This window comes from Pseudomonas orientalis, from assembly GCF_002934065.1.
Taxonomy (GTDB): domain Bacteria; phylum Pseudomonadota; class Gammaproteobacteria; order Pseudomonadales; family Pseudomonadaceae; genus Aquipseudomonas; species Aquipseudomonas orientalis_A.
In genome coordinates this window covers 1,269,362-1,382,221 of record NZ_CP018049.1, presented here as the reverse complement: position 1 = coordinate 1,382,221, position 112,860 = coordinate 1,269,362, and the positions used below count along the sequence as shown (strand labels likewise).

115 protein-coding genes (2 of these 115 only partly in view) are annotated in these 112,860 nt (G+C 60.2%); 42 read left to right on the top strand and 73 right to left on the bottom strand.

Annotated elements, in window-relative coordinates:
- From tsaB to ppc, 3 genes are all read right to left on the bottom strand, one after another.
- Nucleotides 1-568 carry the 5' portion of a tRNA (adenosine(37)-N6)-threonylcarbamoyltransferase complex dimerization subunit type 1 TsaB gene (gene tsaB / locus BOP93_RS06135; RefSeq protein WP_104501915.1) on the bottom strand. 119 nt of this gene lie to the left of the window's left edge, so only the first 568 of its 687 coding nucleotides appear in the window; its start codon is at nt 566-568; its stop codon lies off the left edge, out of view.
- Nucleotides 569-656: 88 nt separating this feature from the next.
- Nucleotides 657-1,304 (bottom strand): adenylate kinase, encoded by a 648-nt coding sequence (gene adk, locus BOP93_RS06130; protein ID WP_003172225.1) that lies wholly within the window; start codon nt 1,302-1,304, stop codon nt 657-659.
- A gap of 280 nt (nt 1,305-1,584) precedes the next feature.
- Nucleotides 1,585-4,212: a phosphoenolpyruvate carboxylase gene (gene ppc / locus BOP93_RS06125; protein WP_104501914.1), complete on the bottom strand. Its 2,628-nt coding sequence runs from the start codon at nt 4,210-4,212 to the stop codon at nt 1,585-1,587.
- A gap of 163 nt (nt 4,213-4,375) precedes the next feature.
- Here ppc and BOP93_RS06120 point away from each other — a divergent pair, with 163 nt between their 5' ends.
- The 3 genes from BOP93_RS06120 (at nt 4,376) to BOP93_RS06110 (ending at nt 6,269) form a co-directional block, all read left to right on the top strand.
- Complete coding sequence (locus BOP93_RS06120; protein ID WP_104501913.1) at nt 4,376-4,720, top strand: pilin assembly protein; 345 nt, start codon at nt 4,376-4,378, stop codon at nt 4,718-4,720.
- A 281-nt stretch (nt 4,721-5,001) separates the two neighbouring features.
- Nucleotides 5,002-5,427 carry a DUF4398 domain-containing protein gene (locus tag BOP93_RS06115; protein WP_057723235.1) on the top strand — a complete coding sequence of 142 codons (426 nt, stop codon included), beginning with the start codon at nt 5,002-5,004 and terminating at the stop codon, nt 5,425-5,427.
- Nucleotides 5,428-5,483: 56 nt separating this feature from the next.
- A complete protein-coding gene (locus BOP93_RS06110) occupies nt 5,484-6,269 on the top strand; it encodes an OmpA family protein (protein WP_104501912.1) in 786 nt (261 codons plus the stop codon).
- A gap of 29 nt (nt 6,270-6,298) precedes the next feature.
- On the opposite strand, the gene BOP93_RS06105 is transcribed toward BOP93_RS06110, so the two are convergent.
- From BOP93_RS06105 to BOP93_RS06030, 16 genes are all read right to left on the bottom strand, one after another.
- Nucleotides 6,299-6,493 (bottom strand): hypothetical protein, encoded by a 195-nt coding sequence (locus BOP93_RS06105; RefSeq protein WP_065886055.1) that lies wholly within the window; start codon nt 6,491-6,493, stop codon nt 6,299-6,301.
- Nucleotides 6,494-6,638: 145 nt separating this feature from the next.
- Complete coding sequence (locus tag BOP93_RS06100) at nt 6,639-7,019, bottom strand: hypothetical protein (RefSeq protein WP_205885794.1); 381 nt, start codon at nt 7,017-7,019, stop codon at nt 6,639-6,641.
- A gap of 166 nt (nt 7,020-7,185) precedes the next feature.
- Entirely contained in the window at nt 7,186-7,512 is a 327-nt protein-coding gene (locus tag BOP93_RS06095; RefSeq protein ID WP_104501911.1) for a hypothetical protein, read from the bottom strand.
- Complete coding sequence (locus BOP93_RS06090) at nt 7,509-8,414, bottom strand: alpha/beta hydrolase (RefSeq protein ID WP_104501910.1); 906 nt, start codon at nt 8,412-8,414, stop codon at nt 7,509-7,511. Before BOP93_RS06090 ends, BOP93_RS06095 begins: the two co-directional genes overlap by 4 nt.
- Nucleotides 8,415-8,480: 66 nt before the next feature.
- A complete protein-coding gene (locus BOP93_RS06085) occupies nt 8,481-9,758 on the bottom strand; it encodes a flavohemoglobin expression-modulating QEGLA motif protein (protein ID WP_005785511.1) in 1,278 nt (425 codons plus the stop codon).
- Nucleotides 9,759-9,793: 35 nt separating this feature from the next.
- On the bottom strand, nt 9,794-10,510 hold the full coding sequence (locus tag BOP93_RS06080; RefSeq protein WP_104505244.1) for a TetR/AcrR family transcriptional regulator: 717 nt from the start codon (nt 10,508-10,510) through the stop codon (nt 9,794-9,796).
- A gap of 166 nt (nt 10,511-10,676) precedes the next feature.
- Nucleotides 10,677-12,179, bottom strand: a complete 1,503-nt coding sequence (gene lysS / locus BOP93_RS06075) for a lysine--tRNA ligase (protein ID WP_104501909.1) — start codon at nt 12,177-12,179, stop codon at nt 10,677-10,679.
- A gap of 61 nt (nt 12,180-12,240) precedes the next feature.
- Nucleotides 12,241-13,336, bottom strand: a protein-coding gene (gene prfB, locus BOP93_RS06070) for a peptide chain release factor 2 (RefSeq protein ID WP_104501908.1) whose coding sequence is annotated in 2 segments (ribosomal slippage) — nt 12,241-13,263 and nt 13,265-13,336 — 1,095 coding nt in all. Because the reading frame shifts where the segments join, the coding sequence is not laid out codon by codon here.
- Between the two features lie 240 nt (nt 13,337-13,576).
- The gene (locus BOP93_RS06065; RefSeq protein WP_104501907.1) at nt 13,577-14,578 is read right to left on the bottom strand and encodes a response regulator; all 1,002 of its coding nucleotides are present in this window, start codon (nt 14,576-14,578) and stop codon (nt 13,577-13,579) included.
- Nucleotides 14,579-14,629: 51 nt separating this feature from the next.
- On the bottom strand, nt 14,630-15,640 hold the full coding sequence (locus BOP93_RS06060; protein WP_104501906.1) for a chemotaxis response regulator protein-glutamate methylesterase: 1,011 nt from the start codon (nt 15,638-15,640) through the stop codon (nt 14,630-14,632).
- Nucleotides 15,637-17,916: a hybrid sensor histidine kinase/response regulator gene (locus BOP93_RS06055; protein WP_104501905.1), complete on the bottom strand. Its 2,280-nt coding sequence runs from the start codon at nt 17,914-17,916 to the stop codon at nt 15,637-15,639. Before BOP93_RS06055 ends, BOP93_RS06060 begins: the two co-directional genes overlap by 4 nt.
- The gene (locus tag BOP93_RS06050; RefSeq protein ID WP_104501904.1) at nt 17,913-18,614 is read right to left on the bottom strand and encodes a chemotaxis protein CheW; all 702 of its coding nucleotides are present in this window, start codon (nt 18,612-18,614) and stop codon (nt 17,913-17,915) included. Before BOP93_RS06050 ends, BOP93_RS06055 begins: the two co-directional genes overlap by 4 nt.
- Nucleotides 18,611-19,870 (bottom strand): CheR family methyltransferase, encoded by a 1,260-nt coding sequence (locus BOP93_RS06045; protein WP_104501903.1) that lies wholly within the window; start codon nt 19,868-19,870, stop codon nt 18,611-18,613. Before BOP93_RS06045 ends, BOP93_RS06050 begins: the two co-directional genes overlap by 4 nt.
- Nucleotides 19,867-20,379, bottom strand: a complete 513-nt coding sequence (locus BOP93_RS06040; RefSeq protein WP_104501902.1) for a chemotaxis protein CheW — start codon at nt 20,377-20,379, stop codon at nt 19,867-19,869. Before BOP93_RS06040 ends, BOP93_RS06045 begins: the two co-directional genes overlap by 4 nt.
- The gene (locus tag BOP93_RS06035; protein ID WP_065891941.1) at nt 20,379-22,001 is read right to left on the bottom strand and encodes a methyl-accepting chemotaxis protein; all 1,623 of its coding nucleotides are present in this window, start codon (nt 21,999-22,001) and stop codon (nt 20,379-20,381) included. The genes BOP93_RS06040 and BOP93_RS06035 overlap by 1 nt, the downstream gene beginning before the upstream one ends.
- 188 nt (nt 22,002-22,189) lie before the next feature.
- Nucleotides 22,190-22,900 carry a tellurite resistance TerB family protein gene (locus tag BOP93_RS06030; RefSeq protein WP_104501901.1) on the bottom strand — a complete coding sequence of 237 codons (711 nt, stop codon included), beginning with the start codon at nt 22,898-22,900 and terminating at the stop codon, nt 22,190-22,192.
- 303 nt (nt 22,901-23,203) lie between these two features.
- Here BOP93_RS06030 and BOP93_RS06025 point away from each other — a divergent pair, with 303 nt between their 5' ends.
- Nucleotides 23,204-24,829 carry a glucan biosynthesis protein D gene (locus tag BOP93_RS06025; RefSeq protein ID WP_065934545.1) on the top strand — a complete coding sequence of 542 codons (1,626 nt, stop codon included), beginning with the start codon at nt 23,204-23,206 and terminating at the stop codon, nt 24,827-24,829.
- A gap of 55 nt (nt 24,830-24,884) precedes the next feature.
- Here BOP93_RS06025 and BOP93_RS06020 read toward each other — a convergent pair whose 3' ends face one another.
- From BOP93_RS06020 to BOP93_RS06010, 3 genes are all read right to left on the bottom strand, one after another.
- Nucleotides 24,885-25,070, bottom strand: coding sequence for a hypothetical protein (locus BOP93_RS06020; RefSeq protein ID WP_104501900.1), 186 nt, complete (start codon nt 25,068-25,070; stop codon nt 24,885-24,887).
- A gap of 307 nt (nt 25,071-25,377) precedes the next feature.
- Nucleotides 25,378-26,484 (bottom strand): NADH:flavin oxidoreductase/NADH oxidase, encoded by a 1,107-nt coding sequence (locus tag BOP93_RS06015; RefSeq protein WP_104501899.1) that lies wholly within the window; start codon nt 26,482-26,484, stop codon nt 25,378-25,380.
- Between the two features lie 151 nt (nt 26,485-26,635).
- Nucleotides 26,636-28,537, bottom strand: coding sequence for a potassium transporter Kup (locus tag BOP93_RS06010; RefSeq protein WP_104501898.1), 1,902 nt, complete (start codon nt 28,535-28,537; stop codon nt 26,636-26,638).
- A 287-nt stretch (nt 28,538-28,824) separates the two neighbouring features.
- On the opposite strand from BOP93_RS06010, the gene rimO reads away from it, so the two are divergent.
- The 5 genes from rimO (at nt 28,825) to tsaA (ending at nt 32,741) form a co-directional block, all read left to right on the top strand.
- Nucleotides 28,825-30,165, top strand: coding sequence for a 30S ribosomal protein S12 methylthiotransferase RimO (rimO, locus tag BOP93_RS06005; protein ID WP_046384502.1), 1,341 nt, complete (start codon nt 28,825-28,827; stop codon nt 30,163-30,165).
- A 100-nt stretch (nt 30,166-30,265) separates the two neighbouring features.
- The gene (locus BOP93_RS06000; protein WP_104501897.1) at nt 30,266-30,733 is read left to right on the top strand and encodes a GNAT family N-acetyltransferase; all 468 of its coding nucleotides are present in this window, start codon (nt 30,266-30,268) and stop codon (nt 30,731-30,733) included.
- A 67-nt stretch (nt 30,734-30,800) separates the two neighbouring features.
- Entirely contained in the window at nt 30,801-31,511 is a 711-nt protein-coding gene (locus tag BOP93_RS05995) for an rRNA pseudouridine synthase (RefSeq protein ID WP_104501896.1), read from the top strand.
- A 69-nt stretch (nt 31,512-31,580) separates the two neighbouring features.
- Nucleotides 31,581-32,042, top strand: coding sequence for a DUF1456 family protein (locus BOP93_RS05990; RefSeq protein WP_005785469.1), 462 nt, complete (start codon nt 31,581-31,583; stop codon nt 32,040-32,042).
- Between the two features lie 3 nt (nt 32,043-32,045).
- Nucleotides 32,046-32,741: a tRNA (N6-threonylcarbamoyladenosine(37)-N6)-methyltransferase TrmO gene (tsaA, locus tag BOP93_RS05985; protein WP_065886035.1), complete on the top strand. Its 696-nt coding sequence runs from the start codon at nt 32,046-32,048 to the stop codon at nt 32,739-32,741.
- Nucleotides 32,742-32,858: 117 nt separating this feature from the next.
- On the opposite strand, the gene fpr is transcribed toward tsaA, so the two are convergent.
- Nucleotides 32,859-33,638: a ferredoxin-NADP reductase gene (gene fpr, locus BOP93_RS05980; RefSeq protein WP_003189055.1), complete on the bottom strand. Its 780-nt coding sequence runs from the start codon at nt 33,636-33,638 to the stop codon at nt 32,859-32,861.
- A gap of 124 nt (nt 33,639-33,762) precedes the next feature.
- Between fpr and BOP93_RS05975 the strand changes: the two genes are divergently transcribed.
- Complete coding sequence (locus BOP93_RS05975; RefSeq protein ID WP_010212678.1) at nt 33,763-34,689, top strand: LysR family transcriptional regulator; 927 nt, start codon at nt 33,763-33,765, stop codon at nt 34,687-34,689.
- 3 nt (nt 34,690-34,692) lie between these two features.
- Here the strand turns inward: BOP93_RS05975 and BOP93_RS05970 are convergent, their stop codons facing one another.
- The 3 genes from BOP93_RS05970 to BOP93_RS05955 all read right to left on the bottom strand — a co-directional run bounded on the left by BOP93_RS05970 (nt 34,693) and on the right by BOP93_RS05955 (nt 36,754).
- Entirely contained in the window at nt 34,693-35,055 is a 363-nt protein-coding gene (locus BOP93_RS05970) for a diacylglycerol kinase (protein ID WP_003189051.1), read from the bottom strand.
- Nucleotides 35,056-35,131: 76 nt separating this feature from the next.
- Nucleotides 35,132-35,782, bottom strand: a complete 651-nt coding sequence (gene erdR / locus BOP93_RS05965; protein ID WP_104501895.1) for a response regulator transcription factor ErdR — start codon at nt 35,780-35,782, stop codon at nt 35,132-35,134.
- A gap of 252 nt (nt 35,783-36,034) precedes the next feature.
- Complete coding sequence (locus tag BOP93_RS05955; protein ID WP_104501893.1) at nt 36,035-36,754, bottom strand: tRNA-uridine aminocarboxypropyltransferase; 720 nt, start codon at nt 36,752-36,754, stop codon at nt 36,035-36,037.
- 178 nt (nt 36,755-36,932) lie between these two features.
- On the opposite strand from BOP93_RS05955, the gene BOP93_RS05950 reads away from it, so the two are divergent.
- Nucleotides 36,933-37,367 (top strand): PA3611 family quorum-sensing-regulated virulence factor, encoded by a 435-nt coding sequence (locus BOP93_RS05950; RefSeq protein ID WP_104501892.1) that lies wholly within the window; start codon nt 36,933-36,935, stop codon nt 37,365-37,367.
- A 297-nt stretch (nt 37,368-37,664) separates the two neighbouring features.
- Nucleotides 37,665-38,777, top strand: coding sequence for a TIGR00730 family Rossman fold protein (locus tag BOP93_RS05945; RefSeq protein WP_104501891.1), 1,113 nt, complete (start codon nt 37,665-37,667; stop codon nt 38,775-38,777).
- Nucleotides 38,778-38,980: 203 nt separating this feature from the next.
- Here BOP93_RS05945 and recX read toward each other — a convergent pair whose 3' ends face one another.
- The 24 genes from recX to BOP93_RS05835 form a co-directional block, all read right to left on the bottom strand.
- Entirely contained in the window at nt 38,981-39,448 is a 468-nt protein-coding gene (gene recX / locus BOP93_RS05940; protein ID WP_065886030.1) for a recombination regulator RecX, read from the bottom strand.
- A gap of 8 nt (nt 39,449-39,456) precedes the next feature.
- Nucleotides 39,457-40,515, bottom strand: a complete 1,059-nt coding sequence (recA, locus tag BOP93_RS05935) for a recombinase RecA (RefSeq protein WP_005785454.1) — start codon at nt 40,513-40,515, stop codon at nt 39,457-39,459.
- An 83-nt stretch (nt 40,516-40,598) separates the two neighbouring features.
- Nucleotides 40,599-41,099 (bottom strand): CinA family protein, encoded by a 501-nt coding sequence (locus tag BOP93_RS05930; RefSeq protein ID WP_104501890.1) that lies wholly within the window; start codon nt 41,097-41,099, stop codon nt 40,599-40,601.
- A gap of 81 nt (nt 41,100-41,180) precedes the next feature.
- Nucleotides 41,181-41,681 carry a lysis system i-spanin subunit Rz gene (locus tag BOP93_RS05925; RefSeq protein WP_104501889.1) on the bottom strand — a complete coding sequence of 167 codons (501 nt, stop codon included), beginning with the start codon at nt 41,679-41,681 and terminating at the stop codon, nt 41,181-41,183.
- Nucleotides 41,669-42,226 carry a glycoside hydrolase family 19 protein gene (locus BOP93_RS05920; RefSeq protein WP_104501888.1) on the bottom strand — a complete coding sequence of 186 codons (558 nt, stop codon included), beginning with the start codon at nt 42,224-42,226 and terminating at the stop codon, nt 41,669-41,671. Before BOP93_RS05920 ends, BOP93_RS05925 begins: the two co-directional genes overlap by 13 nt.
- 22 nt (nt 42,227-42,248) lie before the next feature.
- Entirely contained in the window at nt 42,249-43,250 is a 1,002-nt protein-coding gene (locus BOP93_RS05915; RefSeq protein ID WP_104501887.1) for a contractile injection system protein, VgrG/Pvc8 family, read from the bottom strand.
- Between the two features lie 9 nt (nt 43,251-43,259).
- Complete coding sequence (locus BOP93_RS05910) at nt 43,260-43,472, bottom strand: tail protein X (protein ID WP_065886025.1); 213 nt, start codon at nt 43,470-43,472, stop codon at nt 43,260-43,262.
- Entirely contained in the window at nt 43,465-43,848 is a 384-nt protein-coding gene (locus BOP93_RS05905) for a phage tail protein (RefSeq protein WP_065891925.1), read from the bottom strand. The genes BOP93_RS05910 and BOP93_RS05905 overlap by 8 nt, the downstream gene beginning before the upstream one ends.
- Entirely contained in the window at nt 43,848-46,070 is a 2,223-nt protein-coding gene (locus BOP93_RS05900; RefSeq protein ID WP_104501886.1) for a phage tail tape measure protein, read from the bottom strand. The genes BOP93_RS05905 and BOP93_RS05900 overlap by 1 nt, the downstream gene beginning before the upstream one ends.
- A 6-nt stretch (nt 46,071-46,076) precedes the next feature.
- Entirely contained in the window at nt 46,077-46,202 is a 126-nt protein-coding gene (locus BOP93_RS27970) for a hypothetical protein (RefSeq protein WP_256095160.1), read from the bottom strand.
- Entirely contained in the window at nt 46,199-46,780 is a 582-nt protein-coding gene (locus BOP93_RS05895) for a phage tail assembly protein (RefSeq protein WP_065891923.1), read from the bottom strand. Before BOP93_RS05895 ends, BOP93_RS27970 begins: the two co-directional genes overlap by 4 nt.
- A 53-nt stretch (nt 46,781-46,833) precedes the next feature.
- Nucleotides 46,834-47,340 carry a phage major tail tube protein gene (locus BOP93_RS05890; protein ID WP_104501885.1) on the bottom strand — a complete coding sequence of 169 codons (507 nt, stop codon included), beginning with the start codon at nt 47,338-47,340 and terminating at the stop codon, nt 46,834-46,836.
- The gene (locus BOP93_RS05885) at nt 47,340-48,506 is read right to left on the bottom strand and encodes a phage tail protein (RefSeq protein ID WP_065886020.1); all 1,167 of its coding nucleotides are present in this window, start codon (nt 48,504-48,506) and stop codon (nt 47,340-47,342) included. Before BOP93_RS05885 ends, BOP93_RS05890 begins: the two co-directional genes overlap by 1 nt.
- Nucleotides 48,507-48,508: 2 nt before the next feature.
- Nucleotides 48,509-48,682, bottom strand: a complete 174-nt coding sequence (locus BOP93_RS27575) for a hypothetical protein (RefSeq protein ID WP_003189022.1) — start codon at nt 48,680-48,682, stop codon at nt 48,509-48,511.
- 84 nt (nt 48,683-48,766) lie between these two features.
- Nucleotides 48,767-49,024 carry a phage tail assembly chaperone gene (locus BOP93_RS05880; protein WP_104501884.1) on the bottom strand — a complete coding sequence of 86 codons (258 nt, stop codon included), beginning with the start codon at nt 49,022-49,024 and terminating at the stop codon, nt 48,767-48,769.
- Complete coding sequence (locus tag BOP93_RS05875) at nt 49,025-49,642, bottom strand: hypothetical protein (protein WP_104501883.1); 618 nt, start codon at nt 49,640-49,642, stop codon at nt 49,025-49,027.
- 46 nt (nt 49,643-49,688) lie between these two features.
- Nucleotides 49,689-50,231, bottom strand: coding sequence for a hypothetical protein (locus BOP93_RS05870; protein WP_104501882.1), 543 nt, complete (start codon nt 50,229-50,231; stop codon nt 49,689-49,691).
- Nucleotides 50,228-50,866, bottom strand: a complete 639-nt coding sequence (locus BOP93_RS05865; protein WP_104501881.1) for a phage tail protein I — start codon at nt 50,864-50,866, stop codon at nt 50,228-50,230. The genes BOP93_RS05870 and BOP93_RS05865 overlap by 4 nt, the downstream gene beginning before the upstream one ends.
- A complete protein-coding gene (locus BOP93_RS05860) occupies nt 50,863-51,858 on the bottom strand; it encodes a baseplate J/gp47 family protein (RefSeq protein WP_104501880.1) in 996 nt (331 codons plus the stop codon). The genes BOP93_RS05865 and BOP93_RS05860 overlap by 4 nt, the downstream gene beginning before the upstream one ends.
- On the bottom strand, nt 51,855-52,187 hold the full coding sequence (locus BOP93_RS05855; protein WP_104501879.1) for a phage baseplate protein: 333 nt from the start codon (nt 52,185-52,187) through the stop codon (nt 51,855-51,857). The genes BOP93_RS05860 and BOP93_RS05855 overlap by 4 nt, the downstream gene beginning before the upstream one ends.
- 12 nt (nt 52,188-52,199) lie before the next feature.
- Nucleotides 52,200-52,808, bottom strand: a complete 609-nt coding sequence (locus tag BOP93_RS05850; protein ID WP_104501878.1) for a phage baseplate assembly protein V — start codon at nt 52,806-52,808, stop codon at nt 52,200-52,202.
- 3 nt (nt 52,809-52,811) lie between these two features.
- Nucleotides 52,812-53,327 (bottom strand): hypothetical protein, encoded by a 516-nt coding sequence (locus tag BOP93_RS05845; RefSeq protein WP_104501877.1) that lies wholly within the window; start codon nt 53,325-53,327, stop codon nt 52,812-52,814.
- A gap of 19 nt (nt 53,328-53,346) precedes the next feature.
- Entirely contained in the window at nt 53,347-53,685 is a 339-nt protein-coding gene (locus tag BOP93_RS05840; protein ID WP_065886012.1) for a phage holin family protein, read from the bottom strand.
- A gap of 592 nt (nt 53,686-54,277) precedes the next feature.
- The gene (locus BOP93_RS05835) at nt 54,278-55,021 is read right to left on the bottom strand and encodes a LexA family transcriptional regulator (RefSeq protein ID WP_170827578.1); all 744 of its coding nucleotides are present in this window, start codon (nt 55,019-55,021) and stop codon (nt 54,278-54,280) included.
- A 255-nt stretch (nt 55,022-55,276) separates the two neighbouring features.
- Here BOP93_RS05835 and BOP93_RS05830 point away from each other — a divergent pair, with 255 nt between their 5' ends.
- Genes BOP93_RS05830 through BOP93_RS05820 form a run of 3 tightly spaced genes read left to right on the top strand, consistent with a single transcriptional unit; the run spans nt 55,277 to nt 56,833 of the window.
- A complete protein-coding gene (locus BOP93_RS05830; protein WP_104501876.1) occupies nt 55,277-55,765 on the top strand; it encodes a Panacea domain-containing protein in 489 nt (162 codons plus the stop codon).
- A complete protein-coding gene (locus BOP93_RS05825) occupies nt 55,758-56,129 on the top strand; it encodes a hypothetical protein (protein ID WP_065886010.1) in 372 nt (123 codons plus the stop codon). The genes BOP93_RS05830 and BOP93_RS05825 overlap by 8 nt, the downstream gene beginning before the upstream one ends.
- Before the next feature lie 41 nt (nt 56,130-56,170).
- Complete coding sequence (locus BOP93_RS05820) at nt 56,171-56,833, top strand: hypothetical protein (protein WP_065891916.1); 663 nt, start codon at nt 56,171-56,173, stop codon at nt 56,831-56,833.
- Between the two features lie 108 nt (nt 56,834-56,941).
- Here the strand turns inward: BOP93_RS05820 and BOP93_RS05815 are convergent, their stop codons facing one another.
- Complete coding sequence (locus BOP93_RS05815; RefSeq protein WP_065891915.1) at nt 56,942-57,490, bottom strand: hypothetical protein; 549 nt, start codon at nt 57,488-57,490, stop codon at nt 56,942-56,944.
- Between the two features lie 410 nt (nt 57,491-57,900).
- On the opposite strand from BOP93_RS05815, the gene BOP93_RS05805 reads away from it, so the two are divergent.
- The 3 genes from BOP93_RS05805 to fdxA all read left to right on the top strand — a co-directional run bounded on the left by BOP93_RS05805 (nt 57,901) and on the right by fdxA (nt 61,425).
- On the top strand, nt 57,901-58,182 hold the full coding sequence (locus BOP93_RS05805; RefSeq protein WP_104501874.1) for a DUF3077 domain-containing protein: 282 nt from the start codon (nt 57,901-57,903) through the stop codon (nt 58,180-58,182).
- A gap of 185 nt (nt 58,183-58,367) precedes the next feature.
- On the top strand, nt 58,368-60,959 hold the full coding sequence (gene mutS, locus BOP93_RS05800; protein WP_065934527.1) for a DNA mismatch repair protein MutS: 2,592 nt from the start codon (nt 58,368-58,370) through the stop codon (nt 60,957-60,959).
- 142 nt (nt 60,960-61,101) lie between these two features.
- Nucleotides 61,102-61,425 (top strand): ferredoxin FdxA, encoded by a 324-nt coding sequence (gene fdxA / locus BOP93_RS05795; protein ID WP_065886008.1) that lies wholly within the window; start codon nt 61,102-61,104, stop codon nt 61,423-61,425.
- 462 nt (nt 61,426-61,887) lie between these two features.
- Here fdxA and apbC read toward each other — a convergent pair whose 3' ends face one another.
- Nucleotides 61,888-62,982: an iron-sulfur cluster carrier protein ApbC gene (gene apbC / locus BOP93_RS05790; protein ID WP_065898205.1), complete on the bottom strand. Its 1,095-nt coding sequence runs from the start codon at nt 62,980-62,982 to the stop codon at nt 61,888-61,890.
- Between the two features lie 171 nt (nt 62,983-63,153).
- Here apbC and metG point away from each other — a divergent pair, with 171 nt between their 5' ends.
- From metG to BOP93_RS05770, 4 genes are all read left to right on the top strand, one after another.
- Complete coding sequence (gene metG / locus BOP93_RS05785; protein WP_104501873.1) at nt 63,154-65,205, top strand: methionine--tRNA ligase; 2,052 nt, start codon at nt 63,154-63,156, stop codon at nt 65,203-65,205.
- An 87-nt stretch (nt 65,206-65,292) separates the two neighbouring features.
- Nucleotides 65,293-66,279 carry an electron transport complex subunit RsxB gene (rsxB, locus tag BOP93_RS05780; RefSeq protein ID WP_104501872.1) on the top strand — a complete coding sequence of 329 codons (987 nt, stop codon included), beginning with the start codon at nt 65,293-65,295 and terminating at the stop codon, nt 66,277-66,279.
- 69 nt (nt 66,280-66,348) lie between these two features.
- Complete coding sequence (gene nth / locus BOP93_RS05775) at nt 66,349-66,987, top strand: endonuclease III (protein ID WP_104501871.1); 639 nt, start codon at nt 66,349-66,351, stop codon at nt 66,985-66,987.
- 108 nt (nt 66,988-67,095) lie between these two features.
- A complete protein-coding gene (locus tag BOP93_RS05770; RefSeq protein ID WP_104501870.1) occupies nt 67,096-67,278 on the top strand; it encodes a PA3496 family putative envelope integrity protein in 183 nt (60 codons plus the stop codon).
- 88 nt (nt 67,279-67,366) lie between these two features.
- Here the strand turns inward: BOP93_RS05770 and BOP93_RS05765 are convergent, their stop codons facing one another.
- The 3 genes from BOP93_RS05765 to BOP93_RS05755 all read right to left on the bottom strand — a co-directional run bounded on the left by BOP93_RS05765 (nt 67,367) and on the right by BOP93_RS05755 (nt 70,884).
- Nucleotides 67,367-67,999, bottom strand: a complete 633-nt coding sequence (locus tag BOP93_RS05765) for a response regulator transcription factor (RefSeq protein ID WP_003188986.1) — start codon at nt 67,997-67,999, stop codon at nt 67,367-67,369.
- A 629-nt stretch (nt 68,000-68,628) separates the two neighbouring features.
- Nucleotides 68,629-69,846 (bottom strand): argininosuccinate synthase, encoded by a 1,218-nt coding sequence (locus BOP93_RS05760; protein WP_104501869.1) that lies wholly within the window; start codon nt 69,844-69,846, stop codon nt 68,629-68,631.
- A gap of 129 nt (nt 69,847-69,975) precedes the next feature.
- The gene (locus tag BOP93_RS05755) at nt 69,976-70,884 is read right to left on the bottom strand and encodes a flagellar protein MotY (protein WP_104501868.1); all 909 of its coding nucleotides are present in this window, start codon (nt 70,882-70,884) and stop codon (nt 69,976-69,978) included.
- Between the two features lie 156 nt (nt 70,885-71,040).
- Between BOP93_RS05755 and pyrC the strand changes: the two genes are divergently transcribed.
- Together pyrC and rnt are read left to right on the top strand one after the other, a co-directional pair.
- Nucleotides 71,041-72,087 carry a dihydroorotase gene (pyrC, locus tag BOP93_RS05750; protein WP_104501867.1) on the top strand — a complete coding sequence of 349 codons (1,047 nt, stop codon included), beginning with the start codon at nt 71,041-71,043 and terminating at the stop codon, nt 72,085-72,087.
- Nucleotides 72,084-72,758, top strand: a complete 675-nt coding sequence (gene rnt / locus BOP93_RS05745) for a ribonuclease T (RefSeq protein WP_104501866.1) — start codon at nt 72,084-72,086, stop codon at nt 72,756-72,758. Before pyrC ends, rnt begins: the two co-directional genes overlap by 4 nt.
- A 259-nt stretch (nt 72,759-73,017) precedes the next feature.
- Here the strand turns inward: rnt and BOP93_RS05740 are convergent, their stop codons facing one another.
- On the bottom strand, nt 73,018-73,620 hold the full coding sequence (locus BOP93_RS05740) for a peroxiredoxin (protein WP_057724790.1): 603 nt from the start codon (nt 73,618-73,620) through the stop codon (nt 73,018-73,020).
- Between the two features lie 244 nt (nt 73,621-73,864).
- On the opposite strand from BOP93_RS05740, the gene BOP93_RS05735 reads away from it, so the two are divergent.
- Both BOP93_RS05735 and bfr read left to right on the top strand, forming a co-directional pair.
- A complete protein-coding gene (locus tag BOP93_RS05735; protein WP_083203330.1) occupies nt 73,865-74,083 on the top strand; it encodes a bacterioferritin-associated ferredoxin in 219 nt (72 codons plus the stop codon).
- A 200-nt stretch (nt 74,084-74,283) separates the two neighbouring features.
- The gene (gene bfr, locus BOP93_RS05730; protein WP_065891908.1) at nt 74,284-74,754 is read left to right on the top strand and encodes a bacterioferritin; all 471 of its coding nucleotides are present in this window, start codon (nt 74,284-74,286) and stop codon (nt 74,752-74,754) included.
- Nucleotides 74,755-74,822: 68 nt separating this feature from the next.
- Here bfr and grxD read toward each other — a convergent pair whose 3' ends face one another.
- The 5 genes from grxD to BOP93_RS27545 form a co-directional block, all read right to left on the bottom strand.
- Nucleotides 74,823-75,161, bottom strand: a complete 339-nt coding sequence (grxD, locus tag BOP93_RS05725; RefSeq protein ID WP_010212745.1) for a Grx4 family monothiol glutaredoxin — start codon at nt 75,159-75,161, stop codon at nt 74,823-74,825.
- Between the two features lie 99 nt (nt 75,162-75,260).
- Nucleotides 75,261-77,369: a molybdopterin oxidoreductase family protein gene (locus BOP93_RS05720; protein ID WP_104501865.1), complete on the bottom strand. Its 2,109-nt coding sequence runs from the start codon at nt 77,367-77,369 to the stop codon at nt 75,261-75,263.
- Between the two features lie 499 nt (nt 77,370-77,868).
- The gene (locus BOP93_RS05710) at nt 77,869-79,302 is read right to left on the bottom strand and encodes a hypothetical protein (RefSeq protein ID WP_104501864.1); all 1,434 of its coding nucleotides are present in this window, start codon (nt 79,300-79,302) and stop codon (nt 77,869-77,871) included.
- Between the two features lie 29 nt (nt 79,303-79,331).
- The gene (locus tag BOP93_RS05705; protein ID WP_157943450.1) at nt 79,332-80,744 is read right to left on the bottom strand and encodes a hypothetical protein; all 1,413 of its coding nucleotides are present in this window, start codon (nt 80,742-80,744) and stop codon (nt 79,332-79,334) included.
- A gap of 77 nt (nt 80,745-80,821) precedes the next feature.
- Nucleotides 80,822-81,100, bottom strand: coding sequence for a hypothetical protein (locus BOP93_RS27545; RefSeq protein WP_162303204.1), 279 nt, complete (start codon nt 81,098-81,100; stop codon nt 80,822-80,824).
- Nucleotides 81,101-81,128: 28 nt separating this feature from the next.
- Between BOP93_RS27545 and BOP93_RS05700 the strand changes: the two genes are divergently transcribed.
- The 3 genes from BOP93_RS05700 to BOP93_RS05690 all read left to right on the top strand — a co-directional run bounded on the left by BOP93_RS05700 (nt 81,129) and on the right by BOP93_RS05690 (nt 83,898).
- On the top strand, nt 81,129-81,710 hold the full coding sequence (locus BOP93_RS05700) for a site-specific integrase (RefSeq protein WP_237140400.1): 582 nt from the start codon (nt 81,129-81,131) through the stop codon (nt 81,708-81,710).
- Nucleotides 81,711-81,925: 215 nt separating this feature from the next.
- Nucleotides 81,926-82,846: an ornithine carbamoyltransferase gene (argF, locus tag BOP93_RS05695; RefSeq protein ID WP_104501861.1), complete on the top strand. Its 921-nt coding sequence runs from the start codon at nt 81,926-81,928 to the stop codon at nt 82,844-82,846.
- On the top strand, nt 82,843-83,898 hold the full coding sequence (locus BOP93_RS05690; RefSeq protein WP_104501860.1) for an ABC transporter ATP-binding protein: 1,056 nt from the start codon (nt 82,843-82,845) through the stop codon (nt 83,896-83,898). Before argF ends, BOP93_RS05690 begins: the two co-directional genes overlap by 4 nt.
- Before the next feature lie 160 nt (nt 83,899-84,058).
- Here the strand turns inward: BOP93_RS05690 and ybaK are convergent, their stop codons facing one another.
- Entirely contained in the window at nt 84,059-84,529 is a 471-nt protein-coding gene (gene ybaK / locus BOP93_RS05680) for a Cys-tRNA(Pro) deacylase (protein WP_104501858.1), read from the bottom strand.
- A gap of 325 nt (nt 84,530-84,854) precedes the next feature.
- On the opposite strand from ybaK, the gene BOP93_RS05675 reads away from it, so the two are divergent.
- The 11 genes from BOP93_RS05675 (at nt 84,855) to BOP93_RS05620 (ending at nt 97,336) form a co-directional block, all read left to right on the top strand.
- Entirely contained in the window at nt 84,855-85,709 is an 855-nt protein-coding gene (locus tag BOP93_RS05675) for an MIP/aquaporin family protein (RefSeq protein WP_104501857.1), read from the top strand.
- A gap of 81 nt (nt 85,710-85,790) precedes the next feature.
- Nucleotides 85,791-87,296 carry a glycerol kinase GlpK gene (gene glpK / locus BOP93_RS05670; protein ID WP_104501856.1) on the top strand — a complete coding sequence of 502 codons (1,506 nt, stop codon included), beginning with the start codon at nt 85,791-85,793 and terminating at the stop codon, nt 87,294-87,296.
- An 83-nt stretch (nt 87,297-87,379) separates the two neighbouring features.
- A complete protein-coding gene (locus BOP93_RS05665; RefSeq protein ID WP_057724781.1) occupies nt 87,380-88,135 on the top strand; it encodes a DeoR/GlpR family transcriptional regulator in 756 nt (251 codons plus the stop codon).
- A 276-nt stretch (nt 88,136-88,411) separates the two neighbouring features.
- Nucleotides 88,412-89,950: a glycerol-3-phosphate dehydrogenase gene (gene glpD, locus BOP93_RS05660; RefSeq protein WP_104501855.1), complete on the top strand. Its 1,539-nt coding sequence runs from the start codon at nt 88,412-88,414 to the stop codon at nt 89,948-89,950.
- 378 nt (nt 89,951-90,328) lie between these two features.
- On the top strand, nt 90,329-91,255 hold the full coding sequence (locus BOP93_RS05650; protein ID WP_057724779.1) for a glutamate/aspartate ABC transporter substrate-binding protein: 927 nt from the start codon (nt 90,329-90,331) through the stop codon (nt 91,253-91,255).
- A gap of 193 nt (nt 91,256-91,448) precedes the next feature.
- Nucleotides 91,449-92,195: an amino acid ABC transporter permease gene (locus tag BOP93_RS05645; protein WP_057724778.1), complete on the top strand. Its 747-nt coding sequence runs from the start codon at nt 91,449-91,451 to the stop codon at nt 92,193-92,195.
- Nucleotides 92,195-92,866, top strand: a complete 672-nt coding sequence (locus BOP93_RS05640; RefSeq protein ID WP_046071144.1) for an amino acid ABC transporter permease — start codon at nt 92,195-92,197, stop codon at nt 92,864-92,866. The genes BOP93_RS05645 and BOP93_RS05640 overlap by 1 nt, the downstream gene beginning before the upstream one ends.
- On the top strand, nt 92,863-93,597 hold the full coding sequence (locus BOP93_RS05635) for an amino acid ABC transporter ATP-binding protein (RefSeq protein WP_003231449.1): 735 nt from the start codon (nt 92,863-92,865) through the stop codon (nt 93,595-93,597). Before BOP93_RS05640 ends, BOP93_RS05635 begins: the two co-directional genes overlap by 4 nt.
- Before the next feature lie 165 nt (nt 93,598-93,762).
- A complete protein-coding gene (locus BOP93_RS05630; RefSeq protein WP_104501854.1) occupies nt 93,763-95,664 on the top strand; it encodes a sensor histidine kinase in 1,902 nt (633 codons plus the stop codon).
- Nucleotides 95,661-96,998, top strand: a complete 1,338-nt coding sequence (locus tag BOP93_RS05625; RefSeq protein WP_104501853.1) for a sigma-54-dependent transcriptional regulator — start codon at nt 95,661-95,663, stop codon at nt 96,996-96,998. The genes BOP93_RS05630 and BOP93_RS05625 overlap by 4 nt, the downstream gene beginning before the upstream one ends.
- The gene (locus tag BOP93_RS05620; RefSeq protein ID WP_065885984.1) at nt 96,998-97,336 is read left to right on the top strand and encodes a GlpM family protein; all 339 of its coding nucleotides are present in this window, start codon (nt 96,998-97,000) and stop codon (nt 97,334-97,336) included. The genes BOP93_RS05625 and BOP93_RS05620 overlap by 1 nt, the downstream gene beginning before the upstream one ends.
- Before the next feature lie 122 nt (nt 97,337-97,458).
- On the opposite strand, the gene BOP93_RS05615 is transcribed toward BOP93_RS05620, so the two are convergent.
- The 6 genes from BOP93_RS05615 to BOP93_RS05590 form a co-directional block, all read right to left on the bottom strand.
- Nucleotides 97,459-98,856 carry a sigma-54-dependent transcriptional regulator gene (locus tag BOP93_RS05615; protein ID WP_104501852.1) on the bottom strand — a complete coding sequence of 466 codons (1,398 nt, stop codon included), beginning with the start codon at nt 98,854-98,856 and terminating at the stop codon, nt 97,459-97,461.
- A complete protein-coding gene (locus BOP93_RS05610) occupies nt 98,846-100,624 on the bottom strand; it encodes a sensor histidine kinase (RefSeq protein ID WP_104501851.1) in 1,779 nt (592 codons plus the stop codon). Before BOP93_RS05610 ends, BOP93_RS05615 begins: the two co-directional genes overlap by 11 nt.
- Nucleotides 100,624-101,748, bottom strand: a complete 1,125-nt coding sequence (locus BOP93_RS05605; RefSeq protein ID WP_104501850.1) for a GNAT family N-acetyltransferase — start codon at nt 101,746-101,748, stop codon at nt 100,624-100,626. Before BOP93_RS05605 ends, BOP93_RS05610 begins: the two co-directional genes overlap by 1 nt.
- 138 nt (nt 101,749-101,886) lie before the next feature.
- A complete protein-coding gene (locus BOP93_RS05600; RefSeq protein WP_104501849.1) occupies nt 101,887-102,735 on the bottom strand; it encodes an alpha/beta hydrolase in 849 nt (282 codons plus the stop codon).
- Entirely contained in the window at nt 102,732-104,126 is a 1,395-nt protein-coding gene (locus tag BOP93_RS05595) for an aspartate aminotransferase family protein (protein ID WP_104501848.1), read from the bottom strand. The genes BOP93_RS05600 and BOP93_RS05595 overlap by 4 nt, the downstream gene beginning before the upstream one ends.
- On the bottom strand, nt 104,119-104,823 hold the full coding sequence (locus BOP93_RS05590) for an MtnX-like HAD-IB family phosphatase (RefSeq protein WP_104501847.1): 705 nt from the start codon (nt 104,821-104,823) through the stop codon (nt 104,119-104,121). Before BOP93_RS05590 ends, BOP93_RS05595 begins: the two co-directional genes overlap by 8 nt.
- Nucleotides 104,824-105,052: 229 nt before the next feature.
- On the opposite strand from BOP93_RS05590, the gene BOP93_RS05585 reads away from it, so the two are divergent.
- Nucleotides 105,053-105,823 (top strand): MipA/OmpV family protein, encoded by a 771-nt coding sequence (locus BOP93_RS05585; protein ID WP_104501846.1) that lies wholly within the window; start codon nt 105,053-105,055, stop codon nt 105,821-105,823.
- A 157-nt stretch (nt 105,824-105,980) separates the two neighbouring features.
- Here the strand turns inward: BOP93_RS05585 and BOP93_RS05580 are convergent, their stop codons facing one another.
- From BOP93_RS05580 to BOP93_RS05560, 5 genes are all read right to left on the bottom strand, one after another.
- Nucleotides 105,981-106,385: an EamA family transporter gene (locus BOP93_RS05580; RefSeq protein WP_065934513.1), complete on the bottom strand. Its 405-nt coding sequence runs from the start codon at nt 106,383-106,385 to the stop codon at nt 105,981-105,983.
- Nucleotides 106,382-106,762 carry an EamA family transporter gene (locus BOP93_RS05575; RefSeq protein ID WP_065885975.1) on the bottom strand — a complete coding sequence of 127 codons (381 nt, stop codon included), beginning with the start codon at nt 106,760-106,762 and terminating at the stop codon, nt 106,382-106,384. Before BOP93_RS05575 ends, BOP93_RS05580 begins: the two co-directional genes overlap by 4 nt.
- Nucleotides 106,759-107,679, bottom strand: a complete 921-nt coding sequence (locus tag BOP93_RS05570; protein ID WP_065885974.1) for an arginase — start codon at nt 107,677-107,679, stop codon at nt 106,759-106,761. The genes BOP93_RS05575 and BOP93_RS05570 overlap by 4 nt, the downstream gene beginning before the upstream one ends.
- 215 nt (nt 107,680-107,894) lie before the next feature.
- The gene (locus BOP93_RS05565) at nt 107,895-108,548 is read right to left on the bottom strand and encodes a DsbA family oxidoreductase (RefSeq protein WP_104501845.1); all 654 of its coding nucleotides are present in this window, start codon (nt 108,546-108,548) and stop codon (nt 107,895-107,897) included.
- 56 nt (nt 108,549-108,604) lie between these two features.
- Complete coding sequence (locus BOP93_RS05560; protein WP_104501844.1) at nt 108,605-109,624, bottom strand: alpha/beta fold hydrolase; 1,020 nt, start codon at nt 109,622-109,624, stop codon at nt 108,605-108,607.
- A 297-nt stretch (nt 109,625-109,921) separates the two neighbouring features.
- Here BOP93_RS05560 and BOP93_RS05555 point away from each other — a divergent pair, with 297 nt between their 5' ends.
- A protein-coding gene (locus BOP93_RS05555) for a dermonecrotic toxin domain-containing protein (protein WP_104501843.1) crosses the window boundary here: on the top strand, nt 109,922-112,860 show its 5' portion. It continues 2,632 nt past the right edge of the window; the window shows 2,939 of its 5,571 coding nt (coding positions 1-2,939); it begins with the start codon at nt 109,922-109,924; its stop codon lies beyond the right edge, outside the window.

The window sequence follows — 112,860 nt, the reverse complement described above, 5'->3', positions numbered from 1 at the left end:
AATCCTCTGCATGGGGCAGCATCGTGGCATCCTGGCCAACCAGCTGGACGCCGATCCGCTCGCCATATCCCCAGCCGGTACCGGCGCCGAACCAATCACCGCTGGCATCGCCCGGCAGCACGGATGATTCCGGCGCCTGCACCGCTTCCACGCCAACCAGGCGCATTTCACCGGCGCTCTCGCGGTAGCAGCCCCAATACACTTCATCCATCCGCGCATCGATCGCCGCCGCCACCTGCACAGCACCGTGTTCACGCAGCGCACGCTGGGCCAGTACGGCGAGGTTGGACACCGGCAACACCGGACGCTCCAGCGCAAATGCCAGGCCCTGCACCACGCCAATGGCAATGCGCACGCCGGTAAACGCGCCGGGGCCACGGCCGAAAGCGATGGCATCCACGGCGGCCAGGCTGGTGCCGGCGTCTTCCAGCAGTTGCTTGATCATCGGCAACAGCTTCTGCGCGTGCAGGCGCGGGATCACCTCGTAGTGGCTGGTTACTTTGCCATCGTGCAGCAAGGCAACCGAGCAAGCTTCAGTCGCGGTGTCCAGGGCCAGCAGGGTGCTCATGGGTGTGGGTGTCCAAGTCGAAAAAGTGCGCCAGTATAAACAACAACGGCCCGCAAGCGGGCCGTTGTCAATGCAGCCGATCAACGCATCAGCTCAGTGCTTGCAGCACCTTGGCTGTAATCGCCTCCACGGAACCGACGCCAGGGATATGGCTGTATTTCGGCTTGCCCTGGGCAGCGGAGAGCTTCTGGTAGAAGTCCACCAGCGGCTTGGTCTGGGAATGGTAGACCGACAGGCGATGACGCACGGTTTCTTCGGTATCGTCCTTGCGCTGCACCAGGTCTTCACCGGTGACATCGTCCTTGCCTTCAACCTTGGGTGGGTTGTAGACGACGTGGTACACGCGGCCCGAGCCTTCGTGAACGCGACGACCGGCAATGCGCTGGACAATTTCTTCGTCCTCGACGGCGATTTCAACCACAGCGTCCAACTCGACACCGGCTTTCACCAGGGCTTCAGCCTGGGGAATGGTGCGCGGGAAGCCGTCGAACAGGAAACCGTTCTTGCAATCTTCCTGGCTGATGCGTTCCTTGACCAGGTTGATGATCAGGTCATCGGAGACCAGGCCACCGCTGTCCATCACGCTCTTGGCGATCAGGCCCAGCTCGGTGCCGGCCTTGACGGCCGCGCGCAGCATGTCGCCGGTGGAGATTTGTGGAATGCCGAATTTTTCAGTGATGAACTTTGCCTGAGTACCTTTACCGGCCCCGGGAGCTCCCAGCAGAATGACGCGCATCGATGTGCTCCTCAATTTTTTATAGAGATGACGCTCGGATTCGCCGCGTGGGGCCAATCTCGTAAAAATGTGGTTCCAGGCCGATCAAACGGCCAAAGGCTGATCAAGATACACAGCAGGCCCCTGCCACACAAGCCGCCCAAAGTAGGAGAAACCCGCGCCAGGCGTGCGTCGGCCAACGGGTTTGCCGGAGCGCAACCCCGCCCCTCAAACAACGACCGTCCTTTTCCGGGCGGTCGTCGCAGTTCATTCGCAAGCCGTTGAGAACACGCGAAAAACCTCAACCGGTGTTGCGCAAACCTGCGGCAATACCGGCCACGGACACCAGCAGCGCCTGTTCCAGAGGGCTGTCCTGCGCCGCTTCGCGCTGGCGCGAGCGGGCGAGCAATTCAGCCTGCAACAGATGCAGGGGGTCCAGGTAGGTGTTACGCAGGCGGATGAACTCCAGGGTGTCCGGGCTGTGGGCCAACAGTTGCGACTGGCCGGTCAGGCCAAGCACCACCTCGCAGGCCTGCGACAATAGGTCGCGTAAATGCGCGCCCAATGGCAGCAAGTCAGCCTGCACCAGGCGCTCATCATAGAGCCGGGCGATATCGGCGTCGGCCTTGGCCAGCACCATTTCCAGCATATCGATGCGCGTGCGGAAGAACGGCCACTGTTCGCGCATCTGCCCCAGCAACTCACCCTCGCCGCGCTCCAAGGCCTTGCTCAATGCCGCTTCCCAGCCGAGCCAGGCGGGCAGCATCAAGCGGGTCTGGGTCCAGCCGAAGATCCAGGGAATCGCGCGCAGGCTTTCAATACCGCCGGCGCGCCGCTTGGCCGGGCGGCTGCCCAGCGGCAAGCGGCCCAGCTCCTGTTCGGGTGTGGACTGGCGGAAATACTCGACGAATTGCGGATTTTCCCGCACCACCGCGCGGTAGGCGCTGACACCGTCGGCCGCCAATTCGTCCATCAAATGACGCCAGGCCGGTTCGGGGGGCGGCGGCGGCAACAATGTGGCTTCAAGCACCGCAGCCAGGTAGAGGTTGAGGTTCTGCTCGGCAATGTCCGGCAGGCCGAACTTGAAGCGGATCATCTCGCCTTGTTCGGTGGTGCGAAACCGCCCCGCCACCGAGCCCGGCGGCTGCGACAGGATCGCCGCATGCGCCGGGCCGCCGCCACGGCCGACGGTGCCACCGCGACCGTGGAACAACAGCAACTCCACTTGCTGCTCACGGCAGATGTCCACCAAGCGCTCCTGCGCCCGGTACTGCGCCCAGGCGGCGGCGGTGGTGCCGGCATCCTTGGCCGAGTCCGAATAGCCGATCATCACTTCCTGCGGGCCTTGCAACCGCGCGCGATAGCCCGGCAGCTGCAACAACCGCTCCATCACCGGCCCGGCGTTATCCAGGTCGGCCAGGGTCTCGAACAGCGGCACCACACGCATTGGCCGTTGCACGCCGGACTCTTTAAGCAGCAGTTGCACCGCCAGCACGTCCGAGGCGGCACCGGCCATGGAAATCACATAGGAGCCCAGCGATGCGGCCGGTGCAGCGGCGATTTCCCGACAGGTGTTCAAGACTTCCGCCGTGTCTGCCGACGGCTTGAAATAACCCGGCAGCAGCGGTCGACGATTGTCCAGTTCCTTGCTCAGGAAGTCGATGCGCGCTTCTTCGTCCCAGTCCTCATAACGTCCCAGGCCAAGGTAGTCGGTGATTTCAGTCATGGCCGACGCATGGCGAGTAGAGTCCTGGCGCACGTCCAGGCGTACCAGGAACAGGCCAAAGGTCACGGCGCGGCGCAGGCAATCGAGCAACGGGCCATCGGCGATCACGCCCATGCCGCACTCATGCAGCGACTGATAGCACAGTTGCAACGGACCGAGCAGGTCGCGATTGTCGCGCAACACCTGCTCCGGTGCCGCTGCGGCGCCATTCAACGAGGCATGGGCCCACTGGCGCGTGGCACGCAAACGCTCGCGCAATTGCTTGAGCACCGCACGGTAGGGTTCGACGCTGTCTCCCGCCTGGGCCTGCAACGCCGCGCTGGCCTGTTGCATGGACAACTCGGAGGCGAGTTGATCGATATCGCGCAGGTATAAATCGGCCGCCATCCAGCGCGCCAGCAACAGCACTTCACGGGTGACCGGCGCGGTGACGTTCGGGTTGCCGTCACGGTCGCCGCCCATCCACGAGGCAAACCGAATCGGCGCAGCCTCAAGCGGCAGGCGCAAACCGGTAGCGGCATGCAAGGCCTGGTCGGCCTTGCGCAAATAATTCGGAATGGCCTGCCACAATGAATGCTCAATGACCGCGAAGCCCCATTTGGCTTCATCCACCGGCGTGGGCCGCACGCGGCGGATTTCCTCGGTGTGCCAGGCCTCGGCGATCAATCGTTGCAAACGTTCACGGATTTGCTCACGTTCGGCACGGGTGAGATCACGGTGATCCTGCAGCGCCAGTTGCGCGGCGATCGCATCGTACTTCTGGATCAGGGTACGACGTGCGACTTCGGTGGGGTGGGCAGTGAGCACCAGCTCGATCTCCAGCCTCGCCAATTGGCGGGCCAGGGACTCATCGCTATGGCCTTCGCTTTGCAGGCGCGCCAGCAACTCCGGCAACACGCGGGACTCGAAGGGCGCCGGTTGCGATTCATCGCGCCGGTGAATCAACTGGTACTGCTCGGCAATGTTGGCCAGGTTCAGGAACTGGTTGAAGGCCCGGGCTACGGGCAGCAGTTCCTCTTCCTGCAGCTGGTTCAGGCTCGCGCTGAGCTCATCGCCCGCGCCGCGCCGGTCAGCCTTGGCGCCTTTACGGATCTGCTCGATCTTGTCGAGAAAATCACCGCCGTATTGCTCTCGAATAGTGTTGCCCAACAGTTCACCCAGCAGGTGAACATCCTCACGCAAGCGTGCATCGATATCACTCATCAGCCACTCTCCAGCCAGAAATCCGGGACGCGCAGGGGGTCCAGAGTGCCGTCGGCGCAGGTTTCTGACAAGACACTTTAAACCTTGCCGCTTCCCGCTAGTCTCAACATCAGGTCGCCGCGTTATGCACACTGGCGGCTGGACACTCATTATTGAGGTTGCCATGAAAATTCGAGACCTGCCCCAGCATTGGGAAGAGACCGCCAAGGGTCAACTGACTAAAACCGAATACGCCATTCATCTGGATATGGAGGCCGCCGCGAGACTGGCCGCCCTGGCCGAGATGTACCCCAAGCGTCACGCCGAAGAACTGCTCGGCGAGTTGCTCGGCGCCGCCCTGGAAGAACTGGAAGCCAGCTTCCCTTACGTCAAGGGGCAGCAGGTGATCGCCACCGATGAGGAAGGCGATCCGCTGTATGAGGATGTCGGGCCCACCCCACGATTTCTGACGTTGTCGCGCCGACATCTGCATGATTTGTCAGCCGGTGCTGACGAGCAAAAACACTGATCACGCCTTTACTGAAGTCAATTCAACCCTTGTATTCCGGGCCTTTCAGCGGTCCGGAGTACCGCTGCGCGTTATGAAAGTTCCAATTTTCTGAAGCTGACCAATCAGTCAGATATTTTTTTAGGCAAATCGCCATCTTCGCTGAACTTTTGAAAAAAGCCTCCGGTCACAGCCAGTAAGCCATCACTTGGAACGCTCGTTTGAACTGGCGTCATGTGCTTCACCGCCGGGCCCGCAAACGGCCACCAAGATGGATTTTGATGTTTTTCAGGAGTTATCCAATGGAGTTGAAGACGATGAAGACCAGCACTGCCAAATCCTCGTTTAACCACCTGCGCGGGCTTAAATTGGCCGCGCTGGCAATCGGCACCAGCTTCCTTCTGGCAGGTTGCGCCGGTAACCCGCCGACCGAGCAGTACGCAGTGACCCAGTCTGCGGTCAACAGCGCGGTCAGCGCCGGCGGCACCGAGTTTGCAGCCGTGGAAATGAAGTCGGCCCAGGACAAGCTCAAAGAAGCTGAAATCGCCATGCACGACAAGAACTACGACAAAGCTCGTATGTTGGCTGAGCAAGCCGAGTGGGATGCTCGTGTCGCTGAGCGTAAGGCGCAGGCTGCCAAGGCCGAGCAAGCGGTGAAGGATTCCCAGAAAGCAGTTGATGAGTTGCGTAAGGAAGGCATGCGCCCGGCTGCTATCCAGCAGAAGTAAGCCGCTGCCCCTTGATTGCATCGCACCTGATATCGAATTGAAAGGACGACACGACTATGCGTAAACAATTGATGATCCCTGCCCTGTTGGCGATGAGCGTTGCCTTGGCAGCCTGCTCCACCCCGCCTAACGCGAATCTGGAAAACGCACGGACCAACTTCACGGCCCTGCAAACCAACCCGCAGGCGACCAAGCTCGCGGCGCTGGAAACCAAAGACGCCAGCGAATGGCTGGACAAGGCAGACAAGGCCTACCGCGACAAGGAAGACGAGAAGAAAGTCGACCAACTGGCTTACCTGACCAACCAGCGTGTAGAAGTGGCCAAAGACACCATTTCCCTGCGTGAGTCCGAAGCCAAGCTGAAAAACGCTGGCGACGAACGTGCCCGCGCCCTGCTGGACGCCCGTGACGCGCAGATCAAGCAACTGCAAGACAGCTTGAACGCCAAGCAAACCGATCGTGGCACCCTGGTGACTTTTGGTGACGTGCTGTTCGCCACCAACAAGTCCGACCTCAAATCCAGCGGTCTGGTCAACATCACCAAGCTGGCTCAGTTCCTGCGCGACAACCCGGACCGTAAAGTGATCGTCGAAGGCTACACCGACAGCACCGGTTCCGACTCTTACAACCAGAGCCTGTCCGAGCGTCGTGCAGCTTCCGTACAGCGCGCACTGGCACAGCAAGGCGTGGATATTTCGCGCATCGTGACCCAGGGCTACGGCAAGGAATATCCGGTTGCCGACAACGGCAGCGTCTCCGGCCGTGCGATGAACCGTCGCGTTGAAGTGACCATTTCCAACGACAACCAGCCAGTCAAGCCGCGCTCGTCCGTTGCTAACTGATTGATTGAAGCGGCATAAAAAAACCCACCTTATGGTGGGTTTTTTTTGGGCTCGTCGAACTGGACGGTTCGACCGGTATCTTCAGCTGGCATTTGAATCTGCGGGCCCGCCTGCTTGTCTGCCTGGCTCTCAAGCCTGTTGCGGCGAGCAGCTTCCTGTTCAATCGCCACATGCTGCCTTGCCATGATCAGCATATTTTCCAGCACTGGAATCTTGAATTCCATCCTCGCCTCAAACCGTGTGAGTGACAACGCTTTGTGTGGTATCTGACGAAATAAGGTTCCAGGCATTCCTGCCCAGACCGACGACTGGCCATCCGATGCACGAAAAAAAACCGCCCCTATGGGCGGTTTTCCTCAGGGGCTTGGATCAGCCGCCGATCTGGCCTGCACCTTGATAGTCCGGCTGCTGAATCTGGCCCTGGCCCTGGCCCGCGCTCTGCCCGCCACTTTGATTCTCTTGCGCGCCTTGACCGCCTTCTGCACCCTGAGCGCCCTGCGCGCCGCCCGCCTTCTGCGCGAGCAGCTTCTTCAGCAACTCCTCCAATGCCTTGAGAGGATCTTCCCCACCGGCACCACCATTGCCCTGATTGCCTTGAGAACCTTTCGCTTTAAGGTCCTGGATCTGCTTTTGTACATCTTTAATCTGCTGGTCGAGGCCTTGCGAGCTTCCCTGGCCATTGCCAGCGCCGCCCACACCGCCCATGCCGCCCATGTTTGCGCCGCTCGAGATCCCGTTGATACCTGCCATAAATGCTAACTCCAACCTGTGATTTGATGGACCGATCAGTCTTGCCAATCAGTGCATAATCAGTGGTGGGTGAGTCAGGATGGTTCCGGCCCGCTAAGGGACTGACAGGGGTGAAATCAATAATCTGTAAAGATAAGGGTGGTTTCCCACGGTAGGGAGACAGAATTCACTGCTGCAGCTGCGGAGTTTCTTGCCCCATGCAGCGCACTGCCTGTTTCTTGTTGTTCACCAGCACGCCGCTCAGGCCTTTCTGGTCGGTATCGAACATCACCAGTACGCCATCAACGCACTGCGCCACTTGAGCGGCGGGGGTCAATGAGACTTTGTAATCCTCACCCGGCACGGTCTTGAGCATCGTGAACTCACTGAGCAGCAGCGCATCTTCCGGCTTGGCGAAGTGCAGGTAGCCGTAGTACCACAAACACCCGACCGTACCGATAATGGTGCCGATTCCCGTGAGAATCAGCGGGATCATGTTGCGCTCTTCACTCATTGCGGGCTCTCTGATGGGTCAACCTTGGAAAGGGGGTAATTCGGTATTTCGCCCAGACGCCGCAGGCCGTTGAAATGCTGCGGGTCGTCCAGGTAACGCAGCATGACGGTTTGCCAGGTCTTGTCGGCAAACGTCTGCACATGCCCACCCCGCGTCAGTTGCAGCACCCTGGGCGGTGGCGCCGCTTGATACAGGCGGATGCCATTGGACACGGGCACGATCGGATCATCCAGGCTGTGAAACAGCAGTTTGGGAACGCCCTTGAGCTGGGGCATGGCGTTGATCGCGCTGTCGGCGTCAGGTACCAGCCAGGACAGAGGGACCTGAAACGGCCATGTTAACCAGGATGTGCTCAGGGCAAATTGTCCCACGTCACGATAACTGGCAGGCACACCGTCCAATACCAGGGCCTTGAGCCGGGACTGGCGCTCGGGGTGAGCCGCCAGATAATGCACCGCCAGGGCGCCCCCCAGGCTCTGGCCAAGCACGACCAACGGCTGCCCCTGGGCTTCGGGCGCCTGATCCAGCCAGCTGAAAGCAGCGTCCACGTCCTGATAGATGGCCGGCAATGACGGCTTGCCTTGCGAAAGCCCATACCCGCGATAGTCGAGCAACAGCACCTGGTAGCCCTGCTCCGGCAACCACCAACTGCCGCCCAGATGCCACGCCAGGTTGCCGCCATTGCCGTGCAGGTGCAGCACCGTGCCCTTGAGGGGCACGCCAGGCTTGGCCGGCAGCCACCAGGCGTGCAGTTTCACGCCGTCGGCGGTGGTGAGGGTGACGTCGCGATACGCCAGGTGAGCTTTTTGTGGCGTGAACGACAAGCCGGGCTCCGGGTAGAACAACAGGGAGCTGCAGCCGTTCAATGTGAGTAGCAGGCACAGAATGCCGAGGATTCTCATCCGTTGAGCCTCGTGAGTGAGATGAAATGGGCGGACGTGGGAGATCCCGGGTGAATCGACGTCCGGTCAAAGGATATTGGAATAGTCCGCCTCGATCCGGTCCAGGCTCAAATGGTTGAGGAAGTTGGAAAAGCACATCCAGGCCGCCAGTGCGTTCATGTCGCGAAACTGTTCCGGCAGGTACTTGGGTGGCACTACCAGGCCTTCGTCGACCAGTTGACGCAAGGTGCGCATATCTTCGAGGGTCGTCTTGCCGCAGAACAGCAACGGCACCTGTTCCAGCTTGCCCTTGCGCACGGCCAGCTGGATGTAGTTGTAGACCATGATAAAGCCCTTGAGGTAGGACAGGTCCTTTGTGAACGGCAAGCCGGTCGGCACCGAACCTCGGAACACCCGACTGGCGTTGCCGTAGCTCTCAGCCATTTCAAAGCCTTGCTCGCGGAAGAACTCGAACACCTGCAGGAAGTCGGCGCCCTCCTCCACCATATGGATGGCGCGGGTGCGGTTGGTCAGTTTGCGCAGCCGGCTGGGGTAGGAGGCAAACGTGATGATCTCCATCAGGATCGCCAGGCCTTCCTGGGTCACGGTGGACGAAGGCGGCCCCTTGGACAGGAACGTGCAGATCGGCTGGTTCTGGCCATTGAGGGTGGTGCCCACATGCACCAAGCCTTCGTGCACTTCGAGGGCGCGCACGTCACGGTCGTTGAACATCGCGTCGGCGCGGATCTTGATGTAGTCGGCGCCCGCTGCCGCGTCGGCAACGATGCCATCGGATTCGAATACACGGATGGTCTCTTCGGCCTCGCCGAACACCTTGTTCAAGCGGGTCTGCAGCAGGCTCACCGCATCCTTGGCGGTCAGGGTCTTGGCTTCGTCCTTGAGGTCGCCCCGGCCATCGATGTTGTTCAGGTAGTCCGAAAGCATCAGCCCCAGGTCCGCCAGCGTCGGGTCGCCGGCGTGGAAGGCGTCGGAAGCGGCGCCGTAGAGCTCCTGGGAGATCAGGCCGAAGTCCTCGGTACCACGGGCTTCGAGCATCCGCACGACCATGCGGTACTCTCGGCACATGCGGCGCATGATCTGCCCCACCGGGCTGAACTGGCCGAGGCGGCGGGTAATGTCCCGCTCGATGTTCTGGAACTCCAGCTTGACCGCGCTGGAATCGAACGACAGCGGCCGGTTCAGGTAGTAATCGCGATCCACGGCGGGCATGGCCTTGCCCTTGGCCTTGAGAAAGCCCTGGCGAATGTTCTCGTCCCACTTCACGGCGTCGAGGACGCGGATCGGCGTTTGCGCCAGCACAATGCGATCGGACAAGCTGCGTATCGTCTGCTGGTAATCGTCCACCCGGTGCTTCCTCTTTAAACGTGGCCTTTCTGGTATCAGACTGAAGCCAATACCAGGTGCATGTAACGCTTGAGTATCTCCAGCATTTCGTCACCGGTCAGCGGCTCTGCGCCGCCCAACAGGCCCTGATATTCCATCCGACTGATAATCGCCGTCAACACCTTGGCATCCTGCTGCGGCTCGCGGGAGCCCAATACCTGGAAAAACTGCCCGGTGCCTTGCAGCAGAATCTGTTGGTGGGAGCGTACCAGTTCGGCAAGGCGCGGATTGAGCAAGGCTTCCTGGCGGAAAGCCTGCTCGGCCATCAGGTATTCGCGACGGTTGATCAACTGGCGCTGCACATAGTCAGCGGTCAGCCGCGCAATGTCATCGGCCAGCTGCGAGCGCGACGCCGGACTGCCGTCGCCGTAAGCGACCATCTCGCGCAGCAGGCCTTCGTTGCGCACCCACAGCTTGCCCATGAACGCGGCGCTGCGTTCGACGTATTGGGCGAAGGTGTCGGTGAGCAGGTCATCGATATCCTTGAAGTAGTAAGTGGTGGCCGACAACGGCACACCGGCCTCCGCCGCCACGGCCCGGTGCCGCACGGCACGTACGCCGTCGCGTACCACGATGCGCATGGCCGCATCGAGAATGTCCTGCCGGCGCTGTTCACTCCCCCGGCGGCTGGCCTTGCGGCCCTGGTACTGGACGCTATCGGCCACGGCAGCGGCAACGCCGGCGGCGCCTTCTTGAGCCATTACGCGGTTCACCACATTTCCCTCTTTTAAGTGTGACGCGCAGCGTCACTGGATGCATTCCCACGCAGAGCGTGGGAACGAGCAACCGATCAACAAAACCTGGCGCTGTTTGTTTGACGCGAATTTACGCCACATAAAAAAGCCGCCTTATAAAAGGCGGCTTCGGATTTCGCTACGGTTACGCTTGTGGCCGCATATGCGGGAACAAGATCACATCGCGGATCGACGGCGAGTTGGTCAACAGCATCACCAGCCGGTCGATGCCGATACCTTCACCGGCGGTTGGCGGCATGCCGTATTCCAGGGCCCGTACGAAGTCGGCATCGTAGTGCATGGCTTCGTCATCACCGGCGTCCTTGTCGGCCACCTGGGCCATGAAGCGCTCGGCCTGATCTTCCGCGTCGTTAAGCTCGGAATAGGCATTGGCGATTTCACGGCCGCCAATGAACAATTCGAAACGGTCGGTAACGTTCGGGTTGTCGTCGTTACGACGCGCCAGCGGCGACACTTCGAACGGGTACTGGGTAATGAAGTGCGGCTGTTCCAGCTTGTGCTCCACCAGCTCTTCGAAAATCATCACCTGCAACTTGCCCAAGCCTTCGAAGCCCAGCACTTTGGCGCCGGCCTTCTTGGCGATGGCGCGAGCCTTGTCGATGTCGTTCAGGTCGTCGGCGGTCAGCTCAGGGTTGTACTTGAGGATCGAGTCGAACACCGACAGACGCACGAACGGCTCGCCGAAGTGGAACACTTTGTCGCCGTACGGCACGTCGGTGCTGCCCAGCACCAGCTGCGCCAGCTCGCGGAACAGCTCTTCGGTCAGGTCCATGTTGTCTTCGTAGTCGGCGTAGGCCTGGTAGAACTCCAACATGGTGAATTCAGGGTTGTGCCGCGTCGAGACGCCTTCGTTACGGAAGTTGCGGTTGATCTCGAACACCTTCTCGAAACCGCCGACCACCAGGCGCTTGAGGTACAGCTCCGGCGCGATCCGCAGGAACATTGGCAGGTCCAGCGCATTGTGGTGGGTTTCGAACGGCTTGGCCGCGGCGCCACCAGGGATGGTCTGCAGCATCGGCGTTTCCACTTCCAGGAAGTCACGCTGGGCCAGGAAGCTGCGGATGTGGGCGATGACCTGCGAACGCACGCGGAAGGTCTGGCGCACGTCTTCGTTGACGATCAGGTCAACGTAGCGCTGGCGGTAGCGCTGCTCGGTGTCGGTCAGGCCGTGGTGCTTGTCCGGCAGCGGGCGCAGGGACTTGGTCAGCAGGCGCACGCTGGTCATCTCGACATACAGGTCGCCTTTGCCGGAACGGGCCAGGGTGCCTTCGGCTGCGATGATGTCGCCCATGTCCCAGGTTTTCACCGAGGCCAGGGTTTCTTCGGAAAGGGTCTTGCGGTTGACGTAGACCTGGATGCGCCCGGTCATGTCCTGGATCACCATGAACGAGCCACGGTTGAGCATGATGCGACCCGCCACCTTGACCGGGATCGCCGCTTCTGCCAGCTCTTCCTTGGTCTTGTCCGCGTACTCTTTCTGCAGGGCATCGCAGTAGTTGTCGCGGCGGAAGTCGTTGGGGAAGGCGTTACCCTTGGCGCGCTCGGCAGCAAGCTTTTCCTTGCGCAGGGCGATCAGGGAGTTTTCTTCCTGTTGCAGGGCTTGCGGGTCGAGTTGTTGGTCGCTCATGTCTTAAATTTTCCATCAGGTTCGTTGTCCCCGGCCAGTGGCCGGGGATCGCCTACAATCTTTACAGCCCCGATTTCAGGCTGGCTTCCAGGTATTCGTCGATATCGCCGTCGAGCACCTTGTCGCAGTCGCTGCGTTCAATGTTGGTGCGCAAATCCTTGATCCGCGACGCATCGAGCACATAGGAACGGATCTGGTGTCCCCAACCGATGTCCGACTTGGTGTCTTCCAGCGCCTGGGAAGCGGCATTGCGCTTCTGCATTTCCTGCTCGTACAACTTGGCCCGCAGCATTTTCATGGCGGTGTCCTTGTTGGCGTGCTGGGAGCGCTCATTCTGGCAGCTGACCACGGTGTTGGTCGGTACGTGGGTGATACGCACGGCCGAGTCGGTGGTGTTTACGTGCTGGCCACCGGCACCGGAGGAACGGTAGGTGTCGATGCGCAGGTCGGCCGGGTTGATCTCGATTTCCACCTTGTCGTCGATCTCCGGGGAGACGAACACCGCCGAGAAGGACGTATGGCGACGGTTGCCGGAGTCGAACGGGCTCTTGCGCACCAGGCGGTGCACGCCGATCTCGGTACGCAACCAGCCAAAGGCGTATTCACCCTTGATGTGCACGGTCGCGCCCTTGATACCGGCCACTTCACCGGCGGACAGCTCCATGATGGTCGCGTCGAAACCGCGCTTGTCGGCCCAGCGCAGGTACATGCGCAGCAGGATGTTGGCCCAGTCCTGGGCCTCGGTGCCGCCGGAACCGGCCTGGATATCCAGGTAGGCGTTGTTCGGGTCCATTTCGTGGCTGAACATGCGGCGAAATTCAAGCTTGGCGAGGTTTTCCTCGAGACGGGCCAACTCGGCGACAACATCGCCCACGGCGCTTTCGTCATCTTCCTCGACGGCCATGTCCAGCAGGTCGCGGCAGTCGGCCAGGCCGGTGTTCAGCTCGTCGAGCGTGTCGACGATCTGCGCCAGCGCAGCGCGCTCGCGCCCCAGTTCCTGGGCGTACTCAGGTTTGTTCCAGACACTCGGATCTTCAAGCTCGCGATTGACTTCGGTCAGACGCTCATGCTTTTGATCGTAGTCAAAGATACCCCCGAATAGTTTCGGAGCGCTCGGACAGGTCCTTGATGGTGTTAAGGATCGGGTTGATTTCCATGGCGGGCAGCACTCGTTGGCGAACTTTTGAAAGCCGGCGAGTATAACGGCAAACGCCTGGAAACGGCAGTCCACCCGGCCGAAAAGGCCAAGGTTTGTACACAATCCCAAGACCGATGAAGAGCCAAATGTGGGAGGGGGCTTGCCCCCGATGGCAGTCTGTCAGTCAGATTATTTTTAACTGACATACCGCTATTGGGGGCAAGCCCCCTCCCACAGTTGGCTTTGTGCCGGCCTTGAGTTATTCGATACCCACCTGATTACGCCCATTATGCTTGGCCATATACAGTCCCTTGTCCGCCGCCATGATCAACTGCCGGCAATCGGTGCCCTGTACGGGTGTCAACGTCGACAGGCCAATGCTGACGGTCAGGCTCGAACCTTCCGCCGGCGCGATATGCGGGATTTTCAGAGCGGCCACCGCCATGCGCAGTTTTTCCGCCACCAGCCGCGCACCGCCCGGCGAGGTGTTGGGCAGCACCAGCGCGAACTCTTCGCCGCCATAGCGTGCCGGCAGGTCCGAGGGACGGCTGCTGGCTTCGCGGATGGTATTGGCGACTTTGCGCAAGGCTTCATCACCCTCGACGTGGCCAAAACTGTCGTTGTAGGTCTTGAAGAAGTCCACATCGATCATCAACAAGGAGAGCTGGGTCTGGTCGCGCATGGCTCGGCGCCATTCCAGTTCCAGGTATTCGTCGAAGTGGCGCCGATTGGACAGCCCGGTCAGGCCATCGGAGTTCATCAGCCGTTGCAGCACCAGGTTGGTGTCCAGCAACTGTTGCTGGCTGACCCGCAGCGCACGGTAAGCCGCGTCGCGCTGCAACAGGGTCATGTAGGAGCGCGAGTGATAGCGAATGCGCGCCACCAGTTCGATATTGTCCGGCAGCTTGACCAGGTAATCGTTGGCCCCGGCCGCAAACGCTGCGCTCTTGATCAGCGGGTCTTCCTTGGTGGAAAGCACGATGATCGGGATATTCGCCGTGGCCGGGTGATTGCGGTACTCGCGCACCAGGGTCAGGCCGTCGAGGCCGGGCATGACCAGGTCCTGCAGGATCACGGTCGGCTTGATGCGAATTGCCTGCGCGATCGCCTGGTGCGGGTCGGCGCAAAAGTGGAAATCGATGTTTTCTTCATGGGCCAGGCCGCGCCGCACAGCTTCGCCGATCATGGCCTGGTCGTCGACCAGCAGCACCATGGCGGCGTTTTCGTCGGTCTTGAAGTCGTCAAGTTGTAGATCATTCATGTGCGGTCACCTGAATTACGCCTGCAAACCAGCGCGGCGGGAGATTGTCGATCATGTTGCAAAGACCTCCTGCAATCGCGGCGCAATTCTTTCCAGTGGGCGAATTTCAACAGCGGCGTCAATCGCCGCCGCTGCTTTGGGCATCCCATACACCGCCGAACTCGACTGGTCCTGGGCGATGGTCAAATATCCTTGTTCGCGCATCAACTTAAGGCCCTGGGCGCCGTCGCGCCCCATGCCGGTCAGCAGTACGCCGACGGCGTCACCGATCCAATAGCTGGCGACACTTTCGAAAAACACGTCGATGGACGGCCGGTAAATCTCGTTCACCGGCTCTGCGGTATAGGCTAGCGTGCCATTTTTCAACAAGCGAATATGGTGGTTGGTACCGGCCAGCAAGACCACGCCGCTTTGCGGCGGCTCACCCTCTCGCGCCAAGCGCACCGGCAGGCCGGACGCACTGCTCAACCACTCGGCCATGCCGGCGGCGAACACCTGGTCCACATGCTGGACCAGCACGATGGCGGCGGGAAAGTTGCGGGGCAATCCCTTGAGCAGGACTTCCAGAGCAGCCGGACCGCCCGCTGAAGAACCGATCGCCACCAGGCTCTGGCGTTTGCCGGTGCTGCGCTCGGGCGCGCTTTCGGCGCGCACACGGCTACCGCGCTGGCCGATCAGCCAGCCGATATTGAGGATCTTGCGCAACAACGGCGCTGCCGCATCCCTGGGGTTGCCCACGCCGAGCGCCGGGGTGTCCACCACATCCAGGGCGCCGTGGCCCATGGCTTCGAACACCCGGCTCATATTGGCCTGGCGGTCGACGGTCACCAGCAGAATCGCGCAGGGCGTCTCGGCCATGATCTGCCGCGTGGCCTCCACGCCGTCCATTACCGGCATGATCAAGTCCATCAGGATCAGGTCCGGCAGCCGTTCGGCACAGCGCTGTACCGCTTCCAGGCCATTACTGGCCACCCATACCACCTCGTGCGCGGGTTCCAGGTTCAAGGCGCGCCGCAACGCCTCGACGGCCAGGGGCATGTCATTGACGATCGCAATCCTCATGCCCGGGCGCCCCCGATCAGTTCAACCACGGCGTCGAGCAAGGCATCGTCGTGGAAGCTGGCTTTGGCCAGATAATAGTCGGCGCCGGCGTCAAGGCCTCGGCGTCGGTCTTCTTCCCGATCCTTGTAGGAAACCACCATCACCGGCAACGATTGCAGGCGACTGTCACGGCGCAAGAGTGTGACCAATTCAATACCGTCCATGCGAGGCATATCAATATCAGTGATAAGCAGGTCGAAATCCTCGGAACGCAATGCGTTCCAGCCATCCATGCCATCGACCGCAACGGCCACTTCATAACCGCGATTGAGTAATAACTTGCGTTGCAGCTCACGCACGGTCAGCGAGTCGTCCACCACCAGCACCCGCTTGCGCGGTGCCTCGGTAGCCTGCTGGGTGCGCCGGGCGATGCGTTCCAGGCGGCCGGTGTTGAGCAACTTGTCCACCGAACGCAGCATGTCCTCCACGTCGACGATCAGGACCACAGAGCCATCGTCGAGCAATGCGCCGGCGGAAATATCCTGGACCTTGCCCAGGCGATCATCCAGCGGCAATACCACCAGGGTGCGCTCACCGATAAAGCGCTCCACGGCGATCCCATACACGGCATCGCGCTCGCGTATCACCACCACTTTCAAGGTATCGCCAGGGGTTTGCCCCGGTGGACGCTGCAACAGCTGACTGGCGGCGACCAGGCCGACATGCCGGCCCTCGTGCCAGAAATGCTGGCGACCTTCCAGTTGCACAATGTCCTCGGGCGCCAGGTCGCACATGCGCTCGATGTGCGCCAGCGGGAAGGCGTAGGCCTCCTCACCGACCTCCACCACCAGGCTGCGCACCACCGACAAGGTCAACGGCACCTCAAGATGAAAGCGACTGCCCTGCCCCGCCGTCTGCTCCAGCACCACGGCGCCGCGCAGTTGACGCACCATATGCTGCACCGCATCCAGGCCGACGCCGCGACCGGACACTTCGGTCACCTTGTCGCGCAGGCTGAACCCCGGCAGGAACAGGAACGTGAGCAGTTCTTCCTCGCTCAGGCGCAGCGCGGTTTCCACGGGGGACAGGTGCCGATCGACAATGGTGCCGCGCAGGCGCTCAAGGTCGACGCCGTTACCGTCATCGCTCAACTCCAGCACCAGCAAGCCGGCTTGATGGGACGCGCGCAGGCGAATCAAGCCTTCCGCCGGCTTGCCCGCCAGCAGCCGCTGCTCGGGCATTTCAATGCCGTGGTCGACGGCATTGCGTAATAAATGCGTGAGTGGCGCCTCGAGCTTTTCCAGCACATCGCGGTCGACCTGGGTCTTTTCGCCCTCGATCTCCAGGCGCACTTGCTTGCCCAGGCTGCGGCCGAGGTCACGCACCATGCGCACCTGCCCGGCCAGCACATCGGCAAACGGGCGCATGCGACAGGCCAAGGCGGTGTCGTAAAGCACCTGGGCACGCTGGCCGGCCTGCCAGCCGTACTCATCCAGCTCGGCGTTCTTCTGCGCCAGCAGCGCCTGGGCCTCACTCAACAAGCGGCGGGTATCGGCCAGGGCTTCCTGGGCCTCAAGGTTCAGGTCGATGACCTTGAGGTGGCCCTCCAGGGTATCCAGGGCGCGCAGGCTGTTGCTTTGCAGGCGCTTGAGGCGCTGCAGGCTGGCCAGGTAGGGCTTGAGTCGCTGGGTTTCCACCAACGATTTGCTGGACAGGTCCAACAGGCTGTTCAAGCGTTCGGCCGTGACACGCAGCACGCGCTCACCGCCTTCGGTCATGCGTTTGCCCTGGCGCGGCGGCTCGCTGATGACGGCGGGCGCCGGCTCAGGTTCGGGCGCCGGCGCCGGCGCCTCGATCACCGGCATGGGAGCCGGTTCGGGTTTCGGCGCGACCATGGCGCTGGGTTGCGACGGGTCCAGCAAGCGCTCCATCAGCGCCACATAGGCCTGGATATCCGCCGCCCCTACGTTATTGCCCGGGGTGGCGATGCGCATCAGCAAATCCGTGCCCTGCAGCAACGCGTCGATATGCTCGGGCTGCAGGTACAAGCGCGCTTCCTGGGCGCTGACCAGGCAGTCTTCCATGACATGGGCCACGCTGACGCCGGCATCCACCCCGACAATCCGCGCCGCGCCCTTGAGCGAGTGCGCGGCGCGCATGCAGGCCTCAAGCTGGTCGGCCTGGGTCGGGTTGCGTTCCAGGGCCAGCAGGCCCGCACTGAGCACCTGGGTCTGCGCATCGGCTTCCAGACTGAACAGTTCCAACAGCGAGGCATCGCGCATCTGGTCGGGGGTCATGCGAGGCTCCGGGTCACGGCGGACAACAATTGAGCCTCGTCCAGCCAACGCAGGCTGCGGCCTTTCCACTGCAATACGCCCTGGGTGAAACGCGCGCTGGCCTGGGTACCGGAGGCCGACGCGGCGCTCAAGGTGCGCTCATCGATGGCATGGATGCCATCCACTTCGTCCACCGGCACGACCACCGGGCCATCCTGCGCGGCAATGATCAGCATGCGCGGCATGATGCGCCCGCCGGTGGCGCCGGTATTGGCGCTGTCCAGGCCGAGCAGTTCCACCAGCGACAGGCAGGCCACCAATGCGCCGCGTACGTTGGCCACGCCCAGCAAAGCCCGGGAGCGCTGGTGCGGCAAGGAGTGGATCGGCTGCAGGGGCGCAACTTCCACCAGGCAACGGGTAGCGATGCCCAGCCACTCTTCGCCGAGGCGGAACATCAGCAAGGAACGGGTGGCCACCTGGTCATCGATCTCGCCGCTGGCTTGCGCGGGACGCTCGTCCTGCGCCAGCGCATAGCGGTCGAGCAGGCGCGTGGCCGCGGCCGAATACACCGAGCAGTTACGGCAATGGATGTGCTCCACCAGCAAGGGGCAGGATTTGTCGCCATGGATGCCGATGCGGTTCCAGCAGTCGTCGATGGCTTGGGTGTCGGCCAGGGTCAGGTCCAGGCCAGCGGTATCCAGCGCGTCAGGGCTACTCATCGTTTGGACTCACTGTCAGCTCGCTCGCTACGCGCGGCGCGCGCCTGTAAACGACGCGCCCCCGCACTGTCGCCCTGGGACTCGAGCAACGCGGCCAGGTGCATCAAGGCCTGCGGATGCTGCGGCTCCAGGTATAAGGCTTTACGGTAATACCCTTGGGCTTGGGGGGCGTTGCCGGCTACATCGCTGAGCAAGCCCAGCCAGTAGAACACCTGGGCCACTGGCGGATGGCTGCCCAGATAGCGCTCGCACGCAGCGCGGGCCTCGGCACTCTTGCCCTCATTGGCCAAGGTGGCGATCTGGTTGAGCAGCTCGCCGGCCTCCGTGTGCGGTGCCTTGACCGGCGCCGCCTGGGCGCCGACCGTACTGAACGGGCGCGGTTTGAGCGCAACAGGTGCCGCACTGCGCGGCCTCGTGGGCGCCGGTAGCGGTGCAAACACCGGGGCTGGCGCGACCGACTCCGCGTGCCGGCTGAACGCAAAGGATTGCGGCACGCCAATCGAACGCATGCCATGGCGTCCCAGCAGGCTGCCTTCGGCCGGGCCGATAAACAACACGCCGTCCACGTGGGTCAGTTCCTTGAGCACATCGAAGACTTGCTTCTGGGTGGGCTGATCGAAATAGATCAGCAGGTTGCGACAGAATACAAAATCGTAGCTGGACTCATTGGCCAACAGCGCCGGGTCGAGCAGGTTGCCGACTTGCAGGCGTACTTGCTCGCGCACCCGGTCGGCGATGCGGTAGGCGCCGCCGTCTTCAGTGAAATGCCGGTCGCGAAATTCAAGGTCGGCGCCGCGAAAGGAGTTCTTGCCGTACACACCGCGGCGGGCACGCTCCACGGACAGCGGGCTGACGTCCATCCCTTGCACTTTGAACTGGTGCGGCGCCAGGCCGGCGTCGAGCAGGGCCATGGCAATCGAATAGGGTTCTTCGCCGGTGGAGCACGGCAGGCTGAGAATGCGCAGGGCGCGCATCTGCTTGATCTCGGCCAGGCGTGCATGGGCCAGGCGCGCCAGGGTCGCAAAGGACTCGGGGTAGCGGAAAAACCAGGTCTCGGGAACGATCACCGCTTCGATCAGTGCCTGCTGCTCATCGTGGGAGCTTTGCAGGAGCTGCCAGTAGGCGCCCGCTGTGGGCGCCTGGGACAGTTGGCAACGCTGGCGCACCGCGCGCTCGATGATCGCCTCGCCCACCGACGCGACGTCCAGGCCGATGCGTTCCTTGAGGAAGGCCGAAAAGCGCGGATCACTGCTCATAGGCTCAACTCGCTGGAAAACAGCAACGCACGCACGTCATCGCTCAACAACTCGGCCACGCCGATCCATTGCATCAAGCCCAGCGCATCTTCGCGCACCGGCCCCAGGTAGGGCGCCTGGCGATTGTCCAGGCCATAGGGCTGGAACTCGGCGGGGTCGCAACGCAGGGTGTCGGTGGCCTGCTCCAGAATCAGGCCCAGCCACCGCGCCTGGCTCCCGGCTTGTGGCTGATAATTGACCAGCACCAGCCGCGTACTCGTACGGGCCTGGGCCACGGTGCCAAAGGTCAGGGCGCTCAGGTCGATTACCGGCACCAGCGCGCCGCGATGGGCAAAGATGCCCGCCACCCACACAGGTGCCTGGGCGATGGGTTTGAGCGGCAGGCGCGGCAGCACCTCGACCACTTCGGTGGCCTTGAGGGCAAAGCGCTCAGTGCCGATGTGGAACACCAGGAACAACGCCTTTTTCGCTGCCGGGACGGCGCCGCGTTTAGCCGCGAAGTCGCTCATCAGACTTTGAAACGCGATACGCCGCTGCGCAGACCCACCGCGACCTGGCTCAGTTCATCGATGGCAAAGCTGGCCTGGCGCAGGGACTCGACGGTCTGGCTGCTGGCATCCCCCAACTGCACCAGCGCGTGGTTGATCTGTTCGGCGCCGGTGGCCTGGGCCTGCATACCTTCATTGACCATCAACACCCGCGGCGCGAGGGCCTGCACCTGGTGGATGATTTGCGACAGTTGCTCGCCCACTTGCTGCACCTCGAACATGCCGCGGCGCACTTCCTCGGAGAACTTGTCCATGCCCATCACGCCCGCCGACACCGCCGACTGGATCTCGCGCACCATCTGCTCGATGTCGTACGTCGCGACGGCGGTCTGGTCGGCCAGGCGGCGTACTTCGGTAGCTACCACGGCAAAACCGCGCCCGTACTCACCGGCTTTCTCGGCCTCGATGGCGGCGTTGAGGGACAGCAGGTTGGTCTGGTCAGCCACTTTGACGATGGTCACCACCACCTGATTGATGTTGCCGGCCTTTTCATTGAGGATCGCCAGCTTGGCGTTGACGAGGTCGGCGGCGCCCATCACCGAATGCATGGTTTCTTCCATGCGTGCCAGGCCCTGTTGACCGGACCCGGCGGCGACCGAAGCCTGGTCGGCGGCGGTCGACACTTCGGTCATGGTGCGCACCAGGTCCTTGGAGGTCGCGGCGATTTCACGCGATGTGGCGCCGATTTCAGTGGTGGTGGCGGCGGTTTCGGTGGCCGTGGCCTGTTGCTGCTTGGAGGTGGCGGCAATCTCGGTCACCGAGGTGGTGACCTGCACCGACGAACGCTGCGCCTGGGAGACCAGCGCGGTCAGCTCGGTCATCATGTCGTTGAAGCCGGTTTCGACCATATTGAATTCGTCATTGCGCTCCAGGTTCAGGCGCTTGCTCAGGTCGCCCGTGCGCATGACTTCGAGGATATCGACGATACGTTTCATCGGCGCCATGATTGCGCGCATCAACAGCAGGCCACACAGCGCGGCGGCAAGCACCGCCAGCAGCAGCGAGACGCCCATGCTGATCTTCGCGGCCTCGACCGCGTCATCGATGGCGGCGGTGGCCTCGTCGGCGACCTGCTTGTTCTGTTGGATGATGTCATTGAGCTTCATGCGGCCTGCGACCCAGACGGGCGTCAGTTGCTCGCTGAACAACCTGACCGCCTCGGCGGCGTTGTTGCTCTGCTGAGCCTGGAGCACTTGGGCAAGGATCTGGTTGTAGTTCTGATGCATTTTTTCGAAGGCATCGAACTCGCTGCGGTCCTGGGTGAAATTGATCGTCTGTGCGTAGTCGGCCATGTATTTCTCAAGGCGTGCCTCGAAGGACTTGTAGTCCTGCTTGTCCTCCTCGGAAATGCCCTGGTTTTTGTGGATGCCCACCAATTCCTGGGTCTGCAGGTAGCTGTCGACCCAGGCGCTGCGAATCATCGAACTGAAAAACACGCCAGGCACAGCGTCATCGCGCACGGAGCTCTCGCTGGTTTCGATTTTCAAGAGACGCGAATACGAGAGCACGACCATCAGCAGCATGATCGCGATGATTACCGCAAAGCTCGCCAAAATCCGTTGGCGCAGGGTCCAGTTCTTCACAGTAATTCCTCGCAGATCCATTCAAATGGAGGGGAGTATAGCTGAGCGATGGCGTGTATTAACCAATGGTTTGCGGGGACACTGCAGGTGCCGGCGCCGCCCTTGCGGCAGGCGCCCTGGCGCTTTGAACCAAGCCCGGTTTGAATGTGGGAGCAGGCCCGCTCCCACCTGTGGAAAGGTAGGCGGTTTTATTCGACGTTAAGACGCACCTGTTTCTCCAGCTCCGCCTTCAGGCCCGGCTCCAGCTTCAGCTGGCGCGCCAGTTCGTCCAGGTAGGCCTTCTCCATGAAGTTTTCCTCGTCCACCAGCATCACACTGGCGATGTACATCTCGGCGGCCATTTCCGGAGTACCGGCGGCGCGGGCGACATCGGCCGGGTCGAGGGGTTTGTTCAACTCGGCGTGCAGCCAGGCCTGCAGTTCGCGGTCATTGTCGAGCTTGGTGAACTCGCCTTCGATCAACGCCCGCTCACGCTCATCCACATGCCCGTCAGCCTTGGCGGCAGCGACCAGCGCCTTGAGAATGCCCTGGCTGTGTTGCTCGACCTGGGCCGGCGGCAGACGATCAATGGTTTGCGGCTCGCCCTGGGGCGCGTTGGCTTGCTGCGCCTGCCAGTTGCCGTAGGCTTTGTAGGCAATGACTCCCAACGCGGCCAGGCCTCCGTAGGTCAGGGCCTTGCCGCCGAATTTGCGCGCCTTCTTATTGCCCAGCAGCAAGCCCATGGCACCGGCCGCCAATGCACCACCGCCTGCGCCACCGAGCAGACTGCCAAGCCCGCCACTGCCAAGCAGCCCGCCAAGGGCGCCTTTGTCAGTCGATTGACGCTGGCCGCCAGCCTTGTTCTGCAACATGTCCTGGCCAGACTTGAGCAACTGATCGAGCAATCCACGGGTATTCATTCGTAGCCTCCAGACACTTGGGTTCGTAGGACCAATAGGCCCCCAGCGTAAAACTAAGTGCCAAAAACGCTCTATCTAGAGTGCTTCCAGATGTAACGCCCTGCCCTGGCGTCGGAAATGTCTTGTTGCACAGCGGCGCCATCATGCTGCCATCAATGATTTTTCCTTCACCATCGAACCGCTTAAGCTATCCGGCGTCTGTTTATTGTCCGTTGCGTTTGGCCGAAGGCATGTCCGAACCGTTATTTCTGATCCGTTACGTGCCAGGAACGGCGCGGGATTCGCTCACGACAGGTTGTCTCTATGCACCGCAGGAATTTGCTCAAAGCGTCCATGGCCATTGCGGCCTACACCGGTTTGTCGGCCAGTGGCCTGCTGGCCGCGCAGGCCTGGGCCGGGAACCGTGCCGCCGACGGCAAGGCCGTGGCATTCGATTTCGACACGCTCAAGGCCCAGGCCAAACAGCTCGCCGGCGCCGCCTACAAAGACACCCGGCAGGTGCTGCCGCCCACGCTGGCAACCATGACCCCGCAGAACTTCAACGCCATTGGCTACGACGGCAACCATTCGCTGTGGAAGGAACTGAACGGGCAACTGGACGTGCAGTTTTTCCACGTCGGCATGGGCTTCAAGACGCCGGTGCGCATGCACAGTGTGGACCCCAAGACCCGCGAGGCCCGCGAAGTGCATTTTCGCCCTTCGCTGTTCAACTATGAAAAAACCACGGTTGACACCAAACAGCTGACCGGCGATCTGGGCTTCTCCGGGTTCAAACTGTTCAAGGCACCGGAGCTAGACCGCCATGATGTGCTGTCGTTTCTGGGTGCCAGCTACTTCCGCGCCGTCGACTCCACCGGCCAGTACGGCCTGTCGGCGCGCGGCCTGGCGATCGACACCTACGCGAAAAAACGCGAGGAGTTCCCCGACTTCACCCAGTTCTGGTTCGAAACCCCGGACAAGGACGCCACCCGTTTCGTGGTCTACGCCCTGCTCGATTCCCCCAGCGCGACCGGCGCCTATCGCTTCGATATCGACTGCCAGGCCAATCAAGTGGTGATGGCGATCGATGCCCATATCAATGCGCGCACCGCCATCGAACAATTGGGTATTGCGGCCATGACCAGCATGTTCAGTTGCGGAACCCACGAACGCCGGATGTGCGACACCATCCACCCGCAAATCCACGACTCGGACCGCCTGGCCATGTGGCGCGGCAACGGTGAGTGGATTTGCCGTCCGCTGAACAACCCGGCCAAGCTGCAGTTCAACGCCTTCGCCGACACCAACCCGAAAGGCTTCGGCCTGGTGCAGACCGACCACGAGTTCGCCAGCTATCAGGACACCGTGGACTGGTACAGCAAGCGCCCCAGCCTATGGGTAGAACCCACCACCGCCTGGGGCGAAGGCTCGATCGACTTGCTGGAGATCCCCACTACCGGCGAGACCCTGGATAATATCGTGGCCTTCTGGACCCCGAAAAAACCGGTGGCGGCCGGCGATTCGCTCAACTACGGCTACAAACTCTACTGGAGCGCCCTGCCGCCGGTGAGCACGCCGCTGGCCCAGGTCGACGCGACCCGTTCGGGCATGGGCGGATTTACCGAAGGATGGGCCCCTGGCGAGCATTACCCTGAAGTATGGGCACGCCGCTTTGCGGTGGACTTCAAGGGCGGCGGTCTGGACCGTTTGCCAGCCGGCACGGGCATTGAACCGGTGGTCACCTGCTCTCACGGCGAGGTGAAGGACTTCAGCGTACTGGTGCTCGACAACATCAAGGGCTATCGCATCCTGTTCGACTGGTACCCCACCAGTGACAGCGTGGAGCCTGTGGAGCTGCGCCTGTTTATCCGCACCCAGGACCGCACTTTGAGTGAAACCTGGCTGTATCAGTACTTCCCGCCCGAGCCGGGCAAACGTAAATACACATGACACAATGATCCATACGGTGGGAGCAGCGTGCTCCCACACTTTATCCAGCGGTCATTCAGAACCGCGTCACGCTTTTCATCGCCCCAATCAAATACCGCATCGCAACCTGATCGCTCTCGGTCAGGGCGCGATAATGCGCCAACAGCTCGACTTCATCCGAACTCAACCTGCGGCCACGCAAGGACATCCCGCGGGTCAGAAAAGCCGCCACCACACCCGCTACACCATAGGACTTGGCCATGGACTGTTTCTCCTGATATCGATCCAATACTCCTGCCGCCCACTCCCTGCGTGCCTTGAAGCATCCTGCCTTCATGGGCGAACCGACTGACTTCCTAGGCCGAAAATCAGGCTTACCTTAAGCGTAGAAACAATCTGGTTACATGTGGGATTTTTTTAGAGTATTCACTTAAATAATTATCTCGGTAATAAATACCTACAACCGATTCTTACACTTTCGAAGTGTCAATCAGTTCAACCTCCACCAAAACCACGAGCAAAAAAAACCCACCGAGTGAGGGTGGGTTCTGTGGGCATACGCTAACGGATCAATCCCTGAGATCCGATTCATGAATCGGCTGGTCGCGGTGCGTCGCCCGCTGATATTGCGCCGGCCAGGTCGCCTTGCGCCCGCCCAGGTCATCGTCGGCGTGCAGCGGCCAGTACGGGTCGCGCAACAGCTCGCGGGCCAGGAAGATGATATCGGCCTGGCAGGTGCGCAGGATGTGTTCGGCCTGGGCCGGTTCGGTGATCATGCCGACCGTACCGGTGGCGATGCCCGACTCTTTGCGCACCCGCTCGGCAAAGCGCGTCTGGTAACCGGGGCCGGTGGGGATTTCGGCATTGGCGGCGGTGCCACCGGAGGACACGTCGATCAAGTCCACACCGAGGTCTTTCAAGCGGCGCGCCAGCTCCACGGTTTCATCGGGGTTCCAGCCGTCTTCCACCCAGTCGGTGGCGGACACACGCACAAACAGCGGCAAATCCTGGGGCCATACTTCGCGCACCGCGCGGGTCACTTCCAGGACCAGGCGGATGCGGTTTTCAAAAGAACCGCCGTACTGGTCCTGGCGCTGGTTACTGATGGGCGACAGGAACTGATGCAGCAGGTAACCATGGGCAGCGTGGATCTCCACCACTTCAAAGCCGGCGGTCAAGGCACGCTTGGCGGCGGCGACAAAATCCGCGATCACTTGGCGGATCTGCGCTTCATCCAGCGGTTTGGGTTGCGTGTGCTGAGGGTCGAATGCGATGGGCGACGGGCCTACGGGCACCCAGCCCCCCTCTTCTGGCTTGACGCTGCCATGCTTGCCGATCCAGGGCCGATAGGTGCTGGCCTTGCGCCCGGCGTGCGCCAACTGAATACCGGCCACCGCGCCTTGCGCAGCAATGAAGCGCGTAATGCGTTGCAACGGTTCGATCTGTTCGTCTTTCCACAGACCCAGGTCCTGGGCAGTGATGCGGCCATCGGCGGTCACGGCGGTGGCTTCGGTAAAGATCAGCCCGGCACCACCGACGGCGCGACTGCCCAGATGCACCAGGTGCCAGTCGTTGGCCAGGCCATCCTCGCTTGAGTACTGGCACATCGGTGATACCGCGATGCGGTTCAGCAGGGTGAGTTGACGCAGGGTATAGGGTTCGAGCAGCTGACTCATGGCGCACCTCTTCGGGTTCTGTGGGCAAGCTCCAAGGCTCTCTTTCATGGTGCTTAGAGCCTAGTCGACAACGACGGATCGCACTGGGTTCAGAGGTAAAGAGTTCAGACGTAAACCGGGAGCCGATTGCCGGCTCCCGCCATACAGTGCCTTACATTTCGACCTGGGTGCCCAACTCGATCACCCGGTTGACCGGGAGTTTGAAGAAGCGCAGGTTGCCGTTGGCATTCTTCAACATGAACGCGAACAACGCTTCGCGCCAGCGCGCCATGCCTTTGATGCGCGAGGCGATCACGGTTTCGCGGCTGAGGAAGTAGGTGGTGCGCATCGGGCTGAAATCCAGCTCGTCCAGATGGCACAGTTTCAGCGCCTCGGGCACGTCCGGCTCATCGGTAAAACCAAAGTGCAGGATCACCCGGAAGAACCCCTCGCCATAGGCGTCCACTTCGAAACGCCGCGCCGCGGGCACACGCGGGATGTCTTCGTAGACCACCGTCAGCAGCACCACCTGCTCGTGCAGCACCTGGTTATGCAGCAGGTTGTGCAACAGCGCGTGGGGCACGGCATCGGGCCGCGCCGTGAGGAAGACCGCCGTGCCCTGCACGCGATGGGGTGGCTGCACGCGGATACTGCTGATGAAGATGGGCAGCGGCAGGCCGCCCTCGTCGAGGCGCTCGACGAGCAATTGCTTGCCGCGCTTCCAGGTGGTCATCAGCACGAACAGCACGATCCCCGCCAACACCGGAAAGGCGCCGCCCTGGATGATCTTCGGCACGTTGGCGGCAAAGTACAGCCCGTCCACCAACAGACAGCAGAGCAACACCGGCACCGCCAGCACCGGCGGCCATTTCCACAGCAGCAGCATCACCGCAGACACCAGGATCGTGGTCATCAGCATGGTGCCGGTCACCGCCACGCCATAGGCGGACGCCAACGCACCGGAGGATTCAAAACCCAGCACCAGCAGGATCACGCCCACCATCAGCGACCAGTTCACCGCGCCAATATAGATCTGGCCCTGTTCGGCGCTGGAGGTATGTTGAATGTGCATGCGCGGGATATAACCCAGCTGGATGGCCTGGCGCGTCAGGGAGAACGCACCGGAAATCACCGCCTGGGAGGCAATCACGGTGGCCAGGGTCGACAGCACCACCAGCGGAATCAGCGCCCAGCTCGGTGCCAGCAGGTAGAACGGGTTGCGGGCCGCTTCCGGATCGCCCAGCAACATGGCGCCCTGGCCGAAATAGTTGAGCACCAGCGCCGGCAGCACCAGGATGAACCAGGCACGGGCGATGGGTTTGCGGCCGAAGTGGCCCATGTCGGCATACAACGCTTCGGCGCCGGTCAGTGCCAGCACCACCGCGCCGAGGATGGCCACGCCGATGCCGGGATGAGCCTCGAAGAAGCGCACTGCCCACATCGGGTTCATGGCGCTGAGCACTTCAGGGTGCAGGGTGATGCCATACACGCCAAGGCCGCCCAGCACCAGGAACCAGGTCACCATGACCGGCCCGAACAGTTTGCCGATGCGGTCAGTGCCGTGTTTCTGGATCAGGAACAGCGCCACCAGCACCACCAGTGCGATGGGCACGACCCAGCGCTCCAGACCGTCGAACGCCAACTCAAGGCCCTCGACGGCCGACAACACCGAAATCGCCGGGGTGATCATGCTGTCGCCGTAGAACAGCGCCGCGCCACACAAGCCGCACACCACCAGGAAACTGCGCAATTTCCTGCGCTCCCCCGCCGCACGACGTGCCAGGGCGGTCAGCGCCATGATGCCGCCTTCGCCCTGGTTGTCGGCGCGCAGCACGAACAGCATGTATTTGATCGACACGACCCAGATCAGCGACCAGAAGATCAGCGCGAGGATCCCCAATACCCCGTCATGGTTGACCTGCACCCCATAACCGCCGTTGAACACCTCTTTAAGGGTGTAGAGCGGGCTGGTCCCGATATCGCCATACACCACCCCGACCGCTGCTACCAGCATGCCAATCGGCTTGGCGGTCGAATGCTCGGCACCCGCTGCCTGACTACTTGCCTGACCCATCAACCACTCCTGCCCTTTGACCTGAAGTCTTCTATGAACAACGTGCTCAAACTGACCCTAGCATGCGCTGTTTTACTTCTCGTAACAGACGTTTTGTTGACCTTAGGATTTCACCTACACGCAACGGCGCGAAGCATAGCGCAGCGCTCGTCGCATTTCCCTGCATAAAGCTGGTCAAGTGCGTTGCCCACCGCTAGAATTGCGCACTTTTTGATCAGAGGCGCACCAAGCGCCCGTCCGCTGCCTGCCCTTCACGGTGGGGGCGTCATTCGATACCGAGGTTAGACATGTCCACCACCATCGCAAAAGCCAACCCCAAGGTTGGCTTTGTTTCCCTGGGTTGCCCGAAGGCTCTGGTCGACTCCGAGCGCATTCTCACGCAACTGCGCATGGAAGGTTATGACGTCGTGTCCACTTATCAGGACGCGGACGTGGTGGTGGTCAACACCTGCGGTTTCATCGACTCGGCCAAGGCGGAGTCCCTGGAAGTGATCGGCGAAGCGATCAAGGAAAATGGCAAGGTCATCGTGACCGGCTGCATGGGCGTGGAAGAAGGCAATATCCGCAACGTACACCCAAGCGTGCTTGCCGTGACCGGCCCGCAGCAGTACGAACAGGTGGTCAACGCCGTGCATCAAGTGGTGCCGCCCCGCCAGGACCACAACCCGCTGATAGACCTGGTGCCGCCGCAAGGCATCAAGCTGACCCCGCGTCACTATGCCTATCTGAAAATTTCCGAAGGCTGCAACCACAGCTGCAGCTTCTGCATTATCCCGTCGATGCGCGGCAAGCTGGTCAGCCGCCCGGTGGGCGATGTGCTGGACGAGGCCCAGCGCCTGGTCAAATCCGGGGTGAAAGAACTATTGGTGATTTCCCAGGACACCAGCGCCTACGGCGTCGACGTGAAATACCGCACCGGTTTCTGGAATGGCGCGCCGGTGAAAACCCGCATGACCGAACTCTGCGAAGCGCTCAGCAGCCTGGGCGTGTGGGTGCGCCTGCACTACGTTTACCCGTATCCGCACGTGGACGAACTGATCCCACTGATGGCCGCCGGCAAGATCCTGCCGTACCTGGACATCCCGTTCCAGCACGCCAGCCCCAAAGTGCTCAAGGCCATGAAACGCCCGGCCTTTGAAGACAAGACCCTGGCGCGCATCAAGAACTGGCGCGAGATCTGCCCGGAACTGATCATCCGTTCGACCTTTATCGTCGGCTTTCCTGGCGAAACCGAAGAAGACTTCCAGTACCTGCTGGACTGGCTGACCGAAGCCCAGCTGGACCGCGTCGGCTGCTTCCAGTACTCGCCGGTCGAAGGCGCGCCGGCAAACCTGCTGGACCTGGCCGTGGTGCCGGACGACGTCAAGCAGGACCGTTGGGAGCGTTTCATGGCGCACCAGCAGGCGATCAGCTCGGCGCGCCTGCAACTGCGCATCGGCAAGGAAATCGAAGTGCTGATCGACGAAGTCGACGAGCAAGGCGCGGTCGGCCGTTGCTTCTTCGATGCGCCGGAAATCGACGGTAACGTGTTTATCGACGATGCCAGCGGTTTGAAGCCGGGCGACAAGGTCTGGTGCACCGTGACCGATGCCGACGAATATGATTTGTGGGCCGAAAAGCGCGACTGATTGTAAAAATTGCAAAAGCCCTGCTTCTGGACAAGATGCGGGGCTTTTTTAGGTCTATCGTTTTGTCCATTAACACCTATTTCCACGAGAGACAGCGGGCATGCGCGAGCATTCGGTTATCCATACCCCCAAAAATAGCGATTACCCGGAGCTGGCGAGGATCTGGGAGGCCTCGGTGCGCGCCACTCATGATTTTTTGCCGGAAAGCTACATCCTCTTGCTGAAAAACCTGGTGCTGACCCGCTACCTGGATTCAGTGATGCTCGTCTGTACCAAGGATTCAAGCCAGCGCATTACCGGGTTTGCCGGCGTAGCGGCGCGCAAGGTGGAGATGCTTTTTATCGACCCGCTGCACCGTGGCCAGGGCCTGGGCCGACAATTGCTGCGCTATGCAATCGAACACATGAACGCCGATGAGCTGGATGTGAACGAACAGAACCCGCAGGCGCTGGGATTCTATTGCCATCAGGGCTTCGAAGTGATCGGACGCACGGAGCACGATGGCCTGGGCCGGCCCTATCCGTTGCTGCATATGCGATTGCGGCAGCAGCAAATGCGCAGTGGCTGAAATGGGACCGGGATTAACCGGCGCCAGGCAGGTACAATAGCCGCCCCCTTTTGTTACGGCCCTTGTCATGACTGACCCCATACGCCTCTCCAAACGCCTTATCGAACTGGTCGGTTGCTCCCGTCGGGAGGCTGAGCTGTTTATCGAAGGCGGCTGGGTCTCGGTGGACGGTGAGGTGATCGACGAACCGCAGTTCAAGGTCACGACCCAGAAGGTCGAACTGGACCCCGAAGCCAAAGCCACCGTGCCAGAGCCGGTGACCATCCTGTTGCACGCCCCGGCGGGCATGGACGCAGAGACGGCCATGGCCACGATCAGCGCCGAAACCCTGTCGGAAGAACACCGCTTCAGCAAGCGCCCACTCAAAGGTCACTTCCTGCGCCTGACCGCCAGTGCCGACCTGCAGGCCAAGGCCAGCGGCCTGCTGGTGTTCACCCAGGACTGGAAAATCCTGCGCAAGTTGACCGCCGATGCGGCCAAGATCGAACAGGAATACGTGGTGGAAGTCGAAGGCGACATGGTGGCCCACGGCCTCAACCGCCTGAACCACGGCCTTACCTACAAAGGCAAAGAACTGCCGGCGGTAAAAGCCAGCTGGCAAAACGAAAACCGCCTGCGTTTCGCACTGAAGAACCCGCAGCCGGGGGTGATCGCGCTGTTCTGCGAAGCCGTTGGCTTGAAAGTCGTCGCCATCCGCCGCATCCGCATTGGCGGCGTGTCCATTGGCAAGGTGCCGGTGGGCCAATGGCGTTACCTGTCCGGCAAAGAGAAGTTTTAGGCCGTTACCCTTTTCCCGACACCGCCTGACTGGGCGGTGTCTACCCGCTGAAAACCAGGATTGCCCACCATGATTCACAACGACGTACTGCGCAGCGTGCGCTACATGCTCGACATCAGCGATAACAAGATGGTCGAGATCATCAAGCTCGGCGGCATGGACGTGACCAAGGAAGACCTGCTCACCTATCTCAAGAAAGATGAGGAAGAAGGCTTTGTGTTCTGCCCGGACGAGGTCATGGCCCACTTTCTCGACGGCCTGGTGATATTCAAGCGCGGCAAGGATGAAAGCCGTCCGCCGCAGCCGATCGAAACCCCGGTGACCAACAACATCATCCTGAAAAAACTGCGCGTGGCCTTCGAATTGAAGGAAGACGACATGCACGCCATCCTCAAGGCTGCCGAGTTCCCGGTGTCCAAGCCCGAGCTGAGCGCGCTGTTCCGCAAGTTCGGCCACACCAACTACCGCACCTGTGGCGATCAGTTGTTGCGCAACTTCCTCAAGGGTCTGACGCTGCGGGTCCGTGCGTAAGCCATGAGTTATCAGGTCTCGCCCATCGGCTTCGTACGCTCCTGCTTCAAGGAGAAGTTCGCCATTCCGCGTCAGCCGCAGTTGGCCCCGGCCGCCCGCGGTGTGCTGGAGTTGGTGGCGCCGTTCGATGGCGGCGAGGCGGTGCAGGGACTGGAACAGGTCAGCCATGTGTGGCTGCTGTTTCTGTTTCACCAGGCGCTCGAAGACACGCCACGCCTTAAAGTGCGACCGCCGCGCCTGGGCGGCAATACGTCTATGGGCGTGTTTGCGACCCGCGCGACTCATCGCCCCAACGGGATTGGCCAGTCAGTGGTCAAGCTGGACAAGGTGGAAGCGGGCCGGCTGTGGATTTCCGGGATAGATTTGCTCGATGGCACGCCGGTGCTGGATATCAAGCCGTATGTGCCGTACGCCGATATCGTTGATACGGCGACCAACAGCATCGCCAGCGGTGCGCCGCCCCTGATTGGCGTGCAGTGGCTCAAGACCGCGCTGCAACAGGCGCAGGGCCATGCCCAGCGTCTGGGCGAACCGCTGGTGGAGTTGATTGATCAGTGCCTGGCACAGGATCCACGGCCCGCTTACCAGACGCCTGGGCCCGAGCGCGAATATGGCGTGCAGTTCTGGGATGTGGATGTACGTTGGCACTATCCCGAAGCAGGGATGATTTGCGTATTGGAAGTGGTGCCTGCTGGATAAACCGGAACCCAAATGTGGGAGAGGGCTTGCCCCCGATAGCAGTGTGTCAGTCAACTCATCTGTGACTGATCCACCGCAATCGGGGGCAAGCCCCCTCCCACATTTTTTTGATCGCGTTTATTTTTCGACGAACGCACGCTCAATCAGGTAATCACCCGGCTCACGCATGCGTGGCGAAACCTTCAGGCCAAAGCTGTTCAGCACTTCGCTGGTCTCGTCCAACATGCTCGGGCTGCCGCACAGCATGGCGCGGTCGTCCTCGGGGTTGATCGGTGGCAGGCCGATGTCGCTGAACAGCTTGCCGCTGCGCATCAGGTCGGTCAGGCGACCTTCGTTTTCGAACGGCTCGCGGGTCACGGTCGGGTAGTAGATCAACTTGTCACGCAACGCCTCGCCGAAGAATTCGTTCTGCGGCAGGTGCTCGGTGATGAACTCGCGGTAGGCGACTTCGTTGACGTAACGCACGCCGTGGCACAGGATCACTTTTTCGAAGCGCTCGTAGGTCTCCGGGTCCTGGATCACGCTCATGAATGGCGCCAGACCCGTACCGGTGCTGAGCAGATACAAGTGCTTGCCCGGCTTCAAATCGTCAAGCACCAGGGTGCCTGTCGGTTTTTTGCTGATGATGATCTCATCGCCTTCCTTCAAATGCTGCAACTGGGAAGTCAGCGGGCCATCCGGCACCTTGATGCTGAAGAACTCCAGATGCTCTTCCCAGTTCGGGCTGGCAATGGAGTAAGCGCGCATGAGCGGGCGGCCATTGGGCTGTTGCAGGCCGATCATCACGAACTGACCGTTCTCGAAGCGCAAACCCGGATCGCGGGTGCACTTGAAGCTGAACAGAGTGTCGTTCCAGTGATGAACACTGAGGACACGCTCGTGGTTCATGTTGCTCATGTACGGGGGACTCCTGGAAATGGGTCTGCGCCAAATGTGAAGTGCGCAATTGCACAGCATTCTAATGGCGGCGACAATATCTGTTAACTGGATTATTAAGATAAGGGTTATCGGTTATATCGATATGCGATTTACTCTCCGTCAACTGCAAGTCTTCGTCGCGGTCGCCCAGCAGGAAAGCGTGTCCCGCGCTGCTGGCCTGCTGGCCTTATCTCAATCCGCCGCCAGCACCTCGATCACCGAGCTGGAGCGCCAATCCAGCTGCCAATTATTCGACCGCGCCGGTAAACGCCTGAGCCTCAATGCCCTCGGTCATCAACTGTTGCCCCAGGCGGTGGCGTTGCTGGACCAGGCCAAGGAGATCGAAGACCTGCTCAATGGCAAGTCCGGCTTCGGCTCACTGGCGGTAGGCGCCACCCTGACCATCGGCAACTACCTGGCGACCCTGTTGATCGGCAGCTTCATGCAGCAGCACCCTGAGAGCCAGGTGAAACTGCATGTGCAAAACACTGCCCATATCGTGCATCAGGTGGCGCATTACGAAATTGACCTGGGTCTAATCGAAGGCGACTGCAGCCATCCGGACATCGAAGTGCAAACCTGGGTGGAGGATGAACTGGTGGTGTTTTGCGCACCCCAGCATCATTTGGCCAAACGTGGCGTGGCCAGCATGGATGAGCTGACCCATGAAGCGTGGATCCTGCGCGAACAAGGCTCGGGCACGCGCCTGACGTTTGATCAGGCCATGCGCCATCATCGCAGCGCACTGAATATCCGCCTGGAGCTGGAACACACCGAGGCGATCAAACGGGCAGTGGAATCAGGTCTGGGAATTGGCTGCATTTCGCGGCTGGCACTGCGCGATGCGTTCCGGCGTGGCAGCCTGGTGCCGGTAGAAACCCCGGATTTGGACTTGGCCCGGCAGTTCTACTTCATCTGGCATAAGCAGAAATACCAGACCTCGGCGATGCGCGAGTTCCTGGAGCTGTGCCGCGCGTTTACCGCCGGGGTTCAGCGCAGCGACGAAATCGTACTGCCGAGCATCGCCTGATCGTCAGATCAGAATCACCGCCCACACCAGCGTAATCATGGTCAAGGCCACGAATTGCGCGGCGCTGCCCATGTCTTTGGCGTTTTTCGACAATGGGTGACGGTCCAGGGAAATGCGGTCAATGGCCGCCTCCACCGCTGAATTGAGCAATTCGACGATCAGGGCCAGCAGGCACACGGCAATCAGCAATGCGCGTTCGACGCGGCTGACCTGCAGGAAAAAACTCAACGGAATCAGGATGACGTTCAGCAGCACCAACTGACGGAACGCCGCCTCGCCGGTGAAAGCCGCGCGCAGGCCATCCAGGGAATAGCCCCCTGCGTTGAAGATACGTTTGATACCGGTTTGACCCTTGAAAGGCGACATAGATGTAGGCAACTGAACCAAAAGGAGTGGGGAAACTAGAGCACGCAAAGTCAAAAAAGCGTGAATCGGTAACACTTTAATGCTGCGAAATTGACTCAAGTTGTTGCAGGAGTAGCGCCGCCTGGGTGCGCGTACGTACCCCCAACTTGCGGAAAATCGCGGTGACATGCGCCTTGATCGTCGCTTCCGACACGCTCAACTCGTAGGCAATCTGCTTGTTCAACAAGCCTTCGCAGACCATGGTCAACACCCGGAACTGCTGAGGCGTCAAACTGGCCAGGCCATCACGGGCCGCCTTGGCTTCATCGGACACGTTGATTTCTTCGAACGCTTGCGGTGGCCAGGACACATCGCCGTCCAATACCGTACGCACCGCCTTCTGGATGTCTTCCATCGCGCTGGACTTGGGGATGAAACCGCTGGCGCCGAACTCCTTGGAACGCACCACCACGTCAGCCTCTTCCTGAGCCGAGACCATCACCACGGGAATCTGCGGGTATTGCCCGCGCAACAGCACCAGCCCTGAAAAACCATAGGCACCCGGCATGTTCAGGTCGAGCAGCACCAAGTCCCAGTCGGATTTTTCGGTCAGGCGCGCTTCCAGCTCGGCGATGCTGGCGACTTCGACCAGTCGCACATCCGGGCCAAGACCCATGGTAACGGCCTGATGCAGCGCACTGCGAAACAGCGGGTGGTCATCGGCTATCAGGATTTCGTATGTGGCCATTGATTAAATGATCCTGTTTTTTAGGGAAGCCCTGATGGGTTCAGGGTTCGCCAGTACACACGGCAACGGCCAGGCAGCCGGCGCCACGGGGCACGCTCAACGTCAAAACACACGAAACAACGTCGAAAAAACCAAGGCAGTGCCCCAATCGGCGCCCAGCATGCCCAGCGCGGCCAGGGGGGTCAAGCACTACGCCCATGGTGATTCTAGCGAGCTGCACGGTTAAGGTGCCATCATGCAAACGTCGACTGGTCATACCGCCGGGATATAGGGCGCCAAACGCGTGTGGGCCTTGTCCGCCGCGTCCAGGGGCAGCTGAAACTTGGCGGCCAGATAGTGCGTGCTGAATACGTCGAGGTAGGCGTCCAGGACTTCACTGGCGAGCTGATCATCAGCCAACTCCAGGCACAGCGCGGCGACCTCGGCAGTGCAGAAATGATCATCGCGCTTGGAGCGGCGCAACTTGTAACGCGACAACTGCTCCGGCGCCAGGCTCAGCACCGGCAAATGCTCCAGGTACGGACTCTTGCGAAACATCTTGCGCGCTTCGCTCCACGTGCCGTCCAGCAGGATGAACAGCGGGCGCTTGCCCTCCTCTGCGCTGACCGCGCTGACCACCCGTTCAGGCGCCACGAATTCGCCAGGGAATACAATGTACGGCTGCCACTGCGGATCGGAGAGCAAGGTGAGCAGATCCGGGTCGACTTCGGTCCGCGACCAGGCGAACGCGCTGGTGTCGTCGATAACATCGGCGATCAGCCAGCCGGTGTTGCTGGGTTTCATCGGTTCGACATCGTGCATCAACAGGCACATTGCCGATTTGGCTTCAACCGTTGGTCGCCACGCGCACAGGCAGTACTCGGGAATCACTCGGCAACCGGCACACCGCTCGGCACGCGATCCCCGATTAAGGAAAGGCCTGACGGCTCGGGCCAGGCGCTGGGTGCGCAAACGGGAGACAGCGTGGCTCATGGGATGCGCCACATAGACGGGTAAATCAACACGGGATAACTCGAAAGCAATTGAAGTGGGCGCAGTTTACCAGCGATACGCCTGGCTGTAGTGGCCAGCGCTCACCTATAATTGCGCGCCACTGAACGCATAGCGCAGTGGCTGGTCTATGCACCAGTAACCGAATCAGGAGAGTTTGATGCTGCGTTCCATGCTGCGCCTCGTTGCCCCATCCGTCGCTATTGCGCTGGCCTTGCCCATGGGCGCCCACGCGGCCTCGCTGCTGGAGGCTCAAATGAACCGCAAGCTGCAAAGCGTCGCCACGGAAAGCAACAAGGACCTGCCCCGGGAAATCGATGAGAAAACCCTGGAAGTGGCCTACACCGTTGAAGGTATGCAACTGATCGATCATCTCAGCGTACTGCCGGACCGCGCCGAACAGATGCGTGCCAACCCCAAGGCGGTGTATTTCCAATTGGGCCGCAGTGTCTGCACCAACTTAGGCTACCGCGAGCTGATGGCGAAGGGCGCGGTCATGCGCTATGAAATCACCGAGAACAAGACCAACCGTCCTGTGGCATCGGTAAAGTTTGTCGAAGCCGACTGCCCGGCTCCAGCCAAGAAGAAAAAGTAACTCCGGCTTGCACCTCGCGCGTTGCCGCCCGGCGACGCGCACTCCCCCGCTTCAACGCCCGCCTGCATCTGAACGCCTTAATGACTCGCCAATAAGCGGTTGCCAGCCAAGGGTTTTTCAGCCCATGATCGACTCATTCCATACGCCCGCCAGAGCAGTCCTCCCTGCTGTTCTGTAATACTTTCAGGGCATAAGAAGGCCTGCCCTCCTGCGGCAAGCAACGACACATGCAGTGTCGTGGCCCCCCCTGACGACACGCGTCGGCTGGCCAGGCCCTGTGAAGAAGGAGAAAGTCGAATGCCTCATGAATCCAACGCCGCCCTGCTCGATCTTTTTGAACAAAACGGTACCGACCTCACGCAGCAGGTTGACGAACAACTCCAGCTGGTCGCGCCAAACAGCCCGAACATTCCCCTTTATCGCGACATGATTCTCACGGTCCTGCGCATGGCCCGGGACGACCGTGACCGCTGGAATGCCAAGATCACCCTGCGCGCGATCCGTGAGTTGGACCACGCCTTCCGCGTGCTCGAACAATTCAAGGGACGACGCAAGGTGACGGTATTCGGCTCCGCGCGCACGCCAATCGAAAGCCCCTTGTATGCATTGGCTCGAGAGGTCGGCGCGGCATTGGCACGTTCCGACCTGATGGTCATCACCGGCGGCGGCGGCGGCATCATGGCTGCGGCGCACGAGGGTGCGGGCCTGGAGCACAGCCTGGGGTTCAACATCACCCTGCCGTTTGAACAGCATGCCAACCCGACCATCGACGGCACCGACAACCTGCTGTCCTTCCACTTTTTCTTTACCCGCAAACTGTTCTTCGTCAAGGAAGCCGATGCACTGATCCTGTGCCCGGGTGGTTTTGGCACCCTGGACGAAGCCCTGGAAGTGCTGACCCTGATCCAGACCGGTAAAAGCCCGCTGGTACCGGTAGTGCTGCTGGACGCTCCAGGCGGCGGGTTCTGGCAAGGCGCCCTGGACTTTATCCGCAGCCAGTTGGAGGCTAACCGCTACATCCTGCCGACCGACCTCAAGCTCATACGCCTGGTCTACAGCGCAGAAGAAGCCGTGGATGAGATCAACCGGTTTTATGCCAACTTCCATTCAACGCGCTGGCTCAAGCGTGAGTTTGTAGTGCGTATGAACCATCCACTCAGTGATCAAGCCCTGGCCCATTTGCAGGATGAGTTTGCCAGCCTTCGACTGAGCGGAGAGTTCCAGCAGCTTGCCTACACAGGCGAAGAGCATGACGAAGCAAGGTTCAGCCATTTGACGCGGCTGGTCTTCAATTTCAATGGCCGAGACCAGGGGCGTTTGCGCGAGTTGGTGGACTACATCAACTTGCCGGAAAATTGGGTGCAACCTCAGGGTGAGGTGCAACAGCGAGGGGTGCCACAGCCCGCGTGACTTTTTACAGGCGAAAAAAAAGGCCCACTATTTTCATAGTGGGCCTTGATCGTTCCCACGCTCCGCGTGGGAATGCCACTCGGGACGCTGCGCGTCCTGCTTTCAGCGAAAAAATCAGGCACCTGCGCAATGGTGACGCGGAGCGTCAGGGATGCATTCCCACGCGGAGCGTGGGAACGATCAGTCAGGTTTTCGTTTTGCGCTCAGTCGTCCATATCACGGCCGCTTAACAAGCGACTGATCATGTCCATCGAAAACCCGCGATAACTCAGGAAACGCCCCTGTTTCGCACGCTCCCTGGCATCAATCGGCAGATGCCCAGCAAACTTGCGCCGCCAAGTCTCTTCCAACTGTGACTGCCAACTGATACCGCACTCACGCAGTGCAAGGTCGATATCGGCACGTTGGAGGCCGCGCTGGCTCAATTCTTCGCGAATCCGCGCAGGACCATAACCGGACCGCGCGCGATAGGACACAAAGCTTTCGAGGTATCGGGACTCCGACAACAGCCCCTCTTCCGTCAACCGGTCGAGGGCCGTTTCGATCATTTCGGGCTCTGCGCCGCGCTGACGCAACTTACGCGTCAGCTCGACTCGACCATGCTCGCGGCGAGCAAGCAGGTCCATTGCAGTGCGCCGAACGGCGACGAGTGTATCCAGTACAACAGTCATCGTTTGCTTCAGATGTCAGTGTCGGCTTCTTCCATCTCGTCAACCGGCTCGCGGTTGGCGGCGGCCTTGACGTCCGGTGCTGGGGTCAGCAGCTTGTCGCGAATCTGCTTCTCAAGCGTGGCAGCGATATCCGGGTTGTCTGCCAGGAACTTGGCCGAGTTGGCCTTGCCCTGACCGATCTTGCTGCCGTTGTAGGCATACCAGGCACCGGATTTCTCGACAAAACCGTGCAGCACACCCAGGTCGATCATCTCGCCGTTCAGGTAGATGCCTTTGCCATAAAGAATCTGGAACTCTGCCTGACGGAAAGGCGGGGCCACCTTGTTCTTCACGACTTTAACGCGGGTTTCGCTACCAACAACCTCGTCACCTTCCTTCACCGCGCCGGTACGACGGATATCCAGACGGACCGAAGCATAGAACTTCAGCGCGTTACCACCGGTGGTGGTTTCCGGGCTGCCGAACATCACACCGATTTTCATACGGATCTGGTTGATGAAGATCACCAGGCAGTTGGCGTTCTTGATGTTGCCGGTGATTTTACGCAGCGCCTGGGACATCAGACGGGCTTGCAGGCCCACGTGCATGTCGCCCATTTCGCCTTCGATTTCTGCCTTCGGTACCAGCGCTGCCACGGAGTCAACCACGATCACGTCGATGGCGTTGGAACGCACCAGCATGTCAGTGATTTCCAGGGCTTGCTCACCGGTGTCTGGCTGAGAAACCAGCAGGTCGTCAACGTTGACACCCAGCTTGCCGGCATATTCAGGATCCAGGGCGTGCTCAGCATCGACGAACGCGCACGTGGCGCCCATTTTCTGAGCCTGGGCAATCACCGACAGGGTCAGGGTGGTTTTACCGGAAGATTCAGGACCGTAGATCTCAACGATACGGCCTTTTGGCAGGCCGCCAATGCCGAGCGCGATATCCAGACCCAGAGAGCCAGTGGAAATAGCCGGGATCGCCTGACGGTCGTGATCGCCCATACGCATTACGGCACCCTTGCCGAATTGACGTTCGATCTGACCCAGGGCCGCAGCCAAGGCTTTCTTCTTGTTGTCGTCCATTAAAGTCCTCACGTAATCAATAAGGCCTGACGGCCAACACCTGTATAAGTAGACAGTATTGTTCCACAAAGATTGAAGATCGCCTACCCCTGATTGTCTATTTCTGCTGCAGCTCGTCGCAACAAGCCTTCCAGCGCGGCCTTTACCGTTTGACGACGGACCTCGTCGCGGTTGCCGGGAAAGTGCACACGCTCGGCCGTGACCTCATCGCCCACGCCAAACGCCAGCCATACCGTGCCCACCGGCTTGTCCGGCGAACCGCCGTCCGGGCCTGCCACGCCGCTGACCGCCACGGCAAAGCGCGCCAGGCTTTTTTCCTGCGCCCCTCGCGCCATGGCTTCCACCACTTCCTGGCTGACGGCGCCGACCTTGGCAAACAACGTTTCCGGCACATTAAGTTGCCGGGTCTTCTGTCGGTTGGAATAGGTGACATAGCCCGCCTCGAACCATGCCGAACTGCCCGGAATCCGCGTAATGGCTTCGGCAATACCGCCGCCGGTGCAGGACTCGGCGGTGGTGACATGGGCGTTGAGCACCTGCAAACGGCGCCCCAGTTCAGCAGCCAGTTGAGTGATTTCCTTCACGGTCGTCTCCAGGAATGGGCGGTGGTTTGCCTACCCTACAGCAGCCCATCGGCCATGCAAGTTGCAGAGTGCATCAAAAGGCTAACGCGCGACGGCTCGCACATAGGCCTGACAGGCACCCAAGGCGATCAGGGCGTTATCGCCGTCGTCGGTGATGCGGATAATTCGTTGAGCATGCGCCGGGTCAAGTCGGGCGCGTGGGGCTGCATGAACCACGCCGCCGGGGGTGGCGGCGGCTGACACTGGCGTGCAGCCGGCGGTATCGGTGGCGTCGAGAAGGACTGACAGCCGCACATCAGCAGTGGCCAGGCGGTCGCGCAGAGCAGCTTGGTGACGTTGGGCATCGCTCAACTCCTGAGTGTGTTGTTGGTCGCTGGTAGTGAGTTGGCGCTCCAGGGCCAGGCGCTTTTGCTGTTCTGCCTGTTGCTGTTCGAACGCGGCCTGCTGTTGCTGGCTGAGCGCCAGCGCCTGCCCGGCCGCCTGACGCTCCAGCTGCGCGCCATAGCGCCAGGCCTGTACTTGCCACACCAATGCAAGCAGCAGGCAAACGCCGACCCAACGCAACGTGCCTAGCCAACGCATAGCACCGCCTTCGCCCTCTCCCACAATTGCACGCGCGCCTGCAGGCCATTAAGGCCGCCGTTGATACGCCGGGTAATGGTGGTGAATTGATCTTTATCCGCCAACTCGTTGAGGCCGTTGCTGTGCCAGAACCAGGCAGCGGACTCACAGGCCCACTGCGGTTGTTCCAGCAATTGCGGTTGCAGCAGCAGGCGCGCATCGCCAAACAGTGCCTGACTGCATGCAAGGTAGTTGCGGCGCCCGGTTATCTGGATCAGCCCCCTGCCCCGGTACTTCTGCCCATCGCCATCCGCTTCGGGGGTATTGCCCAGACGGGTGGCGAGGGTGCCGGTGTCGTACTTGCTCAGGTATTGATCGCTGCCCAGTTCGCGCACGTAGCGCAGTTCAGCGGATTCATGGCCGATCTGGGCGAGGAAGGCGGCGACGCGCCTGGCACTGTTGACCTCGTACCGTACTAAGGCTGCATTTAACGGGGACAAAAAAATGCCCGCTCGAAGGCGGGCTCCCGGCATCACATCAAGAAGCTGGGTAAGGGTAATCTGCATGGGATCTACTCTGAAAAAATGTCTACACCGACAAACCACTGGCCTGGATCGTGCTTCGGTAGCCGCCGGTGCGTTTACCGCTGGCCGTCACCGTCTTGATCGACCAGCGTCCCTGCATGAAGCCCGGCCACGACTCGTCCAGCAGCAGCAAGCCTTCAGCGGCCAGCGACGGGTTACCGGGGCACACCACATCGATCTGCAGTACTTCTCGGCCCACACGGCGCATCTCGCCCTGCGCCGCCGAGCGCGCTTCGTCCTCGCTTGGATAACGCTGCGTCACCACCTTGAACGGTGCGATCCCCACCTCTACCACCTGCTTTTTGCCGCCCGCCGCATCCCACCAGGACGTCTGCACGCCTTTATATTTGGCGCGACTGGTTTCGGTAAGGGTGGCGCTGATGAAGGCGTGGTCGCCCGGGTGATTGTCACGGGTGACGGACAAGCGCACATCCGGCAGCGCCTTGCCCGACAAGGACTTGATCTGACCCTTGCGCCCGAGCACATAGAGCTCGTCCAGAGGCTTGGCCACTGCATCGAAGCGTTTGGCCAGCCGGGTCAGAAATGCCATGTCACTTTCGTTGGTCTGGTCGATATGCGCGATCCGCTCGCCATCGAGCTCAGGCGCCACACGCGGGGAAAACCCGTAGCGACTGGTCAATTGACGAAACAGTGCGCCCAGGGTTGTCGGCCCATGGCTGGCGGTGCGGCGCTGTTTGAACCCATGCTCATCGAACGGCGCCGCCGTGGCCACCAGCACCAGGCGCATCGGGAACAGCGACGGCTTACGCTGAGTGATCTTGAACATGCCCTTATCCACCAGGCCGGACTCCAGATAACCGACGCGCAAGCCGACTTTCCCGCCCAGATCGGGCAGACCTTCAAGGCCCTCGATGTCGAGAGTCAACTTGAGTTGGTCAGACACAAATCCCGCCGTATCAATATGCTCCCACTCCAATAGCCGCTCGTTGAACAAGGCGGCATTGGCGCCGTAAAGCTCCACCACCGGTGTGAATCCAAGTGCCATGATCGCTCCTTAATCCCAGGCTGAAACCGGCCGACTCGCGACAGGTTTTGCATCCAGTTCGGGCACCAGCACACTGACGCCGGCCGGCAATATTGCGCCCTTCTCCGCCAGCTCCGGATTCAAGCGCCACAGCGCCTCCTCCGCAGCATCATCACAGCGGCCGAGCTCTCGGTAGAGCAGCAGGTTTACCGAATCGCCCGCAATACTTCGCACTCTACGCATTGACGAACTCCTCCAATACCAGCAACCAGGTAATCGCCATGGCGGTGCCGTCGTCGATGACGCTGGTTTGTTTTTCGCTGATCGACTTGATGGTCCACAACCCCCAGTTGCGCCCCAGGCCGTCCACCAGAGGCAATGGCACGCGCAGGTCCTGCAGGGCCCGCAGTTCATCCAGGCGTTGCATGCCATTGGCCCGCGCGGCCTTGCCGCCCACTGCCAATGTTTCAAGGCCCTGCCCCACCTGGCTGGATTTGGGTTTGCCGGCGATGATGTCCAGGCTGACCCACCCACCACTGCTGCCACGATCAAGGCTGTCGTAGGCGAACCCGCGGGACAGCCCGAAAATAAACGTGCCCAACACCATCTGTTGTCGCATCACACAGCTCCATCGGTCAGTGCTGCGCCACGTCGCGTCGCCAGCAGGTTGTCCATCGACAGCGGCGTAAATTGCGCTTCGATCTGTTGCACCACGAGTGTCGCCAATTGCTGATAGCTGGCTTGTTCCGGCGCGTTGATAGTGATTTGCGGGGCAAAATTGATTTGACGGTTATCGGCTTGGGGGTTGTTGAGGTTGTGGCTGACATCCGTGGGAGACGGCAAGCGATCCCCGGAACCCATGACTTTCTCGGCAAGCCATGCCCCCACGTCACTGCCGACAAACGTACCGACGGCGCCGCCCACCACGTTGCCGATCGCGCCACCGGCAACGCCGCCCATGACCCCGCCCAGCACCGTACCGGCACCCGGCACCACCGAACCGATCACCGCTCCGGCAAGCGTGCCGACCGCTCGGCCAATCGCCATGCCGGCGAACTCACCGGCAACGCCACCGGCGACGGCGCCGCCTACCGAACCCACGCTGGAGCCCAGCGCTTGACCCGTATTCCCCGTCAGCGCGCCCTGTGTGACATCAACTCCGGCCTGTGCCAGCACCAACCCCAACGAAGCCTGTCTGGCGACTTTGCCGGCCTTCTCCGTTTTGCTTGGCCGGTCAGGACCGGACGCCGAACCCGGCGTGGGTTTACCTGTAGGGGTGTCGTCACTCCGGGTGTGCTGCGGGCGGGCGGAAGGGTCAGCGGCAGGCCCTTCGCGGAGAATTTTCCCCGCGACCTTTTCAAACACCTTGTCCTTCACGGCATCGAACACGCCGGAAAGCACAGCCCCCAGTGCAGCCCCTGCCACCGTAACGGCGGCGGTGGTGTGAGGCAGCGCTTCAGCCAAGCCACTCACGCCGTTGACCAAACCGGTCATCGCTGTCAGCGAGGTATCCACGGCGGGCGCCAGGGCCACATCGGAGGCAGTTTGCAAGCGTGTTGTACTGGCCTCATAGGCCTGCCGTCGAGCCTGGGAGGAATCGGCGCGAATCGCTGCAACGCGCTGAACAGAGCCTTGATCGCCTAACGCCGAGGTGGCGTAGGTGGACGTTTCGGCCACCTGCGAAAAGGCGTGTTTAACGCTGTCAATAATCGGCACCAGGCTCAGAATCGACTGGTTACCGTCGAACAGTTGCGCCGCCAGCGCCGCCTGCTTTTCAGCCGGTTGCGACTTGAGTGCCTCCAGCACGGTAACCAGGGTCTGCGGGGCATCCTGTTTCATGCCACCGGCCAGCTCTTTGGGATCAAGCTTGAGCGCTGCCCAGGCACTGCGCTGCGCGGGAGAAGCGCTGTCGCCTTTGGCCAGGGCGAGACTGATTTTTTCCAGCCCGAGCTCCGCAGCACCCTTGCTGTTACCGGCACTCAACAACACCGCCGAAAGCGCCGCGGCCTGTTCGGGAAGCATGCCCGCAGCCGTGGCGGCGGCGCCCTGACGTTGCACGATCGCTGCAATGTCCGCTGACTCGGCCTTGAGCGAGACATCGCTGCCCAGCACATTTGTCGCGTCAGCCAAATCCAGGGCTTGGGTGCGGTCAAGGTGCATGGACTCACGCCATCCGCCGATGAGTTCGCCGGCATGCTTCACATCGATTTTGAACACCGTCGCCATGATCGCCGCGTCGCGGGCGAATTGCTGCAAGTCTGCCTGGCGCCCGGCTTGGTCGATATTGCCTGACGCGTCAACTCGCTCGCTGCCGATACCCGACTTGGCCGCAACGTACTCGACCTTCGCCAGGTCCACCGCGCTCGCGCCGCTGGCCGCCACCATGGGCTCGGTCGCCATGGCGAGGTTGGCTTCGCGCATTGACTTGCGCTCACGCCCGACGAAGTGCAGCAGTTGGTCCAGGTCGGTCATCGCGGCATCCAGTGCCTGCGATGGCGTACCCGCGGGGGCCGCCGTGCGGGTGCTCGTATCGCCCGTGCCCGCCGCCTCGATGGCGTCGGCTTGCCCGGCGTCCATCATCTTGAGCAATGAGGCGTTGAACAGCTCAAGCGTATCCACAAGCCGCGCCTGGCCTTCGGCCAGATGGTTGATCTGCAGGCTGGCATCGGCTAATGCCAACACCAGGTTCGCGGCACCTCCCGGCACCGCCTCAGCCGGACTCGCCAGGGTTTGCGCGATGGGGTTGAGGCTGGCCTGTGCGCCGGCCATTTCGGGTGAGCGCTGAATCATCACGCCGTCCCTGGCGATGGCTGACTCAGCGCCTTTATTACTGTCTGCCATCCCGCTCTACTCCTGTTTAACGCCAAGGCGATTGATCGCGATGTCGTAGCGGCGCAATGCCTTGCCGGCGTCCCAGTCGAGGATTTCCGCTTCGGTTACTGAGTAAACCAGCGGTACTACATCGAGGATCACTTCGATGTCGCGTTCCGAAAGAAGTCCGCCGGTTTGTTTAAAAAATCGTCGATGCGCCCCTGCAGTTCGGTCCAGTCGGGCACGGTCAAGCCGGCGAGATCGGGAATCATCAGGCCGGCGCAATGAGCGGTGATGAACTCGGCACGTTCTTTGTTGGTGGGCAGTTTTTTCATCACTTTGGTGGCGCGCAGGGCGGGCATTTCCAGGGTGACGTGGGTGAGCGTGCGACCGCTTGCCTGAAGGGGAAGCAGCAGCGCGACCTGCTCGCTGGTCAGCGATTGGCGCGGCACATCGGCCTGATCGAGAAAAAACGATGCAGGCTGGGTCGACATTTCGTGTACGTATTGCGCAATGCTGACGTAGTCCGGGCGCTTGAGTTGGTCGAGTTCTTTTTCCGACAGGCCGGTGGCGAGCTTGGCCAGTTCGAAAAACTGCTCATCTTCATCGTCGCCAGCGCGCGCCAGGGCTTCTTTCTGTGGCGCGTAGAACAAGGGTTTGAGTTGAATCTGCTCGATCACGGCACCGGTGTCGGCGGTGATCGGGGACAGCAGGACGTGTAGCGCAGGCATCCAGGCCATGGATTGATTCCTTTATCAGGTATGGGGGCGAGCGAACCCGCCCCCGGAGGGGGTTACGGCATCAGCACGGCGCGGCGGGCGTCGCCGAGAATGTCGACGCCGTTGAGCATGAACTTCTGGGTGCGCACGTCGATATCGATCACCGGAATGCCGTTTTCCAGACGGTTATAGGTACGGCAGGACAGTTCCAGGGTGGTGACGGGCTTGGCATTCATCGTCAGCGCGGTTTCGGTCAGTGACTTCAACTTGCCGCCCACAGTGTGGTAGGTGAAGTAGGTCTTGCCATCCTGATCCTGCCCGGCTTCGCGCACGTTCAACAGGATGTCATCGCCCCGCGTGACGCCAAGCGCCAGCAACACTTCTGCACCCACCCCTTGCAGTACCAGGGTTGCGCCCAGCACCTTGGCGCTTTTGGCCATTTCTTCTGCGATGAAGCGCCCGCCGGTCATCGCGTCCATCTCGAACTCGATCTTCGGCGGCGTAAAGGAATCGACCGTGGCCGACAACGGCAGGCCTTGGAGGGTGGCCGCAATGGCCTGTCTGACTCGGTTGGTAAACATTAGAGAACGTCCTCCAGGAACTGCTCGATGATTTCATCGCGGGCGTTGAGTTGATAAACCATGTGTTCGTTCGGCGCGTAGCGACCGTAGTCGATGACGATGAACCAGGTGCCGTTCTTGTACTTCTCGACGCTGTTCAACTCCGGGTGCAGGTAGACGCTGCCGCCAGGGATGGTTTCGTCGGCCACCAGGGTTTGCAGCCAGTCGTTGATGCGCTTGACCTCCTGGTCCATGAAGGATTTGGTGAGGTTCTTGGCCATGGCCTTCTGGCCGGCCTTGACCAGCTTGCGGCTGATGGCGTCTTCCAGGCCGACGTAGCTGATGAACTTGCCGGTGATGGAACGGTTGCCCAGCAGCGAGAAACCGCCGAGCACCGTGCGGGCGTAGTAGCTCACGCCATAACGGTTGAGCAGGTCGCCTTCAGTGGAGGTGTCGAGGATGTTGTACTCGACGACGCGGGAAACGTCTTCGGCGAAGGTCACCTGATTACCCGGGCTTTCCCACTGCTTGACTTTGGCCAGCGCAGCGATGGCCAGCGAGGATGGCGAGAGGAACACGTTCTTCTTTGCAGCCTTGGAATACACCGACGGCATGTTGTGCACCAGCAGGCAACGGTCGAAGCCCAGGTCGGCACCGCCCAGTTCGCCGCTGTAAGTCACTTGGTCGGCGACCGAAGCGTCCTTGCCATCGAGTACCACACGGGCCTTGATGCGCTTGCCGAAGGAGGCGAACTCGCCGGCCACGGCCTTGGTGCCGGTGAAGCCCGGGGCACCGATGATGGTCAGGTCTTCAGGCACGCTGCTCAGGGCAGCCAGGCCGAGTTTGCGACCGGTGACCGGGTCGTTGCCGCCGATCACATTGTTGAGCGTGTCGGCCGGGGTGGCGCCTTCTTCGACAATCACCACGTAGACCGGCACCTTGACCACTTTGAGGATCTGGTACACCGCCTGGAACAAGGTGCCCGACTCGGTACCGGTCGGGTCGAGCAGCGCCTGGGTGGTGAAGCTGTTGATACGAAACGGCGCGTTTTTCGGGATCGATGCATGGGCGTTGGGGGCAGTGCCCACCAGGCCGATGACGTTATCGCCCAGGCCACCCATGGCCTCGGGCGATTCGGTGGCATTGACGGTGATGCCGTTGTGCTCGAAGTTCAAAACCTCAGCCATGATTATTCAGCCTTCTTGGGGGTGGAGTTGAGGACGCTGGTCAGTTCCAGACGGCCGGCGGTGCGCAGGGCGGATGCTTCGACGTCCAGCAGTTCAAGCTCCTCGCCAGCGGTGGACCAATGGCCGTTACCGATGGGGAAAGGGATGAGGACGGTGTAGGTTTGGCGCGTGGGCATGGGTAGGATTCTCCGGGTGAGAAATGCCAAAGCCCCTGCGGGAGGGGCTTTGGGGAGGCGAAAAAAAACCGCTTTCGCGGTGGGTTATTTCAGGAAGGTAGGCAACTCTGGCCACTCAATTTTGTAGGGATCGCCTGTGTCTTGTGGAACCTCACGCACTGCTTGTCGATAAAGCGCAAGCTCGCTGCGTTGCGCGTCAGTAAGAGAACTATCTACAGCCTGCATGGCTTCTGAAACAGCCAACAACTGTTGACGGCGAGTGCGAATAGACGCCCATTCGGCAAGAGCAATAGACTCGGGATTGGGTTTATACTGAACCTCAGAATTAACTATTTCGCTCATTTAAAATTCCACCTTGTCAGCAAGTGACAGTTTCGACTTAATACTTCCAACTGCAAATAAGCCACCGATACCGACTTGCATGGTGTCAATACGGATCGTAGTGACGTAAACACTTGGAAACTTTAACCGCATAATCACGTTACCACTCGCATCGGTGTAAATTCCTGGAGACATATTCCCAAATACGGACTTGTTCAAAACTGCGCGCTGAGGCGAATAGCAATAACCCACAACAGTCTCATCTACAATACTCGCACTGCCGTAGCTATAACCACGAATATTGAACCAGAACATCTGATCATGAGTATTGATGTTGACCGGCAATTTGAAGTGCATGTAAACGTCCGCCGATGTTCCTAGATCGACAACAGAAAACCCACCTGATGCGCCTGTATTCTGAGGCCCCCCAGTACCCCACACGCCGCCTTGGAAAACATTTAGCTGAACCGAGCCGGCCGCACCAACCACGCCCACCATATCTTTTTTGCTGCGAAAATCATCAAACTCCGCCCGTGCAATATCCATACGGTCGTCTATCTGGAGAATCTTTTCGTTAACCGCAGTTGTCAAATTATCTGCGGCCGTGACCAAGTCACCGATTTTCTGCTCAATGCCCATACTCAACCTCCGAATTATTTAATGCCGAGAAAGCGTCAACACACGCTCACGCCTCTCTAAGCCTGCGCTCCAGAACCATCATTCGAAACAACAGACCCAAATGCCGTGACATATTATTTACATTAGCAGCGGCAATAGCCGCCAACTCTTCCACCAATAGTAAATTAAGGCTATCGCCGCTCACCACAATCGTCACGCTATCCGCCGGCAATGGCGAAACATCCAGCGTAAACTTCTGCAGCACCCTTGCCGCCGCCGCTTTATACGTCAGCAACTTCCCAGCCACGGAATACACCGCCAGCAACGTCCCGCTGGCGAGGTAAAATCCGAACTCGCCAATCTCATACTCGCCGTCGCCGTCAAACACCGCGGCCATCCTGAGTTGGCGTTCGCCCAGGTCTTCGTAATCGACGATGGCCACCCGTTGGCGCTCGTCACGCAAGGCCACTTCGCTGCCGTCGGGGTTATAGCGGCCGGTGCCGGCGCCGATGTGGGTGATTTCGCCTTTGAGGCCCTGGTTCTTAGCCCGCAGCACTTCATCCAAACCCTTGGAGGTGAAGCGCACCAGGCGCGTGATTTCATCTGTCATGGCTGCGCCCTGAGGTCGTAGTCGTTAATGGTGTAGTGCTGGGCAACGCCGGCACTGTTTAGCCGAGCAGCCAACGCCAATTCCGGCAGCGCTCCGTTCAGATAGAACTCTGCGTCACTTAACGGGGCGTCCAGGACCTGCGTGAGCGCAAGCTGACCTTCGGTTTCATGCACGATGGTAATCGTCGCCTGATCGCGCTCACTCTTAGCCGCATTGATACGCCGGATCAGCCGGTTGTGATCCCCACCGGACCAACTGCGCCCAATGATCGCCTGCACGTCGAACGTATACGGCGTACCGGTTGGCCGCTGCTGATACCAGGCATTGATGTTGGGGGTGAACCCCAGTGACTCCACCGCATAGCTCAAGGCCTTGGGTGTGCCGGCCTGGCGCTGGATCTGCCAGGACAAGGCCACGGTCAGGCGCTTTTCCGATTCGCTGGCCTCGGCGTCCCATTCGCTGACACCTCGGTCGGCGGCCAGGTAAGGGAGGAACTCGGTAGGCGTTAGCAGCGGGTTCATCAACGCTGGAAACGGCGGTGCGATCCGGTCAAGCAGCTTGCCGAATCCCAGATCCAGTGCCTTTTCCAGTGGAGAACTGTTGGCCGGCAACAAACTCGCGTTGGGGTCACTCATAGCGTGCGCACCTCCACCTCGACACCCGTGCAATACGGGGCCTGGAACGCGCTGCTGACAATTGGTGCAAGCGGTTCCAGGATTTGCAGCTGCGCCGCCCCTGCACTGTGGATGGCGTAGTCGATCCAACTGGGGTCGACGCGCCCTTCCAGGCGATGACAGGAATCAGCGTAAGTCTGCAGCAGCTGCTGCGCCGCCACTTGGGTCAAGCCCGAGTCAGGCCCGGCGTTGATCCTGGCGATGACGCGAATCTTGTAGGGCTGAATCTGTGCGCCCTGGACGGTGATGAGATCGGTTTCCGGACGTACATCCGGCCGTGCGAAATGTCGGCGCACACCGTCAAGCAAATCCGCAGATGGGGTACCGTCACCCTCACGAGACAGCACGGTGACCATCACCTCGCCGGGCGCGGTGCGTCGGCCATTACCGTCCTTGACCTGTGCTGCATAGCCGTCCGGATCGAAGGTGTAGTTGACGGTCACCACGCCCGGCGATGCGCTCTGGACCTTGACCGCCGGGCGCTCGCCGAGGGTGAACACTTCGCGGCGGTACTGCATCCGCGAGCCTGCCGCCGGGGCATGAGGGGCCAGGTAGTAGCGCAGCCGGGCATCGTCGTCGCTTTCCAGAATTGGCGGCACGGGCGGGAAAGCCGCCGGGTCACCGGGATCGAGCACCTGGCGCTCCAGGCCCATATCTGCCAGGCGTGCATCCAGGTTACTGCCGGTGGCCCACCACGCCAGCATCTGCTTGATACGCGCATTGTATTTACGCTCGTGGGTTTGCAGGCGCACGCAAAACGCTTCCAGGGCCAGGGTCAGCAGCTCACTTTCGTTGTCGAGGCTGACCTTGAGTTTCGCCGCGCTCTGCGGCGCACGGGTGGCGACGTAGTCAACCACGAACGCCTTGAACTCGGCCAGCAACGGTTCGAACTCATCGACCGCGATAATCGCCGGCTCGGCCAGTTGATTCTGGCCAGGGATCAGCATGCTCATGTCACGACCTCAAAGGTTTGTTGGCGGTTTTTCCAAGTGCCGGCAAAGCGCAGCAGCAGGCCGGCGCCCTGGCGGGTGGCGACGATGACCTGGGGCTGAAAGTCGCCGATGCCGTTCTGGGCGTTGTAGAACGCCTGGGCGGCATGGCTTTGGGCGAGCAGCAGCAGGTCATCACCAAGGTTCTGCCCGAGCAATTGCGGGATCAGCGAGCCATACAGCGCACGTTTCTGCCGTGTGCCAACGGGTGTGGTCAGCGCTCGGGTGGCGCGTTGGACGAATTGCAGCCAGTCATCGACGGCCGCCCCGGTGTTGCGATCGATGCCAATCATGGAGTGTCCTTGTCAGGGGCTGATGACCCGACCTTGGTGGTCTATCACCGGGCCGCTGAAGTGAGCACCGCCGGCATCCAGCAACAGTGCGGTGCCGCCGATTTGCAGGGTGATGCCCTGCGGGTTGAGGGTCAGGCTGGCGGCGCCGACCTTGAGGTCGACCTGTTCGCGGGAACCGCTGAACACCGTCGGCCCGTTGGCCCAGTTGAAGGTGTGACTGGCGTCGTCGTAATCACTTTGTGTACCGTCTTGATGGCGCCGTCGGGTCACCGAGGGAACCGTCGAGACTGGCGGAAAGAGACTACTGTTGAGGCCGAACAGAGCCACGGACTGCGCGCCCCCTTCCCCGCCGCCGTAGTTGAGTAACAGACATTGCTCGCCTACGGACGGAATACGGGTTTCGGTTTGCGCACCGGCGCTGGGATTGAAAAAGCGAATGGCCGGCGTGAGCAACTCACCGTGGCTGACCCGGCAGGTATTGCTGGCAGCGTCGACCTGTTGGCAAACGCCAATCCGGCAGAAACTTTCAGCGCGTCGGTCCAGGTCTTCGAGCTGGGCCTCCATCTCCGCCAGACGCTCGACGATGGGTCCCAATTGCATGCGTAACAGCGCGTCGAACATGGGCTACTCCGCCAGTGGCTTGTATTGATCGGGGTCATCGATGTTCAAGACGTCCCAGGTGGAGGCAAACAGCGGTTGGCCCGTAGGATCGTTGAGTAACTCGGGCCCGAGGTAGAGGGTTTGAGTGAAGGAAACAGTCCAGGTGTCGTAGTCCGTCGCTACGCTGGAAACCATAGAAGGAGCGGCGACCATATTCGTCGGCAAATCGCACTGGGACTGAGGCAGGTTCCAACGGTTGTCCAGCACCAGGTCCATCAGTTGGCTGGCGAGGTCACAGGCGTCGAACGGCAATGCGCCGGGGGCAACCATGGCTCTGAGCGAAATGGCCAGGACATGGGCCTTGCGCCCTTCGCGGGAGCGAATGCCCGGACCATTGCGTTCAACCGTGATCATGACGCCGGTATTCTCCAGGTCACTCTGGAAGTCCCGGTGGCTGCCGACCTTGAGGTCCGGGTAGGCCGCATGCAGCGCGGCGCCGATAGCCCGGGGTAGTTGGGATGGCTTTTCGATAAGGGTCATTTGGGTAGCATCCTTGCGGTTACTGCGGGTCCTGACGAGACCCTTCATTGATCCCGATGCGCTTGGCCGCCCAGCGCTCATACAGGCCGATGGCCACGTCGGCGCCGGCCATGGCGGTCAGGCAGCCAATGGCGCCGGCAGTCCAGATCGACATACCGGCGGCATAACACAGCATCAGGGCCGAAACCCCGCAGACCATGCACGCGCCGGACCTGAGCGCCAGACGGCGGATCAACGACCAGCCGCGGGCGCCCTCCTTGTCGGCGCGCCACATTTCTCCGGAAACGCCGCCGACCAAGGCCAATATGATCACCAGCCAGATAGGCATTTCCGCTAACGCTTGTTGTTCGTTTGTCATGTCACGCCTCCTGGCTGAGCACTGAATAGTCCGTTTTTCAATTACACACACTTCGATAGGTAGGCATTCCAAAAAGCCCGGTAGCCCGGGCTTTTCAGTAATGATGTCCTCGGACTTTCGGCGCTACTGGCGCGGTACGGTCCTTTCCTGAATGTTTTTCCGACCACGATCCCTGTCTGCCGGATAACTGCTTCTGGTGCTTTACGCTGCACACCCGGGTCAGTTGCCAACCCTCTGAACCGTTAAGGCCGGTTCATCGCTGCCTGTTTTTGAAGCTGGGCGAAACTAAAGAGCGTCGGCATCCTTGCCGGTGTTGCCTGGCATCCCTGCCACCGCTTCGATGGCGTCCTTGCCGATGTTGCGTGCCTTCCTTGTCTTCCTTGGCGGCATCCTTGCCGCCTCCACCAGGCCTTGTTGGCTGGCTTGAGATGAATAATATGCATGTATGCATATACAGTCAATGCATCAACGCATTTATTTTTCCGTCGAATATGCATTTCCGCATTCAAAGCCTTATGTGCTCGGGGTTTGGAGGTGTTCTGCAGGCGAAAAAAAACCCGCTCATGGGCGGGTTTCGTCTTACGCGATGATGTCAGCGGGCGTACATGCCCCACCAGAAAACATGACCGAGAATGCTGATCTGCTCATCCTGAATATCCTGGAAGCTATAGTCTTCGTCCGGATGCTCATCACGGTTGAAGCTGCGCAGGCGAATCCCGGAAGGCAGACGGTAGAGCTGCTTCACCCGTAGCTGGCCATTATGATTGATGGCATACAGGTCACCATCGACGATGTCGCCAATCCCGCTCTTGCCGGCATTGACCCCCACCGTCGCGCCATCGCGCAGCACCGGCAACATACTGTTGCCGCGCACCGTTACGCATTTGGCCTGATCGAACTGCACGCCGTTATGCCGAAGGCTGCGCTTTCCAAAGCGCAGGCTGGCTTTCTCACTTTCCTCGATGACGAATCTTCCTGATCCAGCAGCCAATTCAACCTCGCGCAGAAAGGGGATCGACACCTCGTCATCATTAACGGGCGTGTCGTCGTCCCACAGGCTTATGTCCTTGAGCTCCGAATGCATCGGATCGCGCCCATCATCTCGCAAAGCACCCACCCCGGCGCGCCCGCGCAGGTGATCGGTGCTGACGCGGAAATACTCGGCGATGCGAGAGATGTGTTTGTCCGACGGGTCAACGATCTTGCCGCTGAGGATCCGGGACAGTGTGGATTGAGGCACACCGGTGCGTCGGTGAAGCTCCGTAGGGGAGATCCGATCGCGATCCAGCAGCTCTTTCAAGACGATAGAAACGTTGCGTTTTTGCATAACGCGGATATTGCCGGGAGTCTTGAACGTTGGCAAATGCTAATTTGCATATTTATGCATTAAACACACAATTTTGTTTAGATTGAAACAAAATACTGTATATGCAAACAGTTAATTGCTTTCTATCATTCAGAACCGCTTGATATCGCCGCAGGGTAGCCTGATGCCACACCGAGCGGGTGGACAGGCGCCCTTGCTTATCGACAATTCAGGGCCTATGTATAAGACTCTGGAACAACATGGCCAGCAACGACGGAGGTGCTCATGGCTTATTCAGCGCTAGCTGTTGCTAACGCCTTCATTGAACGCGCGAAGGAAGGCAAGCTTTCGGGCCTGACGCCCATGAAGCTGCAAAAACTGCTGTTCTACACGCAGTCCTGGCATCTGCGTGAACGGGATCAGCCGCTCATGGATGACCACTTCGCCCGCTGGCAATATGGCCCGGTCATCCCGTCGCTGTACCATGAGTTGAAATCCTACGGCAGCCGTCCGGTCACTTCGCTGCTCAGCAATTTGAAGCCGGACGACGAGGACATCATCTTCGTTACACCGAGGATTCCCGACAGTGACACCTATGCCCACCGCCTGATTGATCGGATCATCAGCAAATACGGCAAATGGTCAGGCACCCAACTGTCCAACCTTTCCCACGAGAGCGGCACAGCCTGGGCGCTCAAGGGCGCCGACGGTTCCGCCATCGACTGGCAAGACATGGCAGCACTCATTCATCCCAAGAGTCGCATCCGTGAGTGAAGAACTCGACAGTCTGGAACTCACCCTACCCCCCGAGGCTGGGCCTGACCAAGACTCGCAAGCTGGTGGCGAGCAAGCCATAGGCACCGATGATGAGAGAAACCAGAACCTCAAAGACCAGAAGGCCGAACGGCAACTGCGCAAGAAATATGCGGGGCGTGCGTTCTGGTTTGCTGCCTGCGGTGTGATCTTTTGGGCGGTACTGCTGGTGTGGAATGGGTGGTCGACTTATTACTCGGGTAAGGCGCCGTTCTCGGATAACGTGCTGATTGCCATCACTACGGCGACTTCAATCAATTTGTTTGCGGCGTTTCTTGGGGTGATCAGAGGGTTGTTTCCGGCAAGTGGGCGTAGATCCAGATAGCCTGTTGAACCGCGCGGTAATTCCAACTTTGAAGGATTAATATGCTGCGAAAAAGCCAGATCATCACTCTCCCGGCATTGATCGCATCGGTACTTTTACTCACAGGCTGTCCGCCACCTGCTGAATTCACACAGTGGCGGCGTACCTCCACGAACGTCGATGATGTTAAGGCTGCGATGGCGGAATGTGGTGACCCTGTAGGCGGCTCATTGACTCAATTACCCATAAATGAACAGGTACTCCAGTTTCAATGCATGCAACTTCTGGGTTTTAAGCGTAAAGACGGTTTTGAGTTCTGTGATGTCATGAAAGACACTCCGGCCTGCGTTGAAGCAAAAAAAGGTCGTCCACTAAGCGTGTCCGAGCTTGAGGCTTTGCCGTTTAAAGATGATGACGGTTTCTACCCGATAAAACCCGATTCTGGCCGGTTTGAAGACATGCAGGTCACCTGGCGTAAAGTAGGCGCATCGACGCACCACTCCGTGCAACTGGTCAACGATAAAGAAGCGCTACCGGTCATGTACGCCTGCGGATACCCAAAACCGCTGGGGTCGAACCTGGCCGTCGCCAGCATCGGGCGCACAGCCAAGGCACAACGCTGCATGATTGATCATGGTTTTGAACCGAAGAATAAAATGATTCTGGTCTGCCTGCCTTATCCCACCGTGACGGGTTGTAAAAATGGCGCTGGAGAGAATGAGTGATCAGAGCGATAAATCGCTGAGTTTATTGCGGTGTTACTGCTTGGTGATTTGGCGCGTACTGCTTTCAGGGCGCCCGGTAGCTAATCATTCAGAAACGCAGAAATAGACTTAGCTGAAGTCAAGCGACTCGAAAACTCCTCCCGTAGCCTCACCCGAGGAGATGCAGACTTTGAACGGATACCAGCAATCGTCTACATACCATCCCTCCCCTGTAATAATCCCATCCGCGAGCGAGACTTGGATATTTCTAATCCCGTCCAAAGACAGGCGCTCAGAGCACCAGACCTCAGCCTCGCCTTTAACAAGCCTGAGCCACAACCCATTTGAAACAAGAACACTGTCTAATTCTGGAATGCTGACCAAATACTCGATATCCCCACCGAAATGCTTCAAGAGAACGCCGCTACGAATGTCCACGATATAACCCTGACCACCGGCAACTATCATCACATGGAAAGTTGAACCCAGCTCCAGAACGCAACTGAAGCGGCAAAAACCCGGTTGAAAATTCCCCACCCAAGAAGGCATCGCCTCCGGCGAGAACCTGATGACTACTCCTTCACTATGGTGCCCTTGGCCGGTAGCGCTGAACTGTAAAGGAAGAGGTCCTTCGCCTGGTAGCCCAGCAAGAATCTGATACTTCAGGGTACTCGTCATAAGTTTCCGGGTTGCGAAGTTCAAACTAATCGAATCATGACATTACCTGCCACATCGTTCTAGGAGGCGTGATTTGCCAATGGTGCCTACTGGAGAAAAGTGGACGCATCTATTTCCAGGACACAATTTTCCCAGTTGCACCCTCCTTATCACCACGCTACCCTTCCATTCGTCGCTGCCAATTCAGCGATCGGGCCTGAGAACCCGGCAAGATGCAGGCGCAAAGCGCCCCCAAACCCGATCTGCAGGCGTTTTTTTTCGCCCATCATTTCGTGCAATGGCGGCTGTGCGTGGGAGACCTTCGGGTCTGCCGGGTTCCTGTATCTCCGGTTTCTCAGCCTGCGCACAGCTGCCACCCATTCGCCTGAGAACGAACGTGGTAGCTCTCACTTGATATGGGAGTTTTACCGATGACTGCTACAAATCCGCCTGCGTTAACCACCCTCGGCGTCACCCCCTTCTCCTTTCACTCCGACCAGCCTCTATTCCGCGTCAACAGCGGTGTTTCCCTGCGGGAAGCCTTGCATCACGCCTCCGATCTTCTCCATGTCGCCAAGCTGCTCGCAGAAGATGCGGCGATGACCAAGGAGACGGACCGTTACGCATGGGCCTCGCATTACTTGCAGGAGATGGTCAAGGCGGTGATTGATGATGTGGTGAAGGTGTTGGATTCCCCCAGCAACATTCAGTAAGGGCCGATAAAAAGAAGGGGGCGGTGTATTTGAATGAATGCGCTGCGCCCTTCTTCTATTTCTACCTGGCCGTTTGCAACCTGCGAACCCCCGACCTCGCGTGTTAACCTTGCGCCCATCGCAACAAATGCTGGGCCAATCGCCCCCTTTGCCCCATCACTTTCAACGAATTTGCCTACTACCCAATGAGTAAAAACACCTCCGATCTGTCCTCCCACACGCCAATGATGCAGCAGTACTGGCGCCTGAAAAACCAGCACCCTGATCAGTTGATGTTCTACCGCATGGGCGACTTCTACGAGATCTTCTACGAAGACGCGAAGAAGGCCGCCAAGCTGCTGGACATCACCCTGACCGCGCGCGGGCAGTCGGCGGGGCAGTCGATTCCGATGTGTGGGATTCCTTACCATTCATTGGAAGGTTATCTGGTCAAGTTGGTGAAGCTGGGCGAGTCGGTGGTGATCTGTGAGCAGATCGGCGACCCGGCCACCAGTAAGGGGCCGGTGGAACGGCAGGTGGTGCGCATTATTACGCCGGGCACGGTGAGTGATGAGGCGCTGCTGGATGAGCGGCGCGATAACCTGATCGCTGCGGTGTTGGGCGATGAGCGTCTGTTCGGCCTGTCGGTGCTGGATATCACCAGCGGCAATTTCAGCGTGCTGGAGATCAAGGGCTGGGAGAACCTGCTGGCGGAGTTGGAGCGTATCAATCCGGTGGAGTTGTTGATTCCGGATGATTGGCCCAAGGACTTGCCGGCAGAGAAGCGCCGTGGGACCAAACGTCGTGCGCCGTGGGATTTTGAGCGTGATTCGGCGCTGAAAAGTCTGTGCCAGCAGTTCTCGGTGCAGGACCTTAAAGGCTTCGGTTGCGAAACACTGACCCTGGCCATCGGCGCTGCCGGCTGCCTGCTCAGCTACGCCAAGGAAACCCAGCGCACGGCCCTGCCGCACTTGCGCAGCCTGCGGCATGAGCGGCTGGACGATACCGTGGTATTGGATGGCGCCAGCCGTCGCAACCTGGAACTGGATACCAACCTGGCGGGCGGGCGTGACAACACGCTGCAATCGGTGGTCGACCGCTGCCAGACGGCCATGGGCAGCCGCCTGCTGACTCGCTGGCTGAATCGTCCGCTGCGGGATTTGACCGTCCTTCAAGCACGTCAGACTTCCATTACCTGCCTGCTTGACGGCTATCGCTTTGAAAAGCTGCAGCCGCAACTGAAGGAAATCGGCGATATCGAGCGCATCCTCGCGCGGATCGGCCTGCGTAATGCGCGGCCCCGTGACCTGGCGCGCTTGCGTGATGCCTTGAGTGCCCTCCCCCAGTTGCAAGTCGCGATGACCGAACTGGACACGCCACACCTGCAACAGCTTGCAGTCACCGCCGGCACTTACCCGGACCTCGCGGCGCTGCTGGAAAAGGCCATCATCGACAACCCGCCAGCGATCATCCGTGATGGCGGTGTGCTGAAAACCGGTTACGACAGCGAGCTGGATGAGCTGCAATCGCTGAGTGAAAACGCCGGCCAGTTCCTGATCGACCTGGAGGCCCGCGAAAAAGCCCGCACCGGGCTGGCCAACCTGAAGGTCGGCTACAACCGCGTGCATGGCTATTTTATTGAGCTGCCGAGCAAGCAGGCGGAGTCGGCGCCTATCGACTATCAACGTCGCCAGACGCTCAAGGGCGCAGAGCGGTTTATCACCCCCGAGCTCAAAGCGTTCGAAGACAAGGCGCTGTCGGCCAAAAGCCGCGCCCTGGCGCGGGAAAAAATGCTTTACGAAGCCTTGCTCGAGGACTTGATCAGCCGCCTGGCGCCGCTGCAGGACACCGCCGCCGCCCTGGCGGAACTGGACGTGCTGAGCAACCTGGCCGAACGTGCGCTGAACCTGGACCTCAACTGCCCGCGTTTTGTCAGCGAGCCGTGCATGCGCATCGTGCAAGGGCGCCACCCGGTGGTGGAGCAGGTGTTGACCACGCCATTCGTCGCCAACGACCTGTCGCTGGACGACGACACTCGCATGCTGGTGATTACCGGCCCGAACATGGGCGGTAAATCCACCTATATGCGCCAGACCGCGCTGATCGTGCTGCTGGCACACATCGGCAGCTTCGTGCCGGCGGCCAGTTGCGAGCTGTCCCTGGTGGACCGAATTTTCACCCGGATCGGTTCCAGCGACGACCTGGCCGGTGGGCGCTCGACGTTTATGGTGGAAATGAGCGAAACCGCGAACATCCTGCATAACGCCACCGACCGCAGCCTGGTGTTGATGGACGAAGTGGGCCGCGGCACCAGTACGTTTGACGGCCTGTCGCTGGCATGGGCGGCGGCCGAGCGTCTGGCACATTTGCGCGCCTATACGTTGTTTGCCACCCACTACTTCGAACTGACGGTGTTACCGGAAAGCGAGCCGCTGGTAGCCAACGTGCACCTCAATGCCACCGAGCACAACGAGCGCATCGTTTTCCTGCACCACGTGCTGCCGGGCCCGGCCAGCCAGAGTTATGGCTTGGCGGTCGCGCAGTTGGCCGGCGTGCCCACTGATGTCATCACTCGCGCCCGTGAGCACCTGAGCCGCCTGGAAACCACGGCCCTGCCCCATGAAACCGTGGTCGCCAGCCCGGCCAAGGCCAGCAGGAAACCCGCCGCGCCGCACCAGAGCGACCTGTTCGCCAGCCTGCCCCATCCGGTACTGGACGAGCTGGCCAAGCTTGACCTGGACGACGTGACGCCGCGTAAAGCACTCGAAATGTTATATGCACTGAAGACTCGGATATAACGCACACGCGTGCAAGCTGGTAGACTCTCGCGCGGTTTGGGATGCTGCGGGCTTTTAGCCTGGCCTGCAGACTATCGCTCCCGAACCTCGCGAGCCCTGCCACACAGGGTTTCGCTGCCGCCGCCTGAGGAGAAAATTAGAAATGACCTTCGTCGTCACCGACAACTGCATCAAGTGCAAGTACACCGACTGCGTAGAAGTGTGTCCGGTGGACTGCTTCTACGAAGGCCCGAACTTCCTGGTCATCCACCCGGACGAGTGCATTGACTGCGCCCTGTGTGAACCAGAATGCCCGGCTAACGCCATCTTCTCTGAGGATGAAGTACCTGCGGGTATGGAAAACTTCATTGAGTTGAATGCCGAGCTGGCGGATATCTGGCCGAACATCACGGAAAGAAAGGATGCTCTGCCCGATGCGGAAGAATGGGATGGCAAACCCGGCAAGATTGCAGACCTCGAACGCTGATAGCAGCGTCGTTGCCAAAAAAAAGGCCCCTTGCGGGCCTTTTTTGCGTTTTCGTGTAGCCGCTTTCACTTTTCTACAGGCGAAAAAAGGGGCGGTATGACCCGCCCACATTTTTTCCCTAGTCCCTTTAATCCTTTTCATCGTCCTGATGAGTCGCATCCTGCGACATTCCTTCCAAACCACCGTTCCTTGATGGCTGTGCCAATCCGTGGACACAGGGCTGATGTTAGAGCCTCCCAAGATAAGTTCAACGGGATCCAAACAGATAGCGGCCAATCGGCGGTGCTCAAGGGACATTAAATAATTGTTTTATTTCAAACAGTTAGAAATATCGCTCGCAGATTCGAGACGCTCATTTCCGGTAAAAAAACCGAATACCTACATGACGGTAAGCGAATGCTTACACGACTTATTGGGAAAAGAGCGTCACAACCCTGTGCGGGACCGTTCCTACATCGCGATTCAGTCGTCGCTGACGGTGATCGTCGGCATCGCGGGACTGCTCGCCTCCTGCAGCACTATCCGCGCGCCCACATGGCGGGCCAGTTCCTGATACACCATGGCAATCTGACCATCGGGCTCGGCAGCCACGGTGGGCTTGCCGCCATCGGCCTGTTCGCGGATAGACATCGACAGCGGCAACGAGGCCAGCAGTTCGACGCCGTATTGAGTCGCCAGCTTCTCGCCACCGCCCTCGCCGAAGAGATGTTCGGCATGACCGCAGTTGGAGCAGATGTGCACCGCCATGTTTTCCACCACGCCCAGCACCGGAATGTTGACCTTGCGGAACATCTCCACGCCTTTCTTCGCGTCCAGCAATGCCAGGTCCTGGGGCGTGGTGACGATCACCGAGCCGGCCACCGGGACTTTCTGCGCCAGGGTCAACTGGATATCGCCGGTACCGGGTGGCATGTCGATCACCAGGTAGTCCAGGTCGCCCCAGGCGGTCTGGGTGACCAATTGCAGCAGCGCCCCGGAAACCATCGGCCCGCGCCAGACCATGGGCGTGTTGTCATCGGTCAGGAACGCCATGGACATCACTTCCACGCCCAGGGACTCGATCGGCACAAACCACTTCTGGTCCTTGACCTTGGGTCGTGTGCCTTCGGCAATGCCGAACATCACACCCTGGCTCGGGCCATAGATATCGGCGTCGAGGATGCCCACGCGGGCACCTTCTCGGGCCAGGGCCAGGGCCAGGTTGGCGGCGGTGGTGGATTTACCCACCCCGCCCTTGCCCGACGCCACGGCGATCACGTTCTTGACGTTGGCCAGGCCAGGGATCTGCGCCTGGGCCTTGTGCGAGGCGATCACACATCGGATGTCGACCTTGGCCGAGCGCACGCCATCGAGGCCTTCGATGGCCATTTGCAGCATCTGCGCCCAGCCGTTTTTGAACAGGCCGGCGGCGTAGCCCAGCTCCAACTGGACCGATACCTGGTCAGCCTGGACCTCGATGGCCCGCACACAGCCGGCACTGACCGGGTCCTGGTTCAAATAGGGGTCGGTGTACTGGCGAAGGACGGCTTCCACCGCTGCGCGATTGACGGCGCTCATGGGCAACTCCCGAAAAAGACTGACTGAAACAGGCGGCTATCCTAACCGTTCCGGGCCACCAGCGGCATGCTTTCGCAGGATGGGAAGATTCTGAAACAGCACCACGGGGTGAAATAAATTTCCCGGCGCTTTATAGTGGCCGACCTCCGTTTCATCAAGTAGCCGAGCCCCATGTCCGAGCCACGCAAGATCCTCGTCACCAGCGCCCTGCCCTATGCCAATGGTTCCATCCATCTTGGCCATATGCTTGAGTACATCCAGACCGATATGTGGGTGCGCTTCCAGAAGCATCGCGGCAATCAATGCATTTATGTCTGCGCGGACGACGCCCACGGTTCGGCCATCATGTTGCGCGCCGAAAAGGAAGGCATCACCCCGGAACAACTGATCGCCAATGTGCAGGCTGAACACAGCGCCGACTTTGCCGAGTTCCTGGTGGACTTCGACAACTTCCACTCGACTCATTGCGACGAAAATCGTGAGCTTTCGAGCCAGATCTACCTGCGGTTGAAAGACGCCGGGCACATTGCCACGCGCTCGATCACCCAGTATTTCGACCCGGAAAAGAAAATGTTCCTGGCCGATCGTTTCATCAAGGGCACCTGTCCGAAATGCGGCACCGACGACCAGTACGGCGACAACTGTGAGAAATGCGGTGCCACCTACGCACCCACCGACCTGAAGAACCCGAAGTCGGCCATCTCCGGCGCCACCCCGGTACTCAAGGATTCCCAGCACTTTTTCTTCAAACTCCCGGATTTCCAGCAAATGCTGCAAACCTGGACCCGCAGCGGCACCTTGCAGGACGCCGTGGCCAACAAGATCGCCGAATGGCTGGATGCCGGCCTGCAACAGTGGGACATTTCCCGCGATGCGCCGTACTTCGGCTTCGAGATCCCGGGCGAGCCGGGCAAGTACTTCTATGTCTGGCTGGACGCGCCGATCGGCTACATGGCCAGTTTCAAGAACCTCTGCGACCGCACACCGGAGCTGGACTTCGATGCGTTCTGGGGCAAGGATTCCACTGCCGAGCTGTACCACTTCATCGGCAAGGACATCGTCAACTTCCACGCGTTGTTCTGGCCGGCGATGCTCGAAGGTTCGGGCTACCGCAAGCCGACCGGCATTGCCGTGCACGGCTACCTGACGGTAAATGGGCAGAAGATGTCCAAGTCCCGCGGCACCTTTATCAAGGCGCGCACCTACCTGGACCACCTGTCGCCGGAATATTTGCGTTATTACTATGCGTCCAAGCTGGGCCGTGGCGTCGACGACCTCGACCTGAACCTGGAAGACTTCGTACAGAAGGTCAACTCGGATCTGGTCGGCAAGGTTGTCAATATCGCCAGCCGTTGTGCAGGGTTTATCCACAAGGGCAACGCAGGAGTGCTGGTCGCTGAAAACGCTGCTCCGGAATTGACCGATGCCTTCCTGGCCGCTGCGCCGAGCATCGCTGACGCCTATGAAGCCCGCGACTTTGCCCGCGCCATGCGAGAAATCATGGGCCTGGCCGACCGCGCCAATGCCTGGATTGCCGACAAGGCGCCATGGTCACTTAACAAGCAGGAAGGCAAGGAAGCTGAGGTCCAGGCGATCTGCGCCACCGGCGTCAACCTGTTCCGTCAGTTGGTGATCTTCCTCAAGCCGGTGCTGCCGCTGCTGGCCGCCGATGCAGAGGCGTTCCTCAACGTCGCGCCACTGACCTGGAACGACCACGCCACGCTGCTCGGCAACCATCAGTTGAACGCGTTCAAGCCATTGATGACCCGCATCGACCCGGTAAAGGTCCAGGCCATGACTGACGCGTCGAAAGAAGACCTGGTCGCCAGCCAGACCGACACCGGCTCGACTGCGCCAGCAGGTAACGGCGAGTTGGCCAAGGACCCTATTTCCGCTGAAATCGAGTTCGACGCCTTTGCCGCCGTAGACCTGCGGGTTGCACTGATCGTCAAGGCCGAAGCCGTGGAAGGCGCCGACAAGCTGTTGCGCCTGACCCTGGATCTGGGCGGCGAGCAACGCAATGTGTTCTCCGGCATCAAGAGCGCTTACCCGGACCCGTCCAAGCTCGATGGTCGCCTGACCATGATGATCGCCAACCTCAAGCCACGAAAAATGAAATTCGGTATCTCTGAAGGCATGGTGATGGCGGCCGGTCCTGGCGGCGCAGAAATCTATCTGCTCAGCCCGGACAGCGGCGCCAAGCCAGGTCAACGCATCAAGTAACCCCTGCAGGATGCCCCGGCGTTTCGACGTTGGGGCTTTTCAGCCCGCCCACATCGGCGGGCCGGGCGTCAACGCAATGATCAAAGCATGAACCTGATTCAACGTATCGACGCGCTGCTACCGCAGACTCAATGCGGCAAGTGCGGGCACCCGGGCTGCAAGCCTTACGCCGAAGGCATTGCTGACGGCGAGGCGATCAACAAGTGTCCGCCCGGAGGCCAGGAAACCATCGCCGGGCTTGCGCAATTGCTGCGCGTGCCGGTGCTGGCCCTGGATACGAGCCGTGGCGACGCGCCGGCCCAGATCGCCTACATCCGTGAGGCTGAATGCATCGGTTGCACCAAATGCATCCAGGCTTGCCCGGTGGACGCCATCATTGGCGCCGCCAAGTTGATGCACACGGTCATCATCGACGAGTGCACCGGTTGCGACCTGTGCGTCGCGCCCTGCCCTGTCGACTGCATCGAGATGCGCCCACTTGCTGAAGTCCTGCCGATTGTGGGCGACCTGGCGCGCAGCGATGACGAGCGGCGCAAACGTGGCCTTAAACGCGACCGGGCACGTCGGCGTTTCGAACAGCGCAACGCACGCCTGCAACGTGAGCAAGCCTGCAAACACGCCGAACGCGTGGCGCGGGCCAAGCGCATTGCGCCCGTGGCAGCGGCATCAGCCGATAGCCATCAGGCCGCTCAGGATGCAGCAATCAAGCAAGCCAAAATCAGTGTCGCCATGAGCCGTGCGCAGTTGCACAAATCCCTGAAGGCGTTTGGTCATCCCCCGACCTTTGAGCAACAGTCACAATTGATTGTCCTGCAAAGGCAGTTCGAAGCCTCGGAGCAGGCGCTTGCCGCGCTGGAGGTCAACGTCCCGCCACCGCTGCCGACAAGCAAAAGCGCTGAACTCAAGCGCGCGAAGATCCAACTGGCAATGCGCCGGGCCGCATTGAAAAAGGCCCAGGATCAACAGGCTGACGAACAGCAACTGGCAAACTTGAATGCCGCGCTGGACGCCGCCGAGCAGACGCTGCATGACGCCCAGGCCACTTGCGACGCCAGCGCCAACGGTAACGCCTGACCCACAACCGACGCTGCGTTGTGTATTGCTACAATTACGTCGATAGCCTGCAAGGAAACGTCCCTCCCTATGAACGCTGCAAAACGCCTGGAAATTTTCCGCAGGTTTCACGAAGACAATCCGGAACCCAAGACCGAACTGGCCTACTCCTCCCCGTTCGAGCTGCTGATCGCCGTGATCCTGTCGGCCCAATCCACAGACGTCGGCGTCAATAAGGCCACGGCCAAGCTGTTCCCGGTGGCCAATACGCCGGAGGCGATTTACGCCTTGGGTGTACAAGGGTTATCGGAGTACATCAAGACCATCGGCTTGTACAACAGCAAGGCCAAGAACGTGATCGAGACGTGCCGCCTGCTCATGGAGCTGCACGCCGGCGAAGTACCGCAAACCCGGGAAGCCCTCGAAGCATTGCCCGGCGTGGGCCGCAAGACCGCCAACGTTGTACTCAATACGGCGTTCCGGCAGCTCACTATGGCGGTGGATACGCATATTTTTCGCGTCAGCAACCGAACCGGCATCGCTCGCGGAAAGAATGTGGTGGAGGTCGAGAAACAGCTGATGAAGTTCGTGCCCAAGCCCTATCTGCTCGATTCCCATCACTGGCTGATTCTTCACGGGCGCTATGTTTGCCAGGCGCGCAAGCCTCGGTGCGGCAGTTGTCGGATCGAAGATCTATGTGAATACAAGGACAAGACATCCGACGATTGAGGGTTGTTAGGTTTTCCTCATCAATCGATTGAAAAAATCTTTTTTACGCGTTCGTCGATTATCGCTATAAGGAGCGCCAATGGCAGTCTTTAGCCTGGAGTGAACCTTATGAGCACTGGCAAAGAACAACTGGAAGTAGATGACGAATTGGTGGAGCCGGAAGACGATGAGGCGCCAGCGCCCGTCCCGGAGACAGCCAAGACCAATTTGAGCAAACGCCTGATTATCGACAATCTTCTGGAAGAGCGACGCTTGCAAAAACAATTGGCCGATTACGACTTCGACTTCTGAACGCTCGGCAAACGGCCGGAAGCCTCCCTGACGGAGGCTTTTTTGTGCCGGATTCTACAGCAGTGTCAGAATGGTGAAGCGCCCCTCCTCACACCAGACCATTGCGCTGGGCAAGCTCTATCAGGTCGACCAGTGACCGAGCATTGAGCTTGAGCAGCAGGCGCGTCTTATAGGTGCTGACGGTCTTGTTACTGAGGAACATACCGTCGGCAATCTCCTTGTTGGTTTTGCCACGGGCCAACTGCTGCAGCACCATCATTTCCCGCCCCGATAGACGTTCGACCATGTCTGCCTCACTGGCGTTGCCCATGGTGGACCGCACCGAATTGAGTGCCTGGTTAGGGAAGTAGCTGTAGCCGGAAAGCACTGCCTTGATGGCGCTCAACAGTTCGGTCAGGTCCTGCTGCTTGCACACGTAGCCGGCAGCGCCGGCCTGCATGCAACGCATGGAAAAATGTCCTGGCGCCTGGGAGGTCAGCACCAGCACCTTGAACGATACGGCTTGCTTGGTCGAGGCCAGCCGGCAAATAACTTCAAGGCCATCGAGTTTGGGAATGCCAATGTCCAAAATGACAATGTCCGGCATATGTTCCCTTGCAAGTTGCAGCGCATCGACACCGTTATCAGTCTCGGCAACGACCTCATAACCATGACGTTCCATTAGCATGCGCACAGCAAGCCGAATGACGGGATGATCATCCACGATCAGCACTTTATTCATGAGAAAGTCCAATTTCGCTGTTCGAATTATTTAGAGAAAGCACAATAGCCTAGTCGTCTGCTAGTTGGCATAGCATGCCCCCCCGAGCAACAGCAGGCAGAGACCCACCCCACAACAAGAAAGGAATTAGCCTACAAAAATTCGCCAACTTTAATGTATTGGCCTTTATGGAGCCCTTCAGACCTTTCCCTGCTCGTACATATTTTGAGAGAAATATCCTCATCCCGGGGGCAGCAAGGTAAACGTGGCGCACAGGTCTCTCAGGAAATACCCCTTGTTTGCCATGGCGGCTTATACAAAGGGCTGAAAAAACTCCATCAGCTTCAGTTCCATTTAACATATTTATATACACCCAATTTTCCTACAGAAAATTCCACAAATTACACCGCCTTTGCGCCTTCATGAGTGAAACTTCTGTAAGACATAGTTCCTATCTAGATGTAAAAAACCTTTCCGCAGGAAAGTAGATTTCTGGATTCGAAAAAACCTTCAAAGACTTGAAGAAAGCCCCTTAAACACCGATCAAACATTTTTTAAACGTCGTTCGCTCTGATTAATGCTTGTATTGGTATATTTGGGGCAAAAAAAAGCCCCTTGCAAAAGGGGCTTTTTCACAACAAGCAAAACACTCAGAACAACTTGCGTCCTTTGTTGGCTGCGATGCGCATGCGCAAGGCGTTCAACTTGATGAAGCCGGCTGCATCCGCTTGGTTGTAGGCACCACCATCTTCCTCGAAGGTCGCAATGTTGGCGTCAAACAGCGACTCATCGGACTTGCGACCGGTCACGATCACGTTGCCCTTGTACAGCTTCAGGCGCACCACACCGTTCACGTGGGCCTGGGAGGCATCGATCATCTGTTGCAGCATCAGGCGTTCAGGGCTCCACCAGTAACCGGTATAGATCAAGCTGGCGTACTTGGGCATCAGCTCATCTTTGAGGTGGGCCACTTCACGGTCCAGGGTAATGGACTCGATGGCGCGGTGAGCGCGCAACATGATGGTGCCGCCCGGAGTTTCGTAGCAGCCGCGGGACTTCATGCCCACGTAACGGTTCTCGACGATGTCGAGACGGCCGATACCGTGTTCACCACCTATACGGTTCAGGGTCGCCAGCACGGTGGCGGGTGTCATCTCGACACCATCGAGCGCGACGATGTCACCGTTGCGGTAGGTCAGTTCCAGGTACTGTGGCTTATCTGGCGCGCTCTCCGGGGAGACGGTCCATTTCCACATGTCTTCTTCGTGCTCGGTCCAGGTGTCTTCCAGCACGCCGCCTTCATAGGAGATGTGCAGCAAGTTGGCATCCATCGAGTACGGGGATTTCTTCTTGCCGTGACGCTCGATCGGGATCGCGTGCTTTTCAGCATAATCCATCAGCTTTTCACGGGACAGCAGGTCCCATTCACGCCACGGCGCAATCACTTTCACGCCGGGCTTGAGCGCGTAGGCGCCCAATTCAAAACGCACCTGGTCGTTGCCTTTGCCGGTGGCACCATGGGAAATGGCATCAGCGCCGGTTTCGTTGGCGATTTCGATCAGGCGCTTGGCGATCAGCGGACGTGCAATGGAGGTGCCGAGCAGGTACTCGCCTTCATAGACGGTATTGGCGCGAAACATCGGATAAACGAAATCGCGGACGAACTCTTCGCGCAGGTCGTCAATGTAGATCTCTTTCACGCCCATGGCTTGCGCCTTGGCACGTGCAGGTTCGACCTCTTCGCCCTGACCCAGGTCAGCGGTGAATGTCACCACTTCACAGTTATAAGTATCCTGCAGCCACTTGAGGATCACCGAAGTGTCCAGGCCGCCGGAATACGCGAGAACGACCTTGTTTACGTCGGCCATGCCATCACTCCACGGGGTTGTACGGAAAGGCAACGATTCTACCGATCAAAACCGTGAATTTACAGGGGCGCGACAGCAAATGAAGATAAAGCGACAGATTATGTCGACCGGGCGACCGATGACCGCGCCTCACGAGGTCGCAGCAGGGGTGCTCGGAGCTGCGGCCTGGGGTGCCGGTTTCTCGGGCGCCGCCACGCGTTCGAGCTGCACGTTGACCCGACGGTTGCGCGCTCGGTTGGCGGCATTGGTGTTGGGCGCCAAGGGGTAGCTTTCACCGTGGAAACGCATCGTGATCTGGGATTCCGGGATGCCGTTGGCCTTGAAGTAGTCCACTACCGCCAAGGCACGGCGTCGCGAGACATCACGGTTGGTCAGGCGGTTGCCGCTGTTATCCGAATGGCCGTTCAGCTCGATGTGGTTGACCGTGGGGTCGGCTTTCATGAACGCGACAATGACCGACAGTTTCTGCTTGGCCGCTGCATCCAGTTCGATGCCACCACCGGGGAAACCGACTTCCGTCTGTTTAACCTGATCGTAGTTCATCGGCAACAGCTTGGTAGTACACAACTGATAGTCGTTGTAGGCCTTGGCGAACTTCACCGGCAGCAGGCGAATTTCCGAATAACCGCCTTCGCGTCCGTAATGCCGCACGGTCGGGCTGCGGCCTTCGAGCAGACCGGTAAAAAGACGCCCGGCCTGGGCCTGTGAGCTGTTAAACAGCACATCACCACTGCCGACGCGTACCGCACCCAGGTTGATGTCGCCACGGCCCGGTTGCCAGGGCGCGGCGGCGGCCAGCAACGTGGCGGAGCCGGCACCAAGCGAACCACTGTAGGCTTTCAGGCGAAAGGTCGCCTGCTCGCCCGCCCGGCGCACAAATTCACCCGAACCGAAATCGGTGATCGGCTGGGTCAGGCGGCACTCGAACTGATCGCCCTCCACTTTCCACTCAATATTCTCCAGGCGTGTCTGGAACGTAAGGGCCATCGCGGGCAGGCTGGCGAACACACTGAGCAGGGCTAGATAATGCTGGCGCACGGGAGGCTCCACTGGTTTCTACAACACTTCAAGGCGTCATACATCGTTAAGGCATACCCAGTGCTATCGGTTGCATCCTGCAAAACTTGATAGCGAGTGCCTGCACGAGTCTTTTCCGGTAGCATTCCCACCAGATTGACCCGCCTGGAATCCCCAATGTCCGACCGCCTGACCCTGCTGCGTCCCGACGACTGGCATATACATCTTCGCGATGGTGCTGCGTTACCCCACACCGTGGCCGATGTCGCGCGCACCTTTGGCCGCGCCATCATCATGCCTAACCTGGTACCTCCGGTGCGTAACGCCGAGCAAGCCGACGCCTATCGCCAGCGTATCCTCGCTGCACGACCGGCCGGAAGCCGCTTCGAGCCGCTGATGGTGCTTTACCTCACCGACCGCACCCAGCCTTCGGAGATCCGCGAGGCCAAGGCCAGCGGCTTCGTGTACGCCGCCAAGCTGTACCCGGCCGGCGCGACCACCAACTCCGACTCCGGCGTGACCAGCATCGACAAGATCCTGCCGGCCATCGAAGCCATGGCCGATGTGGGCATGCCGCTGTTGATCCACGGTGAAGTCACCCGTGGCGATGTCGACGTGTTCGATCGCGAAAAAATCTTCATCGACGAACATATGCGCCGCGTGGTCGAGCTGTTCCCGACCCTCAAGGTGGTGTTCGAACACATCACCACCGCCGACGCCGTGCAGTTCGTCACCGAGGCTTCGGCCAACGTCGGCGCGACCATCACCGCACACCACCTGTTGTACAACCGCAACCACATGTTGGTGGGCGGTATTCGGCCGCACTTCTATTGCCTGCCGATCCTCAAGCGCAATACCCACCAGGTGGCGTTGCTGGATGCCGCGACCAGCGGCAACCCGAAGTTCTTCCTCGGCACCGATTCCGCGCCCCACGCCCAGCACGCCAAGGAAGCCGCCTGCGGTTGCGCGGGATGCTACACCGCGTTTGCCGCCATCGAGCTGTACGCTGAAGCGTTCGAACAACGCAATGCCCTGGACAAGCTGGAAGGTTTCGCCAGCCTCAACGGCCCGCGCTTCTATGGCCTGCCGGCCAATACCGACCGCATCACCCTGGTTCGTGAAGACTGGACCGCCCCCGCCAGCCTGCCGTTTGGCGAGCTGACCGTTATCCCGCTGCGCGCCGGTGAAACACTGCGCTGGCGCCTGCTGGAGGAAAGCAAGTGAGTGAAGACCATTACGATGAAGACCAGGAACACGGCGGTGGCGGCGGTTCGCGCCATCCGATGGCCGAGCGTTTCCGCGGCTACCTGCCTGTCGTTATCGATGTAGAAACCGGCGGTTTCAATTGCGCCACCGACGCGTTGCTGGAAATTGCCGCGACCACCATCGGCATGGACGAGCAGGGCTTCGTCTACCCTGACTACACCCACTTCTTCCGCGTCGAGCCGTTTGAAGGGGCCAACATCGAAGCAGCGGCCCTGGAGTTCACCGGCATCAAGCTTGATCACCCGCTGCGCATGGCGGTGAGTGAAGAAGCGGCGCTGACCGACATCTTCCGTGGCGTACGCAAGGCGCTGAAGGCCAACGGCTGCAAGCGTGCGATCCTGGTGGGGCACAACAGCAGTTTCGACCTGGGCTTCCTGAACGCCGCCGTGGCGCGGCTGGACATGAAACGCAACCCGTTTCATCCGTTCTCCAGTTTCGACACCGCCACGCTCGCCGGCCTGGCCTATGGCCAGACCGTGCTGGCGAAAGCCTGCCAGGCCGCCGGTATCGACTTTGACGGCCGCGAAGCTCATTCGGCGCGCTACGACACCGAAAAGACCGCTGAGCTGTTCTGCGGCATCGTCAATCGCTGGAAACAGATGGGTGGCTGGGAAGACTTCAGCGACTGAGACTCGTCCCGCCAGGTCTGTAGGAGCGAGCTTGCTCGCGAAAAACTCACAGGCACCGCGCTCATTCAGCAAGCACGCGTTATCGTTGACGTTTTTCGCGAGCAAGCTCGCTCCTACATGGCATCAGGGCTTGCGGGGTGTCAGTGACGTATTTATGGACTGATACAGCGCAATCACGCGCAAGTCGAATCGTCGCACCGCCCCGCCCATAAAAAAACCGGCCCTCACAGGCCGGTTTTTTTTCTACCTTGAATCCGGCTTACAGCTTGCCGGCGTTCTCGGTCAGGTAAGCCGCCACACCTTCGGTGGAAGCGGTCATGCCTTTGTCGCCTTTTTTCCAGTTGGCAGGGCAGACTTCGCCGTGCTCTTCGTGGAATTGCAGCGCGTCGACCAGGCGAATCAGCTCTTCCATGTTACGGCCCAGCGGCAGGTCGTTGATGATCTGCGAGCGCACAACGCCCTTGTCGTCGATCAGGAACGCGCCACGGAAAGCCACACCGCCTTCGGACTCTACGTCGTAGGCCTTGGCGATATCGTGCTTCATATCGGCAGCCATGGTGTATTTGACTTTACCGATGCCGCCATCGTTGATGGCTGTGTTGCGCCAGGCATTGTGGGTGAAGTGGGAGTCGATGGAAACGGCGACCACTTCAACGTTGCGTGCCTTGAAATCGTCCATGCGGTGATCCAGAGCAATCAGCTCGGATGGGCAGACGAAGGTGAAGTCCAGCGGGTAGAAGAACACCAGGCCGTATTTGCCTTTGATGGCTTCAGACAGTTTGAAGCTGTCTACGATTTCGCCGTTGCCGAGGACGGCAGGTACGTCGAAATCCGGGGCTTGTTTGCCGACGAGTACGCTCATTGGATATCTCCTGATGAAGGGGTGACGATTGAAGTAACAGGACCAGCGTCGAGTCTGCCGTGTATTGGCGACAGACCTGTGACGCAGTCACGCTTCGTAAAGACCGACCATCATACACCGAAAAAACCGTTCGTCAGCGCGCAGGCAATACCCAAGGGACAGTCGACGAAACTATTTTGACAATCATTCTCGTTAACATTAAGATCCATCGCACTTAAGCCCTAAACCCGCGACGGTTCTCCTTATGTATGTGTGCCTCTGTACTGGCGTCACCGACGGACAAATCCGCGAAGCAATCTATGAAGGTTGCTGCAGCTACAAGGAAGTGCGTGAAACCACCGGCGTTGCCAGCCAGTGTGGAAAATGCGCATGCCTCGCCAAGCAAGTGGTGCGGGAAACCCTTACTCAGTTGCAGACAGCTCAGGCTGCGGCACCGTATTCAGTAGAATTTACACACGCTTAAATAGGCGTGTTTTAAAGAACCGGACCCTGTGTCCGGTTTTTTTATGCCTGCAATTCAATTAGTTAGCGTCAAGACGCGGAACACAAACATTCTTATTCCGATTAATTTTCATTTATTATTCAATAACTTAGGTTTGACACCGGGATTGTCGCCGCTCAAACTCCGCCCATACACAGCTATTACAGGGCAGGACCCCAGTCATGAAAGGCGACATCTCAGTCATCCAGCAACTCAACAAAATCCTTGCCAATGAACTGGTCGCGATCAATCAGTACTTTCTGCATGCACGCATGTACGACGATTGGGGCCTGGAAAAGCTGGGCAAGCGCGAATACAAAGAATCGATCAAGGCCATGAAAGACGCCGATGCGCTGATCAAACGCATCCTGTTCCTGGAAGGCCTGCCGAATGTGCAGGACCTGGGCAAGCTGAATATCGGCGAGCACACCCAGGAAATGATCAGCAGCGACCTGGGCTTTGAACGCAAGAGCCACAGCGACCTCAAGGCCGCCATCGCTCACTGCGAAGCCACGGGCGACTATGGCAGTCGCGAATTGCTGGAAGATATCCTTGAAGACCAGGAAGAACACATCGACTGGCTGGAAACCCAACTGGGCCTGATCGACAAAGTCAGCCTGGAAAACTACCTGCAATCGCAGATGGGCGAATAACCCCAAGCGTTCAGGTACAAAAAAGCCCCGCTCTCTCACGAGAAGCGGGGCTTTTTATTGCAAGCCAATCAAGCGTCGGTCTTGGCTGCCGCGTTTGCTGCTGCGTCTTTGATCAGCGCCTGCAACGAGCCATCAGCTGCCATTTCAGTGATGATGTCGCTACCGCCTACCAGCTCACCGGCTACCCACAGCTGCGGGAAAGTCGGCCAGTTGGCGTACTTTGGCAGATTCGCGCGGATTTCAGGGTTTTGCAGGATATCCACGTAAGCAAACTTCTCGCCACACGCCATGATGGCCTGGGACGCTTTCGCGGAGAAACCGCACTGAGGAGCGTTTGGCGCGCCTTTCATGTAAAGCAGAATGGTGTTGTTGGCAATCTGCTCTTTGATCGTTTCGATGATATCCATGGAACACCTCTGCAGGAACTTTTCGACTCACGGGTCGGCACGGTGGCGCATTGTAACGCAAAAAACCTGCTGGATGCTCGGGCGCGCCGACAGCCAACCTCAAGCTGCCGAAACGTTCACCGGTACGCCGTTGAGCGCCGCATTGCCCGACAGCTCGTCCAATTGCCGCTCGTCGGTCAAGTCGTTGGCACTCGCCCCGGGCTGGCCGCTGGCGATGCTCATCTGCACACCCGGGCGCCCGTGCCCCCAGCCGTGGGGCAGGCTGACCACGCCAGGCATCATATCGGTGCTGGCCACCACTTCGATTTCGACCATGCCGATACGCGAACTGACCCGCACCCGCTGACCGTCGCTCAATTGCCGTCTGGCCAGGTCGTCGGGGTGCATCAGCAGTTGATGACGCGGCTTGCCCTTCACCAGTCGATGATAGTTATGCATCCAGGAATTATTACTGCGCACGTGACGACGGCCAATCAGCAGCAGTTCGTCAGCCAGCGGCAGCGGTTGCGCGGCAAAGCGCGCCAGGTCAGCCAGGATCACCGCCGGCGCCGCCTGCACCTTGCCGTCGACAGTCTTCAGCCGCTCGGCCAGGTTCGGCCTGAGCGGCCCCAGGTCCACGCCATGGGGATGATCGGCCAGCATCGCCACTGATAGCTTGTGCGCAGAGGCATCGCCGTAAGTCCCGGCGCGCAGTCCAAAGTCGATCATCTGCGCGGGCGGCATCGTCGGTTTGAGCACCACGCCGGTATGCGCCGCAAACGCCTTGGCCAGGCCGACGAAAATTTCCCAGTCGTGCAGCGCACCGTCAGGCTTGGGCAGGATCGCGCGGTTGAAGCGCGTGACATTGCGCACCGCGAACATATTGAAAGTGGTGTCGTAGTGATCATTCTCCAATGCCGATGTGGACGGCAGGATCAGGTCGGCATAGCGCGTAGTCTCGTTGATGTAGAGGTCGACACTGACCATGAACTCCAACCCCTCCAGCGCCTGCTCCAGCTGACGGCCGTTGGGCGTCGACAATACCGGGTTGCCGGCCACCGTCACCAGGGCGCGGATTTGCCCGTCACCTTCGGTGAGCATTTCCTCGGCCAAGGCAGACACCGGCAGCTCGCCGCCGTATTCAGGTCGCCCGGATACGCGGCTTTGCCAGCGGTTGAAATGCCCGCCTCCGGTCGACGCCACCAGGTCCACCGCCGGCGTGGTACACAAGGCGCCGCCCACGCGGTCAAGATTGCCGGTGACCAGATTGATCAACTGCACCAGCCAATGACACAGCGTGCCGAATGCCTGGGTCGAGACGCCCATACGCCCATAACACACAGCCTTGTCCGCTGCGGCGAAGTCACGCGCCAACTGGCGGATCTGTTCGGCAGGCACCGCGCACTGACGGCTCATGGCCTCGGCGGTAAACCCGGCGATCGCCTGGCGCACGCTTTGCAGCCCCTCAACCGGCAAATGGCTGTCGCGGGTCAACCCTTCTGCAAACAGCGTGTTGAGCAGTCCGAACAACAAGGCCGCATCGCCGCCGGGGCGCACGAACAGATGCTGGTCTGCAATCGCCGCCGTCTCACTGCGTCGCGGGTCGACCACCACTACTTTACCGCCTCGGGCCTGAATCGCCTTGAGGCGTTTCTCCACATCGGGCACGGTCATGATGCTGCCATTGGACGCGAGCGGGTTACCGCCCAGGATCAGCATGAAATCAGTGTGGTCGATGTCCGGAATGGGCAGCAGCAGGCCATGACCGTACATCAGGTGACTGGAGAGGTGATGGGGCAGTTGGTCCACCGACGTTGCGGAGTAGCGGTTACGCGTCTTCAGCAGGCCAAGAAAATAATTGCTATGGGTCATCAGCCCGTAGTTGTGCACGCTGGGGTTGCCCTGGTACACCGCCACCGCATTCTGCCCATGCCTGGCCTGGATGCCCGCAAGGCGTTCGGCTACCAGCGCAAACGCATCTTCCCACGGGACCGGTTGCCATTCGCTGCCAACGCGCAACATGGGCTGGTGCAGGCGGTCCGGGTCATTCTGGATATCCTGCAATGCCACGGCTTTAGGACAGATGTGCCCACGACTGAAGGCGTCCAGCGGGTCGCCCTTGATCGAGGTGATGGTCAGGCCTCCGTCTTCGGCTTGAGTGGTTTCCAGGGTCAGGCCGCAGATGGCTTCGCACAGGTGGCAGGCACGGTGATGGAGAGTCTTGGTCATGGCCAGTCTCTTTATAGGGGCTTTGCCCAACTATGGGCCGCGACCGCCCAGTGCGCCAGCAAGGTTCGTGCGGTGAATCGGCGGATATAGGCCAAGGCATGGCTAAACGTGAGCAAATATTTCAGAAGCCTCCCTCAGGTGCCGTGAACCGCTATAACCGCGCCCCCAAGCGCCCTGCGCATTGCAAAACGTCTCAACGCCAGTGTACAAATGGGCCGCTGCTGTCTGGAAACCGTCTTCAAAAGCGCTTCGGCGCCCTGCTTGAACACCCCTGAAAACCGTAGCCCTATTGGTAAGACGCGACATTTAATGTCAACGGCGTTCCGGGGTTTTACGGGGGTTTTGAGCAATAAAAAAGGCGCGAGCATCATTGCCGCGCCTCAGTGTTTTACGAGCATTCCACCCGTCACGGCCCGCACTCCCCCGCATTCGTAATCCATCACTGGCCCATAAATTGGCCCAGCCCTCTCCGGCGTCCCTGCCGAACGAACACATCTTCCTATTTTGGCGTTACATCAATTCCTTTCGCCTGCAACTGCTTTGTCAGGTAGATAACCGCTGCTTTCAACTGATACAGCTCTTCGCGATCTGACACCGACATGTATCCATCGGGATTGACGACGACCGCATCAGGGTTGGTTTTCTGTACGTCTTGAGCAAGGTTGCCAGTTTCGTTGGTTGCGATCTTCTGGCGCTTCTCGGTGACCACGCCGTTGGCGTCGGTTTCCTTCCAGACGACATAGCGGTCGGACACATAGACCTTGTTCGCCAGCACGCGCTGCATGCTCTTGGCGTAATCGACTTCACCGCGTACTTCCTGCAGGCGGCTATCGGTGGCGGTCATCACGCGGCCGGCCTGGACATCGCCAATAAAGTAGCCCGAATAGTTGATCTTGCCGCCGGTGGCATTCGCATATACGCCGTAGTTGGCGTCGTTGCGACCATCAACCAACGCACGATAGCCGGTGGCCTGCTTGCCATCAGTGGCCAGAACGGTAGAGGTGCTGCCACGCGCATCGCCTGAACCGGTCACGGCGCTGGATATGCGGGACTCCTGAGCAGTGACAGCGCCGACCCCGGTGGACGCCGCGACAGGCTCAACGCTCGAGACAGAAGCTGTTACTGATGCGGTACGCGGGCCACCTCCGGACACAAGGCTGGTCGACGCGATGCCGAAAGATCCGTTGGCGCGCTCAAGGGTGTTGGACACCGGCGATGTGTTGGTGACATCCGTGAGCGAATCAATGGCCCGGCCGACATTGCGGGCGGAGAAAACTCGCAGCGCCGAGTCACGGCCGCGAGAGTCGGCCAGGATCGAGTAACCCCAGTCGCCTTCCTTTTTAAGCCCGGCTACCGACGCGTTATCAATACCGGTGGCGCCCTGGGCATAGCCAAGCACACCGTAGCCAGGCCCTGCCCCGTTCAGGCGCTCACCGTACACCCCGGCACCATCTGCGGATTCGTTCTTTCCGTAAACACCATGACCGGAGCCTGTGAGGATCTTGTATCCGGTTACACCGCTACCCGAGCCAGTGCCGCGCATCACGCCGTATACGCCCGAACCGTTGCCGTTTTCCCACCTGGTACCGATCACGCCATTACCTGGGCCTGACTCACGACGATTGCCCACGATTGCATCGGCTGCCGTAGAGCGCGTGGTTGCGCCGCCTATTGCCCCGCCGCCGGCGCCGCCGTCACCTTCATCAAGCGCATGGAAGCCGTAGCCAGACGCCATCGGACCAATGGCGTTGTGATAGGCGAACACTGCGTCAGATACGCCGTGCGTATCCTTCACTACGCGCAGCGAGCTGGGCTTGACCACGGCGTCATCGGTGACGATGTTCACATGCTGAGTGATGGTTTCCGGAAGAGGCTCGGCAAAAGCGGCAGATGAAAGCGCGCCGAGCAACAGGATGGCTGACAGGTTTTTCATTCCAATAATTCCTACAAAGCGATGGCAAATCATACATCAACCCCCTTGGATCGAAGCGTTTCTACCAGGTATTTAAAAGCAGCTTTGAGCTGGAAAAGCTCAGACCGATCAGAGACAGAAAGGTAATCAGTGTCCCCAACTGCGTATGTGGTAATAAAGTCGGGGTTGGTTTTCTGAATATCCTGCGCAAGGTTGCCAATTTCCCGAATGGCGACAAGATGCCGGCGCTCTTCTTTTCCATATGTAGGAATTATCAAGTTCCCCACTCGATCCTCAACTTCGCTCCATACGGAAATGTCCGCCATGTAGGCGGCTTCTTTGTCGTAGCAATAAATCGGATTTGCCAATACGTTTTCCAGGCAAAGAGAGTAATCAACCTCGCCATGGATAGTTTTCAAGCGTTTATCTGACGGTGTAAGCGCGCCACCGTAAAATACGTTTCCCACAAAATAACCCGACCAGTTTGTCGTTCCACCGACAGCGTTACCGTAAAGTCCATAGTTGATCGTGTTCGCACCGTTCACGACGGCTTTAGCGCCAAATGCACTTGCACCGTTCTTCGCCAAGACGTCATAGGATGCGCCACTGGCCTCTGCTGATTCTGATACGTTGGAGCCGATAGTAAGGGCATGCCCTGTAACGTTCGACGCGCCAGTCGAGTTCGCAGTTGGTGCAACGGTGGAAACGGTGGCTATCACAGCTCCCGTGCGCGCCGTGGCTCCATTCACCCGATGCAGAACGCATATGCCCTGGGCACCGTAGTCACGTTCAAATGTGTTGGAGGTGGGCGCGGTGGATGTCACATCAGAGAGCGACTCTACTGCTTTTGCGGTGGTACTGACGGCGGAAAAAGCTCTGAGCGCGGCATGCACGCCTCTTCCGTCAAACAACCCGGCTGGAGATGTCTCGCCAGGCAGCTTAAACCCCATAACAGAGGCGTTTTCAATGCCAACGCCAACGCCTGAAGCGTGACCAAGAACGCCCGGCCCCTCACCAGCGCCATTTGATCGCTCACCAAATACACCTGCGCCGCTGAACGTGCCTTCGTGCCGGCCATGCACCGCACTGCCTTGCGCTGCTTGTGCTACGTACCCATAGACGCCATCGCCGGCGCCGGTACCTGCCCGAAACCCGTAGGCTCCGTGCCCCACACCGCTTTCAAGGCGGGAGAAGCTACCACCATTACCCTCACCCGTTAGGCGCCGGTTGCCGACAATGGCATCGGCGTAGGTAAGTCTGCTCGTCGCGCCACCGATCGCGCCACCGGTGCCTACATCTGGCGAACCGGTACCGGAATCTAGGGCGTGAACAGCGTACCTGCACCGGAACCGCACAACGAACGAGCGGTTTTCGCTACGCGACCTTGGCGACGGGCCGGTGCGCCGCAATGAAAAACTGCCCGCCTGCTCATTTTTCTGCGAGATGGCAGAAGCCGGCATCATCGCCAGCGCATAAATCTCCCCACTCCACCGCCCGGGCATGGCCCGGAAGGACTCACCATGCCTACAGAAAACACGATTCAGCGCTGGTCGCGAACATTGCTGAGTGGGGCCTGCGGCCACTCTCGGCGCACCCAGGTCACGAATTCATCTTTTTCGTCCAGCACCACCGCTAACAGCGCGGGCTGCTCGGCGTAGAGCGCGACACGTTGCAGCGCATTGGCCTTTCTGGTCGCATGCATGCCGACACATTGCGGATCGTCCAGAGCGTCCTGGGCGACGAATAGCACCGGATCGCCCTGGGGCTGGGAGGCTGCGGTGATGGATGGGCATATAGCGCGCAACCCGTGCCTGTCCATGCCCAGGACCAAGTTACAGAAGCGCCTCGTGGATCCATTTGAGCGGGCCGAGGCAGAGCGCATCATTGCCGACCTATACGAGCACCTGCCAGGCAAGACCAAGATCTACGCGGCCTACTTTGAGCTTGCCTTCTTCGCCGGGATGCGCCCCGGCGAGCAGCGCGCACTCAAGTGGTCGGAGGTCAGCGAGGAAAAGCGGCGGGCCCACGTTTGCCGGGGCACCGTGAAGGGGGACCTGCAAGAGCGGATCAAAACCAAATCGGTAAGGGATGTGCTGATGAATGATCGCGCCATGAACGCGATAAAGGTGGCCAGGTCACTGGCAGAGGAGGGGGCGGAGTTTGTCTTTGCTCCAGCAGATGGGAGTAGCGAGTGGATCAGGTCGGACAGCACTCCAAAGAAATACTTCCTTGCCTCACTGACTCGCCTGGGGATTCGTCGGCGCCGTCAGTATGACTGCCGTCACACCTGCGCCACGATGTGTCTGATGGCGAACATGAATACCGCGTTCATTGCAAACCAGCTTGGTCACAGTGTACAAATGCTGCTCTCGACCTACGCGAAGTGGATCAACTCCGCATCCGACTGGACCGAACTGAACAAGCTGTAAACGTGCAAATTGGCCCATTTGTGGCCCATCGCTACAAAGGCATATGGCTAAAGACCCTAAAACTAAGCCTTCCATTGGAAAGATGCGACATTTAATGTCAATATCGCGCCTTCCCCTATTTCGTCGCCCCGTGCGGCTTTCGCCGCAGGTCTCGCCCGTTGTCACAATAAACAAGGCTTTGAGTATCTGCGGTCTGTTGCAAAAGGTAGTTAATGATGAGCGCAAGGCACTTTCTCTCCCTGATGGATTGCACGCCCGAAGAGCTGGTCAGCGTGATCCGTCGAGGCATTGAGCTTAAAGACCTGCGTAACCGCGGCGTACTGTTTGAGCCTTTGAAAAATCGCGTGCTCGGGATGATTTTCGAGAAGTCCTCGACCCGCACCCGCCTGTCCTTCGAAGCCGGCATGATTCAGTTGGGTGGCCAGGCTATCTTCCTGTCGCCGCGCGATACCCAATTAGGCCGTGGCGAGCCGATCAGCGATTGCGCCATCGTGATGTCGCGCATGCTCGACGCCGTGATGATCCGTACCTTCGCCCACAGCACCCTGACCGAATTTGCCGCCAACTCGCGCGTGCCGGTGATCAACGGCCTGTCCGATGACCTGCACCCGTGCCAGTTGCTGGCCGACATGCAAACCTTCCTCGAACACCGCGGCTCGATCCAGGGCAAGACCGTGGCCTGGATCGGCGACGGCAACAATATGTGCAACAGCTATATAGAAGCGGCCATCCAGTTCGACTTCCACCTGCGCATCGCCTGCCCCGAGGGTTACGAACCCAGCGCCGAGTTCATGGCCAAGGCCGATGGCCGTGTGCAACTGCTGCGCGATCCGAAAGATGCGGTGGTCGGCGCCCATCTGGTCAGCACCGACGTCTGGACCTCCATGGGCCAGGAAGACGAAACCGCCAGGCGCCTGGCACTGTTCACGCCATTCCAGGTCACACGCGCCCTGCTCGACCTGGCCGCACCGGACGTGCTGTTCATGCACTGCCTGCCCGCCCACCGTGGCGAGGAAATCAGCCCGGACCTGCTCGACGACCCGCGCTCGGTCGCCTGGGACCAGGCCGAGAACCGCCTGCATGCGCAAAAGGCCCTGCTCGAATTCCTCGTGCCGCCGTCGTACCACCACGCATGAGCCAGCCATTACTGCTGAGCCTGCGCAATCTGGCCTGCGGCTATCAAGGTCAACGGGTGGTGCAGAACCTCAACCTGCACCTCAACGCGGGCGATATCGGCTGCCTGCTCGGCTCCTCGGGCTGCGGCAAGACCACCACACTGCGCGCCATTGCCGGGTTCGAGCCGGTGCACGAAGGTGAAATCAGCCTGGCGGGCGAAGTGATCTCCAGTGCCGGTTTCACGCTGGCACCGGAGAAACGTCGTATCGGCATGGTGTTCCAGGATTACGCGTTGTTTCCTCATCTGAGCGTGGCCGACAACATCGCTTTCGGCATTCGCAAGCACCCGCACAAAGAGCGTGTGGTCGCCGAGTTGCTGGAACTGGTGAACCTCAAAGACCTGGGCAAACGCTTCCCCCACGAGCTTTCAGGTGGCCAGCAACAACGCGTCGCCCTCGCCCGTGCCCTGGCGCCGGAACCGCAATTGCTGCTGCTGGACGAACCGTTTTCCAACCTGGATGGCGAACTGCGGCGCAAGCTCAGCCATGAAGTGCGTGACATTCTCAAGGCGCGCGGCACCAGTGCGATCCTGGTCACCCATGATCAGGAGGAAGCCTTTGCCGTCAGCGACCATGTGGGCGTTTTCAAGGAGGGGCGTCTTGAGCAATGGGATACGCCCTACAACCTCTATCACGAGCCGCAGACGCCTTATGTGGCCAGCTTTATCGGCCAGGGCTATTTTATTCGCGGCCAATTGAGCTCGCCCGAGTCCGTCAGCACCGAGCTGGGCGAGCTGCGTGGCAACCGTGCCTATAGCTGGCCGACCGGTGGCGCGGTGGATGTATTGCTGCGGCCGGATGACATCGTCTACGCACCGGACAGTGCGTTGAAAGCGCGAATTGTCGGCAAGACCTTCCTCGGCGCGTCAACGCTATACCGCCTGCAACTTGCGACGGGCGCGCAGCTGGAGTCGATTTTTCCCAGCCATGTCGATCAGCAGGTCGGCGCGCAGGTGGGCATTCGAGTGGCTGCCGAGCACCTGGTGCTGTTCCAGGCACAATCAGCTATCTGAATAAACCAGGTTAAACCTGTAGGAGCGAGCTTGCTCGCGAAAAACTCACAGGCAACGCGTTCATTCAGGAAGCACGCGTTATCGTTGACGTTTTTCGCGAGCAAGCTCGCTCCTACAGAGGGCGGTGTAAGCTTAACTGACTGGCATTAGGGCAAGCCCATCAGGCCCGGCCAATCGGCGCGAACCTGGCTTGGGTATGTTCAGCCAGCACACTGGCCGGCAGCTCGACTTCCAACCCGCGCCGGCCAGCACTGACAAAAATCGTCGCAAACGGCTGTGCCGTTACATCGATGAACGTACGCAAGCGCTTCTTTTGCCCCAGCGGGCTGATGCCGCCTAACAGGTAACCTGTAGAACGCTGCGCGGCGGCCGGGTCGGCCATTTCGACCTTCTTGACGCCTGCCGCATTCGCCAGTGCCTTCAGATCCAGACTTCCGACGACCGGCACCACTGCCACCAGCAATTCGCCCTTCTCACTGCTCGCCAGCAGCGTCTTGAACACTTGCGCCGGGTCTAGGCCCAATTTTTCCGCGGCCTCCAGGCCATACGATGCGGCCTTGGGGTCATGTTCATAACTGTGGATACGATGTTCGGCGCGAACTTTTTTCAACAGATCCAAGGCCGGGGTCATATGGGCTCCGAGAGTGCTAACTGACGGCCGATTCTAGGCCAAGTCCGCCCAAAACGCTCTAGTACAGTCCTTCCCGCGTACGAATACCTGGCTCGCTCCGTGATCATTCACCACACCAATAGTTCGGAAATGACCAATCGTTCACTTTCGACCTTTGACAGCGGTCATTCTTGTCTATATTTTTTCGTTTCCGAATGCTGTAGGAATAGCTCCCGGTATTCGAGCAGTAAGCCGTGGCGCAGGATGGGGATCCTTGTCACGGTGAAAATCGCGCAACCGCCCATTGAGGCAGTGCGCCAGACAAGAACAACAACTGAGGTTTTCCATGACAACTGCTCTTCAACAGCCTTCACTTTCGAGCCAATGCATGGCCGAATTCCTCGGCACTGCGCTGCTGATCTTCTTCGGTACCGGATGCGTCGCTGCGCTCAAGGTCGCGGGTGCGAGCTTTGGCTTGTGGGAAATCAGCATTATCTGGGGCGTCGGCGTCAGCATGGCGATCTACCTGAGTGCCGGTATTTCCGGGGCTCACCTCAACCCGGCGGTGAGTATCGCCCTGTGCATTTTCGCCGATTTCGAAAAGCGCAAACTGCCCTTCTATATCCTTGCCCAAATCGCCGGTGCCTTCTGTTCCGCCGCGCTGGTGTACACGCTCTACAGCAATCTTTTTTTCGATTACGAACAAAGCCATCACATGGTGCGTGGCTCCCAGGCCAGCCTTGAATTGGCCTCGGTGTTTTCCACTTACCCCCATGCATTGCTGAGCACGGCGCAGGCATTCCTGGTGGAAATGGTCATCACGGCGATCCTGATGGGCGTCATCATGGCGTTGACGGACGATAACAATGGCCTGCCACGCGGTCCGCTGGCTCCGCTGCTGATCGGCCTGCTGATCGCTGTGATTGGCAGCGCCATGGGCCCATTGACCGGCTTTGCGATGAACCCGGCGCGGGATTTCGGGCCCAAGCTGATGACCTTTTTCGCCGGCTGGGGTGAAATGGCCTTTACTGGCGGCCGCGATATTCCTTACTTCCTGGTACCGATTTTCGCGCCGATTGTCGGCGCATGCCTCGGCGCTGCCGCGTATCGCGGGCTGATTGCCCGTCATCTGCCGAGCGCCGCACCTGCTATAGCTGAAACACCTGACACGGCTGTCAACGGCAAGACGCGTATTTCCTGATACCGCCGGCCTGGCCCGCACTGCCCCTTTGCGGACCCGGCCGACTCCTTACTTCCTTATTTTCCGTCTAAGGCAATCGACATGACCGACATTCAGAATAAGAACTACATCATTGCCCTTGATCAGGGCACCACCAGTTCCCGCGCCATCATCTTCGATCGTGACGCCAACGTGGTGTGCACCGCCCAGCGTGAATTCACTCAGCACTATCCGCAAGCGGGCTGGGTCGAGCATGACCCGATGGAAATTTTCGCGACCCAGAGCGCGGTGATGGTCGAAGCGCTGGCGCAGGCCGGCCTGCACCATGACCAGGTCGCCGCCATCGGCATCACCAACCAGCGTGAAACCACCGTAGTGTGGGACAAAGTCACCGGCCGCCCGATCTACAACGCGATCGTCTGGCAATGCCGGCGCAGCACCGAGATCTGCCAACAGCTCAAACGCGACGGTCACGAGCAATACATCAATGACACCACCGGCCTGGTCACCGACCCGTACTTCTCCGGCACCAAGCTCAAATGGATCCTCGACAACGTCGAAGGCAGCCGCGAGCGTGCGCGTAACGGTGAACTGCTGTTCGGCACCATCGACAGCTGGCTGATCTGGAAATTTACCGGCGGCAAGACCCACGTCACTGACTACACCAACGCCTCGCGCACCATGCTCTTCAACATCCACACGCTGGAGTGGGATGCGAAGATGCTGGAAATCCTCGACGTACCGCGCGAAATGCTGCCGGAGGTGAAGTCGTCCTCGGAAATCTACGGCCGTACCAAAAGCGGCATCGCCATCGGCGGCATCGCGGGCGACCAACAGGCTGCGCTGTTCGGCCAGATGTGCGTCGAAGCCGGCCAGGCCAAGAACACCTACGGCACCGGCTGCTTCCTGCTGATGAACACCGGCGACAAAGCGGTGAAATCCAAGCACGGCATGCTCACCACCATCGCCTGCGGCCCACGTGGCGAAGTGGCTTATGCCCTGGAAGGCGCGGTATTCAACGGCGGCTCCACCGTACAGTGGTTGCGTGACGAGCTGAAGATCATCGCCGATGCCACTGACACCGAATACTTCGCCGGCAAGGTCAAGGACAGCAACGGCGTGTACCTGGTCCCGGCCTTCACCGGCCTGGGCGCGCCTTACTGGGACCCGTATGCCCGTGGCGCACTGTTCGGCCTGACCCGTGGCGTACGCGTGGATCACATTATTCGCGCCGCCCTGGAGTCGATTGCCTACCAGACCCGTGACGTGCTCGACGCCATGCAACAGGACTCGGGCGAACGCCTCAAAGCCCTGCGCGTGGACGGCGGCGCGGTCGCCAACAATTTCCTGATGCAGTTCCAGGCCGACATCCTCGGCACTCAGGTCGAGCGTCCGCAGATGCGCGAGACCACTGCATTGGGCGCGGCCTACCTGGCCGGTCTGGCGTGCGGCTTCTGGGGCAGCCTGGACGAGTTGCGCGGCAAAGCGGTGATCGAACGCGAATTCGAACCACAGCTGGATGAGGCCTCCAAAGAGAAGCTCTACGCAGGCTGGCAAAAAGCAGTCAGTCGCACCCGCGACTGGGAGCCGCACGAAGGCGCTGAATAAGCCAACGTCAGGTTGTAACTGGCAGGGAGCAGATTCCTGCGTCATCATGGGCCACTTTTGTATGGCAGCCCAAAGGACGCCCCATGAATCTGCCTCCCCGCCAACAACAAATCCTCGAACTGGTCCGCGAACGCGGTTATGTCAGTATCGAGGAAATGGCGCAGCTGTTCGTTGTCACCCCACAAACCATCCGCCGCGATATCAATCAGTTGGCGGACGCCAATCTGCTGCGCCGCTACCACGGCGGCGCGGCCTATGACTCCAGCGTCGAGAACACCGCGTACGCCATGCGTGCCGACCAGATGCGCGATGAAAAGCAGCGTATCGGCGAAGCCATCGCGGCACAGATCCCCGATCACGCCTCGTTGTTCATCAATATCGGCACCACTACCGAATCCATTGCCCGCGCGCTGCTCAATCACCATCACCTGAAAATCATCACCAACAACCTCAACGTCGCCACCATGCTCAGTGCCAAGGACGACTTCGACGTCTTGCTGACCGGCGGCAATGTGCGGCGTGACGGCGGTGTGGTTGGCCAGGCCAGCGTCGATTTCATCAACCAGTTCAAGGTCGACTTCGCGCTGGTGGGTATCAGCGGCATCGATGAAGACGGCAGCCTGCTCGACTTCGACTATCAGGAAGTGCGGGTCTCCCAGGCGATTATCGCCAATGCGCGGCAAGTGATCCTGGCGGCGGACTCCAGCAAATTCGGGCGCAATGCCATGATTCGCTTGGGCCCGATCAGCCTGGTGGACTGCCTGGTCACCGATCAGCAGCCGGTGCCGGCGCTGGTGCAGGTGTTGAATGAACATAAGGTTCGTCTGGAAGTGGTGTAGCGCCTGTACTGACGCCATCGGGGGCAAGCCCCTTCCCACACTTAATATGTAAACACATTCAAATGTGGGAAGGGGCTTGCCCCCGATGGCAGTCTAATCGACACCCATTTCTTGAGCCTTGGCCCTCGGCTCATGTTCACAAATTTTCCTTTTCCCTCCCTTCGATGAGTTTTTTCAATCGATGTCAGGTGGCTGTGCGCGCATTTATCAGCTACCATTTTCGCAAATGAACATTAATGTTCGAATTCCAATACGAAAAGATCGCGAGGCCAGCCGATGAACCCTTCTACCTTGCCTGCTCCACCGCTTGCCGAAGTCTATGACGTGGCCGTAATAGGCGGCGGGATCAATGGCGTCGGCATTGCAGCAGACGCAGCCGGTCGCGGTTTGTCGGTATTCCTTTGCGAAAAGGATGACCTGGCCAGCCACACCTCCTCCGCCAGCAGCAAGCTGATCCACGGTGGCCTGCGCTACCTGGAGCACTACGAGTTCCGTCTGGTACGCGAGGCCCTGGCCGAGCGCGAAGTGCTGTTGGCGAAAGCTCCGCACATCGTCAAGCAGATGCGCTTCGTGCTGCCGCACCGTCCGCACCTGCGCCCGGCCTGGATGATTCGTGCCGGCCTGTTCCTGTATGACCACCTGGGCAAGCGCGAGAAACTGGCCGGTTCCAAAAGCCTCAAGTTCGGCGCCGACAGCCCGCTGAAAAGCGAAATCACCAAAGGCTTCGAATACTCCGACTGCTGGGTCGACGACGCCCGCCTGGTGGTGCTCAATGCCATGGCCGCACGCGAGAAAGGCGCGCATATCCACACCCAGACCCGTTGCATCAGCGCACACCGCAGCAACGGCCTGTGGGAAATGAACATGGAACGCGCCGATGGCAGCCGGTTCTCGATTCGCGCCCGTGCGCTGGTAAACGCCGCAGGCCCGTGGGTCGCCAAGTTCATCAAGGACGATCTGAAGCTGGATTCGCCTTACGGTATCCGCCTGATCCAGGGCAGCCACCTGATCGTGCCGAAACTCTACGAAGGTGCGCATGCGCACATTCTGCAGAACGAAGACCAGCGCATCGTCTTCACGATTCCGTACCTGAATCACCTGACCATCATCGGCACCACCGACCGTGAATACACCGGCGATCCGGCGAAAGTGGCTATCACCGAAGGTGAAACCGACTACATGCTCAAGGTGGTCAACGCACACTTCAAGAAACAGCTGAGCCGTGACGACATCGTCCACACCTATTCGGGCGTGCGTCCGTTGTGCAATGACGAATCGGATAACCCGTCAGCCATTACCCGTGACTACACGCTATCGCTGTCCGGCGGCACCGGCGAGGCACCGATCCTGTCGGTGTTCGGCGGCAAGCTGACCACGTATCGCAAGCTGGCTGAATCGGCCATGGCGCAACTGGCGCCATACTTCACGCAAATGCGCCCAAGCTGGACCGCCAAGGCCAGCCTGCCCGGCGGCGAAGACATGACCACGCCAGAAGCCCTGGCCGAGGCCATTCGCAGCAAGTTCGACTGGCTGCCGGGCGAGATCGCCCGCCGCTGGTCGACCACCTACGGCAGCCGCACCTGGCGCCTGCTAGAAGGTGTGCAGACCCTCGCTGATCTGGGTGAGCACCTGGGAGGCGGGCTTTACACCCGTGAAGTCGATTACCTGTGCGCTGAAGAATGGGTGACGCAGCCTCAGGACGTGCTGTGGCGCCGCACCAAGCTGGGCCTGTTCACCACGACGGCGGAACAGGACAACCTGCAACGCTACCTGTCCAAGGTTGAACAGAGTCGCAGCAAGATCGAAGCGGCCTGACGCCCTGCCGACACTGTAGGAGCGAGCTTGCTCGCGAAAAACCCGAGAGCGCCGCGTTTATCCAGAATAAACGCGGCGCTTTTGCGTTTTTCGCGAGCAAGCTCGCTCCTACCGTCAGCAGGCTTGAGATTCGGTTTTCCGAACGCTATACAGCCTCTCCATTCGGTTAGCCGTACCCAGGATGCAAAGCGCAACCGTCATACAAAGTTAATATTCATATAAATCATGCAGTTAAGCTTTTAATTGCCGTATGGCACGACTCATGCTCTACACTTCCTGACGATTGCCCGAGACGCCTCAGGAGCCGTCAAGGCATTCGCTGTACAAGAGAGCCGTTTAGCTGGCTTCATAAAAAAAACAAATGTCGAGGAAGTATTGATGCGCATCGTTCCCCATATCCTGGGCGCAGCTATCGCTGCTGCTCTGATCAGCACTCCAGTTTTCGCCGCCGAACTCACCGGCACGCTGAAGAAAATCAACGACTCCGGCACTATTACTCTCGCTCACCGCGACAGCTCCATCCCGTTTTCCTACATTGCGGATGGTTCGGGCAAGCCTGTCGGCTACTCCCACGACATTCAGCTGGCCGTCGTCGAAGCCCTGAAAAAAGACCTGAACAAGCCAGACCTGAAGGTCAAGTACAACCTGGTGACCTCGCAAACCCGTATCCCGCTGATCCAGAACGGTACCGCGGACCTTGAGTGTGGCTCCACCACCAACAACGCCGAACGCGCCCAGCAAGTTGATTTCACCACCAACATCTTCGAAATCGGCACCCGCCTGCTGGTCAAGAAAGACAAGGAAGGCAAGCCGTCCTACGCCGACTTTGCCGACCTGAAAGGCAAGAACGTCGTGACCACCGCCGGCACCACGTCCGAGCGCATCATCAAGGCGATGAACGCCGACAAGCAGATGGGCATGAACGTCATCTCCGCCAAAGACCACGGCGAATCCTTCCAGATGCTCGAAAGCGGCCGCGCCGTTGCGTTCATGATGGACGACGCCCTGCTGGCCGGTGAAGAAGCCAAGGCCAAGAAGCCGGACGACTGGGTCATCACCGGTACTCCGCAGTCCTTCGAAGCCTATGCGTGCATGGTCCGCAAGGGCGACCCGGACTTCAAGAAAGCCGTGGATGACGCCATTGTCGGCCTGTACAAGTCCGGCGAGATCAACAAGATCTACGCCAAGTGGTTCGAAAGCCCGATCCCACCGAAAGGCCTGAACCTGAACTTCCCGATGAGCGACAAGGTCAAGGAGCTGATCGCCAACCCAAGCGACAAACCAGCGCCAGAAGTAAAAATCTGATACCTGACTAAGCTTATCGCCTGAGGGAGCCAACCCTCCCTCAGGCGTCTGTTAATACCTGCTGGCTTTAACTTGGAACACTCGACCTGGCGGTTTTCGAGCCGATCGTGTGTGCCTGGCGTTCAACGTCAGGTGGGAAATGGCATTCCCCAAGCGGGTGCTTGTACATCGATCGATTTCGGGGGAGACCCTAATGAATTACAACTGGGACTGGGGCGTGTTCTTCAAGTCCACCGGCGTGGGCAGCGAGACTTATCTCGACTGGTACATCGCCGGCCTGGGCTGGACCATCGCCATCGCTGTCGTGGCATGGATTGTCGCCTTGCTGCTGGGCTCCATTCTGGGGGTCATGCGCACTGTACCGAACCGCCTCGTATCGGGTATCGCGACCTGCTACGTGGAACTGTTTCGTAACGTGCCGCTGCTGGTTCAACTGTTTATCTGGTACTTCCTGGTACCCGATCTGCTGCCGCAGAACCTGCAGGACTGGTACAAGCAGGACCTGAACCCGACTACTTCCGCCTACCTGAGCGTCGTCGTCTGTCTGGGCCTGTTCACCGCCGCCCGTGTGTGCGAACAAGTGCGCACCGGTATCCAGGCGCTGCCACGCGGCCAGGAATCCGCAGCCCGCGCCATGGGTTTCAAGCTGCCGCAGATCTACTGGAACGTGCTGCTGCCCCAGGCCTACCGCATCATCATTCCGCCGCTTACCTCCGAATTCCTCAACGTGTTCAAGAACTCCTCCGTGGCGTCCCTGATCGGCTTGATGGAACTGCTGGCGCAAACCAAGCAGACCGCCGAGTTTTCGGCCAACCTGTTTGAAGCCTTCACCCTGGCCACGCTGATCTACTTCACCCTGAACATGAGCCTGATGCTGCTGATGCGTGTGGTCGAGAAGAAAGTCGCAGTGCCCGGCCTGATCTCCGTGGGGGGTAAATAATGGACTTCGATTTCAGCGGCATCATCCCCGCGATCCCGGGCCTGTGGAACGGCATGGTCATGACCCTGCAACTGATGGTCATGGGCGTGGTGGGCGGCATCATCCTGGGCACGATCCTCGCGCTGATGCGCCTGTCGTCCAGCAAGCTGCTGTCCCGCGTGGCCGGCGCCTATGTGAACTACTTCCGTTCGATCCCGCTGCTGCTGGTCATCACCTGGTTCTACCTGGCGGTGCCCTTCGTGCTGCGCTGGATCACCGGCGAAGACACGCCGATCGGCGCGTTCACCTCGTGCGTCGTGGCGTTCATGATGTTCGAAGCCGCGTACTTCTGTGAAATCGTGCGGGCCGGCGTGCAGTCGATCCCCAAGGGACAGATGGCTGCCGCTCAGGCGATGGGCATGACCTACGGCCAGACCATGCGGCTGATCATCCTGCCGCAGGCGTTCCGCAAGATGACGCCGTTGCTGCTGCAACAGTCGATCATCCTGTTCCAGGACACTTCGCTGGTCTACACCGTGGGCCTGGTGGACTTCCTCAACTCCGCCCGCTCCAACGGCGACATCATCGGCCGTTCCAATGAGTTCCTGATTTTCGCCGGTGTCGTCTACTTCATCATCAGCTTTTCCGCCTCGCTGCTGGTCAAGCGTCTGCAAAAAAGGTTTGCCGTATGATCTCTATCAAGAACATCAACAAGTGGTATGGCGACTTCCAGGTGCTGACCGACTGCAGCACCGAGGTTAAAAAAGGCGAAGTGATCGTGGTGTGCGGGCCGTCCGGCTCGGGCAAATCCACGCTGATCAAGTGTGTCAACGCGCTGGAACCGTTCCAGAAGGGCGACGTAGTCGTGGACGGCACCTCGATTGCCGACCCGAAGACCAACCTGCCGAAACTGCGCTCGCGCGTGGGCATGGTGTTCCAGCACTTCGAGTTGTTCCCGCACCTGACCATCACCGAAAACCTGACCATCGCGCAGATCAAGGTGCTCGGCCGCAGCAAGGAAGAAGCCACCCAGAAGGGCCTGCAACTGCTCGAGCGCGTAGGCCTGTCGGCCCATGCCCACAAGCACCCGGGCCAACTGTCCGGTGGTCAGCAGCAACGTGTGGCGATTGCCCGCGCCCTGGCCATGGACCCGATCGTCATGCTGTTCGACGAACCGACCTCGGCGCTGGACCCGGAAATGGTCAACGAAGTGCTCGACGTGATGGTGCAACTGGCCCAGGAAGGCATGACCATGATGTGCGTGACCCACGAGATGGGCTTTGCGCGCAAAGTGGCCGACCGCGTGATCTTCATGGACGCCGGCAAGATCATCGAAGACTGCCCGAAAGAAGAGTTCTTCGGCGACATCAGCGCCCGCTCCGAACGTGCGCAGCACTTCCTTGAGAAAATCCTGCAGCACTAAGTAAAGCTTCCCCTGCCGAAACCGGGCCAATGTGGGAGGGGGCAAGCCCCCGATAGCGGTGGATCAGTTAAAGGTGTACCGACTGACACACTGCTATCGGGGGCAAGCCCCCTCCCACAGTGGACCACACAGGCTGGCAGCGCTGGTTGACCCAAGGCATCTGTGATGAAATGCGACCCCAATCAATATCGCGCCGCGCCGCCATCACTTGCCGTGAAGCCTCGTCTGATACGCCAACTGTTCCTGCCGCCGTTGATCATCGCCCTGATGATCGGCCTGGGTTATATCGGCTTCTGGGTCAGTGAGTACTACGGCATCCGCACCCTCAGCGACAATGGCGGACGCCAGTTGGAGTTGCATGCCCGCACCGTCGAAAGCGAACTGAGCAAATACACCTACCTGCCCAGCCTGCTTGAGCTGGAATCCAGCGTTTCCCTGCTCCTGGCCGATCCCAGCCAGGAAACCCGCAAGACCGTCAACGATTACCTTGAAGGTCTGAACCGCCGCAGCCGCAGCCGGGCCATCTACGTGATGGACACCACCGGTCGGGTACTGGCCACCAGTAACTGGCGCGACGCCGACAGTTACCAGGGTGAAGACCTGTCCTTTCGCGCCTATTTCCAGAACGCCGTACGCGGCCAGCCCGGGCGTTTCTACGGCATCGGCAGCACCAACGGCGAACCCGGCTACTACCTGGCTCATGGCCTGGAAGAGCACGGCAAGATCATCGGTGTCGCCGTGGTCAAGGTGCGCCTGGAAGCGCTTGAGGAACGCTGGCAGCGCGCGCGCCTCGAGGCCTTTGTCAGTGACGAAAACGGCATCATCATCCTGTCCAGTGATCCGGCACGTCGCCTCAAGGCGGTGCGGCCCCTGAGCGATGACACCCGGGACCGACTGGCGCACAGCCTGCAATATTACTGGGCGACCCTGAACGCACTGGAGCCCCTGGCCCGCGAGCGCTTGAACGAAGGCAGCGAAAAGCTGACGTTCCCGGCCAACAGCGAAGTGGTCAGCGACAAGCACGAAGTCAGCTACCTGGCGCAAACCCGGCCCTTGAATGACACGCCGTGGAATTTCACCCTGCTCACCCCGCTCAATGACCTGCGCCGCGCCGCGATCAATCAGGGCATTCTGGTCGCGGTCGCGTTCGGCCTGGTCGCGTTTTTGCTGATTGCCTGGAATGAGCGACGCAAGGTCATCGCCACCCGTCTTGCCGCGCGGGAAGCCCTGCAGGAAGCCAACAGCCAACTGGAGCGACGGATCGCCGAACGCACCGCCGACCTGCGCGCCAGCAATGAACGCCTCAAGGGCCAGATTCGCGAACGGCGCCAGGCCGAAGAGACCTTGCGCCACGCCCAGGACGAACTGGTGCAGGCCGGCAAACTCGCGGCGATCGGCCAGATGTCCACCAGCATCGCCCACGAATTGAATCAACCCCTGGCCGCGCTGCGTACCCTGTCCGGTAACACCGTGCGTTTCCTCGAACGCGGAGCCCTGGACACCGCGAGCGCCAACCTCAAGACCATCAACGAACTGATCGACCGCATGGGCCGCATCACCGCCAGCCTGCGCTCGTTTGCCCGGCGCGGTGACGACCAGGGCGAGGCGAGCCTGGCCAAGGCCGTGGACGCGGCGTTCCAGGTGCTTGGCGCGCGCCTGGACAGCCTGCCCGTGACCGTGCACCGTGAGTTCGCCAATGCCCAACTGCAGATCGATCAGACACGCCTGGAGCAGATTCTGGTCAACCTGATCGGCAATGCCCTCGACGCGATGCAGGCACAACCGGCGCCGCAGTTGTGGCTGGAAGGCCAGAGCGCCGAGGGCAAATATCGCCTGCGGGTGCGCGATAATGGCCACGGCATCGACGCCGAAGCCCGCAAGCATCTGTTCGAGCCGTTCTTTACCACCAAACCCGGCGAGCAAGGCCTGGGCCTGGGCCTGACCCTCTCCGCGAGCCTCGCGGCCGCCACCGGCGGCAGCCTGGCGGTGGAACACCCGGCCAGTGGTGGTACCGCGTTTGTCCTGAACCTGCCGTTGGCGGGCGCTGAAAAAGTTGAGTCGACATGAATATGCAAGCCCAAGACCTCACTGTCCTGATCGTCGAAGATGACCCCCATGTGCTGCTCGGTTGCCAGCAGGCCCTGGCGCTGGAAGACATTCACAGCATCGGCGTGGGCAGTGCCGAAGAAGCGCTGACGCACATCGGCGAGAACTTTGCCGGCATTGTCATCAGCGATATCCGCCTGCCGGGCATCGACGGGCTGGAGCTGCTGACCCGCCTCAAGGCGCTGGATAAAAGCCTGCCGGTAGTGCTGATCACCGGGCATGGCGACATCTCCATGGCCGTCGGCGCCATGCGCAACGGCGCCTACGATTTCATGGAAAAACCCTTCTCCCCCGAGCGCCTGGTAGAGGTTGCCAGGCGTGCCCTGGAACAGCGCGGGCTGGCGCGGGAAGTCTGGTCGCTGCGCCGCCAGCTGGCCGAGCGCGACTCACTGGAGGGCCGCATCATCGGCCGCTCGTCGGCGATGCAGAACCTGCGCGAACTGATCGCCAACGTCGCCGACACCTCGGCCAATGTGCTGATCGAAGGTGAAACCGGCACCGGCAAGGAGCTGGTCGCGCGTTGCCTGCATGATTTCAGCCGGCGCCATTCCCACCCGTTCGTCGCACTGAACTGCGGCGGACTGCCGGAGAACCTGTTCGAAAGCGAGATATTCGGCCACGAGGCCAACGCCTTCACGGGCGCCGGCAAGCGCCGCATCGGCAAGATCGAACACGCCCATGAGGGCACGCTGTTTCTCGATGAAGTGGAAAGCATGCCGATCAACCTGCAGATCAAATTGCTGCGGGTTCTGCAGGAACGCACCCTCGAGCGCCTGGGTTCGAACCAGAGCGTGGCCGTGGATTGCCGGGTGATCGCCGCCACCAAGTCCGACCTGGACGAACTGAGCCGCGCCAGCCAGTTCCGCAGCGACCTGTACTACCGGCTCAATGTGGTCACCCTGGAACTGCCGCCCCTGCGCGAGCGCCGTGAAGACATCCTGCAGTTGTTCGAACACTTCCTGCAACAATCCTCACTGCGCTTCGATCGCACCGCACCGGAGCTGGACAACCAGACCCTGTCGAGCCTGATGAGCCACGACTGGCCGGGCAACGTGCGCGAACTGCGCAACGTCGCCGAACGCTTCGCCCTGGGCCTGCCCGCCTTCAAGAAAAGCGGTACGGGTAGCAGCACCCAGGGCCTGGCCTTTACCGAAGCGGTGGAAGCCTTCGAGCGCAACCTGCTCAACGATGCCCTGCAACGCAGCGGCGGCAACCTGACCCAGGCCAGCCAGGAACTGGGGATGGCCAAGACCACGCTGTTCGACAAGGTCAAGAAATACGGGTTGAGTCACTGATGGATCTATTTCTGAAAGCCGCGCTTGGCGCTGCGGTAGTGCTGATATTGGCGGCACTGGCCAAGACCAAAAACTATTACATCGCAGGCCTGGTGCCGCTGTTTCCCACCTTTGCGCTGATCGCCCACTACATCGTCGGCAAGGGCCGCTCCGTGGAGGACCTGAAGACCACGATACTGTTCGGGATGTGGTCGATCATTCCGTACTTTGTGTACCTGGCCACGTTGTATGTGGTGGTGGATCGGATGCGGCTGGAGGCGTCGCTCGCAGTCGCGGCGGTGGCGTGGCTGATAGCTGCAACCGTACTGGTCAGCGTGTGGGTACGCCTGCACTCCTGACACACCACAGTCCAACTGTGGGAGGGGGCTTGCCCCCGATAGCGGTGGGTCAGTTGAAGATAAGGTGACTGACACACCGCAATCGGGGGCAAGCCCCCTCCCACAGTTTCAATCACATTCGCTCAGCGGACTATTTTGTCGACCTGGATGCCGAGCTTCTTCAGGCGGTACCAGAAACTGCGCTCTGAAATCCCGATGCGCTGCGCCGCCGCAGCCTGTACCCCGTTGCTCTCCTGCAAGGCCGCCAGGATATAAGCCTTCTCCACCTCCGCCAGCGCCGCATCCAGATCCTGCGGCAAACCCGGCCCATCACTCAGGATTGTCGCCGCGCCGGCCTCGGCGGGCCTGGAGGCGAACAGGTAACCCGGCAAATCGATATCTTCGATCACCGGCGACGCCGCCACGATGGTCGCCCGCTCCACGCAGTTTTGCAGCTCGCGGATATTACCCGGCCAGTGGTACGCCGCCATGGCCTGCAAGGCTTCGGGACTGAACCCGCTGATGCGTTTGCCGGCCGTCGCGCTGAGGGTGCGGGCGAAGTGCCGGGCCAGGGGCGCGATATCTTCCACACGCTCGCGCAGGGCCGGCAGCGGAATCGGGAAGACATTCAGGCGGTAATACAGGTCTTCGCGAAACTCCTTGTTGGCCACTGCGTCCAGCAGGTTCTTGTTGGTGGCGGCGATCACCCGCACGTCCACCTTGCGCTCGCGGGGGTCGCCCACCGGCTCGATAACCCGCTCCTGCAGGGCGCGCAGGATCTTGGCCTGCAAGGCCAACGGCATATCACCGACCTCATCGAGGAACAGCGTGCCCTTGTCGGCCTGCATGAAGCGCCCTACCCGGTCGGCCACGGCGCCGGTGAACGCGCCTTTGCGATGACCGAACATCTCGCTTTCCAGCAAACCTTCAGGGATCGCCGCGCAATTGACCGCCACGAACGGCTGGTCGGCACGGCTGCCGTGCTTGTGAATGGCGCGGGCGACCATTTCCTTGCCGGTGCCGCTTTCGCCGGTCAGCAGGATGGTTGCGCTGCTGTCGCGCACCGAGTCCACCGCTTGCAGCACTTTGCGAAACGCCGGGCTGTCGCCCACCAGGCTGTCGAACTGGGCGTGCTCATCCAGCTCGGCGCGCAGCCGTGCGTTATCGCGCATGATGTCGCGAAATTGCAGGGCCTTGGCCACGGTGATGTCGAGTTCGTCGATATCGAACGGCTTGGCAATGTAGTCGTAGGCGCCATTGCGCATCGATTGCACGGCATTTTTCACCGTGCTGTAGGCCGTCATCACGATCACCGGCACGTGTGGATAACGCTGCTTGATCTCGGCCAGCAACGCCGGCCCGTCCATGCCCGGCATGCGCCAGTCGCTGATGACCAGGTCGATGTCCTCCTGCTCCAGCACTTTGAGCGCGTGCAGGCCGTTGCCGGCGGTAAACACCTGAATGCCGTTCTGGCTCAGGGCGGACGACAGCAGTTCACAGAGCTTGGGCTCGTCATCGACCACCAATACGTTATGCGTCATGCCCGTCCTCATACTCGCCGTTGTCTTCACCGTTAGCCGGAATGTACAGGTTGAAGGTGGCGCCGGCATCTTTCTCGGTGACGCACTCGATGCTGCCGTCGTGACTTTCCATGATGGAATAGACCTTGGCCAGGCCCAGGCCTGTGCCCGAGGCCTTGGTGGTGACAAAGGGCGTGAAGATGCGCTCGACCATATCCGCCGGGATGCCCTCACCGGTATCGGCGATGCTGATCACGGTATTGTTGCCCGCGCTGCGGATACCCAGGGTGAGGCGCCCGCCTTCGGGCATCGCGTCGATGGCGTTGAGAATCAGGTTGAGACAGGCCTGCTTGAGCTGCTTGGCGTCGGCGTAGATCGTGGCGTCGGGCGCCTGGTCGTCAATCTGGGCGTCGATGTTGTGAGTGCTCAACTCCGGGGCGCAGAAGCCGAGAATTTCCTCCACCAGCGCGCGTGCCGGTTGCAGGACGCGCATCGGCGGATTGGGCTTGGCGAAATCGAGGAATTCAGTGATCAGTTCGTTGATCCGGCTGACCTCGCTGATGACGTACTCCAGGTGGCGCTTGTCGGTGTCCGGCAGGTCGGCGCGACGATGCAGCAGTTGGGTGGCGGTCTTGATGATGCCCAGCGGGTTGCGGATTTCATGGGCCAGGCCCATGGCGACTTCACCCAGGGCATGCAGGCGGTCACGCCGGCGTAGCTGGGCTTCCAGATGATGCAATTCGCCCAGCCGTGCAGTCATGTGGTTGAACGTGCTGCTCAGTTGCGCCAGTTCGTCGCCGCCGCTGACCACGACGCGGTGCGTGTAGTTGCCGGAGATCACCGCATTCACGCCCTGGGACAAGTCGCGCAGCGGCTGGGTCAGGCGTCGCGACACCCACATGCCTGCGGCCAGCGACAGCGCCGAGCTGACCAGGAAAATCAGCAGGAACAAATTGCTCTGGTTCACCAGCCCCACCAGGCTCGTGTGGCGCAGCAGGCCGCTGAAGATCACGCCTTGCAGCTCGCCGTCGTCGTTGAATATCGGCCAGTACAAGCCGCTGTACTGAGTGGTGAACTGCTCGCTCGGCTGCCGGGTGCTGCGCAGCTCGGCTTCGACGTCTTTGGGAATGCGCGACGGGTGATTTTCGAAACGCTGAGTCGAGAATATCTCGGAAAACCCCGACGTGTTGGCCAGGTACAAGCGCAGGTCGAGGGAATGCACGTCGGCCACGCTGGTGAGGAAACTGCTGTCCAGGTAAGTCGCCACCAGCAGCACATAATCGACCCCATCGCGGGTGGTCTCGAAGGTCGACACCACCAGGCCCGTGCTCACACCGGCCACCTGTATGGTCTGCAACACCGCATTGCTGGTCAGGCTGATCTGCTTGACGATATCGTCGGCGGCGGTGCTGAACAGCACCTTGTGGTCGCTGGTACGAATCAGTGCCACCACATCGATGTCGGTGGCGCTGGCGATGTCGGCGGTGAGCTGGTCATGCCGTTCAGCCTGCCTGGTTGAGGGTGGGCTGGTGTAGCGCAGGAACAGCTTGGCCATGCGCGCGTTATCGTGAAGGATATCGCCGATCTCGTCCTTGACGATCTTGGTCGACTCCTGCAGCCAGATGCGCACGTTGCTGTCGAAAATCTGCGACAGCGTGGTGGCGGCCAGTTCCGCCGCGATCATGGTCGGAATGACGCTGACCAGCCAGAAGGCCAGCACCAGCTTGCGCTGCACGCTCCAGCGTGAAATGGCAAAGGGGCGGGCTTTCTGGCGGGTCTTGGTAATCATCAGGTTTCGCTTATCGCAGCAGCCATGGCAGGGTCGGAACGGTCCGGTCGGATAAACAGTTTTACAAGCGTGAGCAGGCCGTTGACCAGCCGATTGCGGTGGCGGAAAAACAGGCTGTTGCCCTGGAACTGGCATCCCAGGCGCAGTTTACTGGCATAACCGGCCTGGCCGCATTCGTACAGCGCAATATTGTGTTGAATACAGTAGTCGACGTTGGTCAGCCAGCTGCGAAAGTACAGGTTGTATTCACGGCTGAACGTGATGTCATGCCCGAAAAACTTGTCGATCAGCCGATGCTCGTCAAGCAGCATCAGGTTGAACGCCACCAGGTGCTCGTCCACCCAGTAAAGTACACACACCGCACGCGCTTGCAGTTGCTCGAGAATCCCCGTGAAGTAACCGGCGGGCAGGCGTTCGAACTGCAAGTCCGCGCGTGTGAGTGTCGCTTCATAGAGGCGCATCACCTCGGGCAACACATCATCAATGTTGTGTCGCCACTCCACCCGTGGCCCCGGCGCGCGCAGTTTGCGCCGCAGGTCCTTGCGGGTGGACTTGCCCAGCGAGCCCAGGTAGGCGTCCACCGACCCATAGGGTAGCGGCAACACGCCGGTGGGCAGGCTCGGCATGCTTTGAAAGCCTGCGGCGCGACAACTCTGGGCCCAGTGCGCATCGTTGGTCGGTGCGTCCTTGACCGCCAGCAGGCCGATGCCGAACCCGTCGGCATCGCGCCGCGCCGCGATGAGCAATTGCTCGAGCAACAGGGGCCTGCGCCCCTCGGGCACGTGGCTGGCGACACCCGCGTCACACCGTTCGGCCACCGGCGAGCCGAGCGCGTACAGGGCCAACTGCAAGGCCCCCGGCCACAGGCGTTGCAAGCGCTCGGTCAAGCGTTTGCCGACCCCGGACACCGTGGTGTCGAGGCGATAATGGGTCATGAACGCGACGGCCACGGCCACCAGCGCTTGATCTTCGTAGACGGCCAGGTAACGCCACTGGAAGTCATCGATCGCGGCGTTTTCCACGGCGAGGTAATAGTCCCAGTCCTCCAGGGCACCGGGAAAACAGTCATTCCAGGCATCGCGCTGGATAGCCCGGATAGACGGGTAGGCTTGGGTGGTTATCACAGTTTTTCCTTATCAACACCGCCCCTGCTGCAGGAGCGAGCGTGCTCGCGAAAATCGCGCAGAGACCACGTTCAGCCTGGCATTACGCGTTATCGTGAACGACCTTCGCGAGCACGCTCGCTCCTACAGGTCAGCGAATCAGGCCACACGATTGAGATGCATCGAATGCCGCTCGACAAACTCGGCGCTCAACTCGATCACACGGCGGTATTGCAGGTCGACGGTAATCATGTGATAGCAGTTATCCAGCAGAATCTTGGTCACCGGGCCACCGAGGTGGCGCTCCACGTAATCGGCGTTCCAACGGCTGGTGATGTCGTCCTCGATGGAGTGCAACACCAGCGCCGGTGCCTTGATCGCCGGCATGCGCTTCTTGACCACGGCGTTGAGGCGATGCAACTCGCGCACGGTGACGCCTTCCATGGTCAACAACCCCGCCTCGCTGCTCTCTCCCTCCTTCATCTGCCGCTCGACGACGGCCCGCAGGCGCTCGTTCTTGATGCCATAAGGCGGCTTCTCCTCGAAGCTGCAAACGTGCACGCCGAACGGAATCTTCATCAGCAACGGCGTGAGAAACGCCAACTTGTTGATGCTCCAGCCGTCGTACTTCAAGGTGGTGGAATACATCAGCAGCCCGGCGACCTGCCCCGGGTGCTCGGCCGCCACGTACATCGACATCACCGCGCCCATGGACAAGCCGCCGACGAACACCTGCGCGTGACGCCGCTTGACCTGTACGAAGGTCTTGCGCACCCCTGCGTACCAGTCGCGCCAGCCGGTGGCCTGCAGGTCGCTGTTATCGCCGCAGTGCCCGGCCAGGGTGGGCACGTACACCGTGCAATTGCCCGCCTTGACCAGCCCCCTGGCGACCTGGCGCAATTCCGTCGGAGTGCCGGTCAGGCCGTGAATCAACAGAATCCCGACCGGCCCCTCACCGAGAACGAAGCCGGCACCGCCTTCACCGAGGTCGATCTCGCCGATACTCACCGGTTGGTCGCTCGCACCAGCAGTTGCTCGAGCAGCTTCAGGCCCAGGTCGATTTCCGGGTAGCTGATTTCCAGGGACGGTGCCAGGGTGATCACGTTCTTGTAGTAACCGCCCACGTCGAGGATCAGGCCGAGTTTCTGGCCATCGACCACCATGTCACCTTTCATGCCTTCCTCGACCATGTAGTCCAGGGTCGCCTTGTCCGGGGCGAAGCCATCCGGCCCGCAGATTTCGCAGCGCAGCGCCAGGCCCAGGCCGTCGACGTCACCGATGATCGGAAAACGTTTCTGCAAATCCTGCAGGCCTTCAAGGAAGTATTTGCCCTTGGCCATGACCATTGCGCCGTAGTCGACTTCGCTGGTCATCTTGAACATTTCCAGGCCCACCGCCGTGCCCAACGGGTTGGAGGCGAAGGTGGAGTGGGTCGAGCCTGGCGGGAAGATCTTCGGGTTGATCAGCTCTTCTCGGGCCCAGATGCCGCCCAGCGGGTTGAGGCCGTTGGTCAGCGCCTTGCCGAACACGATCACGTCCGGCTGCACGTCGAAGTGCTCGATCGACCAGAGTTTGCCGGTGCGGTAGAAGCCCATCTGGATTTCATCCGAGACCATCAGGATGCCGTGCTGATCCAGGACGTGCTTGAGTTCGCGATAGAAGTTCATCGGCGGGATCACGTAGCCGCCGGTGCCCTGGATCGGCTCCACATAGAACGCCGCGTATTCGCACTGGTTGGTTTTCGGGTCCCAGACACCGTTGTATTCGGTCTCGAACAAACGCGCGAATTGCTGCACGCACTGGCTGCCGTACTCTTCCTTGGTCATGCCTTTGGGGCCGCGGAAGTGATACGGGAACGGAATGAAGTTGGCGCGCTCGCCAAAATGGCCGTAACGGCGACGGTAGCGGAAGCTCGACGTGATCGACGAGGCACCGAGCGTACGGCCGTGGTAGCCGCCTTCGAAGGCGAACATCAGGCTCTTGCCGTTGCTGGCGTTACGCACCACCTTCAACGAGTCTTCAATCGACTGCGAACCGCCGACGTTGAAGTGCACGCGACCGTCGAGGCCGAATTTTTTCTTGGCGTCGACCGCGATCATTTCCGACAGCTCGATCTTGCCTTTGTGCAGGTACTGGCTGGCGATCTGCGGCAGCGTGTCGATCTGCTGTTTCAACGCATTGTTCAGGCGCGGGTTGGCATAACCGAAGTTGACGGCCGAGTACCACATCTGCAGGTCGAGGTAGGCCTGGTCTTCGGTGTCCCACACGTAGGAGCCTTCGCAGCGACTGAAGATACGCGGCGGTTCGATGTAGTGAACGGTGTCGCCGTAGGAGCAGTACTTGGCTTCTTTATCCAGAAGGATCTGGTCTTCGGCGGTGGCAATGCGGATATCAGACATGGTGGAAGAGTTCCTGAGTGTCAGAAGAGGTGTTGAACGTCGTGGCGTTGGCGGCGATGTCTTGCGGCAGCTGAGCCAGCAACGCAGGCACTTGGGCAAAGGTGTCAAAGCGCGCATGGGGAATGCGGTGGGCGACGCAATACTCGGCGAGGCTGCCCTTGGCGAACACGAAGTCGGCGGTAGAGGCCACGCACATGTCGGATTTGCCGTCGCCGATCACCAGCACGCGTTTGTTGCCCGGCGTGGACTTGCACTTGCAGTTGCCGGCAGCGGCGCGGCAGGCATCGCTGGCGTGCGGGAAGTCGATGCGCCAGCTGTTCTGGTCGACCTGGCGCAGGCGGTTGGCGAGGATCGGCAGCAAGGTCACGTAGTTGCGCGACAGAATGCGTGCGATGCCCTGCTCGATGCCGTCGCTGACCACTTCGATGGTCGCGCCCAGGCCCATGACGTGATCGACGAAATCCGGGAAGTCCGGGTCAATCTCGACGCTGTCGAAATACGCCAGCAGTTCGCTGGGGGTGGCCTTGATCAGCGCCAGCTGGCGGCTCAGGCATTCGCGTGAACCGATATGTCCATCCAGCCATTGCTGTTCGATGGTTTCCCACTCGGGGCCGGCGAAGCGTTGGAGGACGTTGTCGATGACATCGGTGGGGGTGATGGTCCCGTCGAAGTCACACACGATATGCCATTGGATCATTGCGTCTACCTTTGGAAAGAGGCGCGCTGTATGCGCTTGCATTACCGGTAGAGCAGGGAGCGTGCCAACCGCGCAAAGCCCGGCGGGGCCGGGGTTTCGCCTGGGCGTGGAGAGGATATGTGTTCGAGAAGCTACAATTTTTGTAGCTTGCTACAAACAAGATGAGTGCTTGCGTGCAAGGCGCCGTCTGCGCGTTCATGCGCGCATGAACTCATCAGGAAAGCGCGCCATGTCCACCTTCACGTCTGCTGTATGCGCAGGATTTCTCGGGCTGTGCAGCGTTTCCACAGCCGCCTGGGCGCAAGGCATCAGCGGCGACGTGGGCGCCGGCCTCAGCTACCAGCCCCATGACCCGACGGGCAGCCGCTACGAAACCCGCCCCGTGCCCTACCTGGACCTGGACTGGGGCGATGTCAGCCTGAGTACCGATGACGGCCTGACCTGGAGCGCGTTGAACACCCATGGACTTACCGCCGGCCCGTACATCAATTACCTCTCCGGCCGTACGTCCAACGGCGCGCTGCAAGGCCTGCGCAATGTGTCGGATATGGCCGAGGTCGGCGGGTTCGTCCAGTACGCCCCGGCCGATTTCTGGCGGGTCTACGCGCAGTTGGGCCAGGCCGTGGGCGGCGGGCATACGCAAAGTGGCGCGCTCGGCAAACTGGGCGGCGAACTGGGCTATCCACTGGGTAGCGGGATTATCGGCAGCACCGGGCTGGTCGCGCATATTGCCGATGCACGCCAGGCCAATACCTTCTTCGGCGTGGACAACCACGAAGCCGCCGCCACGGGCTTTCGGCCCTACACCGCCAGCGGTGGCGTGCAGAACGTGGCGCTGAGCCAGAGCTTCGCGTTCCCGGTGGCAACGCACTGGTCATTGCTGACCAGCGCCAGTTGGGTCCACCTGGTCGGTTCGGCAGCCAAAAGCAGCATCGTCAGGCAAGCCGGCAGCGTCAACCAGCGCCAGGTGCAGACGGCGATCAGCTACACCTTCAATTAAAAGCCATCACTGATCTACCTGATGTATAGAGATCAACATGTGGGAGGGGGCTTGCCCCCGATAGCGGTGGGTCAGTCGCACATGTACTCACTGACACGCCCTCATCGGGGGCAAGCCCCCTCCCACATGTTGAACCGAGCTGGACACACCAGACCGGTCAGTTCTCTTCTCCCTCCGCCAACAACGCAATCCCCGCCACAATCACCGCCACACCCACCCAGTGCAAAACGCTGATGTGCTCCCCCAGCCCCAGCCAGGAACCCAGCAGCACCGCCACAAACACCAGCGAACTCAGGGGAAAGGCCAAAGACAAACTGCTGCGCCGCAGGATCAGCATCCACACAAAAAAAGCGCCGAGATAACTGGCAATCGCCGCCAGAATCCCAGGGTTGCGCGCCACCTGCGTCAGCCACTGCCAGTTGAAATCCATCTGGCCCAATTGATCACCGGCCACCTTGGTAAACAGTTGCCCGGCACTTTCAGTGGCGATCAACAGCGCCCACAGCACCAACGTGCCAAGACGCCCATGCAGCCAGCCCGTATCGAGGGTTTGCGTATTCATGCCTGGCCTCCCGCAATCGCCACCAACATCACACCGAACGTAATCACCAGCGTGCCCAGCCAACGCCGTCGGCTGACGGTTTCCTTGAGCACGACCCTGCCCGCCAGCACCACCAGGCAATAGGCCAACGCCGCCAGCGGAAACAGCAGGCTCAACGGCGCGCGGGACAAGGCTTCGAGCCAGACGAAAAACTCGATCACGTAGGCCCCGACGCCGGCCCAGAGCAGCGGCGCATTGAACACTTGGCCCCAGAACGCGCGCAGGCGAAAACCGCCCTCAAGTTGCGGTAAACGGTCCACGCCCAACTTGAAACACAACTGGCCAATCACATCGAGAACAATCGAAAACGCCAGCAACAGCACCACGGTCAGGGTCACGGGAACAGCTCCTCAAACAGGTCGATCAAGGCTTCATTGGTCGCCGCATTGCGCTGCAAATCCTGCGCGCTCCAACGCTCGGGTGGTGGCTGGTCGGACTTGGCCTCCCAGCGCTTAAAAGCGTTGCTGAAGGCCGGCGCCGCGAACTCGCCGCACACGTCGATGCCAAGGATGCGTTTATGCGCCGCCAACGCCCGCAGGGCCTGGAGCAAGTGGCTCAGGCGCATGCCACCCTGGTCCCAATTGGTGGCGGCGTCTTCGCTGGCCAGTACGTCTTTGTCGATGGTGATCCAGATCGCTTCGGTGGGCAGGCTGGCGATCATCTCCTTGAGGAAGGCCGCCCAATCCAGTTCCGCCAGGTTGCGCCAGTGCAGGTGGTTTTCCTGCTGTTGGTGCCCGGCGCCATCGCCGATCCGGCCCCACACCTGCGACGGCGGGTGCTGCCAGGGAAACAGCTGCAATTGCCCGCGCTTGAGGGCGCCAAGGTTACCGCCGCGCAGTTGCGGGTTATGCAGGTCGTCACTGCAAGGCCCCAGGGTGACGATGCGTTTGATCGCCGGCATTTTCAGTGCGCGGTTGACCCACGAACCACAGTGACGCTTGGGCGCAAAGCGCACCCAGTCGGGGTGGTTGTCGAAGTGGATAAGGCTGACGGGCTCCTTCAGGTCGGCCAGGAACGCCGGCGTGAGGTGGTGGTAGTCGCCGGAGCCGACGAACAGGATTTCCGGGCGTGCATTGCTGGGCCGTGGCCGTTGGGCCAGGCGCTCTACAAAGCGCTTCCAGGTTTTTTCCGTGGACCACAGGCGCAGTTTCGGGCCCAGGTCCAGCAGGTCGAGGCGCGTCGCCCGGCCGCTGGCCAACCGCCGGGCAATCGGTGCCTGACCGGTGAGGCTGTGGTCGAGGTCAAGAATGTTCAAGGTAATGTTTCACCCCTAATGGCAGCGCCCAGCCGCAGACCGGGTGGGCTTTAGAGGGACAATGCAAGGGATGGGCCAGCGAGATATTCAGACCAGCGCAGATCCAAATGTGGGAAGGGGCTTGCCCCGATAGCAGTGTGTCAGCCAACTGATCGGTGACTGACACACCGTCATCGGGGGCAAGCCCCCTCCCACATGTTGATCGGTGTCTGGCTTTAGTTTTTGGACTCAGTGATGATCTGGCGAATCGCGCCAACGAAGGCGTCGGCCGGCTGGCCACCGCTGACCGCGTACTGGTCGTTGAACACGATGGTCGGCACCGACGTCACGCCGCGGGTGATCCACAATTTCTCCTGCTCACGCACCTCGGCGGCATAGTCGTCAGAGGCGAGAATATCGGCGGCGCGCCTGGCGTCCAGGCCAACACTTTCAGCAATGCTCGCCAGGGTCGCGTGGTCGGAAGGGTCCTGGCCGTCGGTGAAGTACGCCTTGAACAACGCTTCCTTGAGGTTGTACTGCAAGCCCTCCATCGCGGCCCAATGCAACAGGCGGTGCGCGTCGAAGGTGTTGTAGATGCGGCTCTGGCCGTCGGTGCGGAAGGCAAAGCCCAACGCGGCGCCCATGTCGCGGATGCGCGCGCGGTTGGCCTGGGACTCTTCGGCGCTGGAGCCGTATTTTTCGGTGATGTGCTCGACTATGTTCTGCCCTTCGGCAGGCATCTTCGGGTTCAGCTCGAACGGCTGGAAGTGAATCTCGGCCTGTACCTCGGCACCCAGTTGATCGAGGGCTTCGGTCAGGCCGCGCAGGCCGATGATGCACCAGGGGCAGGAAACGTCGCTGACGAAATCGATTTTCAGGGGAGTAGTCATGGTGGGCAACCTCGCTGGCATTAATACGCCGCAAAAAGACACACGATACACCCCTTTTACAGCACCTTCGAAGGCACGCCCAAGTCGATCTGCGCCCAGTGCGCGGTATCTTCGCGATGAGCCTGCAAGTACGGCAACACCGCCGCCAGCAGCGGCGCCTTGAACGCCTCCTGGAAACGGTGGGCCAGGCCCGGGATCAATTTCAACTGGCTGCCCTGGATATGCGCGGCCAGATGCACGCCATGCATCACCGGCAGCAACGGGTCGGCAGTGCCGTGGACCACCAGGGTCGGCACCCTCAGTTGGTTGAGCAAAGGCACCCGGCTCGGCTCGGCCAGGATCGCCATGATCTGACGCTTCACGCCTTCCGGATTGAAAGCACGGTCGTAGGACAGCGCCGCCTGATGCAGCAAGGCCTGGCGATCATCCTTCACATTCGGGCTGCCCAGCGCTGCGAGCAAATCGGCTTGCTGTTCCAGAGCCACCTCGCGATTGGGCGCGCTGCGCCGCGAGAGCAACTGCACCAGCGCCGCATTCGGGGCGGGCAGGCCTTGGGCACCGGAACTGGTCATGATCAGCGTCAGGCTCTCCACCCGTTGCGGCGCCATGGCCGCCAGGTGCTGGGCGATCATGCCGCCCATGCTCGCGCCGAGCACATGGAATTGCCGCACCTGCAACGCATCCATCAAGCCCAGGGCGTCGTCGGCCATGTCGGTCAGCGTATAGGGCGCCGCCACCGGCAGACCGAGCTTGTAGCGCAGCACTTCGAAGGTCAGGTTGGCACTGGCCGGGGTATGGCGCCACGTTGACAGGCCCACATCGCGATTGTCATAGCGGATCACCCGAAAACCTTGCTCGCACAGGGCCACAACCACTTCATCCGGCCAATGAATCAACTGCCCACCCAGGCCCATTACCAGCAACAAGGCAGGGTCGGACGCCCGCCCGATACTCTGGTAGGCGATGCTTACCTGAGCCAGATCGACCGTTTGAGTTGCAACGTTGACATCACATCGAGAAGCCGCAAAAGACGGCAGGCCGAGCAACAGAGCGGCCAGAAAAAGCAACACACGCATGGAAAACACCGAAACGCAGAACCCCAGTAGAGCGCCAGTCTGATGAAGTTTGTTCAAGCGCGCTGCCACGCTTGCATGACAATTTGATGAATGACGCTGAACGGTCATCGGTCTCTAACTATGTAGGCCACGACATTCCGCTTGCTCGCCGTTAATGAGGCTCCCTTTATTTACGCGAGCACGATCCCATGGCCCTCCAGGCGCAACTACGCAGCAAGGCCCAGGAACCGATCACCACAGGTCGTGCCATGCGCATTCGCCAGTCACTGCGCATGCTCTACTTCAAGGATTGAAACCATGACCCACCCAACAAGCCCCACCGTTTTCGGCGCCTGGTCTCCACTGCCGCTAACGAGCATTGACGAAGACCTGTTAGTCGACGCCACACAACGCTGGCAAGACTGCCGCCGCGATATGCTCACGCTGATGGCCGGCATTCCCACGGTTCGCAGTTCGATCAACCGCCTGCTCCAAACCGATCTGCAACTGGACGGCGAGCGCGTGATGCTGCAGTTCTCTGCCACCGAACAACGTGGCCGTAGCCTGATCAGCCTGACCGATGCCTGCCTCTACCTGCAACAACACCCCAGCCTGGACACCGCGCAAATACCGGAATGCAACCTGCTTTACCTGCCAGCGCAACACACCTTGGCGCAGCACACCGTTGCCCAACTGCTCAATGAGCTTAAAACCCTGGATCTGGAACAAGCGATAGAGGACAACTGGTTGCGCTATTGGCGCACGGAGCGGGGCCCCAATACGCCTCTGACCTGCCTCAACCGGGCGATCGAACTCTACCGGATCCACTTCGAAGCCAGCGGAGAACACTTGCTGGCCGAAAACAAGGTCCATCCCGAAGTGCTCACACCGTTGTTCTCACTGATCAACCCGGTAGCGCCCACGGCCGACGCGCCAAAATTCTGCGCCGAGCAGCTGTTGCTCAAGCGCACCGGGGCCAATACCATCGCGCTGCCCGGCGCCTGGGTCCTGACCCTGGATACAGAACAACCGGTCAGCCAACTGGTGTACCTGCCGACACAAGCGCCTGCCTGGCATTCCTTTAGCCGGCGCCTGGACCTGGAACGTTGGTTGCTTGACCGACAAACCACATTGTTCGCAGCCAGCGACATCGATCCCCTGGCCATCATCGAGTACGAGATCAACAACAACCCGCTGGAAGCCGGCCTCAATCTTTGGCTCAAGCAGTTGGCCAACCAGCAATACGAGGACGCGATCAAGCCGTTGGCCCACGTCAAGATCCACGATGCCTACCAGGCCGGCCAGCATATTGACCAACGCGATGTTCAGCGCCGGACCCAGGCACTCTTTGCGCAAGCGCCCGAACAACCGGGGACGACCGTCGATGCACAAGTCGACAGCGACCTGCCACAGTTCGGCCTGCTGCATAACGGCATGCACGCCAGCCAACGCAAGGTCCTGATACGACAGCACCGCCTTGCCCTGGAAAAACTGCTCGGCAGCAACACCCCGACGAGCCCGGCCTGGCAATCGTTCAAACAGCAACTGGACAACCTGAAAGTGCAGCAACGCGCCGCTGAAGAGGCGGCACGCGCCATGCTGAACCGTAGCCACTTGGATTTCGCCACACTCAATACCCACTACTCCGCGCTCTACCAGGCGCGCCTGCTGGGGCTGCGGATCGAAGCGAACATCCAGCGAACCCTGGACCAGATCACCGAAGCCGAACTGCTACAGGTCACCAGCGCTCTCGACACGCCTAAGCCGGACGTCATGGCGTTGATATTGTCGGTCAAGCGGCCCGGCGATCTCCAACCGACACACACCGAACTCAACGGGCCGCTGGTTTTGCTCCCCCCCCAAGACCCGCAAACCCCAACCACCGGCAGCGGCACACATTTCGTCTACTGGCCCGGTAACGACGGCGGCTTGCAACGCTTCGCCTCCCGACAGGCGCTGGAAGACGCCTTGTTCGCCATCCATCCCCAAGATGAGGTATTGGCCCTGCGGTTCAAGCCATTGGACCAAGATCCCTTCGAGTACAGCTTGAGCAGCCAACAAGTCGCCGTCGAAGAACAAGCCGCGAGCCTGCGCCAAATCTGGTCCGCCCCGGGAGACGCCGCAACGCTAGCCGATGAGTTGGAAAAACTGCGCGCACAAACGCTGCCGGGCTTGCTGATCCCGGATAACGCGGCACGCGAGGCCGCGTACCTGCAACTCATCGAGCAATACAATACCCAAGTGTTGGCCAACGACATGCAACCGTGGATGCGCATACAGCCCACAGAAAAACACGAAGCCCTAAAGATGCTGCTGAGCGCCCATATCCCCGCGCTGACCCGCTCACAGGCCTTGTTTGAACGCTCGCTGCCAGCACGTGACGTGTTTGTCAGCCAACAGCTGGATGCACGCTTGCGCAAGGATTTCGGCATTAAAAAAGCCTTTACCCTAGAGCTGGAGCTGCCCGACTCGGTGGCGCAAAAGCGCGACATCGTCGCCGGTGCCGGGCCAGGCTCGCCAATCAAAATGATCGATATCCCCAGCGCTGAACGCAGCAAGATGTCCCTGGAGACCGTGGCCTTACTCAACATCGGCTCTGATATTAGTCTGCGCCTGGGGTTCGTGAGCGTCGAAGTGACGGCCGATGATCCCCTCGAAGGCAACACTCTGAAGGCGGGCATCACCAGCCACTATCTGGCGGCCATGGTCAAGGACCTTAATCTGGCGCAACGCTATGAAACGCTGATTACCAGGGCCTTCAATGGCGCACCAGAGGAGTCCACATTCCATAAACAGTACCGCCGCGAATGCCTGGTCGAGCCCCTGCGTCTGATGCTCAAGGCCCAGGGCCTGCTGGCAGTCATGCAGAACCATATCAACAACGACGAACTGAGTACTCTCAATATCGCGATCGACGCCGATACCCAGAGCGCCTGGGAAGTCGATGGCAAGCGTATCCGCCTGTTGCCGGCCCACCTGAGCATAGGCGGCAAAGACACAAACCATCAGAGCCCGATCACACTCTCGGGTATCACGTTCATCGAGGAACAGAACACCGGGAGCATCGTGCTCTACCTACCCGACGCCCCCGACCAACGCTACCTACGCGGTTATGCGAGCCTTGAAAAGGCGCGCCTTGCTCTGTTTGAACTGTGCCGGCTCGACAGCCTGTTGAACTATGTCGCGGGCCGCGCAATCAAGGGGGACGTACGAGCACACATCAGCCGCATTGGCCAGGCCATCGACAAAAACCAGAA

Excerpts from the sequence above, each read along its gene's own strand:
- glpD (WP_104501855.1), top strand. The coding sequence starts at position 88,412 with ATGAACCCTTCTACCTTGCCTGCTCCACCGCTTGCCGAAGTCTATGAC.
- tsaA (WP_065886035.1), top strand. The coding sequence starts at position 32,046 with ATGAGTTATCAGGTCTCGCCCATCGGCTTCGTACGCTCCTGCTTCAAG.
- ybaK (WP_104501858.1), bottom strand. The coding sequence starts at position 84,529 with ATGACCCCGGCCTTGGATCTGTTGAAAAAAGTTCGCGCCGAACATCGT.
- BOP93_RS06095 (WP_104501911.1), bottom strand. The coding sequence starts at position 7,512 with ATGAGTGAAGAGCGCAACATGATCCCGCTGATTCTCACGGGAATCGGC.
- BOP93_RS06055 (WP_104501905.1), bottom strand. The coding sequence starts at position 17,916 with ATGACCCCCGACCAGATGCGCGATGCCTCGCTGTTGGAACTGTTCAGT.
- BOP93_RS27545 (WP_162303204.1), bottom strand. The coding sequence starts at position 81,100 with ATGGACAGGCACGGGTTGCGCGCTATATGCCCATCCATCACCGCAGCC.
- BOP93_RS06025 (WP_065934545.1), top strand. The coding sequence starts at position 23,204 with ATGCACCGCAGGAATTTGCTCAAAGCGTCCATGGCCATTGCGGCCTAC.
- BOP93_RS05995 (WP_104501896.1), top strand. The coding sequence starts at position 30,801 with ATGACTGACCCCATACGCCTCTCCAAACGCCTTATCGAACTGGTCGGT.
- BOP93_RS05845 (WP_104501877.1), bottom strand. The coding sequence starts at position 53,327 with ATGACCCTTATCGAAAAGCCATCCCAACTACCCCGGGCTATCGGCGCC.
- nth (WP_104501871.1), top strand. The coding sequence starts at position 66,349 with ATGAACGCTGCAAAACGCCTGGAAATTTTCCGCAGGTTTCACGAAGAC.
- BOP93_RS05805 (WP_104501874.1), top strand. The coding sequence starts at position 57,901 with ATGACTGCTACAAATCCGCCTGCGTTAACCACCCTCGGCGTCACCCCC.
- glpK (WP_104501856.1), top strand. The coding sequence starts at position 85,791 with ATGACCGACATTCAGAATAAGAACTACATCATTGCCCTTGATCAGGGC.
- BOP93_RS05855 (WP_104501879.1), bottom strand. The coding sequence starts at position 52,187 with ATGATTGGCATCGATCGCAACACCGGGGCGGCCGTCGATGACTGGCTG.
- BOP93_RS05590 (WP_104501847.1), bottom strand. The coding sequence starts at position 104,823 with ATGATCCAATGGCATATCGTGTGTGACTTCGACGGGACCATCACCCCC.
- BOP93_RS05925 (WP_104501889.1), bottom strand. The coding sequence starts at position 41,681 with ATGCGTTGGCTAGGCACGTTGCGTTGGGTCGGCGTTTGCCTGCTGCTT.
- BOP93_RS05595 (WP_104501848.1), bottom strand. The coding sequence starts at position 104,126 with ATGTCTGATATCCGCATTGCCACCGCCGAAGACCAGATCCTTCTGGAT.
- BOP93_RS06120 (WP_104501913.1), top strand. The coding sequence starts at position 4,376 with ATGAAAATTCGAGACCTGCCCCAGCATTGGGAAGAGACCGCCAAGGGT.
- BOP93_RS05840 (WP_065886012.1), bottom strand. The coding sequence starts at position 53,685 with ATGACAAACGAACAACAAGCGTTAGCGGAAATGCCTATCTGGCTGGTG.
- BOP93_RS05880 (WP_104501884.1), bottom strand. The coding sequence starts at position 49,024 with ATGAGCGAAATAGTTAATTCTGAGGTTCAGTATAAACCCAATCCCGAG.
- BOP93_RS05640 (WP_046071144.1), top strand. The coding sequence starts at position 92,195 with ATGGACTTCGATTTCAGCGGCATCATCCCCGCGATCCCGGGCCTGTGG.
- BOP93_RS05905 (WP_065891925.1), bottom strand. The coding sequence starts at position 43,848 with ATGCGACAACAGATGGTGTTGGGCACGTTTATTTTCGGGCTGTCCCGC.
- BOP93_RS05955 (WP_104501893.1), bottom strand. The coding sequence starts at position 36,754 with ATGAGCCACGCTGTCTCCCGTTTGCGCACCCAGCGCCTGGCCCGAGCC.
- BOP93_RS05615 (WP_104501852.1), bottom strand. The coding sequence starts at position 98,856 with ATGACGCATAACGTATTGGTGGTCGATGACGAGCCCAAGCTCTGTGAA.
- BOP93_RS05770 (WP_104501870.1), top strand. The coding sequence starts at position 67,096 with ATGAGCACTGGCAAAGAACAACTGGAAGTAGATGACGAATTGGTGGAG.
- BOP93_RS05735 (WP_083203330.1), top strand. The coding sequence starts at position 73,865 with ATGTATGTGTGCCTCTGTACTGGCGTCACCGACGGACAAATCCGCGAA.
- BOP93_RS06100 (WP_205885794.1), bottom strand. The coding sequence starts at position 7,019 with ATGGCAGGTATCAACGGGATCTCGAGCGGCGCAAACATGGGCGGCATG.
- BOP93_RS05895 (WP_065891923.1), bottom strand. The coding sequence starts at position 46,780 with ATGGCCTGGATGCCTGCGCTACACGTCCTGCTGTCCCCGATCACCGCC.
- BOP93_RS27575 (WP_003189022.1), bottom strand. The coding sequence starts at position 48,682 with ATGCCCACGCGCCAAACCTACACCGTCCTCATCCCTTTCCCCATCGGT.
- bfr (WP_065891908.1), top strand. The coding sequence starts at position 74,284 with ATGAAAGGCGACATCTCAGTCATCCAGCAACTCAACAAAATCCTTGCC.
- mutS (WP_065934527.1), top strand. The coding sequence starts at position 58,368 with ATGAGTAAAAACACCTCCGATCTGTCCTCCCACACGCCAATGATGCAG.
- BOP93_RS06040 (WP_104501902.1), bottom strand. The coding sequence starts at position 20,379 with ATGAGCGACTTCGCGGCTAAACGCGGCGCCGTCCCGGCAGCGAAAAAG.
- BOP93_RS06015 (WP_104501899.1), bottom strand. The coding sequence starts at position 26,484 with ATGAGTCAGCTGCTCGAACCCTATACCCTGCGTCAACTCACCCTGCTG.
- pyrC (WP_104501867.1), top strand. The coding sequence starts at position 71,041 with ATGTCCGACCGCCTGACCCTGCTGCGTCCCGACGACTGGCATATACAT.
- recX (WP_065886030.1), bottom strand. The coding sequence starts at position 39,448 with ATGACTGTTGTACTGGATACACTCGTCGCCGTTCGGCGCACTGCAATG.
- fdxA (WP_065886008.1), top strand. The coding sequence starts at position 61,102 with ATGACCTTCGTCGTCACCGACAACTGCATCAAGTGCAAGTACACCGAC.
- metG (WP_104501873.1), top strand. The coding sequence starts at position 63,154 with ATGTCCGAGCCACGCAAGATCCTCGTCACCAGCGCCCTGCCCTATGCC.
- recA (WP_005785454.1), bottom strand. The coding sequence starts at position 40,515 with ATGGACGACAACAAGAAGAAAGCCTTGGCTGCGGCCCTGGGTCAGATC.
- BOP93_RS05915 (WP_104501887.1), bottom strand. The coding sequence starts at position 43,250 with ATGGCACTTGGATTCACACCGGTGGTGGAGCTTTACGGCGCCAATGCC.
- BOP93_RS05625 (WP_104501853.1), top strand. The coding sequence starts at position 95,661 with ATGAATATGCAAGCCCAAGACCTCACTGTCCTGATCGTCGAAGATGAC.
- BOP93_RS05885 (WP_065886020.1), bottom strand. The coding sequence starts at position 48,506 with ATGGCTGAGGTTTTGAACTTCGAGCACAACGGCATCACCGTCAATGCC.
- erdR (WP_104501895.1), bottom strand. The coding sequence starts at position 35,782 with ATGGCCACATACGAAATCCTGATAGCCGATGACCACCCGCTGTTTCGC.
- BOP93_RS05580 (WP_065934513.1), bottom strand. The coding sequence starts at position 106,385 with ATGAATACGCAAACCCTCGATACGGGCTGGCTGCATGGGCGTCTTGGC.
- BOP93_RS05815 (WP_065891915.1), bottom strand. The coding sequence starts at position 57,490 with ATGACGAGTACCCTGAAGTATCAGATTCTTGCTGGGCTACCAGGCGAA.
- BOP93_RS05830 (WP_104501876.1), top strand. The coding sequence starts at position 55,277 with ATGGCTTATTCAGCGCTAGCTGTTGCTAACGCCTTCATTGAACGCGCG.
- BOP93_RS05860 (WP_104501880.1), bottom strand. The coding sequence starts at position 51,858 with ATGAGCATGCTGATCCCTGGCCAGAATCAACTGGCCGAGCCGGCGATT.
- BOP93_RS06060 (WP_104501906.1), bottom strand. The coding sequence starts at position 15,640 with ATGAGGATTGCGATCGTCAATGACATGCCCCTGGCCGTCGAGGCGTTG.
- BOP93_RS05910 (WP_065886025.1), bottom strand. The coding sequence starts at position 43,472 with ATGCGTAGAGTGCGAAGTATTGCGGGCGATTCGGTAAACCTGCTGCTC.
- BOP93_RS06065 (WP_104501907.1), bottom strand. The coding sequence starts at position 14,578 with ATGAATGATCTACAACTTGACGACTTCAAGACCGACGAAAACGCCGCC.
- argF (WP_104501861.1), top strand. The coding sequence starts at position 81,926 with ATGAGCGCAAGGCACTTTCTCTCCCTGATGGATTGCACGCCCGAAGAG.
- BOP93_RS05565 (WP_104501845.1), bottom strand. The coding sequence starts at position 108,548 with ATGACTACTCCCCTGAAAATCGATTTCGTCAGCGACGTTTCCTGCCCC.
- BOP93_RS05610 (WP_104501851.1), bottom strand. The coding sequence starts at position 100,624 with ATGATTACCAAGACCCGCCAGAAAGCCCGCCCCTTTGCCATTTCACGC.
- adk (WP_003172225.1), bottom strand. The coding sequence starts at position 1,304 with ATGCGCGTCATTCTGCTGGGAGCTCCCGGGGCCGGTAAAGGTACTCAG.
- BOP93_RS05635 (WP_003231449.1), top strand. The coding sequence starts at position 92,863 with ATGATCTCTATCAAGAACATCAACAAGTGGTATGGCGACTTCCAGGTG.
- BOP93_RS05740 (WP_057724790.1), bottom strand. The coding sequence starts at position 73,620 with ATGAGCGTACTCGTCGGCAAACAAGCCCCGGATTTCGACGTACCTGCC.
- BOP93_RS05850 (WP_104501878.1), bottom strand. The coding sequence starts at position 52,808 with ATGTTCGACGCGCTGTTACGCATGCAATTGGGACCCATCGTCGAGCGT.
- rimO (WP_046384502.1), top strand. The coding sequence starts at position 28,825 with ATGTCCACCACCATCGCAAAAGCCAACCCCAAGGTTGGCTTTGTTTCC.
- BOP93_RS05970 (WP_003189051.1), bottom strand. The coding sequence starts at position 35,055 with ATGTCGCCTTTCAAGGGTCAAACCGGTATCAAACGTATCTTCAACGCA.
- BOP93_RS05920 (WP_104501888.1), bottom strand. The coding sequence starts at position 42,226 with ATGCAGATTACCCTTACCCAGCTTCTTGATGTGATGCCGGGAGCCCGC.
- BOP93_RS05705 (WP_157943450.1), bottom strand. The coding sequence starts at position 80,744 with ATGATGCCGGCTTCTGCCATCTCGCAGAAAAATGAGCAGGCGGGCAGT.
- BOP93_RS06010 (WP_104501898.1), bottom strand. The coding sequence starts at position 28,537 with ATGGGTCAGGCAAGTAGTCAGGCAGCGGGTGCCGAGCATTCGACCGCC.
- BOP93_RS06030 (WP_104501901.1), bottom strand. The coding sequence starts at position 22,900 with ATGAATACCCGTGGATTGCTCGATCAGTTGCTCAAGTCTGGCCAGGAC.
- BOP93_RS05720 (WP_104501865.1), bottom strand. The coding sequence starts at position 77,369 with ATGACCAAGACTCTCCATCACCGTGCCTGCCACCTGTGCGAAGCCATC.
- BOP93_RS05630 (WP_104501854.1), top strand. The coding sequence starts at position 93,763 with ATGAAATGCGACCCCAATCAATATCGCGCCGCGCCGCCATCACTTGCC.
- BOP93_RS06000 (WP_104501897.1), top strand. The coding sequence starts at position 30,266 with ATGCGCGAGCATTCGGTTATCCATACCCCCAAAAATAGCGATTACCCG.
- BOP93_RS05990 (WP_005785469.1), top strand. The coding sequence starts at position 31,581 with ATGATTCACAACGACGTACTGCGCAGCGTGCGCTACATGCTCGACATC.
- apbC (WP_065898205.1), bottom strand. The coding sequence starts at position 62,982 with ATGAGCGCCGTCAATCGCGCAGCGGTGGAAGCCGTCCTTCGCCAGTAC.
- BOP93_RS05675 (WP_104501857.1), top strand. The coding sequence starts at position 84,855 with ATGACAACTGCTCTTCAACAGCCTTCACTTTCGAGCCAATGCATGGCC.
- BOP93_RS05950 (WP_104501892.1), top strand. The coding sequence starts at position 36,933 with ATGCTGCGTTCCATGCTGCGCCTCGTTGCCCCATCCGTCGCTATTGCG.
- BOP93_RS05975 (WP_010212678.1), top strand. The coding sequence starts at position 33,763 with ATGCGATTTACTCTCCGTCAACTGCAAGTCTTCGTCGCGGTCGCCCAG.
- BOP93_RS05900 (WP_104501886.1), bottom strand. The coding sequence starts at position 46,070 with ATGGCAGACAGTAATAAAGGCGCTGAGTCAGCCATCGCCAGGGACGGC.
- ppc (WP_104501914.1), bottom strand. The coding sequence starts at position 4,212 with ATGAGTGATATCGATGCACGCTTGCGTGAGGATGTTCACCTGCTGGGT.
- BOP93_RS05650 (WP_057724779.1), top strand. The coding sequence starts at position 90,329 with ATGCGCATCGTTCCCCATATCCTGGGCGCAGCTATCGCTGCTGCTCTG.
- BOP93_RS05765 (WP_003188986.1), bottom strand. The coding sequence starts at position 67,999 with ATGAATAAAGTGCTGATCGTGGATGATCATCCCGTCATTCGGCTTGCT.
- BOP93_RS06050 (WP_104501904.1), bottom strand. The coding sequence starts at position 18,614 with ATGAGTAGCCCTGACGCGCTGGATACCGCTGGCCTGGACCTGACCCTG.
- grxD (WP_010212745.1), bottom strand. The coding sequence starts at position 75,161 with ATGGATATCATCGAAACGATCAAAGAGCAGATTGCCAACAACACCATT.
- fpr (WP_003189055.1), bottom strand. The coding sequence starts at position 33,638 with ATGAGCAACATGAACCACGAGCGTGTCCTCAGTGTTCATCACTGGAAC.
- BOP93_RS05890 (WP_104501885.1), bottom strand. The coding sequence starts at position 47,340 with ATGTTTACCAACCGAGTCAGACAGGCCATTGCGGCCACCCTCCAAGGC.
- BOP93_RS06105 (WP_065886055.1), bottom strand. The coding sequence starts at position 6,493 with ATGGAATTCAAGATTCCAGTGCTGGAAAATATGCTGATCATGGCAAGG.
- BOP93_RS05870 (WP_104501882.1), bottom strand. The coding sequence starts at position 50,231 with ATGACAGATGAAATCACGCGCCTGGTGCGCTTCACCTCCAAGGGTTTG.
- BOP93_RS05665 (WP_057724781.1), top strand. The coding sequence starts at position 87,380 with ATGAATCTGCCTCCCCGCCAACAACAAATCCTCGAACTGGTCCGCGAA.
- lysS (WP_104501909.1), bottom strand. The coding sequence starts at position 12,179 with ATGAGCGACCAACAACTCGACCCGCAAGCCCTGCAACAGGAAGAAAAC.
- BOP93_RS05945 (WP_104501891.1), top strand. The coding sequence starts at position 37,665 with ATGCCTCATGAATCCAACGCCGCCCTGCTCGATCTTTTTGAACAAAAC.
- rsxB (WP_104501872.1), top strand. The coding sequence starts at position 65,293 with ATGAACCTGATTCAACGTATCGACGCGCTGCTACCGCAGACTCAATGC.
- BOP93_RS05875 (WP_104501883.1), bottom strand. The coding sequence starts at position 49,642 with ATGGGCATTGAGCAGAAAATCGGTGACTTGGTCACGGCCGCAGATAAT.
- BOP93_RS05585 (WP_104501846.1), top strand. The coding sequence starts at position 105,053 with ATGTCCACCTTCACGTCTGCTGTATGCGCAGGATTTCTCGGGCTGTGC.
- BOP93_RS06020 (WP_104501900.1), bottom strand. The coding sequence starts at position 25,070 with ATGGCCAAGTCCTATGGTGTAGCGGGTGTGGTGGCGGCTTTTCTGACC.
- BOP93_RS05645 (WP_057724778.1), top strand. The coding sequence starts at position 91,449 with ATGAATTACAACTGGGACTGGGGCGTGTTCTTCAAGTCCACCGGCGTG.
- BOP93_RS05620 (WP_065885984.1), top strand. The coding sequence starts at position 96,998 with ATGGATCTATTTCTGAAAGCCGCGCTTGGCGCTGCGGTAGTGCTGATA.
- BOP93_RS05690 (WP_104501860.1), top strand. The coding sequence starts at position 82,843 with ATGAGCCAGCCATTACTGCTGAGCCTGCGCAATCTGGCCTGCGGCTAT.
- BOP93_RS05710 (WP_104501864.1), bottom strand. The coding sequence starts at position 79,302 with ATGAAAAACCTGTCAGCCATCCTGTTGCTCGGCGCGCTTTCATCTGCC.
- BOP93_RS06090 (WP_104501910.1), bottom strand. The coding sequence starts at position 8,414 with ATGAGAATCCTCGGCATTCTGTGCCTGCTACTCACATTGAACGGCTGC.
- BOP93_RS05760 (WP_104501869.1), bottom strand. The coding sequence starts at position 69,846 with ATGGCCGACGTAAACAAGGTCGTTCTCGCGTATTCCGGCGGCCTGGAC.
- BOP93_RS05820 (WP_065891916.1), top strand. The coding sequence starts at position 56,171 with ATGCTGCGAAAAAGCCAGATCATCACTCTCCCGGCATTGATCGCATCG.
- BOP93_RS06045 (WP_104501903.1), bottom strand. The coding sequence starts at position 19,870 with ATGAGCAGTGATCCGCGCTTTTCGGCCTTCCTCAAGGAACGCATCGGC.
- BOP93_RS06115 (WP_057723235.1), top strand. The coding sequence starts at position 5,002 with ATGGAGTTGAAGACGATGAAGACCAGCACTGCCAAATCCTCGTTTAAC.
- BOP93_RS05560 (WP_104501844.1), bottom strand. The coding sequence starts at position 109,624 with ATGCGTGTGTTGCTTTTTCTGGCCGCTCTGTTGCTCGGCCTGCCGTCT.
- BOP93_RS06110 (WP_104501912.1), top strand. The coding sequence starts at position 5,484 with ATGCGTAAACAATTGATGATCCCTGCCCTGTTGGCGATGAGCGTTGCC.
- BOP93_RS05865 (WP_104501881.1), bottom strand. The coding sequence starts at position 50,866 with ATGAGTGACCCCAACGCGAGTTTGTTGCCGGCCAACAGTTCTCCACTG.